Consider the following 115343-nt stretch of genomic DNA (forward strand, 5'->3'; position numbering starts at 1 on the left):
GGCACTGTACTGGCACAAAAATTACTTTCGTGCGTGTATCGGGTAAAACAGCGTTTTCCTACCGGACATGTGATTGATGTTTTGCGCGGTCGCGAAACAGACCTGGTAATACGCTGCGGACACCAGCATTTATCTACTTTCGGTATAGGCAGTGAATTAACAGTTAAAGAGTGGCGTACAGTGGTACGGCAATGCGTTGCGTCAGGGTATCTGAATGTTGATATAGCCAATCAGGCATTACAGCTTACTGAGCAGGCACGGGCAGTATTAAAAAACCAGCAACAGGTCTGGCTGCGACCATTGAAGCATGATAAAACCCGCAGTAATCGCAATACTGAAACCTGGCTGCGTACTGAACGCGAAGAACGTCTGTGGCAAACTCTGCGCAACTGGCGTAAAGAACGCGCCAGCAAAAACAATGTACCAGCCTATACCATTTTTGCCGACCGGACATTACAGGATTTAGTCCGGCATCCACCGGCCACACTGGCTGATTTAAACCATATTTATGGATTAGGTGAAAGTAAAATCAGAAATTTCGGTGCAGATATTCTGGCTCTGTGTCGCAAATGGGCGCAATAATAGTCAGAACGTCTCCGCTATTCTGCTCATAAATCATTTATTTTCTCAGTTTTTATAACTTTTATCTTTGCTTATCCGGTCATGATTCTGCCTTTATACCGGTACAGCAAATAGTTTTTCATAACAGGTGATTATCGGCGGAATAACACCTGATTTTGCCTACTTTATGTGCATGAGAATGTCCGGTAATACGGGCATTCTGCTACCGGTATCCTGCCATTACCTGATTATTATTTTTATCTGTTTTTTGGTAATTTTTCGCATCTATTCCAGGATTCATTTACCCATCCACCTGATTAGTTTGTTCACCTGCTATGCTTACGACAATTAAAATATTTTTATTCAATTCTATGTCCTCATTATTTTTTAGTCCATACTTTGTGGATTGGATTAGATCAGTCAATATTTAAGACACAACAATAGTACATTAAAGCTATACTCTGATTTTTTAGAGTATTTTTATGAAGTTTGATATTGGTAATTGGGTAAAATCAGCTCGTTTGAATGCGGGTTTAAGTCAGGAAGAATTAGCTTTAGCACTTGATTTATCGGGAAAGGCATCAGTATCTGCATGGGAAACTAATAAAAATGGTGTGTCATTTGATGTAATGGTAAAAATCTCAAATTTATGTGGATATCCACTCCCATATATTGAACCAGACAATACTCAAATGATCCGTAAATCAAAAAATGGATATATCAGAATAAATTATCTAAATGTCTGTAGTGATATTAATGTTGAAAATACTGAAGTTGAGCCGCTGGAAGCAGAGCAAATAATTGAGATACCTGAAGCTTGGGCGAAAGAAAATATAGGGAATAACCTAACATCAATTGCGATAATAAAAGCAAAAGGTGATTCTATGAATCCCACATTAAAGAACGGTGACCTACTATTTATTGATACTACAATTCAATTTTATATGTCTGATGGTATATATGTTTTTTACGTTGATAATGGTTTTAGTATTAAACGATTGCAATTATTATTTGATGGTCAATATCGCGTAATGAATGATAATCAATCAAGATATCCCTCGGAAACAATTACTCGTGGTGATTTGGATAAAATTCATATTTGTGGCAAAGTCGTCGCATATTGGACTATTAATAGGTTATAAAGAAATAATCAATAAATATAGAAGTTCATATGATTTGGACTTTTGTTTTTTCTTTTATCTCTAAATTATCAGACACCTACCATGCTCAAATTTATCTGTTATATAGATTCACTATCATTACCGATGGCAGATTGTCTTATTTGCCCGGTTGTCAATTATAAGTATCTCCATCTGCTTTAACTTAGGCTACTTGCATAGCAATCATCTGATTGAGTACAACGATTATTTTATTCTATATACAATATTCTAAGCATATTACTGAAAATAAAATAATCTAATTCAGACCTGTTACCTTCTAACAAAGATTTCAGACAAGTTGGTTACAGACATCAGTATTTCAGTCGCAGGCAAGAAATGACCATTTTTTACACTTTGTTTTCAATAATATAAACCAATGATTTATCTATAATAAATAGCCATGTCAACCATGAATGATGCGCTATATCAAATAAATGTGAAAAATGCTGCTTTATTCATCATACAAATCCCATATATAGTAAAAAAAAGCGCAACAACAGCATTTAAACACTAAATATAGTATTTTTTTACATATAAGCACTGTGATCAGATAAATTGTTATTATTTAATAACAATGCAGTAACTGCTGCCGGTTATTACAGGCAGCAGAAGGATAATCAGCATGAAACCCATTGTAATTAAAAGAGATGGTTGTCACGTACCTTTTGATACAGCCCGCATCAAAGAAGCCATACAACAAGCAGCCAAAGCAGTACAGATTAACGATATCGATTATTGCCATCAGGTGGCAGAAAGTGTGGCTGGTCATCTTGCCGAGCGTGAATATATTGATATTCATGATATCCAGCAGGCTGTTGAAGACCAGTTAATGGCCGGACAGTACAAGGAGCTGGCCCGTGCGTATATTGAATATCGCCATTCCCGAGATGTGGCACGTGAATCACGCAGTCGTCTAAATCGTGAAATTCAGGGTTTGGTTGAACAAACCAACTTTAGTCTGCTCAATGAAAACGCCAACAAAGACAGTAAAGTTATTCCGACACAGCGCGATTTACTGGCCGGCATTGTCGCCAAACACTATGCACAGCAGCATTTGCTGCCACGCGATGTGGTACTGGCGCATGAACGGGGTGAAATCCATTACCATGATCTGGATTATGCGCCTTTTTTCCCGATGTTTAACTGCATGCTGATTGACCTGAAAGGCATGCTGACTAACGGTTTCAAAATGGGTAATGCCGAAATCGAGCAGCCGAAATCAATTGCCACTGCCACTGCGGTAACCGCACAGATCATTGCGCAGGTAGCCAGCCATATTTATGGCGGCAGCACCATCAACCGTATTGATGAAGTACTGGCTCCCTTTGTTCGTGCCAGCTACAACAAACATCTGGCAGTTGCAACTGAATGGCAGATTGCCAATGCAAACGAGTATGCACGTGCACGTACTGAAAAAGAGTGTTATGACGCCTTTCAGTCACTGGAATATGAAGTTAATACCCTGCATACAGCCAATGGTCAGACTCCTTTTGTAACCTTTGGCTTTGGTCTGGGTACAAGCTGGGAAAGCCGGCTGATACAAACCGCTATTTTACGCAATCGCCTCGCAGGCCTTGGTAAAAATGGCAAAACAGCCGTTTTTCCCAAACTGGTATTCAGCATTAGAGATGGTATTAACCACAAAGCCGGTGATATTAACTACGACATTAAACAGCTGGCTCTGGAATGTGCTTCCAAACGTATGTATCCGGATATTCTTAACTATGATCAGGTTGTCGCTGTTACCGGTTCCTTCAAAACCCCGATGGGCTGCCGCAGCTTCCTTGGTGTCTATGAAGAAAACGGGGAGCAAATCCATGAAGGACGAAACAATCTGGGGGTTATCAGCCTGAATCTGCCCCGTATCGCCATAGAAGCCAGATATGATGAAACACACTTCTGGCAGTTACTGGATGAACGTCTGCAACTGTGCCGCAAAGCACTGATGACACGCATTGCCCGTTTTGAAAATGTCAAAGCCAGAGTAGCTCCGATTCTGTATATGGAGGGTGCCTGCGGGGTACGTCTGAATGCTGATGATTCAGTAGCTCAAATATTCAAAAACGGCCGCGCCTCAATTTCACTGGGCTATATCGGTCTGCACGAAACCATTAATGCCCTGTATGGTACCGAAAAACATGTTTTTGATAGCGAAACCCTGCGCGAGAAAGCCATTGCTATCGTACAAAAACTGCGTGACACTGCCGACCGCTGGAAAGCCGAAACCGGTTATGGTTTCAGCCTGTACAGCACACCCAGTGAAAACCTGTGTGATCGCTTCTGCCGGCTTGATACTGCCGAATTCGGGGTTATCGATGGTGTGACCGATAAAGGTTACTATACCAACAGCTTCCATCTGGATGTTGAGAAAAAGGTTAATCCTTACGATAAAATCGATTTTGAAGCACCCTATCCGAAAATGGCCAGTGGTGGTTTTATCTGCTACGGGGAATATCCGAATTTACAACACAATCTTAAAGCATTAGAGGACGTGTGGGACTACAGCTACCGATACGTTCCCTATTACGGAACCAATACTCCGATCGATGAATGCTACGACTGTGGATTCAGCGGTGAATTTTCCTGTACCAGCAAAGGTTTTGTCTGCCCGAAATGCGGCAATCATGATCCTGCACGGGTATCCGTTACCAGACGTGTATGCGGTTATCTGGGCAGTCCGGATTCCCGCCCGTTTAATGCCGGCAAACAGGAAGAGGTTAAACGACGGGTCAAACACCTTGGTCAGCAATGTGGTGCACTCTAAGTATGAATTATCATCAGTATTATCCGGTTGATGTTGTCAACGGTCCCGGAACCCGCTGTACGCTGTTCGTAGCCGGCTGTGAGCACAAATGCCGGGGCTGCTATAACGCCACCACATGGCGGACAGATTCCGGTAAGCCATTTGACCAGCAGATGGAAGACCTGATTATCAGCGACCTTAACGACAAACGCATTGTGCGTCAGGGGCTGTCGCTCACCGGCGGAGATCCGCTGCACCCGCATAACCTGAATGCTATCTTGAAACTGGTCAGACGGGTACGGCAGGAAACCGAACATAAAGACATCTGGCTATGGACAGGCTACACACTGGCAGAATTATCACCGGCACAAATGCAGGTTGTAAATGAAATCAACACCCTTATCGACGGTAAATTCATACAGGAACTGAAAGATCCGGCATTAATCTGGCGCGGCAGCAGTAATCAGCAGATTCATTACCTGCATCCGGTATAATTCAACCATCTGGCACCATTGTAGTTAACAGATTAATTCTGCATAACAGCAATGGTGCTTCTTTATCTCTTGCTGTCAGAAAATTTTTCTAATAAACCAGTCAGTTATTTTACTCGCTTGTTCTCAGACTGCCCGAAATGGCCGGAATGGCATAAAATTCGCATATTACAAGTAAAATTCTGGGATAATTTACCTTTAATATTCTGGTTTAAACAATCAAAACACATTCGTCTTAGTGCTGCCAAATCACCAGAGCAGCACAAATTTACTCAATTAAACCGTAGACAACACTACCTGCATCTATTCTGAGCATATTGGTGGTCAGTTAATAGTGACATACGGTTTTATTTACCCGGATACACATGGACAATACCAATGAGCATAATTGATGTAACTGACAGACGCGCCGAAACTCAGGCAATGCTGGATAAAGCAGATCTTTTGTTTGACCGCAGAACCTGTGAAACCAGGCTGGAGCAAATGGCTGCGGACATCACTGCAGCATTAAGTGATAAATACCCGCTGGTATTACCGGTGATGGGCGGTGCAGTTGTTTTCACCGGAAAATTACTGCCATTACTGCGTTTTCCGCTGGATTTTGATTACATCCATATTTCCCGCTACGGTGATAAACTTAAAGGTGGTAATTATCAGTGGCTGCGTGCCCCGCAGAATGCGGTAGTCGGACGCCACATTCTGGTACTGGATGATATTTTGGATGAAGGGCATACACTGGCAGCCGTAAAAAAACAGATACTGGAAATGGGTGCAGCCAGCTGTTCTACAGCTGTTTTTGCCAACAAACTGATTGGCAAAGAAAAGCCCATTATGGCTGATTTTGTCGGACTGGATGTTCCCAATCGTTATGTTTTCGGGTATGGCATGGATGCTGAAGGTAAATGGCGTAATCTGGACGAAATTTATGCTCTGGCTGAGTAATCGTCAATAACAGTATCTATTGTATGCAGGCCATGGTTATCTACACCGTGGCTCCTTGCTCATTCTTAGATTTTCCGGTTTTGAAATACATATAACATAATCAAATTTAATTCCATCATTATCATTAATAAAATCACGGTTCACTCAAAGCTATAGCATTAAAACTGTATCTAAATCATTAATATATCTACTGCATTAAATGATCATTTTTGAAAGACAGCAAACTGTTTCAAATCTGCTTTGAAATATATTTTTTATAAAAAATAAAGAATTAATGCGGGATTAAGCTAATTCATGTTCAAATTTAAATAACAGCCATACAGCACTAATAAAAATGTTAATATCATAATATATCAGCATACATAGAATATATATGTAAAATATACATACAAAATAATATGTTATATTTTATTAAATAATTTTTTTAATGATTACAATAAAAAAATAAAATATTACATTAACTATTGATTATATTATTTAATTAACACATTCTTGACAAATTTAATTACTCGCCAGTATGATGTCTATACCGTATTAAATAGTACGGTCAGCTCTGGAAGGCTGTTTTATCAGACAGATAAACCATTAATATTTTTCATTATGGTTTTTTCATATTCTGTTTACCGAGTCATTGGCATACCTTTTCGATGGTAGACAATGGCAGGGAGGCTTTATGCCTGCCGGTTCTGATTAACGGTCTTCCAGCCTTGCCATTCTTCTGCCGCCAGATGCGTCTGGAAGCGCATAGCGGTTTGATTAGAATAATCAGGAAAGGCAGTGTTTATGACTATTTTTGTGGCGGAAAGCCGCCATTTGGAAGCGTATATGTTACGCCTGTTTCCGCCAGCGATGGCTCCAATTACCAATAAGCAGGTTTTACCAGAGTTTTGTCATATTAATTTGCGTGAAAACAACACCTTTGGTTCTGATATACGCTTATTTATCAGATATAAACTGAAACGCCCTAAAAAAGTAATTATTTACTCAGCCAAGCCTGACAGCAAAGTCAATTGAGTATTATAATCAGTAATGAGATAGTTAGTTTTTATAATATATTATATTTATTGCATTTAGTATATTTTTTGTATTAATAGCTACAATTATCTGATTGTAGAAAGGGGATAAAGAAATGTTGCAAAAAAAGGATTGCCTGAAAAATTTAAGATAATGTCCGTACAGACTCATTGATTCCGGTCATTATCTATCAGTTAGTTTATTTGTCTATGTTTCCTGGTTCTTTAGCTTTTTAAGGGGCGGAACCAGGCTTTTTGCATTCTGGACTATCGTTTTTACTGCTATACCGCCCTAGTATCTTTTATTGCCTCATCGCTTTATGCCCTTCATCACGTAATTGCAATATTTTCTTACCTTCTGCCTTAGCCTGTACCATTTTTCCCGCTTTAACCAGATTATTGGTTTTATCAATTTCTGCAATCAATTTATCCATCTCAGCATAGTATGCTCTCAATTTTGGATTATTCGGTGCAGCATTTTCCAGACCGGAAGGTTTTTTTGCTTTAGCGGCCACGGCAGCAGCCCGCATACTGGCCAGAGCTTTACTGGCATCTGCGACTGTTTGCGCTGAATTAAAACGCGCATAACTCATATTAATAGCACTCATATAAACGTTTACGCCATTCGCCTGAACAGTCATCACTGATAATATCAGTGATAATAACAATATCCCTGCAGAGAGAAATTTTTTGGTTGCCATCTGATTTTCCTGTTCTTCAGTTAATCCTAAACATTTTATATATAAAACAGCGCAGAGTTTGATAATACCGTATCAAGTAAATGATAAGCTTTGCACCTGAATCAGTTTGCGTAAAAAGTGATCACAGCGTTCAAGCTGCTCCAGTTCTATATATTCATCAGCCTTATGAGCCACTGTAATACTACCGGGACCACATACAACAGTATTGATACCGCTATTCTGAAACTGGCCGCCTTCAGTCGCATAGGCCACTTTGGCTTGTTGTTTATTATCCACTAGTTGAGTAATCAATGCATGCAGCTGCTGATTATTTGCGTCATTTAAAGCAGGTACCTGTACATTATGGGTTAGCTTAATTGATGCTTCCGGTACCACTGCCTGCATAGCGGGTAAAAGGGTCGTTGCAATATATTGCCGAATCGGTTCAGTCAGTTCTTCTACCGTCATATGCGGCAAATTACGATAATCAAATTCAAAGGTACAATAATCCGGCACAATATTAATAGCAGTACCGCCACGAATCAGGCCAGTTGAAACAGTAGCAAACGGCACATCAAAAGCATGATCCAAATCAGCCCGCTGTTGTAATTGCTGAGCCAGCTGGTTGATAAATACAATCAGACGGGCTGCATATTCAATTGCATTCACACCATCAGGCGTGAGCGAAGAGTGAGCATTTTTACCGTGTACTTCACAACAGAAAGTATGGATCCCTTTGTGGGCCACTACCATTTGCATGGATGTAGGTTCACCAACAATACAGGATTGCGGCTGCAAACCTCTTTTTTCCAGCTCAGCCAGCATCACCGGTGCACCGAGACAGCCGACTTCTTCATCAAAAGACAAAGCAATATGTAATGGGACTTTCAGCTTTGTCTTCTGCATGTCCGGAACCGCAGCCAGTACGCTGGCAATAAAACCTTTCATGTCACTACTGCCACGACCATATACGCGACCATCCCGTATATTTGCTGCAAACGGGTCTGATAACCATTTTTGCCCGTCTACCGGCACAACATCAGTATGACCGGAAAGTACTATCCCGCCAGAAGTACTGCCATCAGCAGCCGGGATAGTGACAAACAGATTGGCTTTATCCCCCTTTTCATTATGTGCCAGCCATGGCGACAGTTTACGGCTCTCCAGATAATCGGCTACATAATTAATCAAGGCCAGATTACTCTGACGGCTGGTGGTATCAAAAGCAATCAGCTGACATAACCAGCTAAGTGTATCCACGGCAAATCTCCGGTAAACTCTGGTTAAACCATAGCATATTTTATGCCTTTAGCGTAACCAATACATAAAACAAAATCCTCTTCGACGCTGATAATAGCTACAATAGCTATTTATGGAAAGGTATAACAGATGAAACAGCAATTTGACTTAGCCGGACATCCGCATGTTGCGTTATGTGATCTGCTTAAACTGACCGGGCTGGCAGAAAGTGGCGGCAGAGCCAAACAATTGATTGCCGAAGGTAAAGTACTGCGCAATCAGCAGCCGGAAACCCGTAAAACCGCGAAAATCATTGCCGGAGACAGTATCCGGCTGGGTGACAGTGAAATCAATGTCATTAATAGTGAGTTATGAGCGCACCGGAATTATTAACTCCGCCAGTACCACCGGAAGACTGGGAATGCTGCAATAGTGACTGTGGCGATGCCTGTGTCTGGCAAATTTATTACCGCGAAAAAGCTGCATATGAAGCGATGCAGGCACAGTTGTCCACATCATCTTCTAATAACGAAAAAAGCTCATGAGTATTGATTTACATTGTCATTCCACGGTTTCTGATGGCGCACTGACGCCAGCCGAAGTTGTTCTGCGTGCTTCTGCTAATGGTTGCACATTGCTAGCATTAACAGACCATGACCATACCGGAGGTCTGGCCACCGCGCATGCACAGGCCAAGCAGTCAGGAATCACTTTGATTAATGGGGTGGAAATCTCAGTAAGCTGGCGCGGACGCACTATACATATTGTCGGTCTGAATATATCTCCGGAAGATGAAGTATTACAAACTTTACTCGGACGTCTTCGCAGCGGCCGTTTACAGCGTCTACAGGCCATTGCCGATAAGCTGGCTAAAAAAGGAATTAGTGATGCTTATGAAGGTACACTGGCACTTACTACGAATATAGATATGGTGACACGTACGCATATTGCTGATTTTTTAGTCCAGTCCGGCCATGTAAATAAAAAAGCTGATGCATTTCGCAAATATCTTGGTGACGGTAAATCCTGTAGTGTTAAACATCACTGGGCAGAACTGGCTGAGGTTGTTGCCGCTATCCGGCATGCCGGCGGGATTGCGGTTATTGCGCATCCAATGCGCTATGAGCTGTCTGCTACTGCACGCCGCAATCTGTTCAGTGATTTTAAGGCTTGTGGTGGCGAAGCGATTGAAGTGCATAGTGGGCGTTCTAATCTGAACGATAGACTGAACTATGCCTTACTGGCACAACAATTCGATTTTTTAGCCAGCTGTGGCAGTGATTTTCATCGTGATGGTGATTTTGGTGGTGGCCTGCTCGGCTGCTGTCCTGAACTACCACCTATCTGTAAACCAGTGTGGGATCATTTAGCTGATTAACCGCATTATCTCTGATAGATTTTAAATCAAACAAGGTATTTCAAGTTTGTTTCAGTCATAAACCAATCACAAAATGTTGGATTATAATATGCCAAAATCATATAAAAATTCAGATAATAAGAATTAAACAGTAAATCAAATTTTTATTGCCTGTACAGTAATAGCCAGTATGACCGGGAAAGTAAAATATATACGGAAATCCGCTAAAAAAATAATATTAAAATGTCTATCAATTCTGCTGAAAAACCGTACAGTCTTATTACTTACCAGATATGCGTGCTTACGTCGTTTTTAATGTTAATGAATAATTGGTCTATTACAGATAAATTTATTTAATTTATATATTATTAATAGTGTTGCTTAATAGGCATTATCATTCCAATAAAATGTAAAATATATCCATATATACAATACTTTAATAGCAAATTATCCATAAAATAAAATAAGATTTAAAAAATAAATAAAGTAACATTATTAGACTTACCTTATTTTAAATTTGTGTTTTCCTATCGATTTCTTTTTTAACAAAAAATTATTAATCGCTTTTCTGAACTTATTTAAGTCAATATAAAGGAAATAAAAAATGAGCACTCAGATCTCTGATATTCAATCAGAGGCGTTAAATTTTATCCGCCCCCTGAACAGACTGGAAAGTGGTATGGCAAATTTGCATACTAATTTTTCAGGAACAACACAATTTACTTTAATTCTGGAGGTTGAAGGTAAACTGGAACCGAGCAGAGTAGAACAGGCTTTACAAATTATCCAAAAGCAATATGAGGCGCTAGCCTCCAAAATTCTTCTACAGGAAAGTCAATGGCATCTGGTTAAATCCTCTTTATCTTTTCCCATAATATTCACCGTCATTACCGTACCGGAATTACCCTCAAATGATGTTCGCTGTTTTGATGAATTGCTGGAAAGAGAGGTAAATAATCCGTTAGATATCCATCAGCAATTATGCAGATTGACCATGCTGAGTCAGGATAATTTTAATCGCCACTTACTGATACTGACACTGGCTCACGTCATTGCAGACGCCACAGCCGGTCTGAAGATTTTTTCTGAAATATTACGTCTGTCTGCACAAAATTTTTCTGATAAAACTATTGACCGAAATATATCCCTGGAAAATGCAGGTTTTAGTTCTGCAAATAAGACAGGACACAGTTATTCTGATTATCAACAAGCTGTAAAAATGTGGAGTAATCCTGCCAAAGAAATCCAAACAGCAAGCTATACGGCCATAATTGAAGCAGAAACTGTTGAAAAATTAAGCTCTATAGCGAGCAGACATAATCTGACCATGAATTCATTATTGACTGCCCTGATTCAACAGACCAATACAGATTTTTTTAAGCTGGATTCATTTCCCATATTAACTGCGATTAACTGTCATCCTATACTCAACATAGAAGACAGCTTTACCTGCTTAATTCAGCAGGCAATAACCACCATTTCCGGAGATATTTACACCAGTGCACAGCAAATTAAACAAGATATTCTGGATGCCAAAGCAACAGTTGCAGCAAATAAAATGCTGTCACCGATAACGTTACAAAATCTGCAAAAAGATTTGGTTTTTATATATACCAATAATGGCCGGATTAACAAAATAACCGTACCGCCAAACTTCAAGCTGCATAACTTTCGTACCGGAGCCAATATGAACAGCGGCACTCTGACTGCTACCTTTCATCTGGCTTTTCTTAATGGCTGCCTGATACTTTGCCTTTCTTATTACACCAAAATATTACAACGTAAAATTATCAGCCAGTTGATGGAGAGAATTGCCAGACAGCTAACAAATTTCGCCATAAAAGAGTATTGAGCATTTAAAAATCAATAAATTAAATGCTCAAAATATAGCTGCAATTGCTGCATTTGGCTCGGAAAATCCTTGTTTTAAAGATAATGAGTACGCTATCAGCATTTTATAATAAGGAAACCAAGCATTTCGGGCTGATTTTTATGCTTGCATATCAGTCAGCGCCACTATCGATAGATTAAGTTTGATAGTGGCGCTTTCCGGTTAATAATTTTATTTATACATACAAATATACTATCCATACTGGCATACAAATAAAATTTATTAAAATATCAATATAAATCAGATTCTTATACTCATAATATTTATTCTGCACAGCTTTTCTGGTCTCATATTCAGACTACCAGACTGGCAATTAAGAATCTGACAATTGATTTATTGCTGCAATCCCGTTATGTTAGCCGAATACATGTGCTTATTAATTCAGAGGATAGAGTATGAAATCTCGTGCCGCAGTTGCCTTTGCTCCGGGAGAAGCATTACAAATTGTTGAAGTAGACGTTGCTCCGCCCAAGGCTGGTGAAGTACTGGTAAAGATTACCCATACCGGTGTTTGCCATACTGATGCATTTACTTTGTCGGGCGATGATCCTGAAGGTGTATTTCCGGTTATTCTGGGGCACGAAGGTGCCGGTATTGTGGTAGAAGTTGGTGAAGGCGTCACTTCTGTCAAACCCGGTGATCATGTTATTCCCTTGTATACCGCCGAATGCGGAAAGTGTTTGTTTTGCTGTTCGGGTAAAACCAACCTGTGTACCGCAGTAAGAGCAACACAGGGTAAGGGGCTGATGCCTGACGGTACAACACGTTTTTCCTATCAGGGAAAACCAATTTACCATTATATGGGTTGTTCAACTTTCAGCGAATATACTGTCGTGGCAGAGGTCTCTCTGGCTAAAATCAATCCTGAAGCCAGACATGATCAGGTTTGTCTGCTAGGCTGCGGAGTCACTACCGGTATTGGTGCAGTACACAATACTGCTAAAGTACAGGCAGGTGATACTGTTGCCGTATTCGGGCTGGGTGGTATCGGGCTGGCTGTAGTACAGGGGGCACGACAGGCCGGAGCCGGACGAATTATTGCTGTTGATACCAATCCGGCTAAATTTGCCCTTGCCAGACATTTTGGTGCCACAGAATGTATTAATCCGAACGATTATCAGGAACCTATACAACAGGTAATTATTGGTCTGACTGAATGGGGCGTAGATCATAGTTTTGAGTGTATCGGTAATGTAGAAGTGATGCGTGCTGCTTTGGAATGCGCTCATCGGGGCTGGGGACAAAGCATTATTATCGGTGTCGCCGGTGCCGGTCAGGAAATAGCCACACGCCCTTTTCAGCTGGTTACCGGACGGGTATGGAAAGGATCTGCTTTCGGTGGGGTTAAAGGACGCTCACAACTGCCGCAGATGGTGGAAGAAGCCATGCAGGGTAAAATCGAGTTGACACCATTTATTACTCATACATTGCCGCTGACTGATATTAACCAGGCATTCGAGCTGATGCATACCGGCGAATCAATTCGTACAGTCATTTATTATTAATGATATGCGTATGTGCATACACATTATTAATGTAATTACCTGTATTTCATCATGTTATAAACTCAATACGGATCCTTTAAAATGGCTGAAATTACTCTGCTGACCACCCATAAACTGTTTAACGGCGAACAACGACGTTACCGGCATTACAGTCACTCCAATCAATGTGACATGACATTTTCTGTCTATCTTCCGTCACGTGCCTTACAAGGCTACCGGCTGCCTGTACTGTATTGTCTGAGCGGGCTCACCTGTACTGATGAAAATTTTTCGATGAAAAGTGGTGCACAGCGTTTTGCTGCTGAATGGGGTATTGTTCTGGTTATGCCGGATACCAGTCCGCGCGGTACTGATGTAGCTGATGCAGATGTTCACTATCTGGGACAGGGAGCCGGTTTTTATCTTAATGCTACCCGGCAGCCATGGGCTCAGCATTACCAGATGTATGATTATGTGGTCACAGAACTGCCCGAACTTATCGAAAAACATTTTTCGGTCAACGAACAGCGCAGTTTATGCGGCCACAGTATGGGTGGTCATGGTGCGCTGATGATTGCCCTGAAAAACCCTCAGCGCTACGTTGCTGTATCGGCATTTGCTCCTATCGCCCATCCGGTAGCCGGATCATGGAGTCAGGCAGCATTCTCAACCTATCTGGGAACCAATCAGCAAGACTGGGCTGCATATGACAGTACCGAACTGATCAGCCGGTATCCGTTTTCATTACCAGTTCTTATCGATCAGGGAAGCATGGATGAATACTATCCTGAGCAATTAAATCCACAGGATTTCGTTCAGGCAGCCAAAGCCAAAGGCATTAACATTCGGTATCATCTGCGTGAAAACTATGATCATAGCTATTATTTTGTCAGTACATTTATAGAAAGCCATATCAGCTTTCATGCCGAAGCATTCGGACTATAAATCACCAGACCGGTAAATTAACAGCTAAGCTTCAATCACGGATTCGCGCGCAAACGTTTTTTCGCAGTAATGACAGCATAAACGGGTTTCGCCATGGCTCACCCGAACAGAAAAATGGCTCTTTACCGGTTCTCCATGGCTGGCACAATTGCTGTTCGGACAACGAAACACTTCACTGATACTTTCCGGCAAAGTCAGTGTACGTTTGCGCACTACCCGAAAATTTTCAATATCATTAACTGTAGCCTGCGGCGCGAACAAAGCCAAACGGTTAGCCGCAGCATCATCAAGATACTGACCGGAAATTTTAATAATATCCTTGCTGCCGGTGGATTTACTGCTCAGATTAAACCCTACCGTAACAGCATCACCGGAATGCAGCAATTTAAACTGGCGCAAAATAGTCAGCCCCTGCCCTACCGGGATGTGATCAATCACAGTACCATCTTTTATTGCCTCAACACTCAGTCTGGTCTGATTCATCATTGTTTATCCTTTTGCTACAACTATATCAATATGTTCATTCAGAATCGCCGCCAGAATAGCCTGCCGCGCATACATACCATTATTGGCCTGCTGAAAATAATAAGCATGAATACTGTCATCGACATCTGCATGGATTTCATCCACACGCGGTAAAGGATGCAAAATACGCATATTCGGTTTAGCCTGCCCGAGCATAGCCGCACACAAATTAAAATGACCACTGATTCTGGCAAACTCCTGTTCATCGAACCGCTCACGCTGAATACGCGTCATATACAGAATATCTGCCCAGGCCAATGCTTCTTCGAGACTGCCAGAAGTCCGGTAATGTACGCCATTATCATCCAGCTGCTCACAGATATAAGCAGGCATTGCCAGAGTTGGCGGAGACACAAAAATAAATTCACACCCCCAGCGACTGAGAGCCTGCGCCAGTGAATGTACAGTACGGCCGTATTTCAAATCACCAACTAAAGCAATTTTAAGATTCTGTAAATGCCCCTGCGTTTCATAAATGGTGACTAAATCCAGCAATGTCTGCGACGGGTGCTGATTCGTACCGTCTCCTGCATTGATAACAGGCACCCGGGCAAACTCACTGACTACCCGGGCTGCACCATCTTTCGGATGACGCATTACAATTGCATCTGCATAATTACTGATAATTCTGGCGGTATCAGCAAGCGTTTCTCCCTTCTTGGCACTGGTATTGGCACCATCAGCAAAACCAATAACTTTACCGCCCAGCCGCTGGATAGCAGTTTCAAATGACAAACGGGTTCGTGTAGACGGTTCAAAAAAACACGAACCAATTAAACGTCCGTCTAATAAATCAGCCTGAGGCTGCTGTTTTAACTGTAAAGCGAGCGCCAGCAAAAATTCCAACTGCGCAGTAGATAAATCATTAATAGAAATGAAATGTTGCCGATACAGCGGATTAGCCATAATTTAACCTTCAGCATTTATCAATAGGCACAAAAAAACCCGTCTTCAAACGGGTAAAATCTTACGGAAATTAGCTGTACTGATGTAATACCTGTTCCAGACAATCTTGAACATCTGCTGCCAGTATCTGCATCACGCTATTATTCCCGTAATAATAAATTAATATAAATTATCGCATAAACAGCGCAATGATAAAAGCTGACCAAATTGAGTTACAATCAGCATTTCATTGCCTTTTTTATTTCTGCTTACATTGATTTACCATCAACTGGCACTGAATGTGCCCCTGTATTCACTGCTTACCTATGCCCATACCACAGCCCTGCCCGCCGGTACACGGGTAGCAGTACGCTTCCGCAAACGTCTGGTGGCCGCCATAGTATGGGAAAGTAATGTAGAACCGGAAATTGATATCAGCAAAATACGACCAATAGAATCAGTGCTTTCTGATGAATGGCAATTGCCTGAAGACTGGCGCACATTACTCAGTTTTACTGCCCGCTATTATCACTACCCTCTCGGGCAGGCAGTAATGGCGGCGCTGCCGAAAGGACTGCGTCAGCCTGAAGTCGTGCAACTACCCCTACCGGAAGTGATTTACACGTTAAATGCTCTGGGGCGTGAACAGCCTCCTCCACCGGCACGCTTTCACAAACAAAATGCATTATGGCAACATCTGCAAGCAACATCTGCTACATTACAACAACTTAAGACCATACATTCACAGGCTGCACATTATCTTAATCAGTGGCAGCTACAAGGCTGGATACAGACTACTTCAGTTCCGACCTGCGGCAGCATTCCGGAAAGCCGGCATCAGCTTAATCAGCAACAACTGCTTGCCAGTACAACAGTACAGAATAAATTCGGCCAGTTTGCTCCGTTTCTGTTATATGGCATTACAGGCAGCGGCAAAACAGAAGTTTATTTCGACATCATGGCCAAAATATTGCAGCAGGGCAAACAGGTTTTATTTCTGCTGCCCGAAATCAATCTGACCCCGCAATTGTTGCAGCGTGTGCGCCAGCGATTTCCACATACTATTACTGCTCTGCTGCACAGTCAGACTGCTGCCGGACAACGGACAACTAATTATCTTCAGGCGGCACTCGGACAGGCGGCTTTGATCATTGGCACCCGACTGGCTGTTTTTACTCCCATGCATAATCTGGGATTAATTGTAGTCGATGAAGAACATGATTACTCATTCAAGCAGGAAAGCGAACTGCGTTATCAGGCGCGGGATCTGGCTATGTGGCGTGCGCAGCAGGCAGGATGTCCTATTGTACTGGGCAGTGCCACTCCATCTCTGGAAAGCTGGTATAAAGCCCAGCAAAAAGATTATCAACTACTGCAATTAAGCGAACGCGCCCATATCAGTGCTCAATTACCGCAAATTCATCTGGTAGATATTCGCCGGTTACCACTGGATAATGGTTTGAGCGATATTATCAAACAAAAATTACAGACCAATTTTGCCAATGGTGGCTTAAGTATGGTCTATCTGAACCGTCGCGGCTTTGCTCCGGCTTTATTCTGCGCCGCCTGCGGGCATACTTTCGGCTGCCCTAACTGCTCGGCCAAGATGGTTTTACATCAGCATGCCGGTCAGCTGCGCTGTCATCACTGTGATTTTCACCAGCGTATTCCACATTGTTGCCCGGAATGCGGTAATCAGGATTTAACAGCTGTCGGGCAAGGAACACAACGCATAGAAGAAAACCTGCAATATCTGTTACCCAAGGCACGCATTCTGCGGGTAGACCGCGACAGTACCGCACACCGGCAGGATTGGTATGACATTTACAGTAAAATCATTAACCGGCAGGTAGATATTCTGATCGGCACCCAGATGCTGGCCAAAGGCCATGATTTTCCGCAATTGAATCTGGTTGTTGTTTTAAATGCAGATAACAGTCTTTACAGTGCGGACTTTCGCGCACCAGAACGCTTGTTTGCCGAATTGATGCAAGTAAGCGGCCGTGCTGGCAGAGCAGAATGCAGCGGCGAAGTCTGGGTACAAACCAGACAACCCGAACACAAAGTTTATCAGGCGCTGGCTACACAAAATTATATTACTTTTGCAACAGCAGAACTGACGGAAAGACAGGAACTGGGCATGCCACCTTTCAGCTATATGGCAGCTATTCGTGCTGACGCCAGAACCATGCGTGAAGCACAGGAACTCCTACGACAGGCATTACAGGGTATCGGACAGCAACAGTCTTTACCGTCCAGTGTCAGTATTTTCGGACCAGTACCAATGTTAATGGCACGGCTGGCCGGCTATGAACGGGCACAGGTCTTTCTGGAAAGCCATAACCGGCGCGAATTACATCACAGCATTACAATATGGCAAAGCTGGCTACTGCATCTGGAAAAAACCAGCCCGCACACACGCTGGCTGATTGATGTAGATCCGCTGGAAATGTAATTATGATGCCATTTGAATTATAAGCATACATTCATTTTTATTCCTATCAGTAACAAAAAACTGGTCATCAGCCAGATTGGCAGATGACCAGTAATCAGATTTAATTAATAACTTATTCGCGCCCACGCAGACTATGCCAAACACGTGAAAGTAATGATTTTTGTTTTTTCTGGCGAGTAACTTCATTGCCATCATAACCTACTTGAGATTCCTTAGGGAAAGCACCAAAAGGTTCCACAGCATAATTTTCCAGCTTATAGCCGGCATCCAGAGCTTCCTGATAGTACTGGTCAAACAGCTCAACCAGATCTTTACGCGGATGAGGCAGAATATCACTATCAAACCAATGTTTCTGACCAGCTGCAGACAAACGCGGGATTGAATACTTATGACTAAATTGGGTACCCATATCCGAATAATGCAAAATTTTCATCTGCTCGATCGGCATACCTTCACCATCGACACAATTCCATGCAGCTGTATAAGCCTGTACCCATTCAGGATGCTCTTTAAACTTAGCCATCATTTTCTTATGCGAATCAGGGTCAGCACGCAGCGTAGCCTGTTCCGGCAATTTAGCTTTAGCTTTCGCACAATCCCAGACACAAGTACACAAGCGGGTAAAGCGTTTGCCCTTGGCATGATCATGCACTTCCTTGGCAGCAACAATTGCTTCACCTTCAATAGGATGCTCCCAAAGTTCGGCTAAATCAGCCAGAATAATCATATCTGCATCCATATAAATAGCCCGGCCTTCATAATTGCAGGCAGCAGGAATACCCCAGCGGAAACCTGAAAACGGTGTTGCCCATTTTTCAGTATGCCAGCCGGCACCAGACTGCGGATCAGAGTACCAGGGGCTTTCCGGGTCATGACTTAACTGCATCCAGATAATTTCCACTGGCCGCGATGTATGTTTATGGATGCTGTAATCCACCACCATCATCTGTTCCAGATCACAGTTATTCGGGTCACAACCCACAAAGACCTTAATTACATCGTTGCTCATGCATATACTCCCGATTTGCTTACGTTATAAAGATAATTGTAATCTTACCGCAAAAATACCAGTAAAAATGATAATATTAATCAAGTAATATTTGATATGAAACAAATAATTCCAATTAAATTTATAAATATCAGACCGGTAGATACCTATTATCAGGTATTAATTCGTTTTAATATGGGCAAGTTAACAGATTAGCCGACAATATCTGCCACACTCTTAAAAATATAATAAGACTCAAGTAATTTATCCATATCATAAATATAACTCACAGCCATTACTTCATCCGGCTGTAAGCGCAGGCGATATTCCTCCAGCTGCTGACGAATAGTATCAGGAGCACCCAGTAATGTGCAGGCAGTAAAGTTACGCACATAAGTTTCCTCCTCAGCAGTCCATAAACCGTGCATATGTGGTACAGGTGGCTGTAACGGCGCCCGACTATTGCGAACCAGTCCCAATACCGATTGAAACTGCGTAGTTTGCAGGAAACGAGCCTCTTCATCCGTTGCCGCAGCAACAACATTTAAACACAGCATAAAAAAAGGCTTACTCAGCTGAGCAGAAGGCTGAAAACGTTCCCGGTAAATCGCTGCGGCCTCTTCCAGAAAACGCGGTGCAAAATGTGCAGCAAAAACGTATGGCAACCCCATTTTGGCTGCCAGATAAGCACTATCCGTACTGGAGCCAAGTATATAGAGCGGAATATGTGTACCAATACCCGGATAGGCCTTTACTATTCCCTGACAATTCTCATCACCCAGATAACGCTGCAACTGCACCACATCATCAGCAAACTGTAATGAAACATCATTTAACTGCCGACGCAAAGCTGCAGCTGTTACCCTGTCAGTACCGGGTGCACGCCCCAGTCCCAAATCAAGCCGGTGCGGATAAATGGTTGCTAAAGTGCCATACTGTTCTGCAACCATTAACGGACTGTGATTAGGCAGCATTACTCCGCCGCTGCCTACCCTTATCTTATGAGTATGTGCCAGTGTATGACCAATTAATACCTGAGTGGCAGAGCTGATAACCATCGGCATATTATGATGTTCTGCGATCCAGTAACGCACAAAACCTGACTGTTCAGCAGCCTGTGCCAGACGCAACATATCCTGTATAGCCGCCGCCGCAGTACCTTTATCCCGACGTGGTACCAGATTCAGTATAGAAACAGGAATAGCCATAAATTCCTCACATTGAAGAAAAACAGATATAAATTAAATTCGTCCTATGCGCAGAAAACGAATACTCTGCCCGCGTATAAAAAACCGCTGCATAAATTATACAGCGGCCTATACACAATCATGATACAGGCTTATTCCGGCAGTAACTCAATTTTACTCGGATCTCTTCCCTGCTGTTTGAGTGACACCACAGAGGTAAACAGCATATCGCTAGAAGAATTCAAAACTGTTTCAGCTGAGTCCTGAATTTCACTGATAACGAACCCGATTGCTACCACCTGAGCGGATATAGCCGGATCAATACCAAACATACTGCATGCTACCGGAATCAGTAGCAGCGAACCACCGGGCACACCGGAAGCACCAAGAGCACATACCGTTGCCAGAATACTTAGCAACAATGTCTGAATAAAGCTCACATCCAGACCTAAAGTATGCACAGTAGCCATCGTCATCGTCGTAATCGTGATAGCCGCTCCATTCATACTCATTGTCACACCCAGAGGAATAGACAGCGAATAAATTTCTTCCGGCAATTGCATACGCTGAGCCAGACGGATATTTACCGGAATATTCGCTGCTGAACTACGGGTAAAAAACGCTGTAATTCCACTATAACGCAAACAGGTAAACACCAGCGGATATGGATTTTTACGAAAATTCAAAAATACAATCAGCGGATTAATTACCAGTGCCACAAACACCATCAGACCCAGTAATACACCAATCAGCTCAAGATAATTCTTCAGCTTAGCCAAACCATCACTCGTAAAGTGAGAAGCAACCAAACCAAGTACACCATAAGGAGCAATAGCCACAACAAGGCGAACCACCCAGATAGTGGCATCTGACCAGTTTTTAATCACCGATTTCGTTGCCTCACTACTCTGGCGTAATGCAATACCCAATGCTGTTGACCATGCCAGAATACTCAGAAAATTACCGGTTGCCAGTGCATCAACCGGATTATCCACAAACTTGAGCACAATATTCATAAGAATTTCTGCCACACCTTCCGGCGGTTTTTCAGATATCGGCGGTACATCCATCACCAAATGAAGCGGATATAAAAAACTTACCGTAGAAGCCAGCACTGCAGAAATCAGAACAGTAACAGCATATAACCAGGCTACTGACTTAATACTGGAAACATTATCAAATTTATTATTAACAATAGAAGATATAACTAACACAAAAACCAGTATCGGAGCAGCTGCACGTAAAGCCTGAATAAATACCTTACCCAGAAATTCCAGTTTCACCCCGTACTGCGGTAAAAACGCCGCAATAAACGCGCCGATAATCATACATATCAGCATGCGTACAATCAGATTACTCTTAAATAATACCCATAAAAGCTTCTTCATTCACAATCCTTGGTTATCGCCGGATTCAAACACATTTAAAAACAGATACAAAATATCATCAGAACTGACAATAAATCCGTGAGCAGCAAATTATCTCTCATCAGAAAATCTGTTTTAATCCGTCTTTTCAACACCATTAAACCTTAACAGAAAACCATTTCAGTTTACCTAGCAGATAATAAGTTTAGCATTAAAACGAACACAAACAGCGAATAATCAATAAAACCGCGAAAAACAGTTAAAATCAATCAGCAATTTATTATTCTTATTCAATGGAATCAAACTATACAAAAATCTAAAATGCTATACTCCCACACCAGTAACCGCCCAGACAAAATATGCCATGGACACAGCTTCACAAAACTACATACTATGCATGAAATGGGGGCAAAAATATGATGCTGAATACATCAACCGCCTCTATAACATGGTGCAACGCCACTTAACGCTACCATTTACCATGATTTGCCTGACAGATGATGCTAAAGGCATCAATCCGGCTGTTCAGTGTTATCCGCTGATACCTCTGGATCTGCCTCAGGGTCTGCCTGAACGTGGCTGGAACAAACTGACAACATTCAGTGCAGATTTATACGGTTTACACGGTACAGCTTTATTTCTTGACATAGACATAGTCATAATCGATAACATAGACTGCTTCTTCACACATCCTTCCAGCCGTCAGGACGAAGTATGGATTATTCGTGACTGGAAAAAACCGTGGCGAAAAGTCGGCAATAGCTCAGTATACCGATTTCAGATTGGTGCATTACCAGATTTAATGAACTATTTTCGCGAGCATTTCCAGGCTATCCGTCAGCAATTTCGTCACGAACAGGCATTTTTATCATGGTATGTGCGCGAAAATCATAAACTAAGCTACTGGCCTGAAAACTGGTGTCTGAGCTATAAATATGACGTATTAAAAAAAATGCCTTATGCGCTATGGCAGCCACCGGAAAAGCCGGATTACGGCAAAATTATTATCTTTCACGGCGAAGTTAATCCTCCGGATGCCATCCGAGGAGGCGGAGGAAAATGGTACCGTAAAGTTTTACCGGCTCCATGGTTAAAAAATTATTGGCAATAAAATTACTATTATGAAAATCGTACAAGCACACAGTAAATTCTTCATCATTGGCAATGCTGACGAACACAATTCTATTGCCGGATTAATTCATGAAGACGATATCGTAGTCCGCTTTAACACCCCCAATCCAAACTGTACACTTATGGCCGACTGGGTATTTATTGCCAATGGCTACACACAAATCAGACATCTGAATATTGACCATCAGTTTTTTAAACCTGACACACAAATATTTTTTCGATATACCACAAAAGATATCTGTCTGGGACGATATCAGAATATTCCTTTACATAAACGGATAAAATATATTTGGCGTTTTCCTAAATGGATTAAACACTCTCATCTGGATCAATATCAAATAAACACGATACCTACAGATACTTATCAGCACTGTGCCAATACACTGGGTTTTCGCCAACCAAGCACAGGTTTACTGGCTATTGATTACATTTGTCAGCATTATCCGGAAAAACAAATTTATATACATAATTTCACCAGTGAAGGCTGGACGGGGCATAACTGGGATGATGAAAAAAAACTAATTTATAAGTGGATTACCGAAGGTAAAATAACTGCAATCTGAACAGAAAATATTTACCTGCATGAGAATCGGGCTAAACCTGATTTTAATATCAGTTTAGCCGCCTTGTCCCACATACCAGTACGTACTAATAACGAAACAGTTGCGCAAGTCGATAACTGTTTTTGTGCATATAGCTCTTTAGCCAAAAGCAAAATATCGGCTTTTTCCATTTCCGGAAGATTCATTTTTCTGAGTTTACGACACAACCTGAAATAATAAAGATGAGCTTTATATAATAAATAAGCACAGCACTTTTTATCATCAACCACTTTATCAGCATATTCAGCCTGTGTCAGATAAGCCCTGATACCATATACCTGTTTCAGACTCATTTTCTGCACAATCGAATCCGGCCAGATACGATAATGTACTAAAGTTTGCGGATAATAAAAGTAAGTCTGACATTGATTCAGAATAATCGGAGTATTCGCAATATCTTCATAGGCAGGTATAGTGAAATCACACGAATCTGTTACCAAAGTACGCCGGAAAACTTTATTCCAGAAATAATGTTTACCATCCATAATTGCAAGGCGGTATAACTCACCGTTATTCTGATGCAGCAAAGTATTTGCGGGAGTAACTGATAAATGTTCATGGTATTTAACTTTACCGCTACCATCAAAAAAAACATCATAATCGAACAGTACTACATCCGGATGATACTCACTCAGAATATTCCTTATCTGCCGTACCGCTTGCGGTTCAATCAAATCATCTGAATCAATAAACCAGACATATTCAGCATGACTGGCCTGTAACAGACACTGGCGAACCTGAGTAATACCCAGATTTTTCTTTCCGCACAGTATACGAATATTCACATGCGGATAACTCTGCTGATATTTGCGAATCACACTAAGTGAATTATCCGGTGAACAATCATCATAAAATATAACTTCAGTTAAAGCCTTCAAATCCGAAAATAAAGCATCCAGCAATCCGGAAAGATATGATTCAACATTAAATACAGGAATCAGAATACTTAAATCTACTTTATCTGTACCTGCATAATTATCTTTTACCCCATTCACACAACTATTCCTCAAAATCACTTTTTATTATTGGCACCAGCGTACGTTGCGCACACCGCAGCACAGACAATTGTCTCCATCCCATACGAATTTGTGCTGCCAGCCGACGATATTTAAAGCAAACGTTACTATAAATATTGTTTGCATGAGGTTTCAGATTATTCTCAGGAGTGATAGTAGAAATAAAAGATTCTGTATGCTCCAGACCATAATTAATACACTGATCCAGTTGAATTGCAGCGGCCGGATACACTTGTCTGGCATTCAAATCATATGAACGACACAAAAATGCATCAGCAAGCGCCGGTGCCGAATATTCAGCTCTGTTTAACAGCTTCCGTGCCCCGGAAGGGAATAAAACATAGGCAGCGGCACCCGTCCGATCCTGATATAACCGGCGTAATTCATAACCATCAATTAAATTAAAAGCTTTTTTACTTATCCATTTACGTCGATGGCGCGTTTCCAGATTTACATAATCAACTTCATTTGCCAGAGGAATTAACGCAGCAAGTATATCTGCTGTTTTACGCGATAATAGAGCATCATCTTCAAGAATCAACCAGGGTTTATCGGTATTAAGTACATATCGCCATGCAGCTTTATGGCTTAAAAAACAGGCCACCTCAGCCGGGCGCAATTTACGCTCCCAGCCATTTGCTAATTGTTCATATTGTTCACCTAGAATATCCGAACTATTAACAGCAGACAGGCGCTGCATAGGTATTTGAAAATGAATCAGTTGTTTGCGCTGAAATTCCAATCGCTCAAATGAATGATCCAGATTAATTACTAGAGCAGAAATCATCTGTTTGTATCACCACAAATATTATAATTAATCATCAGATTTTTGCTGAAATAGAACATCCTCAATTTCTCGTATCCGATCCATGCGGCGCTGTACTTTACTTTTCCGTATTGAAAACAGCTTTCCGCTGGTTCTCAGATTTTCATGAACCACACGGGCCGCCTGTAACTGTTCGATATAAACCTGTTGTTTAGGTGCACGCAGATTGTCAGCACGATCAAATATCCAGCAAAAGCCAACAGGCAAATGAAAAACTTTATAACGAGGATTGTCAGATGCCTGATCAGCAGCAATGACAGATTGTAAAACCTCCTGATCCCAGATTTCCGGATGTGCTATACACTGCCGGTTCCATTCGGCTAGCAAGTGTCTTGCAGCCTCAGTATCCTGGAAAAAAAGAGTTGCAGATACTAAATGACCATCTCCTAAATCATAATACACGGCAATATCACAATCCAGACTGGCAAGATATTTTAACGGAGAAACATGAAAAACCGCATCAACATCCACATACAGCATCGGTCCGCTGACTATATCACGTTCACGAAGCAAATAAGCTGCTTTAAACGACGTATTGGCTTCCCACCCGCCCTGACTGGAAATAGTAGTTGTCTTAACCCTGATACCCAAACGTTCAGCAGAAGCACACATACGTCTGGCTTCATGCGAATAAAATTCATCATCTGTATGATAGGCTACAACTGTTACCGCATCCTCTGCTGATGCTTTCATCTCATCAGTAACAACCCGTGCCAGCGGAACCACAACTTTACGATTCTTGGCTCGCCATGCATATTCTCTGCCCAGTTTAACCATTAGTATTATTCTCAGTGATTAACATACATTTATTATAAACGTGTCCATCCATACATTTTCACAACATCAAAATGACGCCGCCAATGCCGCCCCTTAAGAAAAAATCTTTTAATTTTTTGTCCCAAAGTAAGTTTAAAACGCACACGATGAGGAATATCTGAATCCAGATTCTGAAATGCCAGCGGCTCAACCAAAAAAGCCTCTTTTAACCAGCCACCACTATAATGCCAGACCTTATCAATAGGATAAAAGAGATTTTTACTTGCCTGCAGCATATTTTTAGCTCCCTGCAAAGATACAATATAACAACATGCCAACGACGGAGCGATATCACACTCACAGGCAATCATATGATTACAGAGCATATGTAAACGAAAAATTTTCCACCGGACAATAGCTTTACTTTCCATAAAGCGCCATAATCTGCGCCTTACCAATTGCCAGAATCGCGGCCGGACAAACTGTTTCTTCGCAATACAAGAATTAACTGCCGCAACATCAATATCGTAAAAAGGTCTTTTTAAAGTCAGATTTAAAAAATCAAAAGACTGAAAATTTTTTTCATTTGCCAGCAAAGAAACCAGTTCGGGTTTAAGCTGAACATCATCTTCCAAAATCAGAGCATAGGGTATATTTTCATCTACCATTCTCTGCCATACCGTCTGATGGGATAAGGCACAACCAATTTCTCCATTAACGGCCTTACGTTTACATTCCAGTGCAAATCTTTTCTGGTTAAAAAAGGCTTTTTGCTCATCAGTTAAACAATTGCCATCAACTGCATTTACCCTTTCAAAAGCAATATTCAGATTTTCTAGTTGTTGTTTAACAAACATTAATCTATCCGGACGGCGTTCAAGATTAATTAAAAAAGTTTTGAGCATTGATTCGCCCTGCACATACTTTAGTCATAAATTATCTATAAATTATAGCTAAAATATGTCTGCCATTCATAGATAAATCCAGTATCCTGATACACTCACCGGTATAAACTGCTAAAATAGCTACCTGATCTGATAATAGTTACACTATTTCAACTTTACAGCTATCGAGAATACCAGATTTCATAAAATTAAGTTAACAATGTCGCAACCAACTATTATTCTGGCAATGTCAAGCTATAGTGACTTCGCTGCTGCCATTCAAAAGCATTTAGAATACCATAATTTTAAAGTTATCTTTATAAACAGCACTTCAGAGGAATTGAAGAAGCAAGTTGATTCCAGTTTTTATTATCCTAACCTGAAATCGCACCTGATTCATACGGCCCGAAAAATTTTTCTTTCAGATTGTTCATACAAAGCATATCTGAAAGAACAAATGTACAATCAGAAATTACTGGCAAATATTAAAAAGCTATTAGGCAATAGTCATTACGACTATACTTTGGTTATACGCCCAGACTTATTTCCTATAGAGGCCTTACAACTGCTAAAAATTCATACAAAAAACGATTTTGTTGCTTATCAGTGGAATGGAATCAGACGATTTCCTAAAACAAAGCCGACAATAAACTTATTTGATCGTTTTTATGTATTCGATTCTGAAGATCTGCATAATGAGGAATACCAGCAGTACCGGCTAAATGGAATCAGTAATTTCTATTTTGATATGTATCAGCCACAACCTGTATTACATACCGGAACCATTGCCTATTTCGTCGGACTACATGTAGATAGTCGCATTGCCGCTATAGAAGCCTGTGCAAATGCATTAATTAAAAACGGGATAAATCTAGATTTTAATATAAAATTTCGCCCGTCTGAAGCTAGCAAAGCAGAACTATATTCTTGCAGGGAAATTCATTTTATTCCTGAAAATATTACCTTCGATGACAATTTAAAGCATATCAACAATGCAGATATACTCATTGATATCGTTAATCCGGTTCATCATGGTTTATCATTTCGTACATTTGAAGCTTTATATTACCAAAAGAAATTAATTACCAATAACCCACAAATCAAAAATCTTGATTTTTATCATCCGGATAACATTTTTATATGGGAGAATGCAGATGATTTGCAGAAAATTAAGAGCTTTCTGGTCAGACCATTTGTCAACATCAATCCGGATATTATAAAAAAATACAGTTTTGCAAACTGGATAAACAATATTTTAAACAGACAGCCATTCCAGAAAATATCCGTTATATAATTGAAATATTTTCAAAAAACTACTGTGGGGTTAAATTTGTATTTAAAAATACCGACTACAGCACATTCAATTACACCGCATCTGCATCAGTAAAAGATAAACCAACGCAAATTACTCTGCAAAATTGAATATTAAGAGAATTATCGAACAACAAGTTTTATATCATACTGAATATGAGTAAATCTTTTTGCTTTAGATATTAATCGAATTGAATGAAATTAATGCATTTAAATTTAATACCGGATACCATTATTTCTACAATCATGGTATCCGGTTAGCAATCTATTTATAGATTTATTATGAATAAAGTACTGAAAATCTAATATTTCTGCTACTTTTCAACATATAAACCAATAAATAAAAACAATATAGGCAAATTTTAAACACTCTTAAAACTGTTAATTTAATGATTTATCTTCAGCTGAATTGCGGTTTTCACCAAACTGCATCCGATGTAAGAATGCATAGCGTCCATTTTTTGCCAGTAACTCTGCATGCTTACCCTGCTCAACAATTTTCCCCTGATGCATCACCACAATATTATCTGCATTTTCAATAGTCGACAGGCGATGCGCGATCACAATTGTGGTCCGGTTTTTCATTAGTGTCTCCAGTGCAGATTGCACTAATCGTTCAGATTCAGTATCCAAAGCACTAGTTGCCTCATCAAGAATTAAAATAGGCGCATCTTTTAGCAATGCCCGTGCAATTGCCAAACGCTGTCGCTGACCTCCGGACAGCCTCATCCCCTGATCACCCACTTCAGTTTTTAAGCCTTCAGGCATATTACTGATAAATGACCAGGCATTAGCAGCTTTCGCAGCCTGAATAATATCTGCCTCTGTAGCATGCGGAGAACCATAAGCAATATTATTCGCAATAGTATCATTAAATAAAACAACATCCTGACTAACTAATGCCATTTTGGAACGAAGATTTTTCAATTCAAAATCATCAACATTTATACCACCTATACTTACATATCCGCTGGTCGTATCGTAAAATCGCGGAATAAGATTTACAGTAGAAGTTTTACCGCATCCGGACTCCCCTACTAACGCAACCACACTACCCTGTTTAATTGTCAGGTTTAGATGATCTATCGCATTTTTATCCGCATGCAGATAACGCAATGTTACATTCTGAAAAACAATATCTCCAATAGGAGCAGTCAGCTGTTTTTTCCCCTGATTTTTCTCTTCCGGTTCATCCAGAAAGTGAAATACACTATCTGCCGCTATCAGTCCGGCCTGCAAAACACTGGACATATTGGTAATCCGTTTTAACGGATCAAACATCATCAGCATAGCTGACAGAAAAGACATAAAGTCACCTGCAGTAAAGCCCGCATGACTGGCTCTTTTAGCAGCAACATATAAAATAATTGATAACGATGTGGCAATTAACAGCTGTGTTACTGCACTGCCAATAGACGTATACGACTGACGTCTGACAGCAAGACTACGCAGAGCCTTATTGGTTTTTTCCAGACGACTCTGTTCATACTGTTCACCACCATAAATGCGTACAACCCTTGTACCATCAATTGATTCAGACAAAATTTGCATGACCTGGCCAAGATCATTCTGACTTTTAGTAACTAATCGGCGAATACGCTTATTAATAACCCTCACACACCAGGCAATTAATGGAATGGTAACAAAAGTGATCAGTGTTAATTGCCAGTCAAGATAAAACAACCAAATCAGAAGTCCCAAAACAGTCACACCATCTTTGGCAAAGACAGTGATCACATCAAAACCGGCAGCCGTTATTCCTTTAGCGTCATTGGTAATGCGCGACATCATGCGCCCGCGGCTGTTTTCCTGATAATAACTCACAGGTAACATCATCATTTTTGCAAACAGATCACGCTGAATTACCTGGACCATCTGATTAGAAATATAAGCACTGGTATATTCATTTATATAGTTGGCAACCCCACGAAAAATGAACAAACCGATGATTTCAAATGGTACCCATTTCATAGCTTCGATATTTTTGTCAACGAAACCATTATCAATGATCGGCTTTAACAAATAAGCAAAAAGGGGACCTGTCACACCTACGACAACCATTGCCAATACAGAAATAAAAAAATACTTTACCAGCCCGCGCATATACGGAAATAATCTCTTATAAAGATTATGCGGTGAAAAAGCATCAGCCTTTTTACTTTTTTTCATTCGCTTCCCAGAACAATCAAATACAAAACAAAACACAGTGTCGATGAAATTACCTGTCGGTATCTCATCATAAACGGCATAAATCCATTAAATTCAGCAAACTGCCAATCTAAACCTATACCAATTATCAACTTCTAAAATCACATACAACTTGTATTCTATCAAATCGAAAACAATCTGAATAAAATACCTGATAAAAATTCTCTCCAGTACAAAAATCCACTACCAAATCAATGAAATTTAAATCAGTTGAGACAAACTAAGCACTGATCTTACCGAATTTAATTTACATATTGCTAACAAATACAGTTTATTTAAAACAATTTGTTGATAAATATTGTATATATTTTTACTCTAAAAGAATAATCAAAACACATATGATATTTAAATTTGAATTAAAATATAAACTTATTCTGTATATTGATTGGATAAATCCAATTCTTTACATTCAGCAGTTTTAATTGTTATCAACATCTAAATCAGTTTTTATTCATGACTCGTAAAACCATCATATTAGCTATGCCACCAAGCAATGGTATAGTTGAATTAATTGAAAAAAACCTTCAATTTCACGGATATCAAGTTTTACGATTAGATAGTGTACTGAAATTCAAATATAACAGTATTTGGGAACGTGTATATCACTTTCTGCACAAAAATATCACCCAGAGTAAGACATATAAAAAAACTCTACGAGAAAAACAAAGTTTTCATAAAGCAAAACAACTTCTGGCAGATAATCTTTATGACTATGCCTTAGTTATCCGGCCAGATATCTATCCGCCAAAGGTATTGGCTATATTAAAAAAGCATACTAAAAAAAAATTTATTGGCTATCAATGGGATGGACTAAAACGCTTTCCAGTAAAAAATATTATTCATTTATTTGATCGGTTTTTTATTTTTGATCATACCGATTTAAATAACGCTGACTACCAAAACCATCAACTGTACAGTACTACTAATTTCTATTTTGATGTTATAAAGCCGGATTATGTCCAAAATGATAAGTTAGAAGCTTACTATATTGGTGACCATCAGAAAAGTCGCGTTGCCATGATAGAGCAATGTGCCGAAAAACTTGCGGAAAATGGAGTCCGTATTAAATTTATAATACCTACGAGCAAAAAAAGTGATATTAAATGTTATAAATCAAAATATCTTACTTTTGGTAAAAAAAATCGCCTATCTTATCAAGATAACTTAAAAAACGTCTCTACAGCGGATATTCTGGTAGATTTTGTTATTGCAGAACATAACGGTTTATCATTCCGCCATTTTGAAGCACTTTACTACAAAAAAAAATTAATCACCACCAACAAACACATTCAATATTATGATTTTTATCATCCGAATAATATATTCATTTGGGACGATAAAAATTTGGGAGAGATAAATAACTTTCTTATGAAACCATATAGCCCTATAAATCCGGATATAATTGCGAAATACAGTTTTAAAAACTGGATAGAAAATATTTTAGGTATAAATTCATAATTAAAATATATAGACTCATTCAGAATTTAGTCTGAAATTTGTAACACCAGATAAATTTTGCAAGTGACAGTCTTTAAAATTCCGAACGGAAATTAAATACAATAATATTTTAAATAAATATTCTCTTTAATTTTTATTAAAATCAATTATTTAAATGGAATTTAATTTACAATATACATATATGTATCCGAGTTTAAATTTATAAAAAAATAACTTATAGTAACAATATAAAGAACAATAATTTATTTCAACAAAATACGATTCAAACCATTACAAATTGGATTTATAACAATAATGTTTTTGGAATTGGTACTGAATGGATTACTACTTCTGTTGCAACAACAGCTATTTTACAAGTGTGTATTACAGCGAACCGAAATAAACAACAATATTTAGGCGAAATCAATCATTGCACATTAAATGTGCCATAAAACATCATACTATCTCATACCACAGGAAATTCCTGCAGAGAAAAAAGATGTTACACAATTACTCACTTTAGGCGGTTGGCCATGTGGCGTTATAGGACATTGGAAAGCTAATAAGAACAAGATAAAACCTGAAATTTATAGAATAGCAACTAAATTTTTTGATAAATATCCTGAATTAATTAAGAATTATTTGATGAATTAATATAACTATTAACGAAAATCTATACTCAATTAAAAGTTGGTCTGATATACAACTAAACAATATAAAACATAATAATTCAGTAGCAATCATCATGCGGACCAAAAATCGCCCTGTATTATTAGCTCGGGCATTGGAAAGTGTTATTCAACAAAGCTATACAAACTGGCATTTATATCTGGTTAATGACGGAGGTGATACCAGCTCCGTTAATCAATTAATTGATCTGAACTTTATAGATTTAAACCATAAAATTACCGTAATACATAACAATTATTCCTTAGGAATGGAAGCAGCATCTAACTGCGGTCTAAATATTGCTAATGAAGAATATTTAGTCATACACGATGACGCCTAGCACCCTGATTTTTTTTAAAAGAAACTGTTGCCTATCTCAATTCAGAACAACAAGCTGTTGTTGTATTAACAAATTGTATTATCATTAATGAAGAAATTCAGGAAGATAAATCCATTCAACTTGGTACAATGCGATGGCCTAACAGACATGATCAGGTTGATATTACAACTTTAATAAAAAAATAATGTATCTCCTCCGGTATGCTTACTTATTAGAATGAGCGTTGCTAAACAAATTGGTGAATTCAACAAAAACTTACCCGTTTTGGGAGATTGGGATTACATATTACGATTGTTTAAAGCTGGTGAAATAAAAACATTAAATAAGATTTTAGCCTATTATTATCTTAGACCAAATCACAGTAATAATTATGGGAATTCGGTTATCGCAGCAATAGATAGACACCAAAAATATCATGTTGAATTTAGAAATTCTTTTGTTCGTCAATCTATTTTAGAAAATCAGGGAAATTATAGTATTTTACATATACTGTTAAATGATAATATGAAAAATATAACTTATTATCACAAAAAATCGATAAACTAGATCATAAAATCGTCAATATCCAAAGAAATGTTTATTCTTTACGAAGAAAATCATTTCCCTTAAAGAGGCTGGCAGCAAAACTACAGCGGTACATAAAAAATGGAGACATAAAATTTAAAATTAATCTAATACTACATATATATTTTCTAAATGGTTCAATTTTAATTTATTGAAAAGGCAAGCGTATTTTATCATATGGGGATAAATTTAGAATATTCTTTATCCAATTACCAAAACTATATTTTTTTACAATTTCATCATCTATCGGTCTAAAGGGTTTAGATAAAAACTCTTTAATTTTTTGTGAAAGATCATCTTTATGCCAGATAAGAATATTATCAGGATGATAAAAATCGTAGTTAGATACATTAACATTATTAGTAATTAATTTTTTCTGGTAATACAAAGCTTCAAAAATCCGAAAAGATAAACCATTATGAAGTGGATTAACGAAATCGACAATAATATCTATTTCGTTTAACATTTCTATATTTTGAGAAAAATCAATTTCATTTTCGGCACCAAAGATAAAATAATCAGAGCAATGGTATTGATTAATCTTATCCTGATTACTCGTAGGGATAATAAACTTTAGCTGAATACCGTTTTCAATTAACTCTGCTGCACAATATTCAATGTCAGCAACACGTTCGGAAACATGTGTTCCTACAAAATATGCTATTGTTCCTTTATGCTTTATCGGTTGCGGTTTGTTCATATCAAAATAAAAATTGGTTATTCCTTCCAATTTATGGTTTTGATAATTATTATCTACTATATCATAGCTATCAAATACATAAAATTTATCAAATAAATTTATTGTTTCTTTTGTACAAGGCATACGTCTCATTCCATCCCACTGATAAGCAATAAATTCGTTTTTTGTATGTGCTTTCATCAAATTTAATAAGCTTATTGGATACAAATCAGGACGTATAATAATAGCATATTCATAATTTCTTTTATTTAACGCTTGCTCAGCATTTGATAAAAGTAATTTTTCTTTTAACTTTGTTTTATATGAATAATTTCTAAAAAAAAGCTTTTGCACCAGATTATACAAATAATCTTTAAAACTCTGATAATGAAAATGCTTGATATATTCTGGGTAGTTATCTATGTACAATACCTCAAATCCGTAAAATTCCAGATTTTTTTTGATTTGTAAGTAAATATTACGGCTTTTAGGCATACCCAGAATAATTGTTTTTGTCATAAAATATACCTTATCTCCCATACAAAATTTACGGAACCATTATACAATATAAATTTAGACAATATTTAGACCAACTATATTGCTTGTTAAACAAAAATAATTCAAATTTAAATTAAATAAATTTTTTCCATATTACTTTAAATTTTTTATATCTTAATATAGTTTATATTATAAAATATTACATTTTACCAATTTTTGAATGTAATTTTATGAATATTCTTATCACTGGAGGAGCAGGATTTATTGGGTCAGCAGTTATCAGATATCTGATCAATGAAACTGACCATAAAATTTTGAATGTTGACAAATTAACCTATGCCGGTAACTTAGAATCATTAGCCACCATTGCAAATAATTCCCGTTATCATTTTTGTCAGGCCGATATTAGTGATCAAGCACTTATAACACAATTATTTAAGCAATTTCAGCCAGATACAGTAATGCATCTAGCAGCAGAATCACATGTTGATCGTTCAATATCCAGCTCAGCAGAATTTATTCAGACTAATATTGTAGGCACATTTCAACTTTTGGAAATAAGTCGTCATTACTGGGAAAATTTGCCTGAAGAAAAACAACATCTATTTCGCTTCCATCACATTTCAACTGATGAAGTTTATGGTGATCTTAGTGATTTAAGTACAGAATTATTTACAGAATCTACTCCATACGCTCCAAGTTCACCCTATTCAGCCAGTAAGGCAAGTTCAGATCATCTGGTTCGTGCCTGGCATCGTACTTATGGACTGCCAGTTATTATTACAAATTGCTCAAATAATTATGGACCTTATCATTTCCCGGAGAAATTAATCCCATTAACTATTCTTAATGCTTTACAAGGTAAAAAACTGCCTGTATACGGAAATGGTGAACAAATCCGGGACTGGCTGTATGTTGAAGATCACGCCAGAGCTTTATATCAGGTTGTCACAAAAGCCAAAGCAGGCAGTACTTATAATATTGGAGGGCATAATGAACAGAAAAATATTGATGTAGTAAAAAATATATGTAATCTTCTAGATGAACTGGCGCCCAATAAAACACTTGGGATAAAATCCTACAAAGATTTAATCACATTTGTTCCGGATCGTCCCGGACATGATGTACGTTATGCTATTGATGCGAGTAAGATTAAACAAGAACTTGGCTGGGAACCAAAAGAAAATTTTCAATCAGGTTTACGCAAAACCGTATTGTGGTATTTAAACAATCAGGATTGGGTAAATCATATTCTGACCGGAGAATATCAGAAATGGATACAACAACAATACCACCCGCAATAAGATATAATAAACCAAATATTTATTTAAAATTAAATTCTAATTGAATTAATAATCAAGGAACAAAAAAATGGTTAAACGAAAGGGTATTATACTGGCTGGCGGATCCGGAACCAGACTTTATCCTATTACTTTAGGCGTATCAAAACAGTTATTACCCATTTATGATAAACCGATGATTTACTATCCCCTTTCTGTACTTATGCTGGCCGGGATACGAGAAATCATGATTATTTCAACTCCTGCAGATTTACCTAATTTTAAAAAAATGTTAGGTGACGGCAGAGATTTAGGAATTGATTTATCTTATAAAGTACAACCATCTCCTGACGGATTGGCACAAGCTTTTATTCTCGGAGCAGAATTTATTGGCAAAGATAATGTCACACTTATTCTGGGTGATAACATTTTTTACGGGCAAAGTTTCGGTGCACAATTACAAAAGGCAGCACAACAGGAAAAAGGTGCTACCGTATTCGGTTATTATGTCAATGATCCTGAGAGATTCGGTGTAGTCGAATTTGACACCAATGGAAAAGCACTTTCCATAGAGGAAAAACCGAATGAAGCAAAATCAAATTATGCAATTACAGGATTGTATTTTTATGATAATGACGTTATTGAGATAGCCAAGAGTATTCGTCCTTCACCCAGAGGTGAACTTGAAATAACCGATATTAACAATGCTTATTTAAATAAGAAATTATTAAATGTTGAAATACTTGGACGTGGCTTTGCCTGGCTGGATACTGGTACACATGATTCACTGATTGAAGCCAGCTGTTTTGTTCAGACAATTGAAAAAAGACAAGGTTTAAAAATAGCATGTCTTGAAGAAATTGCTTTTAATAATAGCTGGATAGATTTAGATCAATTGTATAAACGCGGCAAACTTTTTCAAAAGACAGATTATGGTCAATATCTATTAAAACTATATAGTGAATTTTCTAGGAAAGCCTGAATATGAATGTGATTGAGACTAAGATTAAAGATCTGCTGATTTTAGAACCCAGAGTTTTTGCAGACAATCGTGGTTGGTTTATGGAAAGTTTTAACCAGACAACTTTTAATTCTATTCTATCGTCATATAATCAATCAATTGTAAACTTTGTACAAGATAATCACTCAATTTCACATAGGGGCGTAATCCGTGGATTGCATTATCAGATAAATCCACATGCTCAAGGAAAACTTGTAAGAGTAGTCAGTGGAAAAGCATGGGATGTCGCTGTGGATATACGGACATCATCTCCAACTTTTGGTCAATGGGTGGGAGTCGAGCTATCTGAAAACAATCTTCGGCAATTCTGGATACCCGCTGGATTCGCACATGGTTTTATTGCCTTAGAAGATAATACTCAATTCTTATATAAAACCACCAATTATTATTCTAAAGAATGCGAACGCAGCCTATTATGGAATGATACAGATTTAGCTATTAATTGGCCAATTGAAAGAAATATGTCAATAAATCAAACTGATAAAGACAACAATGCTTCTAAACTTAAAGAGTTAATAAATAATAATATTGATCTTTTTTAAAAAGAAAAAAGGATTAGATTATTAATCCTTTTTTTTCTTTTTATCTATTCACGATAATACAATTAACTAACTAAACCCCTACCACAATAATCATCATCCAGAATTAATTCTTCTAAAACTTTATTGCTTTTTGTTTGTAATGTAAAACAAAATTCTTTGTACAGAATATCGGCAATTAACAATGAAGGATTGAAATCATTATACATATTCTTTCTAATATCAACAGAATCATGAACAAAATCTATAGCTCCTTGTTGCAACTGAGCTCGTATAGATCGTGTTGCCAGTTCTTCCTCAGACAAGTCTTTAAATTTACCTTTTAAATTAATATTTTCATCAATAATATATTTAATAATTTGAGGATCATCAGCACTTAACAACTTTTCCAATTCAAAGCTATGAGAAAATAGTTTAGAGTCATGGAACTTAGATTTACAATTATCAACATAGCAACCTTTTATCATAATATTATTTTCTAAACCTTCAATATGTGAAACCATAGTTGCAAAATAATATCCATGAATTGGCTTCATTAATAGTTTGTTTAATGCTTTTTGTATAGTACCAGAATATCCAACATCCACAACACTAGATGTTTGATTTGAATTAATATTTACTTGCTCCAAATACATCATTAATGTTTGCTTTTCTATTTTAGCTTCATTAATAATATCTTCTTTAAGAAAATCTAATAAAGGCTTCAAATGTATAATATTTTTTTGTTTTATACTTAATTTCTCATTTTTAATCCATAATTTTTTCTGATAAATTTCTTCCCATCTTTCAGGATCCAACTTTAAACCAAATCTCTCAATAAAATAATTCTGGATATCATTTTCAAAATAATTTTTTTCGGCAATGGCAATAATATCTTCCATATTAGTGATATCGGGTACAGTTACACACCGACGAGATAATTGCAAATAAATGCTTTTAGGACTATTATTTTCTGTTATACTCCATAAGTCATATACTTGTTTAATAAATTTACCTTCTCTGGCCAAAAAGTACAGTGTATTTATTTTATCAACTTTTGCCTGCTCAATTAACCATTGACAGAATGCTGTTACAACAGGTCCTACTAAGTTATAACCTAACTGATAAGGATTTGAATTAAACAAAGAAAGAAATTCAGATTTATTTTTAGTTAAAAATATATTATTTAGATTTTTTTTAACTAATAGACCTATTGTTAACTCTTTATTAATATCATTTTTAATTAATCCTTTACTCATTAAATTTGAGTATGAAGGTAAAGCAAAAGCTAAGTCAGAAGCTCTCAAAATATGAAGACATTTTATTCCATATTTTTCTGTAGGTAACTGTAAATCGGAACGCTCATTATCTCCAATCATAATCATTGCATTGCTATCTATGCTTTCTTTTTTTAATACATATTCATATAATTCACCACTATCTTTTCGTTTTCCTATATCTGATGACAAATATAAATTATCCCATGTATCAATTCCATTTTGAAATAGCATTGTTTCAATAATATCTTTTGTTAGGAACATATCACTGATTAAAATTACTTTCTTACCAATATTTTTAGCATAATTTAGTATTTGAACTATTTCTTGTCTGGCACTTACAGAAGATATTTCCACTTTTTCTTCAATTTTTTGGATATAGTGAACTTTACTTTCTGGAAGTTTGGATAATTGTTGAAATTGATCATAAATGTCATTTATAGATACATCTTTGCCTCCTTTTTTTATTCTGGACTCAGACTCAGCAATACCACGATACTTTTCGAATGCTATTTTACTTTCATTATCAAGAGATAATGCAACTATTCGTTTAGTATGATCAGGATTTAATAATGGTCTTATTAGAAGTGTATCAAATATATCAAAAGCAACGATTTTTATTTTTTCTTGGTTAATTTTCGATTTATAAAAATCTATATTTCGATTAAAATACTGTGTATCAAAACGATAAGTCGACCAGGATGGGTTTTCTCTTTCTTTAAGGACAATTGAGTTATATCCTGTTTGAGCAGGAACAACTCCTAATAATCTCTCAAGGACGTGTGCCAACGTTCCATCAGTTTGCCCTCGTTCCTCTGGAAAATCTTCCCATTTGAAATTCAAGTTAAATAAAGGTTTTAATGCATCTGTTCGAGCCCAAAACATTGAACCTACTGGAAAATTAAAATAACCTTCAACCATAGGTAATTTTAATCGATTTAATATTTGGTGACCTTGAGTACGATTTGCTAACCAAGTACATGCAAAGTAAGGAAGGCGATGATACATTTGAGGATAGATTATCCCTATTTTTTTATTTCCTAAAAATAATGAAAAGATTTTTTGTATATTTGATGAATTTCCAAAGAGTGAGTTAAATAAATAGCTGCGCCAACCGTCAGTTGCACCATTATTATATTTAGATTTTTTACTTTGTAAATGTGCAATATATTCATATTGTTTTAGTTTTGAACCAAAAACAACAAACATTGGAGCTATATCTCTACCTTTATTTGGAACTATTTGTATATCAAGGATATTAATTTTTTTTATTTTTTCAAATCTTTTTTTGCATAAATTTTCAGTATCCTTATCAGTAACTGAAACAAACACATCAAATTTAAAAGGCACTTTAGATAATTGTTCAACAAACTCGTTTATTAAATCTTTATAAAAAATATGGCAATGTACTGCCACACTACCTGGCTGACCTTTTAAGTTTGAATTCTGCGATTCTATATCTAATAATATATAGTTATTATAGCAAATATTTTTCTTTAAAGATAATACTTTTGGATGATTTTTAAACCAGCTTGGATGAACTTTAATTGCCCAATTTAATAAAGCTGGTTGCCATTTTTTAGGAAATTTATAATAAATTTTTCTTAATTTATTACGTAATGATTTTTTTAATAATTTTATAAATTCTTTTTTCTTCTTTTTAAATTTAGATAATAAGTAATTTAATGATTTTAAATTAAATAATGAATGACGTTCTATTATTTTATTTAAGATTTGCTGCTGACTATTTAATTGTAACTGAAAATTTTCATTCTTTTCAGTATTAAAAATTAAAAATTCTGTTATTATTTTTTCAAAATAATTCTGTTTTTCAATTATATGATTTTTTGTATTTTCAATAAGGTTTTTTATATCATTATTACTTGGCATTACTTTATCATTTAATTTCTCTTGTGAAGAATAATTATCTGATTTTATATCTACTCTTGAACATATTAATTCTCCCAACCGAGCAAATAATTTTGTTATTACGGCTTCATCATATCCTGAAATATCTGTTTTCAACTTCTCATTCAAAATAGCTTGACTCATACTTCCAATAAATAATACACCTAACCCATGAGAATGTTTAAATTCATAATGTGGATATTGTAAACGTAACTCTTCCCAAAATTTCCATACACCAAAATTACGTTCTCGGACATTGATATCATGAAATAATATAATACCATTATCAGACATCTTGGGTAACCAATTTAAAAAATCGTGTTTAACAGCCTCATATGTATGAAAACCATCAATATGTAATAAATCAATACTATTTTCATTGAAATATGAGTTCGCTTCATCAAATGTCATACGCATTAAATTAGAAAATTCTGCATAGTGCTCATTGTGGTATTTAGCTAATTCTATATATACATTCTCCGCATAATTACCCGCATGTTCATCTCCTTTCCATGTGTCAACAGCATAACATTTAGCATCAATACAATTTTCTGCTACAGCCTGACACATAGCTAAATAGGAATTACCAGAATGAGTACCTAATTCTACGATCACACTTGGTTGTTGTTCTTCAATAAGCCAGCTAACAAATGGTATATGCCCACACCATCCATAAGGCCATGTTAACTTACGAGGCTCGGTTAACATAGAATTATTAACTTTAAACATTTTAAAATTTACCTATTTACAATTAAATACTAAAAATGTTCTGAAATTTAATCAGAAAAATTCAGTTATTATAATAAATAATTATATTTTATTGTATAAAATTCAATCTATTTTTATATTATAATTTCAATAATTTATTTTATAGATAATTTTCTATATTAAATTCAAAAACTAATTTAAAATTGAATAGATATTTTAATAACACTAAATTTGATATGTATTTCCAATAAATAGCTTTTATTATGAATCTGATTTTTATAAAATACATATTATTCTTTTAATTTTTTTAAATATATTTATTCAAATTCAAATAAATCATGACCACTATTTTTTGGCTAATTTTGATATTTCTGATTATCTCTTCTATTTCATGTTTATTACTTGTAACATCAAATCGAAAATTATTACACAAACATCAGGCTTGCTCTATTCTCTTATCTGAAGCAGAAAATGAGCTAAGTCGTATCCGGGCAGAAGTAAATAATCTACACCAAATCAATCAGAATCATAATGCTGAGCTTTGTAATTGCCGCCAAGAGTTACAGATCGTACATAAACAACTAAGTGCAGCCGAAGCTGTTAATGCTCAATTAACCGATATTCAGGGGGCTTTAGAGCGGGAACAACAACAGTGCCGGTCTGTTTCTACTCAACTGGCAGCAGCAGAACAGCAACTACAAGACTGGCAGTTACGTAGTGAGGAGTGGCATTTGCGTGAAGAAGAGTTTCTAAAGGTACAGGAAGAATTAAATCATGTGCGTGTGGAAAATAGTCGTCTAGCTACACAATTAAAGCATGAACGTGAAACTTATGATGAAAAGCTGACTTTGCTTAATGAAGCCCGTGTTAGTCTGACTGATCAGTTTAAATCACTGGCCAATGATATACTTGAAGAAAAAAGTAAACGTTTCAGTGAACAGAATCAAACCAGTCTTAATCAGTTATTAACTCCCTTACATGAACGTATGCAGGGATTTAGTCAGCTTGTACAAAATACTTATGAAAAAGAAGCTAAAGAGCGCACTACTCTTGAAACTGAACTGAAACATTTACAGCAGTTAAATGCGCAGCTGCACAATGATGCTAAAGCACTTACAGATGCATTAACTGGTACCCAGAATAAAAATCAGGGTAACTGGGGCGAAATGATTCTGGAAAAAGTGCTGGAAAATTCAGGTTTACATAAGGGGCGTGAATATGTTTTACAGGCATCCTCTACTGTTATTGATGAGGATGGCCGGCAGCGCCGGCTGCAACCGGATGTTCTGGTGAATTTACCGGAGAATAAACAGATCGTTATTGATGCAAAAACTTCGTTAACTGCTTATGTACGCTATACTCAGGCAACAGATCCCGGTTCTGCGACCAAAGCACTGGCAGCCCATATTCAGTCGGTACGCCAGCATATTAAGGATCTTTCAGCTAAAAGCTATGATGAAATTGACGGGTTAAATACACTGGATTTTGTGTTCATGTTTATTCCGGTTGAACCGGCATACTTACTTGCCTTGCAACAGGATAATCAGCTTTTTGATGATTGTTTTCAGAAACGGATTATGCTGGTCGGACCCAGCACCTTACTGGCGACATTACGTACAATTGCGCATATCTGGCGTAATGAACAGCAAAACCAGAATGCTTTGGCTATAGCCAAAGAAGGCGGCAAACTATATGACAAATTTGTTGGTTTTGTGAATACGCTTGAAGGTGTAGGTAAAAATCTGGATCAGGCTCAGGGACAATTTCAGAAAGCAATGGGGCAATTAGTAAACGGACGTGGTAATCTGGTAAGTAAAGCCAATAAATTACGTCAATTAGGTGTACAAAGCGGTAAAAATTTACCAGAACATTATCAAATCTCAGAAGACGACGAGGAAGAACTAACTCTGTCTATTCCTGATTCACTTTGAAAAAAGTTCGCCATTTATTTTAATGTATTGATGATTTAAATATGATTTTGTTTAAATGTATATCAGTAATTTAAATTATAAACCAACTTACAAGAGCTGTTGACAGACAGTATTTTTAACCATCTTGCCAATTACATAAATAATTAATATTTATGTAGTCTTTCAGGCATATATCATTTGATGCTGGATTGTATCCGAATGACTCAAACTGATTCTCAATCATCTGTTCCATTATTACGCAGAATTTTTAGCCGACATATGCTGATATGTATATTTACAGGTTTCAGCTCTGGTTTGCCCTATTATTTTCTGATTAATCTGATTCCGGCATGGTTACATAGTGAACATATAGATTTGGCAACTATTGCTTCATTTTCCATTATCGGTCTGCCTTTTACCTGGAAATTCTTATGGTCACCATTGATGGATTTAGTTAAATTACCATGGCTGGGTAGACGGCGTGGCTGGATGTTTATCACACAAATTGCATTATTGCTGACTTTACTCGGCTACATCGGGCTTAATCCTAATCAGAATATGACAAGTATAAAAATTCTGTCTGTGTTCGTAGCTTTTTTTGCGGCCAGTCAGGATATTGTTTTGGATGCTTTCCGGCGTGAAATATTGCAGGATAATGAGTTAGGATTAGGTAATGCGATTCATGTTTATGCCTATCGTATTGCCTCAATTATACCGGGCTCTTTATCATTGATTCTGGCTGAGACACATCCATGGTCGACAGTATTCGCCATTACCGCACTATTTATGCTTCCTGGTCTATTTATGACCTTCTTTCTGACACAAGAACCCAAACTTCCTGTAATTACTCACAAATCTTTTAATCAGACAGTTATTGCTCCTTTTAATGAATTTTTTAATCGTAAAGGTATTAAAAATGCTTTGCTGATACTGTGTTTTATTTTTTTGTATAAACTGGGTGACAGTATGGCTACTGCGCTGGCTACACCTTTTTATTTAGATATGGGCTTCAGTAAAATAGATATCGGTCTGATTGCTAAAAATGCCGGCTTGTGGCCAACAATTATTGCTGGTATTTTGGGCGGGATCTGGATGATTAAATTAGGTATTAATCGTGCTTTATGGCTATTCGGACTGGTACAGGTTTTTTCTATATTGGGATTTGTCTGGCTGGCAAGTCAGGGACCTTTTGCCGTAATCAGTTTAAAGCAGCAGTTAATGCTGGCAACCGTTATTGGCGTTGAAGCAATTGGTGTTGGTTTGGGTACGGCTGCTTTTGTGGCTTATATGGCACGTGAAACCAACCCTGCCTTTACTGCCACACAACTGGCATTGTTTACCAGTCTGGCGGCAGTACCAAGAACTTTATTTAATGCAACAACCGGTTATCTGATTAACTGGCTGGGCTATGTCAATTTTTTCTGGTTATGCTTTTTTCTGGCATTCCCCGGTATGCTGCTATTAATAAAAGTTGCGCCATGGAATAAAAACGTAACAGATACTTAGTACTGCTTGTACATATAATTAAACTAAAAAGAGATTATCAGAACTTAGTTTGTGCCTAATTCAAAAGCTAATTGGCAAACAGAATGATCTGGTTCAATTCAGAATACATAATTCTAAATATTTGCATTAAAGCTTCAATAATCAGGTTTTGCAGGATAAATTTGAACACTTTGTCAGTTAAATGCAAGCCTGATTAGCGTAAATATGGATTATGCAGTTTCTCATGACCGATAGTAGTCATAGGACCATGCCCCGGCAAAACACGGGTACTATCTGGCAAAGTTAGTAGTTTACTTTGAATCCCATGAATTAAATCAGCATGATTTCCGCCTGGAAAATCAGTACGGCCGATAGATTCACGGAATAAAACATCACCAGCAATCAATAAGTTATTTTCCTGATTGTAAAACACAACATGACCGGGCGTATGACCGGGTATGTGATAAACAATAAATTTATGTTCACCAACGGATAATTCATCGCCATCTTCCAACCAGCGTGTGGGAGTAAGTGGTTTACTAACCGGAAAACCATAATTAGCGGTAATTTCAGGTAATGCCTGCAACCAATAATCATCAGACTGATGCGGCCCCAACACAGGGACACTTTGCTGCTCAGTTAAATCGGCTACACCACTGGCATGATCAAGATGTCCATGTGTTAACCAGATAGCCTGCAGTTTAAGCTGGTGCTGGCTGACTGCAGATAATAAACGTTCAGCCTCTCCGCCAACATCAGTTAGTACAGCTTCCTTGCTGACATCATCCCAAAGCAATGCTGCATTTTGTTGAAATGGTGTTACTGGTATCACTTGAATTTGTAAAGCCATTATTTTCTCTTATTTTGTTACTAATTTATAAGAATAGTGCTTTGCTTAAAAAATATATACTCACGAACAATAATAAACAGGCAAAACATTGTTTCAGCATTGTCGGTGAAAGCCGATGAGCTACTTTAGCCCCCTGTTTGGCAGTGATAAAGCTCATAATACTTATACCAATAAATGCGTAAATATGAACATAACCAATGGTATGAGCTATATCAATGTGTTCATGCGCTCCAAAGAATATAAAGCCTAATGCCCCAGCAATCGCAATCGGCAAACCACATGCAGCGGAGGATCCTACTGCCTGTTGCATTGCTATTCCGCTTCGATTCAGATAAGGCACTGTTAAACTTCCGCCTCCGATACCAAATAAAGCAGATGCCAGGCCAATAACAACACCTGCACACCAGTGCCAGCGTGGATTAATTAACGGCCTGTTCTGTCTGCTGGATTTTACCCGGGCTCTGCGAAGCATATTGATGCCAACGAACAAAGTAAAAATACCGATAACCAGTTGCAATTTCTGACCGGATAAAGCATCAGCAATAGCCGCACCTGCGAATGAGCCAAATACAAGTCCAGGAGTTAACCGTCCTACCACCGGCCAGAGCACTGCATGATTTTTATTATGAGCCAGCATGGAACTGACTGACGTAACCATAATAGTGGCTAGGGATGTGCCAAGCGCAAGATGCATGGTGACAGCCTCACCATAGCCCGCATGCATAAAGACTATATAGAGTATAGGAACAACGATTAAACCACCACCTACTCCGAACAGACCGGCAGCAAAGCCGGCTACCGCACCGATTATTAAATAAGCAAGCAGTTCCATAGATTATTTTTTTGCTGCACTAATACTGTATATTAATGGCGAAAGTGGCGTACTCCGGTTACGACCATTGCTATACCATGCTCATTGGCTGCATTAATCACCTCTTCATCCCGTACAGAACCGCCAGGCTGAATAATGGCTTTAATACCCTGCGCAGCAATTACATCTACACCATCTCTGAAAGGAAAAAATGCATCTGAGGCAGCACAGGCACCTGTCAGTTCAAAACCTGCATCCTGTGCCTTACGGGCAGCGATTCTGGTTGAATCAACCCTGCTCATCTGACCTGCCCCGATACCATAGGTTTGACCGCCTTTACCAAAAACAATTGCATTCGATTTTACGTATTTCGCTACTTTCCATACAAACAGTAAATCATGCATTTCTTGGTCAGTCGGTGAACGTAATGTGACTACCTGCAATTGTGCTTTTTCGATCTGATGATTATCCGGTGTCTGTACCAGTAGACCACCGCCGACACGCTTTAATTCAAACTGATTGGCTCCGGCTGACAAAGGAATTTCAAGCACACGTACATTTTTTTTAGCAGCAATAATAGCTTTTGCCTCTGCACTGAATCCGGGTGCCATTAATACCTCAAGAAACTGACCGGTAACTGCTTCTACTGTTGCTGCATCTACCTCACGGTTAAACGCGATAATACCGCCAAATGCACTGGTTGTATCGGTAGCAAATGCCAGACGGTAAGCGGTTAACGTATCCGCTGCAACTGCTACTCCGCAAGGGTTAGCATGCTTAACGATAACACAGGCTGGCTGAGTAAAAGATTTAACAGCCTCCCATGCTGCATCGGCATCAGCAATATTGTTATATGATAATTCTTTGCCTTGCAATTGCTGATAATTAGCCAGACTACCGGCAGCCGGGCTCACATCACGATAAAATGCTGCCTGCTGATGAGGATTTTCTCCATAGCGTAAATCCTGCACTTTCAACCAGTTCTGATTATATTGCTGAGGAAAAGTGTGTAATTGCGGCTTTCCGGACAAATTTTGATCGTCAATACGAGTCAGGTAATTAGTGATCATGCCGTCATATTGAGCTGTATGGGCAAAAGCTTTTCGTGCCAGATTAAAACGCGTTTGCGCGGATAAACTGCCAAGCTGCTGTATTTCGGCAATAACGGCTTCATAATCATGATAATCTGTAACAATGGCTACATCCCGCCAGTTTTTGGCTGCAGAACGCACCATTGTCGGACCACCAATATCAATGTTTTCAATAGCATCTTCCAGTGTGCAGTCAGGTTTAGCTACTGTTGCCGCAAATGGATACAAATTTACACAAACCAGATCAATGGTTCCAATATCATGCTCTGCCATTTGTGCTACATGCTCAGGACAGTCACGTCGTCCCAGAATACCGCCATGAATTTTCGGATGTAATGTTTTAACCCGTCCGTCCAGCATTTCCGGAAAACCCGTATAGTCTGCCACTTCAGTGACAGCAATACCGGCATCAGCCAGTAAACTGGCTGTGCCTCCGGTTGACAGTAATTCAACCCCCAATTGTGCCAGCTGATGCGCAAATTCAATTACACCGGTTTTGTCTGATACACTCAGCAGTGCCCGTTTGATTACAGCCATGATTTCTCCCTTAATATGCGAATATTACTGATTTAATCCAGCAGATGATGCTGGATTAATTTTTTACGTAAAGTATTGCGGTTCAAACCAAGAATTTGTGCTGCACGTGTCTGATTGTTATCACATACGTCCATTACACAACGTAATAGCGGTAATTCCATCTGCTGTAATACCATATCATATACTGCACAAGGTGTTTCACCATCAAGATCAGCAAAATATTGACGTACATTTGCCTCTATACATTGAGCGATACTAACTTTAGGCATTTCACTCATTTACATTTTCCTTATATAACTCAGGGCAAACTGCTTATTGCTCACGGTAATCACATGGCCACTCTGTTAATTGTGCTACTTGCCTGTCCAGAAAATCATTAACCAGCTGCAACTGTATTTGCGCATCATCTGTCGTATTCACCTGTCTGCGAAAAATTTCACCTTCCGGCAGACCGGACACATACCAGCCAATATGTTTACGGGCAATGCGCACCCCCGTAAATATCCCGTAAAAATCATGTATAGCAGAAACATGATTAACTATAATCTGCGCATGCTCCGCTACGGTCAGTGCCTGCGGTAAACAACCATGCTTATAGTAATGTACCAAATCGCGGAACAACCATGGCTGTCCCTGTGCAGCGCGCCCGATCATCACACCATCGGCGGCGGTTTGTTGTTTTATATCAATCGCTTTTTGCGGGCTGGTAATATCACCGTTAACCCATAATGGCAGGTTTATCTTCTGTCGTACTTGTGTAATCAGATCATAACTTGCCGTTCCCCGGTACATTTGCGTTCGTGTTCGTCCATGGATAGCAAGAGCAGCAATTCCTGCCTGTTCAGCTATTTGCGCAATGGTTAAAATATTACGATGATCGTCATCCCATCCCAGACGGGTTTTCAGCGTTACCGGAACATCAACTGCGCCGACAACGGTTTGCAAAATAGCCTTAACCAGCGATTCATTTTGTAATAGAGCACTGCCAGCCAATACATTACATACTTTTTTTGCCGGGCAGCCCATATTAATATCAATTACTTCAGCACCACGGGCTACATTATAGCAGGCAGCCTCGGCCAGCTGCTGCGGATAACTACCCGCAATCTGTACTACCCTGACCCCGCTTTCACCGTCGTAGTCTGCCCGCTGCAAAGTCTTACGAGTTTTCTGTAAATAAGGATCACTGGTAATCATTTCACTTACAGCCCAGCCTGCACCAAATTCACGGCATAACTGACGGAAAGGTTTATCAGTTATACCTGCCATCGGAGCTAAGGCAAACGGAGTAGCAAGCTGATAACAACCAATTTGCATAATTGCTAAATCAAACGGAGAAAGAAGAATAAATATCTAAATATTGTACATTTTTTAGGCACTCACTCCAAATATAAATAATATTATTAAAATAGTTCATTGATTAATTTAAAAAAAATTATTTATTAAATATAAAATAGTTTTAGCCCGCTAATACTTTAGCCCAGTTTGTTTTCTGCAATTTGCTTTCAGATGTCCGAAATAGATATTTGCTGTATCGGTTAAATACTGATTAATCAATTACGAGTAAAATACTAGCTAACAGGCCAGAATATAATAAATTTTATGCAATTTGCTTATATTTATCTCTGCTGCAATAAAGCGACTATTTCAAAATGTCAGTACTTAAATAAGAAGATATAAAACAGCCTGTCGACTTGTTGGTCAAATAACCACAAGCAGATTACAGGTGATATTTAAAGTGATTTTAAAGCTTGCTGGCAATATTTATTTTATTTTGTGTGAAGTTAAATGATCTTAGGTACAGTTAGCTGGCAGGAAGATATTGAAAGCTACAAATACAGTCCATCATACTAAAAGAGCAGCTTAATAAAGTTTTATTAAGATAAAAAACTCTATTAAGCTGCCGGATACTATTCAGATAACAATTATTCTATCCATTGAAGAATTTGTTGCTGAATTTTTTCTGCATTTAATCCCATTTGCGCTAACAATCGTGCTGTATCACCATGTTCAGTAACAATATCAGGAATTCCGAGTGTCAAAACAGGTTTAGTCAGATTATGCTGTACCAGCGCTTCAAGCACAGCACTTCCTGCACCGCCAATTTTACTGTTTTCTTCAAGCGTAACTATATAATCATGTTCTGCTGCCAGCTGTACTAATAACTCTGTATCCAGTGGTTTGACAAAACGCATATCTGCTACTGTAGCATCAATAGCATTAGCTACAGTCAGTGCCGGTTGTACCATACTACCAAACGCTACCAAAGCAATTTTACTTCCTTTGCGGCGTACTACTCCCTTACCAATTGCTACTGTGGACAAATCTGATCCCGCTTCGATACCGGTACCCGTACCACGCGGATAACGCACAGCCGCCGGCTGATTAAGCTGATAGCAGCTTGATAATAGTAAACGGCATTCGCGTTCATCACTAGGAATAGCAATTACCAGATTAGGTACACAGCGCAAATAGCTTAAATCATAGACACCCGCATGTGTCGGACCATCTGCACCGACAATTCCGCCGCGATCAATAGCAAACAAAACCGGCAAATTCTGTAATGCCACATCATGAATCAGCTGATCGTAAGCACGTTGCAGAAAAGTTGAATAAATTGCTACAACCGGCTTCATCTGCTCACAGGCAAGTCCGGCAGCAAAAGTAACCGCATGCTGTTCTGCAATACCTACATCAAAATAACGTTCAGGGTAAAGCTTCTCAAACTCTACCAGACCACTGCCTTCACGCATTGCCGGAGTAATGGCCAGTAATTTATTGTCTGCTGCGGCCTGATCGATTATCCACTGACTAAAAATCTGTGTATAAGTGGGTTTAGCAGCCCCGGCAGATGAATGCAAACCCTGCTGAGGATCAAATGCACTGACAGCATGGAATGCAACCGGATCATTTTCTGCCAGTTTATAGCCATGCCCTTTTTTAGTAATAATATGCAACAATTGCGGCCCTTTACGGCTGCGCATTTCCTGCAATACATCTACCAGCTGAATCACATCATGCCCGTCAACCGGACCGGAATAGGTAAATCCAAAATTATCAAATAATGATAAAGTTTCAGAGCTGGTGCTTTCTTCAATCAGCCCCTTAATTTTATTTTCTACCCGCTGAGCCACATCCAGAGCACCCGGAACCAGACTCAGCACTTTTTCTGATTTGTGCTTGATAGATTTCACTAAGTCTTTTACATCATGCAAAGGATTTTTCGCCAAATATTTGGGTAAAGCTCCCACATTGGGTGAAATAGACATTTCGTTATCGTTGAGAATAACCAACAAATCAATGTCCATATCCCCGGCATTATTCAACGCTTCAAATGCCTGCCCAGCCGTCATTGCCCCGTCACCAATAATAGCCACACTACGATTGGTTTTATGCTGTAATTTATCAGCAACAGCCATACCCAGAGCAGCACCAATTGAAGTAGAGGAATGACCGACGCCAAACACATCGTATTCAGACTCGCTGCGTTTAGGAAACCCAGCCAGACCACCGCATTGCCGCATTGTATTCATGCGTTGCTTACGTCCGGTCAGAATTTTATGCGGATAACTCTGATGCCCTACATCCCAAATCAGATGGTCATATGGCGTCTGATATACAAAATGCAAAGCAACAGTTAACTCAACAGCCCCCAGATTACTGGCAAAGTGTCCACCTGTTTTACTTACTGATTCCAGTAAATAGGCGCGTAATTCATCGGCCAGCTCAGGTAACTGTGTTTTTTGTAAACGACGAACATCCTGCGGTAAATCAATGGTATCAAGCAGTGGTGTAGAATTCATGATCAGACTTTGCTTATTATTAATTTATTAATCCGGATGACAGATCAAATACCTGCCAAATAAATGCAGAGTAATTATATACCAGCATACCCCCTGCACGGGGGTATTTCACTTTATGACGATAAATTATTTTTATCCGGATTCATCCAAATAATTTCAGTCAATCAAAACAATTCAATCTTAAATTACCAATCAACACTATTGAATTACTCACGATGATAAGGATGATTATGCAGAATCGACTGTGCACGATAAAGCTGCTCTGTCAGCAATACCCGCACCATACCATGAGGTAAAGTAAGACTGGAGAGCCGCAATAACAAATTCGCCCGCTGCTTTAAACTATCAGTCATACCATCGGCACCACCAATAACAAAACACAGATTATCACCCTGATGCTGCCATTTTTTTAACCAGTCAGCGAGTTCCATCGAAGTAGGGGCTTTTCCGCGCTCATCCAGAACTATCAGGTAACTATGCGCAGGAATGGCTGCAACAATACGCGCCTCTTCTGCAACCATTGCCTGCACTGTACTCGTTCCGGGACCGCGTTTTTCCGGCTTGATTTCTTTAAGCTGAAACTGAATTTCACGACCAAATCTTTTACTGTAATCGGTTACAGCATAATCTATCCATTGCGGCATTTTCGTTCCTACCGCCAGCACAGTAATATTCATTCAATTCCAGTAAAATTAGTATCCGGCACAAATCAATCTGCAGCCTGCCATGGCTTAGCTGCCCCAGCATGAAAGGAAGGCTTTTCACCACCCCACAAAGCTTCAATATCATAATAATCGCGTACTGCCGGCTGCATAACGTGCACAACCAGATCACCAGCATCAACCAATGCCCATTCACCGCTATCAAGACCTTCAGTGCTGATAATTTCATAACCAGCCTCTTTCAAATCGACAGCCACATTATTGGCCAGAGCCTTTACCTGACGTGTACTGTCACCACTGGCAATAATCATGCGCGAAAACAGCGAAGTTTGTGCTGAAGTATCCAGCACAATAATATCTTTTCCTTTAATATCTTCAAGTGCATTAACGCTAACGGCTACCATATTTTCCCATTGAGCGATAAGATTTTCATCCATATAGTAAAATACCCTATTATGTTAAAAGCATTTCCAGCTTAGAAATACTCTATAAATATAAATTATGCCTGATAAAGACCTTCATGGTCGATATATTCAGCCACAGTCTCCGGAACATCATCATGATGACCTGATGACCATTTTGCACGAATATCAGTTGAGCTGACTGGTAAAAATGACGTTTGTAATAAAACAGCACGTCCGCCATCACTACCATCCGGTACAGTCATATTTTTAGCCAGTGCATCTGGCAACCATTGCTGCAATGATTCCGGCAAATCGGTTAATCCCTGTTGACCGCGCTGAGCAATTGCCAGATTCACACTTTGTAGCAGAGCCTGATAGCGATGCCAGTGAAGTAATTGCAACAATGAATCCATTCCCAGCAACCACCATAACTGAGTCTGCGGAAATACCTGATGAAACAGAGATACCGTATCAATAGTATATGTAGGCCCATTACGTAGTACATCGCAATCAGATACACTAAAACGTTTGTCTGTACTAATTGCCTTTTCCACCATAGCAAGACGTTGTAGTGCCGGCGTACAGGCAACCGTCGGTTTATGATACGGATCACCAGCCGGAATAAAAATAACATTATCCAGCATTAACTCATCCGCAAAACCCTGTGCAATATGAATATGTCCATTATGCGGAGGATCAAAAGTGCCGCCGAACAAACCGATACGTTTCATACTTTATTTCCGTTAACCACAATATTCAGCTTACCGGTAATGGGATGAATAACTAGACCATGTACCCTAATCTCACTGGGCATCAGAGGATGCTTACGTATCATATTCACCGAATGCATAATAGCATCTTCCACACAATCAAAATCAGTTAACCATTTATGAAAATCTACGCCGGCATTTTCCAGAATTTCAAGGCGCTCATCGCTGATCCCCCGGGCGCGCATCCGGTCAAGCATATCAGGCACATGTAATTCCTGCATGCCGCAATCATAATGCCCGATCACCATAATTTCAGTTACATTCATTTCAAATACAGCCACTAGTAATGAACGCATCACGGAACCCCAGGGATGGGTGACTAAAGCACCGGCGTTACGAATTACCTTAGCATCTCCATTCTTCAATCCCAGAGCACGGGGTAATAAATCCAGAATCCGTGCGTCCATACAGGAAACAATCGCCAGATTTTTTTCCGGATATTTATCTGTAAAAAATTGCTCATACTCTTCTGCATCAACAAATCTTTGATTAAAGTCCATAATTTCATCGATTAAAGACATAATTTCTCCCTCTGCATTTATTTAATCGTTACATGAATCTTATTACATTGATACATCAGCCCGAAGAACAAAAACCATAAAATATTCAGGCAGCCCAACGGCTGCCTGTTAACAAACCGAACTGTCTATGCACCTAACCAGAGCAATTTAAAAGCCCATAGTACAGCAATAATCCACACCATATAAGAAACTTCTTTAACTCTGCCACAGAACAGTTTAATTAGTGCATAACTAATAAAACCCATTGCAATACCATCTGCAATTGAATAAGCGAAAGGCATAAAAATCAGTGTAAAAAATGCAGGTGCAGCTTCCGATACATCTTTCCAGTCAATTTCCGTCATACTGCGCATCATCAGTACACCCACATATAACAAAGCAGGCGCAGTTGCATATGCCGGTACACTGGCAGCAAGCTTGGAAAACCACAAACTGGCCAGCATCAGAAGACCAACCACCACTGCTGTCAGACCTGTACGACCGCCTGCAGCTGCTCCGGCTGCCGACTCTACATAAGCAGTAGTAGAAGAAGTCCCCAGCCCAGCACCGACAACAATTGCCGTTGAATCGGCCAGCAACGCTTTTTTTACCCGTGGTAATTTGCCATCCACTAACAAACCGGCACGTCCGGCAACACCAATCAGAACACCGGTACTGTCAAATAAATCCACAAAGAAAAACACAAAAATAACGCTAACCAGACTCATGGTAAATAAATCATGAAAATCCAGCTGTAAAAAGGTAGGAGCCAGAGAGGGTACCGGCGCAAATACTCCCTTAAATTCATTAAGACCTGCTACTGAAGCAATAGCCGTAATTGCCAAAATACCGATAATAATTCCGCCACGTATGCGGAAATGCTCCAAAGTAACAATAAAACAAAAGCCCACGATCGTCAGCAACACCTGAGGAGAATGAATATCACCCAGGCTGACCAGAGTGGCCGGATTAGATACCACCACTCCGGCACTTTTGAGCGCTACCAGAGCCAGAAATAAACCAATACCGCCGCCAATAGAATACTTGAGAGAATTCGGTAGTGAATTAACAATCGCTTCGCGCACCTTAAACAGGCTTAAGATAATAAAAACAATACCGGAAACAAAAACTGCACCCAGTGCTACCTGCCATGATATACCCATACCTTTTACAACAGCATAAGTAAAATAAGCATTCAGTCCCATACCGGGCGCGAGTGCGATCGGATAATTGGCTACCAATCCCATCATCATGCAGGCAAAAGCTGAAGAAATACAGGTAGCTACAAATACCGCACCAAAATCCATTCCGGCATCCTTAAGAATGGAAGGATTAACTACCAGAATATAGCTCATTGCCAAAAAAGTAGTCAGACCGGCTAACACCTCAGTGCGCACACTGCTGCCACTTTCTTTAATTTTAAAAAAACGATCCAGAAAAGAAGTACCCGCTGGGCTCATGCCAATTCCTTTTAATACCGAACAAAGGCCAGACAAAACCGGTTATCATTAATAAATGTTTACTGATAACCAGACGAAAAAACAAATAAATATAGCATCACATTCCGACAACAAGCACAGCCTTTATACTGTATTAATGTACATGTTCCGGTATCCAGATAAATGGATTAATGCAGCGTTTCCCCTTATTAGAAAGATTAATCACTTAATCGGCTAAAACCATTTTTCCGCGTAAAGAAAAAGTATGTGCCTCAGTGATTTCCAGCTCTACCATCTGATTAATCAAACGAGGATGCCCTGTAAAATTAACTACTCGGTTATTTGCTGTACGCGCCTGTAACTGATCAGGATCTTTTTTAGACACACCTTCTACAAGACAGCGCTGTACACTGCCAAGCATAGATTGATTAATACGCGCTGTCTCAGCTTCAATCACTGTATTTAATGCTTCCAGACGACGTACTTTTTCAGCATGAGGAGTATCATCCGGTAAATTTGCTGCCGGTGTTCCCGGACGCGGACTATAGATAAATACAAAGCTTAAATCAAAAGCCAGATCTTGTACTAACTTCAGAGTTTGCTCAAACTCACGCTCAGTTTCTCCCGGAAAGCCAACAATAAAGTCTGAACTTAAACATAAATCCGGCCGGATAGCCCGCAACTTACGGATAATATGTTTATACTCTAAGGCTGTATAGCCACGTTTCATTGCCATTAAAACACGGTCAGAACCAGACTGTACCGGAAGATGCAAATGTGATACCAGCTTAGGTAAATCACGATAACACTCAATGATTGCATCAGAAAATTCTCGCGGGTGGCTGGTCGTAAAGCGCATGCGTTCAATACCAGGTATCTCATGCACTATGCGCAGCAACGTCGCGAAATCACAGATTTCACCATCACCCATATCGCCGCGATAGGCGTTTACGTTTTGTCCCAGCAGATTAATTTCCTTGACACCCTGTTGTGCCAGACCGGCAATTTCAGTAAGCACATCGTCAAGTGGACGTGAAAATTCCTCTCCGCGCGTGTAGGGTACAACACAAAAACTGCAATATTTGGAACAGCCTTCCATAATAGATACGAACGCTGCTCCACCTTCAACACGTGCAGGCGGTAAATGATCAAATTTTTCTATTTCCGGAAAAGAAATATCTACCTGCGACAGACCACTGGTTTCCTTATCAAGAATCATTTGTGGTAAACGATGCAAAGTCTGAGGACCGAAAACCACATCCACATAAGGTGCGCGCTGAATAATCGCCTCACCTTCTTGTGAAGCCACACAACCACCGACACCGATAATTAAATCCGGATTTTTAACTTTCAAAGGTCGGATACGCCCCAAATCTGAAAATACTTTTTCCTGAGCCTTTTCCCGAACCGAACAGGTATTAAAAAGAATAATATCTGCATCTTCAGCCCTGTCAGTTCGTTCTAAAGGTTGCCCTTCTGCCAGAACAGACAGCATTTTTTCACTGTCGTATTCATTCATCTGACAACCAAAGGTTCGTATAAATACTTTTTTCATAACACCTACAATAATTATTCAACCTGCGGATTATTGGGTCTCACCAATGCATCCTGCTCTTCATCAGTCAGTACCCAGATTTCCTGAATCTGATTTGCTCTGTCAACGCGCACTGCTATCGTTGTATTCTTAAATTTGTACAAATTGTTATACGTAACAAAACGATTATTTGTATCATGTATACGTACTCCCCTGCTTAATTGAAATGTTTTATTACCTTTAACTAAGCCCAGACTTAACGTACGTAACCATGCCTTTTTTGCCGTTCCTAATACAACCTGCTGTCCTTCTGCTTGTTTCAATACAACTATATGAATATCATTAGGTAAAACACGACCTGCCCATACTAATGAAGAGGATAAAAAAATCAGGCTCAACAATACTAAACGTAAATATTTCATGATTTCTCCTTAAATAACAATAGTCAGATAAGAGTCAATAATTATACGCAGAAGAGAGATAAACAGCAGCTTTTTAAGAAAAACGAATTCTGAAAAGCTAAAACAGTAAATACAAACTTATTAAATCAAACAAATGTATTTAAATAGAATTACGGTAATAAACTTACACTAAACAAGTAGTTTAAATTCGGTTCAAAAATCAGCTTTTTATTTGTGTATTGATTAATTCCTAAAATAACTATATTTTCGGCATCATAACAAAAAACCAAACTTACTCAATAATGAAAAAATAGTGAATCGTACCTACTAAAATTTATAGATATATACTGAATTACTACATCACGACTACTAAATAAATACACATTTTCAAACTATTCACAAAACCATAAAGCAAAAAATCAAAATGAAACAAGCCAGCCTAATGGCTGGCTTGTTCGTGAAGCCTGATTACTCAGCTACAGCTTCAGATTCAGGTGCTTTCTCAACCAACTCAACCAGAGCCAGCGGAGCATTATCGCCTTTACGGAAGCCATACTTCAATATGCGCAGATAGCCACCATTCCGATTAGCAAAGCGCGGGCCTAACTCATTGAATAATTTAACAACAACATCACGATCACGTGTACGATTAAAAGCTAAACGATGATTAGCCAGTGAAGGCTTTTTACCTAAAGTAATCAATGGTTCAGCTACACGACGCAACTCTTTTGCTTTCGGCAAAGTAGTTACAATTGTTTCGTGAGTCAATAAAGAATTGGCCATATTACGCAACATAGCAGCGCGATGACTGCTGGTGCGATTTAATTTGCGGTTACCATTACGATGACGCATGTCATTATCCTTTAATCATCAAACTTGTGGCTTTTCCAGACTGGCCGGCGGCCAGGCTTCCAGTTTTGAACCCAACGTCAATCCTTTGGAAGCCAGGACTTCCTTGATTTCGTTCAGAGATTTTCTACCCAGATTCGGGGTTTTCAACAATTCAGTCTCTGTGCGTTGAATCAAATCGCCAATATAGTAAATATCTTCAGCTTTCAAGCAGTTTGCTGAACGAACGGTCAACTCCAGATCATCAACTGGACGAAGCAGAATCGGATCAATCGGTGGTTCTTTCTCTTCTACCACGGTAACTGGAGTACCCTGTAAATCTGCAAAAATTGACATTTGATCAATCAAAATACAGGCCGCATTGCGAACTGCTTCTTCAGGGTCAATAGCACCGTTGGTTTCAATATCTAAAACCAGACGATCTAAATCAGTACGCTGCTCAACACGAGCAGGTTCTACTTCAAAGCTGACACGACTGATAGGCGAAAAGCTTGCATCTAGTTGAATAGCGCCGATACGTTTGTGGTCGTCTTTATTACGACGGCCTGACACAGACTCATAGCCTCTGCCTTGTTCAACCTTAATTTCCATATTGATACTACCACCTTCAGACAGGTGGCAGATAACATGATCAGGGTTAACAATTTCGACATCATGAGGTAACTCAATATCAGCTGCGGTAACAACACCGGCACCTGATTTTTTCAAACTTAAAGTTACTTCTGTGCGGCCATGCACTTTAAATACTACACCTTTCAGGTTCAGTAGAATATCAACAACATCCTCCTGAACGCTGTCAAGTGTAGAATATTCATGCAATACGCCTTCAATCGTTACTTCTGTCGACGCATAACCATTCATTGATGACAGTAAGATACGACGCAAAGCATTACCCAAGGTATGGCCGAAACCACGTTCAAAAGGCTCCATAGACACTTTGGCACGGGTAGCAGACAAGGTGTCAACGTCAATTTGACGTGGCTTCAAGAATTCGGATGTGTTTTGCATTTAACTGTCCTCACTTAACCAGCTTTATTTAGAGTAAAACTCTACCACCAGCTGTTCATTAATATCGCCACTCAATTCAGTGCGATCTGGCATGTTTTTGAAAACACCTTCCAGCTTGCCTTCTTCAACAGAAACCCAGCTTGGTAAACCAATCTGACTGGCAAGACTGAATGCTTCCTGAATTCGCACCTGTTTTTTGGCTTTTTCGCGAACAGCAACCACATCACCAGCTTTCACCTGAAAAGAAGGGATGTTTACAACCTGACCGTTCACGGTAATGGCTTTGTGAGATACCAATTGACGGGCTTCAGCACGAGTAGAGCCAAACCCCATACGGTATACCACGTTGTCTAAACGAGATTCCAACAACTGAAGCAGCAATTCACCAGTCGAACCTTTACGACGGGCTGCTTCAGCAAAATAACGGCGGAACTGACGTTCTAACACACCGTAAATACGGCGGATTTTCTGTTTTTCACGTAATTGCAGACCATAGCCGGACAAACGCGGTTTTTTTGCGCCATGCTGGCCGGGAGCAGAGTCTAGTTTACATTTTGAATCCAAAGAGCGACGTGCACTCTTAAGAAACAGATCTGTGCCCTCACGACGGGCTAATTTACATTTCGGGCCGGTATAACGTGCCATACTCAAATACTCCTGTTAGATACGACGTTTTTTAGGTGGCCGACAACCATTGTGTGGCAATGGAGTAACGTCTGTAATACTGGTAATCTTGAAACCAAGAGCGTTGAGCGCACGCACAGAAGATTCGCGACCAGGACCCGGCCCTTTAATGCGAACTTCCAGATTTTTTACGCCATACTCTTGGGCAACTTTACCAGCTGCTTCTGCCGCAACCTGAGCGGCAAATGGTGTGCTCTTACGTGAACCTTTAAAACCAGCACCGCCAGAGGTAGCCCAAGATAATGCATTGCCCTGACGGTCAGTGATAGTAATGATGGTATTATTGAAAGATGCATGTACATGCACAATACCTTCACTTACGGATTTACGTACTTTCTTGCGCACACGAGCTGTGTTTGCTTTAGCCATTATTATTCCTTATCAATTATTTCTTGCCTGCGATCGCTTTACGCGGACCTTTACGCGTACGCGCATTGGTACGGGTACGCTGACCACGGCACGGTAAACCACGACGATGACGCAGACCACGATAACAGCCCATGTCCATCAGACGTTTGATGTTCATGGTTACTTCACGGCGCAGATCACCTTCCACATGGTATTTGGCAATCTGTTCACGCAAAGCATCAAGCTGAGTCTCGTCTAAATCTTTTACTTTAGTGCTCGGCACAACGCCGGCAGCTTCGCAAACCAGTTTAGCGCGAGACGAACCAATACCATAAATAGCCTGAAGGCCAATTACGATATGGGCATTGTTAGGGATATTTACCCCTGCAATACGAGCCATATTTTTTCCTTAGGGCAAAAGTCTGTCACTATAACACAAAGACTTATGGTTATCCATTAGCCTTGGCGTTGTTTATGACGAGGGTCAGTACAAATCACGCGTACGACACGATTACGACGAATGATTTTACAATTACGGCAAATTTTCTTTACCGATGGCTGAACGCGCATATTATTTCCTTTCTACTCTTAGCGGGCGCGGAAAACGATGCGGGCACGAGTCAAATCGTACGGAGTCAATTCCACAGTCACTTTATCACCGGGTGAAATACGAATGTAATGCATGCGCATTTTTCCGGAAATATGACCTAAAACGACATGATCGTTTTCAAGTTTAACTTTAAAAGTTGCGTTGGGCAGGGTTTCAAGAATTTCACCCTGCATTTGTATGGTATCTTCTTTAGCCATAATACTTAACGACGTGATGATAATGATTTCATCGCAGAACGCTTCATCAGATGTTCATACTGACTGCTCATTACGTAAGAAGCGATTTGCGTTTTAAAATCCATGGTCACCACCACCAGAATAAGTAGTGAGGTGCCACCTAGATAGAAAGGTACATTCATCGCAGAAGTCAGCACTTCCGGAATCAGGCACACGATAGCAATATAAATTGCGCCCCAAAAGGTCAAACGCAATACAACTTTCTCCAGATAACGACTGGTTTGCTCACCAGGCCGAATACCCGGAACGAAAGCACCACTTTTCTTCAGATTTTCTGCCATTTCCCTTGGACTGAACACCAAAGCCGTATAGAAATAACAAAAGAAGATAATAGTAGCTGCAAATAACAAAATATAAACAGGCTGACCATGCTGCAATAATGTAGCCAGTTTCTGTAACCAACTATCCGGATTTGCCGAACCAAACCAGCTTAACAGAGTAGAAGGAAACAAAATGATACTGGATGCAAAAATTGGCGGAATAACCCCAGCCATATTCAGTTTGAACGGCAGATGAGAGTTTTGCGCCTGCATAATACGATTACCTACCTGACGTTTGGCATATTGCACAGGTACTTTACGTTGTGCACTTTCAATATATACAACAGCATATATCAATGCCAGCGCACCAACAATCAGTGCAACAGCCATCAGATAACTAATTGATCCCTGACTGGTTAATGTCAGCAAACGACCAATACCGGCAGGCAGACTGGCTGCAATACCGGCGGTAATAATCAGCGAAATACCATTACCTATACCACGTTCAGTAATTTGTTCACCCAGCCACATCAGAAACATGGTTCCTGTAACCAGACAAACCATAGTCGAGAAATAAAACTCAATCTGACCGGAAACTACTACATTCTGCTGGTAAACAAATGCAGCAGCACCAAAGCTTTGCAAAGTGGCCAGCAAAACAGTACCGTAACGGGTATATTTGGTCAAAGTACGGCGCCCCGCCTCACCTTCTTTTTTTAGAGCCTTCAATGAAGGAATAATTTCAGAAGCAAGCTGAATAATAATTGAGGCTGAAATATAGGGCATCACACCTATTGCAAAAATACTGAACCGTTGCAGAGAACCGCCGGAAAACATATTAAGCATACTTAATATGCCTCCGCCGGCACTTTCATACAATTTGGTCAAAGCAGCACCATCCACACCGGGCACTGGAATATGTGAACCGATGCGGAATACAACCAACGCACCAAGTAAAAATAACAGACGATTTTTCAAATCACCGAACTTTGAAAGTCCTGTTGCGGATTGCGGATTAGCCACTTGAGTCCTTGCCTTATTCTGCTACTTTACCACCGGCAGCTTCAATGGCCTGTTGCGCACCTTTGGTGGCCTTAATACCATTTAAAGTTACCGCCTTATCAATACTGCCTGATGCAATAATTTTAACATTCAGAGCAGTAGCAGGCACCAGTCCTGCCTGTTTCAGAACTAAAACATCAATTTCATCAACTGCAATTTTAGCCAGTTCATCTAAACGCACTTCTGCATTCAGATTAGCAGTCAGAGATTTAAAACCGCGTTTCGGCAGGCGGCGTTGCAAAGGCATCTGACCGCCTTCGAAACCGACTTTATGATAACCACCTTTACGGCTTTTCTGACCCTTATGGCCTCGGCCACAAGTTTTGCCTAAACCGCTGCCAATGCCACGACCTACACGGCGAGCCGCGTGTTTAGCACCTTCAGCAGGTTGAATGGTATTCAAAAGCATGTTACTTCTCCACTTTCAAAAGGTAGCTGATTTTGTTGATCATGCCACGATTTTCGGGGGTATCAAGCACTTCAACAGTATGCTCGCGGTGACGTAAGCCTAAACCGCGTGCACAGGCACGATGAGCAGCAATAGTGCCAATCAGGCTTTTAACCAGTGTAATGCGTATGGTTTTTTGCTCACTCATGATCTGCTCCTAAAATTTCTTCTACGGTCAGGCCACGTTTAGCAGCAATCTCAGCCGGCGTATACAGTTTAGACAATCCATCCAGAGTTGCGCGAACAATGTTGTATGGATTGGTTGAACCATGTACTTTAGCAGAGATATTATGAATACCCATTGCATCAAATACCAAACGCATTGGACCACCAGCTTTCACACCATTACCTTCTTTGGCCGGTTGCATGAATACACGTGTTGCACCATGGCGACCAATTACTTCGTGATGAATGGTACGTCCATTTAAAGGCACTTTGATCATATTGCGGCGGGCTTGATCCATAGCTTTCTGTACAGCCACAGGCACTTCTTTAGATTTACCTTTGCCCATACCAATGCGACCATCGCCATCACCTACTACGGTTAAAGCCGAGAAGGCCATAATGCGGCCACCCTTAACCACTTTGGTCACACGGTTTACGGCAACCATTTTTTCAATCAGGCCGTCACCGCGTTCTTCAGTTTCGTGTTTTGCCATATTTCTGGTCTCCAGTTTATTAGAAGCTCAAACCGTTTTCACGGGCTGCCTCAGCCAAGGCTTTAACGCGACCATGGTATTGAAAACCAGAACGGTCAAAAGCCACTGCATCAATGCCTGCCGCTTTGGCTTTTTCAGCAATGCGTTTGCCAACTACAACAGCAGCATCTACATTGCTACCATATTTAATGCTGGCACGAACATCAGCCTCAAGAGTAGAGGCCTGAGCCAGTACTCGGTCACCTTCAGCGCTAATAACCTGGGCATAAATGTGATTATTGGTGCGGAAAACGCACAATCTCACTTTGTTCAGGGCTGCAATTTTGGCACGGGTTTTACGTGCTCGACGCAGTCTTGCTACATTTTTATCCATCAGTGAGCCTCAATTATTTTTTCTTGGTTTCTTTAATAACGACACGCTCATCAGCATAACGTACACCTTTACCTTTATAAGGTTCCGGCGGACGGAATCCACGAATTTCAGCGGCCACCTGCCCTACTACCTGTTTATCTGCACCGGCAATGATTACTTCGGTAGCAGAAGGAGTAGTAGCAGTAATACCTTCAGGCAATTCGTAGTTAATCGGATGAGAGTAACCTAAAGAAAGATTCAATACTTTACCCTGAGCCTGAGCGCGATAACCCACACCAATCAGTTGCAGCTTTTTCTCAAAACCATTGCTCACGCCCACAACCATATTGTGCAATAAAGCACGAACTGTACCGGATAAAGCATTTGCTTTTGTACTGTTATCATTGGCGGTAACAACCAGCTGACCATCATTCAATGCTACATTCACTTCAGCGTGCTGATGCAGAGACAATTCGCCGTTTTTACCTTTAACAATGATAGCCTCTGGAGAAAACTTAACGTCAACGCCAGCCGGAACCACTACCGGATGTTTTGCAATTCGAGACATGTTTTCTCCTTAGGCAACTACGCACAATAACTCACCGCCAATACCATTGGCACGGGCTTTACGGTCAGTCATTACGCCTTTAGAAGTGCTCACAATCACAACGCCCAAACCATTCATTACAGAAGGAATGTCGTTGGAACCTTTATACACACGCAGACCAGGACGTGATACGCGCTGAATGCGCTCTATTACCGGCTGACCTGCATAGTATTTCAATTGTATTTCCAATGTCGCCTTGGTTTCAGTAGATACGGAGAAATCTTCTACGTAGCCTTCTTCTTTCAAAACTTTGGCAATTGCTACTTTCAGTTTTGAAGAAGGCATACTTACAGAGACTTTATTCGCACGCTGAGCGTTGCGAATACGGGTCAACATATCGGAAATAGGATCATGCATACTCATATTTTATACTCCTATTACCAGCTGGCTTTGATGACACCCGGAATTTCACCACGCATGGCGATTTCACGGATTTTGGTACGGGCCAAGCCGAATTTACGGAAATTTCCACGCGGACGACCGGTCAAAGCGCAGCGACGACGTTGACGAATCGGAGCAGCATTACGCGGGATAGCCTGCAGTTTCAGACGTGCCTGAAAATGTTCTTCATCAGTCGCGTTAGCATCATTGATGATGGCGAAAATGGCTTCACGCTTTGCAGCATATTTTTTTGCCAAAGCTTCACGCTTCAGCTCACGATTAATAAGTGCTTTCTTAGCCATAATTAACCCTTAAACGGAAATTTGAACAGAGACAGCAGTGCTTTGGCTTCTGCGTCAGTTTTGGCAGTAGTGGTAATAGTAATATTCAAACCACGCAAAGCATCAATTTTATCGTATTCAATTTCCGGGAAAATAATTTGTTCACGCACGCCCATGTTGTAATTACCACGACCGTCGAATGATTTACCATTTACACCGCGGAAGTCACGTACACGCGGCAAAGCGATTGCAATCAGACGATCCAGAAATTCATACATACGATCACGGCGCAAAGTTACTTTGCAGCCAATCGGGTAATTATCACGGATTTTAAAGCCTGCAATTGACTTGCGTGCTACAGTTACTACTGGTTTCTGACCAGCAATTTTTTCCAGATCACCAACTGCATGTTCCATTACTTTTTTATCGGCAACCGCTTCACCAACACCCATGTTGAGGGTAATTTTTTCAATACGCGGTACTTCCATGATAGATTTGTAACCGAACTGTTTGGTCAACTCAGGAACAACAGTAGTGTTATAAAAGTCTTTTAAACGAGCCATTGATTACTCCTTAAGCTCCCACGGCGGCACCGGTAGATTTATATACACGGGTACGCACTACTTTGCCGTCTACAGTTTCTACTTTGATACCTACGCGGTCAGCTTTTTGGGTTTCCGGATTGAAAATCGCTACATTGGAAATAGCCAATGGCGCATCTTTGGTGATTACACCACCTTCAATCCCACGCATGGGGTTAGGTTTCTGGTGACGTTTAACACGATTTACGCCGTCAACAATCACTTTATCACCCAAAACACGCACTACTTTACCCTGTTTGCCCTTATCTTTACCGGCAATAATAATCACCTGATCACCAGTTTTAATCTTTTTCATTGCAACCTCACTTACAGTACTTCAGGAGCTAATGAAACGATTTTCATGAATCGCTCAGTACGTAGCTCACGGGTTACCGGGCCAAAAATACGGGTACCAATTGGTTCCAGTTTGGTATTCAACAGCACGGCTGCATTGTTATCAAATTTGATCAGTGCTCCGTCATTACGACGTACACCTTTAGCTGTACGCACTACCACAGCGTTATATACATCGCCCTTTTTAACGCGACCACGGGGAGCTGCGTCTTTTACGGCCACTTTAATAATGTCGCCTACAGATGCGTAGCGACGCTTAGATCCACCTAATACTTTGATGCACATTACGCGGCGCGCACCAGAGTTGTCAGCCACATCTAAGATGGTCTGCATTTGAATCATGTTATTACCTTTAAAAATCCAACTTAATTTACCGCTTTCAGTCAGCCTGTTACCACTTAATAGCTGTCTGAAACCATTAACGGTTCTAGTAAACCAGTCTTGGGTCCCGAAGGGAGAGTTCCGGCGACTGCCGGAGACTTTCAAGAAACTGAAAGTTAAGGAACGAAGTTTACAGACAATATCTGATTGTCGCAAGACTTCGTTCCCTAATTGCAGCACATTGTTGTGTTAATTACACATTACGTGCTTTCTCAATCAGCTCAGTTACAACCCAGCTTTTGGTTTTTGACAACGGGCGACCTTCGGAAATGACAACAACGTCACCAATACCGTATTGGTTTTGCTCATCGTGCGCATGGATTTTAGTAGAACGACGGATTACTTTACCATACAGCGGATGTTTCACTTTACGTTCCACCAATACTGTTACAGTTTTATCCATTTTGTCGCTCACGACTTTGCCCTGCAAAGTACGTACGTTTTTAGCTTCAGTCATTATTCACCATCCTTCTGATGCAAAATGGTTTTTACACGAGCAATATTACGACGCACTTTTTTCAGCTCACTGTTTTTACCCAGCTGGCCGGTGGCGTGCTGCATACGCAAACCAAACTGCGCTTTCAACAGACCAACCAGTTCTTCGTTTAACTGCTCAACAGATTTGTCTTTCAATTCACTGGTTTTCATTATTGACCTACCTGGCGTTTAACAAATACAGTCTGAATCGGCAATTTGGCTGCAGCCAGTTCAAAAGCCTGACGAGCCAATGTTTCATCAACACCGTCCATTTCGTAGAGCATTTTGCCCGGCTGGATTTCAGCAATGTAATATTCCACATTACCTTTACCGCCACCCATACGAACCTGAATTGGTTTTTCAGTAATAGGTTTATCCGGGAATACGCGGATCCAGATACGACCGCCACGTTTAATATGACGGGTCATTGCACGACGTGCTGCCTCAATCTGGCGTGCAGTCAAACGACCGCGACCCACAGCTTTCAGACCAAAATCACCAAAGCTAACTTTATTGCCACGAGTAGCAATACCGGTGTTGCGGCCTTTTTGCTGTTTGCGGTATTTCATTCTAGTTGGCTGCAGCATTTCGACCACCTGCCTTTCTGCTGTGTTTCTTGTCCTGTTCCGGCTTAGCCTGAATTTCACCCGGTGTCAGTTCACCTTTGTAAACCCAGACTTTGATACCGATAATGCCATATGTAGTTTTGGCTTCGCTGGTAGCGTAGTCAACATTGGCACGCAGGGTATGCAAAGGCACACGACCTTCACGATACCATTCGGTACGCGCAATTTCGATACCGTTCAGACGACCTGAAGACATAATTTTGATGCCTTTGGCGCCAACGCGCATAGCATTCTGCATAGCACGTTTCATGGCACGACGGAACATAACGCGTTTTTCCAGTTGTCCGGCAATATTGTCCGCAATAATTTGCGCATCGATTTCCGGTTTACGGATTTCTTCGATGTTTACATGCACCGGCACGCCCATGATTTTCTGCAAATCACGTTTTAATACTTCAATGTCTTCACCTTTTTTACCGATTACAATACCAGGACGGGCACTGTAAATGGTAATACGTGCAGATTTTGCCGGGCGTTCAATTACCACGCGACCTACAGAAGCATTTGCAAGACGTTTGCGTAAAAAATGACGCACGTCGATATCTTCTTTCAGCACTTTGGAAAAGTCGCCGCTTTTGGCAAACCACTTGGAAGACCAATCTTTATTCACTGCCAGGCGAAAGCCTGTAGGGTTAATTTTTTGTCCCATCGCTTTTCCTTAGTTGCCTACAATCACGTTGATGTGACAAGTTTGTTTTTCGATGCGGTTACCACGACCTTTAGCACGTGCCTGAAAACGTTTCAGACTCGGACCTTTGTCGATATAAATAGTAACCACTTTCAGTTCATCGATATCAGCACCTTCGTTGTGTTCAGCATTGGCTACTGCAGATTCCAGTACCTTTTTAATCAGTTCAGCACCTTTTTTCGGGCTGAATGTCAAAATATTCAACGCCTGGGCAATATCTTTACCACGTACTAAGTCAGCTACCAGACGGGCTTTTTGTGCTGAAATACGGGCATTTTTGTGTTGTGCACTAACTCTCATGTTTTATCCCTTATTTTTTAGCCTTCTTATCAGCCAAATGGCCTTTGAAGGTACGGGTCAATGAGAACTCACCCAACTTATGACCAACCATGTTATCGCTGATAAATACCGGCACGTGGGTACGGCCGTTGTGTACAGCAATGGTTAGACCGATAAAATCAGGCAGAATAGTGGAACGACGTGACCAGGTTTTAATCGGGCGTTTGTCGTTATTAGCACGAGCCGCATCGACCTTTTTCAGTAAATGCAGGTCGACATATGGGCCTTTTTTTAATGAACGAGCCATATCAGTTAACCTTTATTTGAGTAACGGCGGCGAACAATCATATTGTTCGTGCGTTTATTACGACGAGTACGATAGCCTTTAGTCGGTGTACCCCATGGGCTAACCGGTTCACGAGCTTCACCAGTACGACCTTCACCACCACCATGCGGGTGGTCAACCGGGTTCATCACAACACCGCGTACGGTCGGACGAATACCACGCCAGCGTTTAGCACCGGCTTTACCCAGTTTTTGCAGGCTTTGTTCTTCATTGCCTACTTCACCAATGGTGGCACGGCAATCAACATGAATTTTACGTACTTCACCTGAACGCAGACGCAGCTGTGCATATACGCCTTCTTTTGCCAGCAATACAGCAGATGCACCGGCTGAACGGGCAATCTGTGCACCTTTACCCGGTTTCATTTCGATACAATGAAGAGTTGTACCTACCGGAATATTGCGGATTGGCAGATTATTACCAGCTTTAATTGCAGCTTCAGAACCGGAAACCAATACGGCACCTACCTGAACATTACGCGGCGCAATAATGTAACGGCGTTCACCATCTGCAAAACACAATAACGCAATATGAGCGGTACGGTTCGGATCGTACTCAATACGTTCCACTTTAGCAGCGATACCGTCTTTATCATTACGTTTAAAGTCAACAATACGGTAATGGTGTTTGTGACCACCACCTTTATGACGGGTTGTAATGCGTCCGCCGTGATTACGACCGGCAGTTGAAGACTGTTTTTCTAATAATGGTGCATAGGATGCACCTTTATGCAAGCCTTCCGCAACCACGCGTACCATTCCGCGACGGCCAGCAGAAGTCGGCTTCATTTTAACAATAGCCATAGTGCTTATTCCTTATCTGCAGAAGCGGCAGCAGATTCAATATCCAGCTCCTGTCCAGCCGCCAGGCTGACATAAGCTTTCTTAACATCGCTGCGCTTACCGATGGTACGGCCAAAACGTTTGTTTTTGCCTTTAATGATGGTTGTGGCTACAGAATCCACTTTCACATTAAATAATAGTTCCACTGCTGCCTTAATTTCAGGTTTAGTGGCATTCGGCAATACTCTAAACGTCATCTGGTTGCGTTTTTCAGCCAGCATGTTGCTTTTTTCGGAAACAACAGGAGCCAAGAGCACTTGCATTAAACGTTGTTGATTCATACCCATTGCTCCTCAAGTTGTGCAACTGCTGCTTTGGTAAGCACCACTTTCTTAAAGCGTAACAGATTGTACGGATCAGTTTGCTGTGCTTCCAGAACCAGTACATTCGGCAGGTTGCGGCTAGACAAGTAAACGTTTTCATCCAGCTGTTTGGTAATGAACAATACCTGCTCCATACCCAGATTTTTAACCTGTTCAGCAAATGCTTTGGTTTTAGGAGTAGCAGCAGACAGTTCATCAATAACAAACAGGCGTTCATCGCGTACCAGCTGAGACAGAATGGCTGCCATACCCGCACGGTACATCTTACGATTTACTTTCTGGGTAAAGTTTTCATCTGGTTTATTCGGGAACGCACGACCACCACTGCGCCACAGCGGAGAAGATGTCATACCGGAACGGGCACGGCCGGTTCCTTTCTGACGCCATGGTTTTTTAGTGGAGTGTTTTACTTCGGCACGGGTTAACTGTGAACGGTTACCGGAACGGGCATTGGCCAGAAAAGCTGTAACCAGCTGGTGAACCAGATCTTCATTGTATTCACGTGCAAACAATGCGTCAGACGCAGCAACTGCACCTGCAACCTGACCCTGAGCATCAATTAATTTCAGTTCCATTACGCACCTACCTTCACGCTCGGACGCACGACAACGTCGCTGTTAACCGCACCGGGCACCGCACCTTTTACCAGCAATAACTGACGTTCGGTGTCTACGCGTACGATTTCCAGATTCTGAATGGTGGACTTAACGTTACCGTACTGTCCGGCCATACGTTTGCCACGGAATACGCGACCCGGATCCTGTGCCATACCGGTTGAACCAGGCACACGATGAGAGCGTGAGTTACCGTGAGAAGCACGCTGAGAACCAAAATTGTGACGTTTGATGGTGCCAGAAAAGCCTTTACCTTTACTGGTACCAGTGACATCAATTAACTGACCTGCTGCAAAAATGCCGACATTGATTTCAGCACCGGCAGACAATTCAGCCAGTTTTTCTTCAGAAACAGCAAATTCAACCAAGCCACGGCCGGCTTCAACACCTGCCTTGGCAAAATGACCTGCCTGTGCCTTGCTTACGCGATTGGCTTTTTTCTGACCAAAAGTTACCTGTACGGCAGTGTAGCCGTCAGTAGCTTCGGATTTGAGTTGAGTGACGCGATTGGCAGACATATCCAGTACAGTTACCGGAACTGATGCGCCGTTCTCATCGAACACGCGCGTCATGCCTACTTTGCGCCCAACCAGACCTAAAGTCATAGTTATTTCCTTTTATAAAGGGACCAATTACGATTGATTGGCCTCGCACAAATAAAGAATCTTGCCGACGTAAAATCGGCAAGATGGCGATAGTATCATGTTTACTCTGCACGAATCAATTTTTTATGCAAGTAAAGCACGGATTTTTAGATAAAAAAACAACGTTTATGCCTTATACATGACTATTAGTCTGGATTTCGGGTATTTTACTCTGCCTGAATATAAATATTATCTGATTAATTCATCAGTAATACTTTGCAGAAACTGAAGTCGTTCAGGCTTCAGTTTCCCGTCTGCCGCAGCCTGTTTCAGTGCACAGCCCGGTTCCTGACGATGAGTACAATTATGAAAACGGCACTCCCCGATATACTGACGCATATCAGGGAAATAATGCAGCAGATTACTAACTAACAAATGATGTAAGCCAAATGCCTGCAATCCGGGCGAATCAATAAGCTGACTGTGTGCATCCAGATCATATAATTGCGCATGAGTCGTGGTGTGACGACCTGAATCCAGTGCCGCTGAGATATCACCTACCCTTGCCTGTTCATTACCCAGTAATGCATTGGTTAAAGTTGATTTACCCATACCTGACTGACCTAACAGGATTGCCCGCTCTCCCTGCAAATACCGGCGCAGCTCAGCCACATTATATAAGGCACTAATATTGATTACCTGATAACCCAGACTCTGATAAAAGGCCAATTTTTCGAGCCAAAGCTTATTTTGTAGTAAATCTGCTTTATTTAATACAATCAGTGGCGGTATATCCGCAGCCTCTGCAGCCAGTAATGCACGCTGCAATAATAATTCACTGGGAGTCGGTACAGCAGCCAGTACGATTAGCATAAGGGTAACATTGGCCGCAATGAGTTTACTGCGCGTAGCATCCTGCCGGTAAAGCAGGCTGCGCCGGGGTAAATAATCCTCAATTACAGCCTGCTGCTGATTGATATGACTAATATGGACTTCATCACCACAGGCAAAATCAACTCTTTTCTTTCGCGTAGTGGCTTCATAAGTTTTACCCGCATACGTTCGCACCATGAAGCGGCGCCCGAAACTGGTAATAATCTGTGCTGTTAATAATTCATTCGCAGGCTGCGCCATTCTCAGTCTGCCTTTACGGCTGTTTGTAATGCCGCAATACGTTCCCGTGCGCCGGGATGCGAATCATAAAACCGCGAATACCAGATATCGCTAACCAGACTGGAGGCATTAGTACGATAAAGTTTGGTTAAAGCATGAATCAGATCATCGGCATTTGCATATTTTGCTGCAAAACGGTCTGCTTCAAATTCATTTTTACGGGACAAAACACTCGACAATGGTGAAAACGGAAAAGTAAATACAGGCAGTACAAGCATAAATAATAATAAAGCCATAGCATGACTGACTTCATGCACACCCAGACCAGTATAAAAACCAGTCTGAGGTAATAGCCAGCCCAAAACAGCAAAAACAATTAAAGCCAATATAAAAGTAACAATCATTTGTTTGAATACATGTTTGTGGGCAAAATGACCTAACTCATGAGCCAGTACAGCCTCAACCTCACTTATCTGCATATCTTTCAGTAAGGTATCAAAAAATACAATGCGCTTATGTTTCCCCAGACCGGTAAAATAGGCATTACCATGCCCGCTGCGTCTGGAGCCATCCATTACAAAAATACCATCACTCTGAAAACCAGTACGCTGCAACAAGTTTTCAATCCGAGTTCGCAATGCATCATCTTTCAATAGTTCAAATTTATTGAAAAGCGGCGCAATCCATTTTGGAAAAGCCCACATCAGCAACAAGGAAAAACTGACCCATACCAGCCATACAGCCAGCCACCATGCGCCACCAAACCAGTTTGCTGCAATCAGAATCCGCATCAGCCACAGAATAATATACAGTAAGGGCAAGCCAACAATAATGGCTAAAAGACTACCTTTAAACTGATCAGCAATAAAAGTAGCCATGGTCATTTTGTTAAAGCCAAATTTTGCCTCCAGACAAAAACTGCGGTACCAGGCGATCGGCCAGCCAAGAATCATATTAACCAAAGCAAACAGACCAATAAGCACAATTCCCTGTGCAATATCGTGCTGCACCCATTTCTGACTTAAATGCGCTAATAGATCAAGACCGCCACCAAGTGTGAATATTAGCAATAAGAATGCCTGAAACAGAATTTCATAACGAGCCAGACGCTGCTTGGCCAAAGTATAATCCGCTGCTTTTTGATGCTCTGCCAGAGACACACTTTGCACAAAAGCCGCTGGAACATGGCTACGATGTGCCAGTACAGCTTTACTTTGGCGAACCGAAAGATATAACTGGCCACATATGCTGCAGATGAAAAATAATAAAAACAATATATAAATCGTTTGGGCAGAAAGATAAAACACCATAAAAATACTTTGTACCTGAAAATAATCATTTTAACGGAGTTTATCTGTTACTGGCTAAAAAGTGACTGAATAAACATCCTTCTATTTAAAATTAACATGATTATTTGACTGAATAATATATTATTACCGTATGTTGTCTTGTGATAATATCCGAAACTACTTACAGCATTGCATAAAATCTATTCAATTAGAATAACTAAAATTCAGTCTGTTCTCCTAAAACTATTACTTTTGCCTGATTTTAGCTCCAGATATAGGTAAAAAAATCAGCTTAACCTATCAGCCTTACCAGAAAGAAGCTAAAATCATATTTTATTATTAATCAAGATTAAGATATGCAAAACGCTAAAAATCTTGCGTGGCTGGATATGGAAATGACCGGATTAAATCCGGATACAGACCGTATTATAGAGGTTGCCATGATCATTACCGATAGTGACCTGAATATACTCGCACAGTCTGAAGTACTGGTAATTCATCAGCCAGACAGCATTATCGATCATATGGATAAATGGAATACCACTACGCATACCCGTACTGGTCTGGTAGATAAAGTAAAAGCTTCAACGCTAACAGAAGCTGAGGCTGAAGAAAAATTGCTGGCTTTTATCAGTGAGTGGATACCGGAAAAAGCCTCACCAATGTGTGGCAATTCCATTCATCAGGATCGCCGCTTTATGGTGCGCTACATGCCGCGACTGGAAGCTTACTTCCATTACCGCAATCTGGATGTTTCTACTCTTAAAGAATTGGCCAGACGCTGGAATCCTGCCATTGTCAAAGGCATCAGTAAAAAAGGTGCGCATCAGGCTCTGGATGATATTAAGGAAAGCATTGAGGAAATGGCTTATTATCGCGAACACTTCTTAACAATACCTAGCTGATTTTGTATACTGCCCTATTTATTTTTGCTGAAATTAATTCCGGTTATGATCAATCCGTCCTGCCCCATTAATCAGACAGCCATTTGGGCACAATTGCATCAGCATCAGCGCAGCACCCGTTTCTTGCATATGCGCGACTTATTCCGTCAGCAGCCGGATCGTTTTGCACAAATGCATGAACAATTAAATGGTCTGTTACTGGATTACAGCAAAAACCGTATTACTGAAGATACGCTTGCATTACTGATTGAGCTGGCCAATATTGCAGATGTACGTGGCTGGACTGACAAAATGCGCCGCGGTGATAAAATTAATGTTAGCGAAAATCGTGCCGTATTACATACAGCACTCAGGCTACCGCCGCATGCTGAAGTGTATGTTGATGATCATAATATCGTACCAGATATCCATCGGGAACTGGAACGAGCCTACCACTTTGCCGAATCAGTACGCAATGGTGAATATACCGGAGCTGGTAATGAACGTATTACGGATATTATTAATATAGGTATTGGCGGATCTCATCTTGGTCCGGAAATGGTGACACTGGCCTTACGTCCGTTTCAGCAAACTGGTCTGAATATTCATTATGTTGCCAATGTTGACGGCGCCAACCTGATTCAGGTGTTAAATAAAGTTAATCCGGCCACAACCATTTTTATCATTGCCAGCAAATCTTTCACTACACCTGAAACTTTGCTGAATGCACAAACCGCACGTAACTGGTTTTTACAACAGGGAATGAGTGAAGCTGATATCAGCCGCCATTTTATAGCGATAACCAGTGCTGTTGATAAAGCACAGGCTTTTGGTATCACTTCGGATCATACATTCTCCATGTTTGACTGGGTAGGCGGCCGCTACTCTGTTTGGTCAACTATTGGATTATCAGTTATTTGTGCCATTGGTAAAGAAAATTTTCAGGATTTTCTTGCTGGCGGCAGAGCAATGGATGAACATTTTTTTCATGCACCGCTAAGACATAATATTCCGGTTTTACTCGGACTGATCGGATTGTGGTATCACACCTTTTATACCACAACCAGCCATGCAATCATTCCTTATGACCACGGACTGCGCCGTCTGGCTGCGCACTTGCAGCAGCTGGACATGGAAAGTAATGGAAAACAGGTAAGCCGTTATGGAGAACGGCTGGACTTTGATACTGGTCCGATAATCTGGGGTGAGGAAGGTGTTAACTGCCAGCATGCTTTTTTTCAATTACTGCATCAGGGACCACGACTGATTTCTTCCGATTTTATTGTTCCAGTTAACAGTTTTTATCATGTCAGTACCCAGCATAAAGTTCTTGTTGCTAATGCCTTTGCTCAAACTGAAGCACTTATGCGTGGCAAAACACTGGCGGAAGCTTATGCCGAATTAATTGATCTGGATAACAAATCACGCGATATTATGGCTCCGCAAAAAGTATTTCCGGGTAATCAGCCATCTAATACTCTCTTAATAGATGAAATTAACCCGTTTAATCTGGGTATGCTGCTGGCCATGTATGAACATAAAGTATTTGTACAGGGTGTAATCTGGGGAATTAATTCATTCGATCAGTGGGGTGTAGAGTACGGAAAAGTTCTGGCTAAAAATATTGAACCGGAATTAAGTACTAATGATTCGCTACACCATGATGCTTCAACTAACGGCCTCATTGACTATTTCAGAAAACATCACCATGACACAAACCTTAATTGACATTACCACCAAACTGGATGAATTGGGACATACGGTAACCTGTGCCGAATCATGTACCGGGGGCTTGTTGGCAGCAGAACTAACTCGCCTGCCGGGTAGTTCAAATTGGTTTAATATGGGCTATGTCACTTATAGCAATCAGGCAAAAAAACAGTTACTTAATGTTAACGAAACAACTTTGCGCCATTATGGAGCTGTTAGTGAGGAATGTGTACGCGAAATGGCACTAGGTGCTCTGATTAATTCGAAAGCAAATTATGCTATTTCGATTTCCGGTATTGCCGGGCCAACTGGAGGAAGTGCCGAAAAACCAGTTGGTACAGTATGGTTCGGGCTGGCAACCAAACAGCGTATCTGGGCTAAAAATTATCAGTTTAACGGTAATAGAGATACAATCCGCACTCAGGCTGTGGAATATGCTTTGCGTTTTTTACGTCAATATTTATACCGTTAAACCAGACTGTATACGTTATCAGAATCCAGCAGATAAAATAAAACTGACCGGTTTTTCACAGCCGGTCAGTTTTTCATTTCAAACAGAATTGAGAATCAACCATACTTATTCAATACGTTCACCATGGATACTCACATCCATACCTTCGCGTTCTGAATCATGATCAATACGTAAACCGCGACATACAATTGCCACAATTTTAAGAATAAGATAAGTCATAATTACGCTGTATACAATTGTAATAGCCACATCTTTAATCTGAGCCAGCAGTTGACTACCTAAAGTCGCCTCACCGCCAAAAATGGCGTTACTGAACAGCAAACCAGTTAAAATTGAACCAACGATACCGCCAAAGCCATGAATACCAAAGGCATCAAGCGAATCATCATAACCAAATCTGCGTTTTAAATACACTGCGGCAAAATAAGCAGCAACAGCTGTCAATACTCCGATTACCAATGCAGCCTGTGGACCGACAAACCCGGCAGCAGGTGTAATGCCTACCAGACCGGACACCGCACCAGAAGCCATACCCAATGCAGAAGGTTTATGTCCTGCCAGTTTTTCACATAACATCCATGTTAATGCTGCTGAAGCTGCTGCTATCTGAGTCACAGCCATAGCCATACCGGCAGAAGCATCCGCAGCACCAGCTGAACCGGCGTTAAAGCCAAACCAGCCAACCCATAGCATCGCAGCACCGGTTAGAGTAAGTACCATATTATGTGGTGCCATTACATCCTTACCGTATCCCAGACGTTTACCAATCACCAATGCAGCTACTAGTCCGGCAACACCGGCATTAATATGCACAACCGTTCCGCCGGCAAAATCCAGAACCGGAGTTTGTGTATCACTCATAAAACCCCCGCCCCAGACCCAGTGACATATCGGCGCATAAACACAAGTAACCCAAAAACCGGAAAATAACAATAAAGCTGAAAATTTCAGACGTTCGGCAAAAGCACCTGTCACAATAGCCGTAGATATAATGGCGAAGGTCATTTGAAAAAACATGAATACTGATTCAGGAACAGTACCATCTCCATTAACAATAGTAGTCATTTCTCTGGTTTTATCCAGCCCCATACCACCAAGCATAAATCGATCCAAACCACCAATAAATGAATTACCCGGGGTAAAAGCTAACGAATAGCCTATTATCATCCACAGCACACTCACCAAAGCAGCAACGACAAAGCTGTGCATCATGGTACCCAATACATTTTTTTTTCGTACCATTCCGCCATAAAACAATGCCAGACCCGGAACAGTCATCAGTAAAACCAGTACGGCAGAAGTCATTACCCATGCTGTATTACCTGCATTTATCTCTGACAGCGGTCGCCACCATCCGGACAAATCAGCAGCCAGTAGCGGCAATGGTAATAACAGAGCTGTCGTTACTACACACTTATCAATCAACTTCATTGTATTTCCCTTAATAGTTATTAAGATTATTTATACAGCATCTGATCCGGATTCACCTGTACGTATTCGCACCACCTGTTCAACCGCTGAAACAAAAATTTTGCCGTCACCTACTTTACCTGTACTGGAACATGTCATTATCGCTTCAACAGCCCGCTCTACCAGATCATCGACGAGTACAATTTCTATTTTAATTTTAGGTAAGAAATCGACTTCATATTCTGCACCCCGATAGATTTCAGTATGTCCTTTTTGCCTGCCAAAACCTTTTACCTCACTGACAGTCATTCCTTGCACACCTATTTCAGCCAGTGCTTCACGTACATCATCCAGCTTGAATGGTTTAATCATCGCTGTAACTTTTTTCATATAACTCTCCTCTTTTCTGAATTTTTGAATGTTGCTCATCAAGACAGTCTTAATGACATCCATCAAATCCAATTTGTTAATTCTGTAATTTGCAGCAAGCAAAAATTTTAATTACACCATACATCTTTATTTTAAATCTGCAAAGATGTATCAAAATTACTGGAGTATTTATCTTATCTTTTGCTAATGAATCCATCAGACAAATGTCATAATCAATCTGGTCGATATAGCCTATAGAACAATTAAAATAGTTATATAAACTATTTATATTTCAATTCTGCATATAAATTAATCAGCTCAATAGATTTAATTACATAACAAGTCCAGATGATATCTTTATCAGAAATTGTATCTGACAGAATAAAAGTAGCAGATGAAATAAAATTACATTTATTATTCTTTTTGCATAAATAATTTCAATAGAAAACACACACATGTGACATACATTAAATATGCCGTATCAGGTATAATTAATCACGACAGTAAAAATAAATATATGCATTATTGAAACTTCATGTTTCTATCAAGAGGTCAACATGCTAATTTGCAATCCGTATGAAATCGTTATTCAGGGTATGACTAATAATAATAAACGTTTTCGTCCTAGTGACTGGGCCGAGCGTTTATGCGGGATATTGTCCTCTTTTGATCAGGGACATCGTCTGTCTTATCATCAATGGGTTCGTCCTATTTTAATAGATAATATTCGTTGTGTTGCCGTTGATCGTAAACTGGAAGAAATCAGCAGCACAGCATTCAATTTTCTGATGGACTTTGCCCGTGATAACGACCTACGTATTCTGGATTGCAAATCTTTATTAGAAGAACAGGAACATAAACAAATTACACTCACCGATGCTGTATCTCAGCAAAATGCAGAAACAGCACAAACACAATTAAATACAATTCAAACAGAAATAGAAATAGAACCACAGGTTCCGGTTAATCAATTACGTGAACTGACTCCTGCAGAGATTAGTTCTGCTTTTGCAGCCTTGCATCTGTTACATCCCAATATTCGTGATATAGCTCAGTTTCAGGATCTGGTCAAAATTCAGCAGACCGAAGGTTATCGTCTTTTGGGGATATTTGAAGAAGGTAAACAGAATGCCGTGACCGTTTGTGGCTTTCGAATTGTGACTAACTTTGCTTCTGGACGCCATATACATATTGATGATTTAGCCAGCCTTCATTTACCCATAGCTGATGAGCAGGCTAGCCAGATTTTCGAAACATTGAAGACAATTGCAATAAATGAACACTGTAGCAGTATTCATGCTGATTCAAATGTATCTTCAGATAGTAGCAATATGCATCATTTATATCTGAAAAACGGTTTTACGTTATGCAGCCATAAATTCAGCCAAAAACTTGATTAAATAACATTTTCAAAACATATAAAAATACAGGATATTTCATATCCTGTATTTTTATCAGCATATCAGCTATTAAGATAGCAAATTTATCTTCAATTAATTTGTTTTTAAAAATACTACAAATCAGATTGAATTTATTTTCATATTTCTGAATAGCACGATATAAATCTCATTCTTTTTCAGCAAGATAGCCACGCAATTTCTGCATAGCTTTGGCTTCAATCTGGCGGATACGCTCTGCAGATACACCATATTCACCAGCCAGGTCATGCAAGGTTAATCCACCATCATCTGCCAGCCAGCGACTTTCAACAATATGCCGGCTGCGATCATCCAGTTTGGCCAGTGCATTCTTCAAACCTTCTGTCTGCAAAGTATAATGTGCCTGCTGCGCCAGTACTTGTGTTGGTTCTGTAGTACTGTCAGTCAGCCAGTCTATCGGTGCAAAATTATCCTCATCATCATTTTCTGCCAGCAGCGACATGTCCTTACCTGTCATCCGCTGTTCCATTTCCAGAACTTCAGAAAGTTTCACACCTAAATCATCAGCGATCGACTGTGCTTCTTTGTTACTTAACGCAGCCATAGATTTTCGCATACTGCGTAAATTGAAGAATAATTTACGCTGTGGTTTAGTAGTAGCTACACGCACCAAACGCCAGTTACGTAAAATAAATTCGTGTATTTCAGCTTTAATCCAATGTACCGCAAACGAAAATAAACGTACGCCACGACTTGGCTGAAAGCGTTTTACCGCTTTCATCAAACCAATATTGCCTTCCTGAATCAAATCAGCCTGATTCAAACCATAACCATCATAACCACGAGCGATAGAAACGACTACACGCAAGTGGGACAAAATCAGTTTTTTTGCAGCCTCTAAATCCCCTTCGGTCTGGCGTACCGCTAAATCCTGTTCTTCCTCGGGAGAAAGCATAGGAATATTGTTTACGGTATGAATGTATTGCTCCAAACTACCATGCCCGGTCAGCACGGGTAATGCAAAAGCGGTATTCATGCCTGTCCTTTCTCTGTGTGCCCAGCTATTTAATTATTTTTCGTTCCCTACAATAACACATTGTTTATTTCAGGAAAACCAATTAATAACTGAGTTAATAATTTATCATTGTAATTAAAATATTAATGTACTTCAATTACTATTTATGATTTGTTCATTATAGGAAAAATAATGTATATTTAAAATTTTGATTGTATAAATTTATCATTATACACATTAGTTTAGTTTATTCAATGGCGATAATGTCCATAAATACCTAGTATTAACAGTAAAAACAGACTGATCAAAGCTAAAGGCCAGCTACTTCCGAGTCGCATATAGGGTGTACTACCTTTATAACCGGATATTTCACCTTCTAATACAGATGCAGTATCAGGTTTGAGTTGTGCCACAACTTTCCCTTTAGGATTAATAATTGCAGTCATTCCTGTATTGGTTGCACGAACCATATAGCGCCCTGTTTCTAATGCACGTGCCTGAGATTGCTGTAATTGCTGCTGCATAGCATGTGACTTTCCATACCAGGCCATATTGCTTACATTTGCCAGTAAACTCGCCTGTTTGGCTGTAGCAATTAGTTCATCTCCGAAACCATCTTCATAACAGATATTAAATGCAATATGCTGATTAGCCAGTTGTAAAGGCATTTGTCCTATGCCACCACCAGAAAAACCGACCAGTGGCATGTCCATCTTACTATACAGCCAGCCCAGTAAAGCCGGAAAAGGAATATACTCACCAAACGGAACCAGATGATTTTTTGCATAGAAAGGCAATCCGGCTGTTACAGGAGTAGCTGTAAAATTAATCACTGCATTTTGATAACCGGTTCCATCTGCCGTATATTGCGGAATACCCACGGCGAGTGCAGAACCATGGCTGCGCGCAAGCTGAGCAAATTCATCTAATAGCTCAGCAGGCATATCCTGACGCATTACCGGAATCGCTGTTTCTGGCAAAATAACAATATCTGCATGGGTACTGGCTATCTGATCAAAATAACGTTGTAAGGTTGGCTGTAGTGACCGCTCATCCCATTTGAATGACTGCGGAATATTCCCTTGTGCCAGAGCAATCCTGACATGAGTGCCATCTGACTGCGTAAAGTGAAACTGTAATAATATTGCTCCAAGCAACCATACACCTATTAAAGCAACACCACAGCTAATCTTTGCTCTCCAGCTTTTTGCCAGTACCAACTCAGCCAGCCAGGCACCACTGGCTACAGTAACCAGTGTAACCAGAAAAATACCACCCACTGGTGCATAACCGGCCAGAGCCGAATCTGCTATTTGGCTATAACCCCAGATGCCCCAGCCAAAACCTGTTAGTGCACGTTCACGGACAAATTCAGCCAGACACCATAACAAAGGCAATACAATAGTATGGCAAATAGTGCCTGAAAACCTGAATTTACCCAGTAACCAGAATACTATAGCAGGATAAATGGCCAAATAAGCAGGTAATATCAATGTCAGCGGCCAGGCCCAAATTTGCGCTAATCCGGCAATATCATGTAAAGCAATATCTATCCAGTAGAGTAATGATGTATATGCAGTTAATGCCCACAGATAGGCTGTCCTGATACGCCATTGTGGCCGTACACTCTGCAAAATCAGCAATACTGCCAGTAAAACTGGTAATAACCAATAATGATAATAAGGAGCAAAGGTAAATGGTACCAGAACCGCAGATATAAATAATAACGGCCAGTACACCCATGCTTTAGCTAAAATAGCATGACACTTCATAGCAGAAGAATGTTGTGCAGCTATCTCCAGTTGAGCAGTCACATAAATCTCCGCAGCTTTTAGACAGCTAAATTAAAATTTAATAATTACATTAGCCATGAATGGCAAACATCAATATTCATTATATTTTAATAATATATTTTCAATACAATATATTATTAATTACCATAAATATTGTTTTCTATAAAATACGGATTGATAAGCTATCTCTATGTTTCTGTAGCTAAAACAATGTAAATAAAAAAATTCTCAATGTGCAACCGCATTAAGTATACTAATCTACATCATGTTTAACAGTTACCATGAGTGTCTGTAAGCGTCGTGCATCAGCCCGGGCTATTGTGAAGTTTAATTTACCAATGGTAATTTTTTCACCTCGTTCCGGCATGTGTCCTATTTCCTGAATAACCAGACCGCCAATAGTGTCTACTTCTTCATCAGAATAATCAGTACCGAAGAATGCATTGATATCTTCTATTTCTGTCACCGCATTAACACGAAACCGCTCAGCAGACACTGCAAAAATATTATCAGCACTATCATCTTCATCAAATTCATCTTCGATATCACCAATGATAGGCTCTATTACATCTTCAAATGTCACCAGTCCGGAAGTACCGCCATATTCATCAACAACAATAGCCATATGATTACGTTGCTCACGGAATTCTTTCAGCAATGTATTCAGTGATTTACCCTCCGGAACAAATACAGCAGGACGCAATATTTGTTCTAGCTGAAAATGCTCTGTTTTATTCCAGTATTTGAGTAAATCTTTTGCATGCAGGATACCCAGAATTTCATCTTTATCTTCACCAATTACCGGAAAACGAGAATGAGCAGTATCAATGATATAAGTAATAATTTTGTCTAATGAATCATCAATCTTAATCACATCCATCTGGCTGCGCGTTATCATCGCGTCGCGTACTTCCAGATCAGCAAAGTCCAGTACATTTTCCAGACATTGTAAGGTATCTGCATCAAAAACCTGTCGTTCATGGGCTTCCCGCAAGGTTTGCAGTACGTCTTCTTCAGTATCCGGCGTCTCTCCAGATATACGATTAACCAGTCGCTCAAAAAATCCGGGTTTCGATGAACTTTCGTCCATAATCAATATTCATCCTGTATATAGGGATTAGTATATCCTAACTGATGCAGGGTACGGATTTCAAGCGCTTCCATAATTTCTGCTTCATCATCATTAATATGATCATAGCCCATCAGGTGTAAAACACCATGGACAGTAAGATGAGCATAATGCGCTATTACTGATTTATGCTGATCAGCTGCTTCTTTTTCTATCACCTGCGGACAAAAAACCAAATCACCATTGAGTTCTGAGCAGTCGGGTAAATACATACTCTCACCTTCATTGAGAGCAAAACTCAGAACGTTAGTTGCATAATTTTTGTTTCGATAATTATGATTAAATTGCCATGCCTCATCTTCATTACACAGTAATATGGCAATATTGGCTCGTTTATAACTATTCTTACACGTTTGCCATATCCATTGCCGCCACTGTCTATAAGTCGGAACAAGGCTGGCATTACTGCGATTATCGACATTTAAACTGAATATTTGACTCAAATGCTGTAAAACCGGCTTTTTTTTGGCAATTTTCATCTAATTTATTTTGGATCCTAATGGATATATTTTAGCAAGTGCTACTGATAAATGCACTAACTACTCCTATTCCGTTTTAATTACCTTAAAAATCGGATATTTCATTCTAATTACTACTACTCGTATTAAAAATCTGACCAATAAGGATTTATTTATTCTGTGTTAGTGCATAGTATTATTTATATACAATTGTAGGAATGATCTATTGGAATTCTTTTCTAAAATTTTTTATTCAGTGTTTTTAAAAATAATTTGGTTCTTATTTTAAGATTAAGGTATTTATTATTTCAATAGTTAATGAATACTAGGCTTTAAAAAACAATATTTTAGTATTTTACTAATAGATATAGCTGATTAATGAATAATTAAAACTATTTCTTTCGCCAATAAACAAAATCCATAAGCAAATTCAGTATTTTATTCAAATATGAATATACTTATGGCAAAAGACATCTGGTAAATTGATTGCTTCAAATAATTTAAAATATACTGCTATTCTAAACCACTTATCAATTTACCTCTTTGATATAAAATTACTCACCCTGCTTAAATATATGAAAACAGGGCTTTCATTATATATGATAATTTAGCGTAAAATATCTACAATACTACGTGCTGCGCGGCGGGCATCCAATAAAATGAGACCAAGCTTAGCGCCTTCGTTAGCAGTAACTGCCAGCACATTGGTCTCACCTGCCTGAATTAGCAGAATATAACCATGTTTACCCTTTACCATAACCTGTTCGAGTTCATCACACTGTAACTCACGGGAGGTACGGTTACCCAAAGCAAGCAGAGCTGCTGCCATTGCACCAACGCGGTCTGGATCAACACCATTCGGTAACAAGGTTGCTACCGGCAGACCATCGGAGGAAATTACAGCAGATGCAGTAATATCAGCCGAAGAGCTGTTTAAATCACTTAATACCGAAACCAGTAATTGTTCTTGCATCTTGATGTCTTTCTATTGATGTTATTCATTTACCACATGAATGTCTTCACCCGCCAATACGTACAGACCACGCACCATAGTGACAAAAGCTTCACTATTAAGTAGTGGTAATCCGGCCGTTACCAAAATATTTTTGGTATTCCCTATGTATAGAGGGAAGAATGTTAATTCACTCTGACCGGCAGGATCACAGATCCCGATAGCGTTGTTGTATATATTGAGGTTATTTTTAATCAGCAGGCTGTGCTTTTCGGTCAGTCGCGTTGCTTCACTGGCAAGGTTGGCCACTTCTTCAGCAGTTTCGTGATTAAAACCGACATTAGCAAAATAAAAACCGTCCTGATCAACTAACAGAGCTTTATGACTGTCTGATAACTGACCCAGAATATTCTCAAATCCGTCTGAAGTTACTTTAACCAGTTGAGAGCTGGGTTTAGCTTCACCGTATAAAAACTCCAGACGCTGTAAGCGATATAACAAATTCAATGCTGTATGAACATCATCTGTTTCAGCCCATTGCTTCAAACGATCTTCGGTTAACCTCGAATTAATATCCGCCTGAAGAATATTGGCCAGTAACATACGGCTGGCGCTGTGACTTGGGCTGGATACTGCATAGAATGCACCGGCCGGCATCACTTTGGGATATAGATCATGATGTAGCTGTAATGTAGATTCCATACTGACTACCCTTCTAAACCTGGATCAATAGAGTACAGCATAGCAGTAACAAGTTGTTTTACATCATCTTCATTACGAGCATCAACTTCAAAAACAGGTACATTGAGCTTATGCTGTGCCAGATACTGCTGATAAACATCCACACCCGGCTGAGGATTGATATCCATTTTAGTTACACCAACCACAACCGGGGCATCTTCTAGTAAATCATGAAATGAAGTAAGGAAAAACTTCAAGTCTTTCAATGGATTCTGTCTGGTATTATCCAGCAACAGAATTAAACCCATACTCCCCTTACTCAAAATGCTCCACATGAAATCGAAGCGCTCCTGACCTGGTGTACCGTATAAATGAACTTTAGTATGCTCATCCAGCCGAATAACACCATAATCCATGGCAACGGTAGTATGACCTTTTCTATCCTGAGTCATATCTGAAGCACTGGCATCCGTCTGTACCGGAGGATCATCCGATAATGCAGCAATGGCAGTTGTTTTTCCCACCCCAACCGGGCCGGTAAATATAATTTTATTTTCAACCATGATTACTCCCTGTTTAGGTATTAGTTGCCACGTAAGCGACCCATCAAACGTGCCAGTAAACCCTTCGGCCTGTCTTCATCGCTTTCTTCATATTCTGTTGTTTGTGTACCACTTGCCGGTTTAGTAGTGGCTGCTTGTGGTGCTTTTCTGGTCAGAACCATTTCTTTCTCCTGTTGTGCTGCAGGAGAAGTCAACTGTTGCTCAATAATCAAGGCACCAATTGAATAAGTAGCAGCTATATAGTTTAAAACATCTTCTAAAGAAACTGGTAATAGCTTGTATAAAGTATTCAGTGCCACAGGAGTTCGCACCAGAAAAGCAGACAAACGCATGGCTTCAGGCAAATAAGCCAACCGAGTCATGTTTGGCCATGCTTTCAGTCTGATCACTGTATCCGGCGTAATAGGCTCAATCAGACGACCGCGCGCTGTCCAGATTGACAGCTGCCATATACAGGATTGCAAAGTCAGTTTAGCTTTATCATGCAACTGTGCCGTTGGTGCAGAAGCAGGTACTGTTTTAGTCTGCCATTCGGCATCTGTTTGCATACATAGTTGCTGCAAAGCATCACTTTCAACAGCCAGTAATACTTTTTCAACACTCGGAAATACAATTAATACTGGCTTATTGTCAAAAAGAATTGCTGTATCTTCAGATTGCTGCGCGAGCTTCTGTACCATGCCCAGTAGTGTTCCCTGAGTATGAAAGCGCGCTACGGTTACTGACTGATGTGCATGCTCTGCGGTATTGTTTGTCTGATGTACAGCAGATTCAGCCTTTTCATTAGCTGTTTCTTTCTGTGCAGCAGCTTTATCAGCAAGCCAGACCCCGTTACCTTGCTGCAAATTGCGCAAATGCTGAAACAAAGTATCGAATCTGATAGGTTTCATCAGATAAGGAGCCGTAAATGAAGGAGAGTTACGACCAAAAAAGACTACTACAGCATCAGGAAATTTCTTTTTTGCCTTATGCCAGAGCTCTTCACCATCATCAGCATCACCATCCACCAGAATTAGTTCAGGCTGCAGATTATCTTCAGGCTGAATCAGCTGGTAATTAACACTATTGTACATTTTAAATGCCATGCGCAACATGGCTGTCTGGCGATCATCCACATTGACGAGCAAAACATAGGCAGTTTTTACTTTGGGTATTGAATTGTTCATCATTGATTTTGCACACCACCGTGGTTAATACGTTTCAATAATTGACTCATAGCAAGTACAACTTCTTCAGGTGGCGTCTGAATTTCAGCGCGAATTACCTGTAACATTTTTTCCAGACGTGACCATTCTTCTGCACGTTCATATAAGTCAAATAAAGTAATGTAAAGCTGTGACTCTTGCGGATAAAGCAGGACTGATTTTTCCAGTAAATCCATTGCTTCATCAAACTGGCCAAAGGTAAGCAAAGACTCCACATCCCGCAATACAAGTTCTGCAGGTGTTTCGGCCACGTCATTCTCTGAAGAAGCTTTATCAACCAATGACAGGCGTTTAGCTTTAAGGGCACTACTATTCATAGGCAGATAACCCTGAGTCACGCCAATATCACGCAATATCGTTTCGCTAGGCTTAGTCTCCAGCTGTTCAAACATTGGATGGTTACCCAGACTGTATCCCCAACCCAGCATACGTTCTTTTACGACATTACCATATTGGCCCAAAGTATAATACAAACGCCATAAATGCTGTGCAAATACATTGATATTATTATGTCTGTAATCCAGCACCAGAGCATCAATAATCATACCTGCTGGTTTTCTGGATGTTTTAATTGCTTTATTTAGACAGCGAATGGCTGCATCATAGGGCAGCTGTTCTTTCAGCAACACGTAGCTGTTTTCAGGTTTAGAAAAACTCAGCAGAACATCACGCTCATCACCGCGAATTTTAAAGTTACCTAGATTACCTTCTACCAGCAGTTCATGCGGCTGCTCCTCAGCATTCTGTTTATTAGCAGAGGATTCTGCTTCAGGCCGAATATCTTCAGGTTTTTTATCCTGATTGATGCCTACTTCTTTTTCTGTTTCCTTGACATCCCATTGCAGCAGATCTTCTGCAAGCACACGCAGACCCAAATGATTTTCATCAAGTGCAAGCCCCTGGCGAATCAGATTTTCTAATTCAGGCCGCTGGAAATAATTACGATATTGATCAATTACTTCAGCAAGTTTATCTGAATTTTTGGCATCTAAACATAATGCAGCCAGTTCGTTGACCAGAGTATTTGCCATTGCAGGACTCTGCTGGGCAATATTCTGCTCCAGATATGCACCGAGTGAATCAGCTGCTTTCTGAAAATAACCAAATTGTTTATAAACTTTATATTCAGTAAGATGATCTACAGTAGCGACAGAAACCGTGGATTTATCCGGACTGGTGGTTAACTGCCAGTCCCAATCCTCATCCTCCAGAGAAGCTGAAGCATCCTCATTTTCGGATGTATTCTGGGCTTCAGCAGCCTGTTTATCTGTCTTTTTATTTTGTTTAGATGCGGACTGCTTTTTGCGGACCGAACTTTTACTTTTGCCTTGTCCTGCCGCTTTCTGCCGCTTTTTCAGCACGAGCAATACAGCCAGCAAGATAACCAAAAGGGCAACAGGTAAATATAATTCCATAATTTACATCCCTTTTATAATTAGCTGCCAGATGCATGAGCGCATGGTTAAATGCATGTTTTTCATTTACGGTAACGCTTCACATACAATTGTCAATACTGTAACTATTTTACCTTAGCTTGCATTTGTTCGCCAGATTTTTATTTAACCTGGGGCAACATTCCGTTAGGTAATAGTTGCCAAACGTATCCGGGGTATTTCATTTTACCCGCCAAAGCACCGGCTTCATCGCCATAACCCCAGAAATAATCTACTCTTACTGCACCGTTAATGGCACTGCCGGTATCCTGCGCCATCATTAACCGGTTTAAACCAAAACCATTAGCGGGATGGGTAGTAGCAACAAATAACGGGGCACCCAGATTCATAAAGTGGCTGTCGACAGCAGCAGAATATCCTTTGGTAAGGGGTACACCCAATGCACCGGTTGGTCCGCTGGCCGGTTCTGCAGATGCGCGAAAAAAGACATAGCTTGGATTTTGCCCTAAGACTTCAGCCAATTGCTGCGGATGTTGCTGTAACCAGGCTTTAATACCCTGCATTGAAGTTTGTGCAAGTGGCAGATAACCTTTGTTAGCCATATATTTTCCAATTGATACATAAGGGTAGTCATTTTTATCGGCAAAACTGAGGCGCAGCATCCGGCCGTCAGGTGTTCTTAACTGCCCCGACCCCTGTACATGCAGAAAAAATAATTCTACCGGATCATTAGCATAACCCAGAACAGGGGCTTTGCCATTAAGTGCGCCTGCATTAATCTGGGCACGGGTGTAATACGGAATCAATTGGTTACCACTGATGCGGCCTTTTAGTGCCCGTGTTTTCTCATTCAGGGGAAAGGAGGCCAGATTAGCGGTGTAATCTCCGTTAGGTGTAATGACGCCGCTATTTGCTCCGGTAAGTCGGATACGTACAACACCCTGACGCTGTCCGGCATTAAGAGGAACGACGATAAAATCGCTGGGAATACCATAAATAGGAAAGCGCGCCTGTGCAGTCTGTCTGGTATCGCCCGGCAGCATTGGTTCATAGTAGCCGGTTACAGTACCGGCCAGCTGTCCGTTCTGGCTGACTTCCCATGGCGTGAAATAAGTTTCAAAAAATACTCTGGCATGCTGGTTATGTCTGGATGTGCGTGCTGCCTGCTGACATATTGACTGCCAGGCTGGCTGCATTTGTAGTTTGCTGCAACTGGTTTTGAATGCATCCAGACTATCAACAAATGACTGAATCGGCCATTGCGGCAATTCCTGATAAGAAACAGCTCGGTAGCTGACGCCGGCTTTCCCCGGGGTAAAGACATAATTCCGGGGTAATGGTTTACCCGGTGTTACTGAACCGGTTTCGCCCGGAAGAATTTTATCTGTAGGTTTACGGACATGAGGACAGGCACTCAGAAATAAAACACAGAAGCACAGCATCCAGCAGCGAATTAGGCTGAATTTCTTTGATGGCAAGATTTTTGACATTTTTTAATAGGAATTGAAATCGATACAGATAATATAAACTCTATTTTTACACCATTATGACAGTCCGTCACGCTTTTAAACAGTGAACTATTGAATAACTGATTTTAGGCAGTGATATTTGGCGTTGTATAAACTGAATGTAAACACTCTGTTACAATAGCGTTTTTTTAATCAATTCAAATATTCTCCACATTATGAGTAAACCCGCCCTCACACCGATGATGACGCAATACCTGTCTATTAAGGCTGAACATCAGGACAAATTACTGTTTTACCGGATGGGGGATTTCTATGAACTGTTTCTGGAAGATGCCGTTGAAGCAGCCCGTCTGCTGGATATAACGCTGACTACTCGCGGACAGATTAACGGAGAACCGGTCAGAATGGCCGGTGTACCTTATCATGCAGCCGAACAATATCTGGCAAAGCTGGTAAAACTGGGTAAAAGTGTAGCTATTTGTGAACAAACGGGTGAAGTGGGGGCAAATAAGGGACCGGTAGAACGGCAGGTTGTACGTATTGTTACACCGGGTACGGTGACTGATACGGCATTACTTGAAGATAAAGAAACCAACCGTATTGCGGCCGTTTCTTTATTGAAAAAACAGCTTGGCATAGCGTGGCTTTCGCTGCAAAGCGGAGAATTCAGATGCAAAATCATTACTCCTGAAGCATTGCCTAATGAGCTGGCACGTTTGCAGGCTGCAGAAATACTGCTTTCTGATCAGACTCAGGAAAAATTGAATCTTAGTGGCTATGACCGGCAACTAACCCGGTTACACGCATGGCAATTTGCTGCTGATACCGGTGCCCGTATGATTGAGCGTTATTTTGGCAGTCAGGACTTACGTGCTTTCGGTTTACAACCGGGAATACATGATGCAGCAATCGGTGCTGCGGGTGCTTTGCTGAACTATGTGCAGCAAACCCAAATGCAGTTACCTAAACATTTAGACAGCCTGTCACTGGAACAGGAATCTGCTTATATTGGTATGGATGCGGCAACCCGCCGCAATCTGGAACTAACTCAGACTTTAAGCGGTTTAAAAGCACCGACACTATTTTCTGTTTTAGACCAGTGTGCAACTCATATGGGCAGCCGTCTGTTGGCACAATGGTTACATCAGCCATTGCGTCAGCGTCAGCAAATTATAGCCCGGCAACAGGCCGTTGCAGAGTTAGCCTCTCAGCAGGCACAGGTAACATCCATGCTAAATCAGGTAGCTGATATTGAACGTATTGCCGCACGAATTGCTATTGGCAGTGCCCGTCCTCGTGATTTATCTGCTTTACGGGATAGTTTGACCATTCTGGCAGAATTTCGTTTAGAAGAATCCGGCCAGAGTAGCAGCCTGATACAAACTCTGCTGGAACAGTTTCCACCTGCCGCACCTATTGCCGAACAGTTAAATATGGCGATTATGCCTGAACCGTCGATATGGTTGCGCGACGGTGGGGTGATTAATGATGGCTTTGATGCGGAACTGGATGAATTACGCCGTTTACAGAATCATGCGGATGAGTTTTTGCTGCAATTGGAAAACCGAGAACGGGAACGCACAGGTTTATCCAGTTTGAAAGTTGAATTTAACCGTGTGCATGGTTTTTATATTGAATTGAGCAAAGTACAGTCTGAACAGGCTCCGGCAGACTATCAGCGACGCCAGACTCTGAAAAATGCAGAACGTTATATCACGCCTGAATTAAAAGATTTCGAAGAAAAAGTATTAAGTGCACAGCAAAATGCACTGGAACGGGAAAAACAGATATATGACAAGCTATTGCTGCAATTACAAAGTGAACTGCCGGTATTACAGCGCTGTGCCCGTGCGGCAGCCAGTCTGGATGTATTAAATACACTGGCCAGATATGCATGTACCGAACATTACTGTTTTCCGGAATTGGTAAACTATCCATGCTTACAGATTAAAAATGGCCGTCATCCGGTAGTGGCTGCGCAAGTTAAACAGTTTACTGCCAATGATACGCGTCTTGATGAAAAACGGCGCCTGATGCTCTTAACCGGTCCGAATATGGGGGGTAAATCTACTTATATGCGACAAGTAGCCTTAATTGTGTTACTGGCGCATATCGGTGCTCCGGTACCTGCAGACAGCTGTACACTGGGAGAATTTGACCAGATATTTACCCGTATTGGTGCTTCGGATGATCTGGCAGGTAACCGCTCTACCTTTATGGTAGAAATGTCGGAAACGGCTTATATTCTGCATCATGCAACGGAACAATCGCTGGTATTAATGGATGAAGTTGGCCGTGGCACATCTACCTTTGATGGTCTGGCTCTGGCGCAGGCCATTGCAGAACATTTACTGCAAAGAAATCGCAGTTATACTCTTTTTGCTACCCATTATTTTGAGTTAACCCGCTTACCTGAGCAGCATGCACACGCATTCAATATGCATCTTGCGGCTTTGGAACAAGGACAGGATATAGTTTTTCTGCATCATATTGAATCCGGCCCGGCAAGTAAAAGTTATGGGATAGCAGTAGCGAAACTGGCCGGCCTGCCGGCACGGGCACTAAATGCCGCCTACCGCCATTTACAAACCCTTGAACAGCATGCAGCTTCCGAGCAGCCGCAACTGGATATGTTTCAGGCTCAGGCAGCAGACCGCGAAGAAGAAACCATGATGGATACTGATATTAATCATGTTGCTATATCGGCAATTCCTGCTGATTTATGCGCTCAGCTAAATGCATTAAAGCCTGATGAACTGACACCTAAAGCAGCACTGGCTGCTATTTATGATCTGGTGAACTGCTGGCAAAATCATCAGTCATCATAAAAAATGCATAAAAAATCGGTTTTTTAGTTGACATAAGGCTGATTATCCGTATAATAGCTCCCTTACCAGACGCGGGGTGGAGCAGCACGGTAGCTCGTCGGGCTCATAACCCGAAGGTCGTAGGTTCGAATCCTGCCCCCGCATCCAGATTCCTAAAATGTCCTGTTTAAAACAGGACATTTTGTTTTATTCATTCTCTGAACATCATTTCAAAAATAGATATTTCTGGTTTTCGATTGCCGATTTTACTGATTTATTTTTATTAGTCTTTGCGATTTATCTTAATTATCCATTTCACAACAAGCTGATTGATACAACCAGATTCAATATCTGACTAATAAATGTAAAGCGACAATATCAAAAATGCAGGTTTAATGGCTTTGAACATATAAAAGCAGAAAAGGTATGCAGAATCTTTCTGTACTGAAAATATTTTCAGATATCGAAAAATATCTTAATTAGGCATATCAATCACATATTAACCTGTAAAGTTAACAATATTATTTTCAAATGGATCACTGCTCGGTATATATATATTTATTAAATCTTTCAAAGTCTCAGTAATATTGGTTATCGATTCAAAGCTTCCATGATTAATATCAGATATCCGTAAAACTTTAGATTAATTATATGAGGCTCGACACGGAAACACTGGAATGTAAACAGCAGTGTTATGTTCAGATAAGCTCGGAAATCAGAAATTATATTAAAAATTAATTTTCAACCAGTTTATTTACTCTGCCTGAATACTGGATTAACTCTAACTACTTAGGTAAGATAAAAATAAGGTAAATAATCCGAAAATCCAGTGCGTTTTCTGGAATATTTAAAGGGTGATTAATGTATAAATTCAACGGATTTACGCAGGCTGGACTTAATTTTTTACAAGATATCCGGATTAATAATAGTAAGCCGTGGTTTGATGAGCATCGTTCAATTTATGACCATGAATTGATACAGCCATTTCGGGCACTGGTTGAACAGTTAACTCCTGAAATGTTGAAAATCGACAAAGAATTTGAAACTCGCCCGGCTATTGGTAAAACGATATCACGTATTCATCGTGATACCCGTTTCTCAAAAGATAAATCTCTTTATCGCAGCCGTTTATGGCTGACATTCAAACGTCCAAGCCGCGACTGGAAAGAGGCACCTGCCTATTTTTTTGAAATTAGTCCCGATACTTATCGATATGGGCTTGGTTATTATTGTGCACCCAAACAAACCATGGACATTTTCCGTGAAGAAATACTGAATAAACCGGAAGTGTTTTTAAAAGTTATGAGGTGCGTGAAGAAACCGTTTGAGCTTGTTGGTGATAGTTATAAACGTCCTTTAGTTAAAGAGCAGGATAAAAAGATTGCAACATGGTACAACCGGAAAAGTATTGCTGTAATGGCAACCAATAATCATATCGAGGATATACTTGACAGGGATTTACCAAATAAACTGACCCAAGGCTTTAAACAGTTATTACCACTTTATGATTTTTTAATGGATGTAGAGTTCATTAAGAATATTTCCAAGTTATAAATATTCTCATCAATATAAAATGATTTTTATTATTTCCCGTTATAGCTTTTAATTTCTGAGACAATGTAGCTATAGGGCTTCTTATAATTATTAGTTTTGAATTCTATATTTTCGGCAGGAATACTTTGTAGATCTCTGCTCAGAACATCACGCACTAACATTCGGGTTACCCAATATTGGTGTTTATACTTGTTAAAGAATAATTTTTGCCACTGCTCCAATTCCTGATAATTCAAAAATTGGACATAGTTGGTCAAAGCAAATTCGGGATTTATTTCTTCATTATAGGTAAACCAGATGTGTATTTCATTTTCTGCTATCTTTATAAAGTTTTCTACTTAACAGAGGTCTCTATAAAAATCAAAGTGGTTTATACATATGGTAATTTATCAGTACCTGATTTTCTCTGGATATTTTGTTAGCCTGCTTTATTATAAAACCCCATTTTTTGAAAATTGGCATGGCCACTTTTGAAGCATCTACACTTAATTGTGAAAGCTTTTTCTGGTGGGCCAAGTTAAGCACATGGTCATAGAGTTTTCTGGCTATGCCACGTTTTTGAAAGTCAGGGTGCACGTAAAAACAGTCTATGTAACCATCATTTTTAAGTTCAATAAACCCCGCAAGGCGTGAGCCAAAGATAGCCATCCAAGGCTGAGTGTTATCTAAACGTTTTAACCACATCTGATAATCTGGTGGTGTTGGGCACCATGCTTCTTGCTCTGCTTTGCTATAAATATCGGTATCAATAGCATGAATAGTCGAATGAAACAAATCGCATATTTCAGTAGCATAGAGTGGAGAGTATGGTTTTACTTCGATTTCAGATGCAGCATTACCCAACTTGTTTTCTATTTTCATTATGATTTGTTCCAGCAAGACTTTGCACTTCATTATCACCAACATTGATATGTTATCGCATATTTGCTGAGAAATTCATTATCACTGCAAAATACTGGGTATTGCTGCCGGTAACAGCCAGCTAAGAATCAGAAAAATTTTTTATCTCAATACGATGCCACATGATAAATGGCATAAAATTTACAAACTAAGTTTAATCAAACTAGTTTCCGCTACTTTTTTGCACATCTGGATAAACCCAAAGCTTATTATCATGCACTTCTGCCAGAAAAACATCATCCAGTTTTTCTCCTAACCGGTTCAGCTCATTTTCCAGCCATTTTTCGTCATGCCCCAGAGATTTTAAACTTGGGTAATTCACTACTCCATTTTCTACTACAACAACGGCCATGGAGGGATCACCTTTTTTTACTACGGTCATCTGACCATTATATTCAAACCAGACATCACTGAGTGCTTCCAGACTGTTATAGCCACGCTGATGGAGTAACATAATAAAATCACGGATAGACAGTTTTGCTTTACGAAAATTCTGTGAAAGTACGATTCCATTTTCCATTAAGCGTATAGAGGTACCGTCAACAAAATCTTTAGCAATATTGCGCTTAAATGTGGTGTAACGTACCAGTAACAGTAATCCTGCCCAAAAAATGGAAGCACTCATAAGTAGGGTAATACTTATGGACGGATTATATAGCGGACCGCCAATAATTGCCCCTAAAACCACGTTACCTACCTGATCAATAGCAGAAATGGGCGCCAGAGACCCTTTACCGGATAAGTTGATGTAGACTAACAGAATACAAAATGCGACCAGCATTTTGAAAATGATATTGAGATAGATGGGATTCATTAACGGTTCCTTTTAAACAATAATAACCGCAGCTTCAGATAAATAAACATAAATTATTGATTTTAATAAATGTATCATGAAATCAATAAAAGATATTATTCTGAATATCGCTCAATATCCTAAAGTAATTAATATTTATAATATTAGAAAGACAATAATAAAATATATATTTATTATCAATGGTTTATATTGTAATTTTAAGGTAAATTTCAATGTTTAATTTGTTTAAAATTATGTAATTAATTAAGAATGCTTTTGGTTGAAATTTGGTCTTGATAAGGCAATATTGTTTTTGGCTGGATTATTTTAGTTATATTTTTATCGTTCTTGCCAGATATTTTCAGACGAAGGTTTTAAAAATTTGAATTCTGATGCGGAGAAAACCAGACTTAGTTACCCGCATCAGGTTATATAACGGCACTGATAAGATTACCAATAGCTATCATGGCATTAAAGCAGCTAAGAATTTACGGAAAGGTTTTCATTATCAGTTAATGAAACAAATGCTATCTAAATACAACTAATTTTTTATATCTCTGACTTATTGAAGTAATTAATGTTTTTATTTGCTCATCTATATCAGTAAAAAGATAGAAATTATGTAAACGCGGATAGTGTTTGATAAATATATTGCCTTTTTGGGTTCCGGCCGGGCATAAATTAAACGCTAATGTATTCGACGTTAAAATAATGCTCATAAAATCATCCCAATAAAAAATACCTTCCATGTCAACTGATTTGATTAAGATTCCTTCTTCAAAAAACACATAATGATATTCAGCAGGCCAGTTAATTTCTTGGTATAAATTTTTTAATCTTCTGATTTCACGAATTATTCCGACAATTTGTGCTATAGATATCAGTAAAAATATAATCACGAGTATCTGAATAGATTCTATAGCTGTTCTAGGTATTGCATTTTCCTCTAAAAAAAATTTTTGCAAATAAAAACATGCAATATCGATGATATAAATAATTATGCCGCTAAAAAAAATTTTTTTAGGAAAATATATTTTAAATATCTCCCGGGATATTTGAGGCGCCGGTGATTGATTTTCTTCTAATTTAATATTCTTGGTAAATAAATATGTTGCCGTATCAGGATCGAAAGCAACATAAGGCTCTAATATATATTTTTTCATTATGACATTTAATTAATTATGTAAATTAATTTATTTTATCAAAAACCAGATTTATTTATATGATATATGTCAATATTCATTTTTTTTGTAAATTTATTCTAAACGGATACTCGTTAGATTAATGTTGGAAATAAAACAGGCAACTATGAAGATATCAGGTTGCCTGCTTACTACTACAAAGCTTTGAAATCCATGCCGGTAAATATTCGTACCGGATTGCCGCGGGCTATCTGATGATGGTGTTTATGATGAGCCGCCTTATTGCTTGCCTGCAATCGCTGTTCCTGCTGCAACAGCTTATGCTGGAGCAACAGCACAGCTAGTTTTTTATTAGCATGCTGGCTGCGCTCTGATTGCACTTTAACACTAATACCGCTGGCTGTATGTGTTGCTCTGACTGCTGATTCTGTTTTATTAACGTGCTGTCCGCCTGCTCCAGATGAACGCATGGTTTCAAATACAATTTCATCAGAGTACTGCTGAACAACAGGATTAAAACAACTCGCTCCGATAAACCAGTTTTTTCGTTTGTGCTGCGGGCGATAAGGGCTGGTACAAACCCATTGAACAGTACCCTGCCACATATCAGCCAGTGCTTTGGCCTGGGTACCCTCTAAGCTCACCAGTACCGAATGCAGCCCGTGTTTAGCCGGTTCCTGTTCCAGAACTTGTACTTCAACCTGTTTCTGTTTAGCTTCATATTGTAAACGTGCTAATGCTTTGACAACGGCAAGACAACATTCAGCTGGTCCGTAAGCAGCAGATAATTGCAAAAGTTGCATTATGTCTTCTCCGTCTGAACTTTATAAGTAATCACTGGTTTAAGGCGTGCTACCGGTCTGATTAGCTGAGCCTGAACCATGGCTGCGATTACACTTTCAATTGATTTATATGCCTGAGGGGCTTCTTCATATAACAGTTCACGATCACAGCAGATTACTCTGCTGCCATGTGCTGTACGGGTTAGCTGTTCTGCTGTATAGCGTTCTGCCAGCCTGCTCTTACAGGCAGAGCGCTGCCATTTACGCCCTGCACCGTGTGCCAGAGAATATAGTGAGGAAACGGTCTCCAGTGGCTGTACCAGATAGCTGAAATCACCACGAGAACCGGGAATAATCACTAATCCTCTGTTGGCAGGCGCAGCACCTTTCCGGTGTAACCAGCCATACTCCTTATTGATTGTTACCGGTTCTATAAAGTTATGGCTGATATCCAGCAGTTTTTGCCCCTGCTGACGCAGGTTAGCCAGAATACGTCTGCCAATCAGCTCGCGGTTCTGCTGTGCATAATCCAGAGCCAGATTGTGTTGCATCAGATATTCTTTACCGGCAGGACTATCGGCGATTAATCCCTGATGCCCGTACTGGCGGGTATGTTTATCCAGAATCATGCCGCCCAGCCCGCGTGAACCGCTATGTACCATCAGTTGCAGGTGCTGTTTATCCAGTCCGGTCTCCCGGATGATTTCCGGTGCATAAACTGTTTCCAGCATTTGCAGTTCTGCAAAATGGTTACCGCTGCCAATGGTTCCTGAAGCATAGGTATGATTATTTAATGGCAGAATTTCCGGCCATAAAGCTGTACATTCTGTGATTGATAGCGGCTGGTCAATATTATCCAGACGCTTAATCAGCTTAGCCTGATTCATTGCCCGGATTTTAACTGTGGTTTGCCATAATGCCATTCCGCAGCCAATATCCCCGCCAATCAGTGCCGGATAAAGATATTGGGTAGTAAAAAAAGCTGCACCTACCGGATAACCGCGGCCGGGATGTAAATCCGGCATACCGGCAACGTATTTAATATCGGGAAGTTTTGCAGTTGTCTCTAGCTGCCGGATGGCTTCGCCCTCTAACCAGAGTTCTGGTGATGTTATCAGGGTAATATTGTCCGCCAGCTGCTGAATAGAATTGCCCATTCTGATCCATTCCAATTATTTTATTTGGTAATAAGCAAGCAATAGTCAGCCATGTTCATCATAAATGAACAGGATTTGCATGCTGAGTAATAAATTGGCAGGCCGTAGCCAAGGATCAGGATGTAATCAGCCCTGGATTGACCTGCAAGGGATAGGTAGTACAAACATAATTATTCCTTTCCGTTGCAATGTTGATAATTTGACAGAGTGGCGTACTGTAAATCAGGTTTTACAGGTAGTCAAAAATAATCAGTGATTTTTATGTCAATGAGCTGATTATAATTAGTGTTTTGTAGTTATTTCACCACTAATACATTAATCCGATACTGTTGACACTATTATTTTCAATTAAAAATAATAAAAATTAATCATTATTGATAATTTATACTCTGATATTAATCGGTAACTACGTTTCCTGCATTAATTTAAAAATCTGCGCCGAGTTAAAACCGCCAGAACTACTGCCCGTCAGCGGAACGGCAGTAGAAGCATAGTAATGGGGATTAACGATATTTATGGTCGCAGTAACTCAGGCAGGAATGGAACGGTAACGCCGCAATATATTGATGCCGTACAGAAATTATGTGCTCTGATAAGACAGTTTACCGGCACTGGTAGCGAATTTCAGGCTGAATGCTGAATTTTTCAGCAATTTTCTATTTGTGCTGATACCTGTCTGAATATGTGCTGGCTGTTTACTGCCGGTAATACTTCTAAATAAATAGTTAGTCAGACATATTATTCTCTGTTGGTGTGGCGGGCTTATGTTTACAATAACTGGTTAGATTGATAAATACAAAATGAGGAATTTTTATGGCACAGTTTTTTGCTATCCATCCTACTGATCCTCAGGAACGACTGATTAATCAGGCAGCAGATATTGTTCGTGGTGGCGGAGTGATTGTTTATCCGACGGATTCCTGCTATGCATTGGGCTGCCTGCCGGGCAATAAACAGGCAATGGAGCGAATTTTACGTATACGCGGCATTGATCAGAAACATCATCTAACTCTGATGTGTCATGATCTCAGCCAGCTGGGCGTTTATGCGCGTGTAGATAATAGCCAGTTCCGGCTGCTCAAGGCAGCAACACCCGGAAGTTATACATTTATTTTGCAGGCTACCAAAGAAGTACCAGCACGTACTCTTCACCCAAAACGCAAAACCATCGGTTTACGTGTTCCAGACAATCGTATAGCTCTGGCTTTATTGCAGAATCTGAATGAACCCATGCTGTCATGCACACTGATGCTGCCTCATGATGATGAACCGTTAACTGACCCTTATGATATCCGGGATCAGCTCGAACATGAAGTGGATCTGGTGATAGATGGTGGCTGGTGCGGTATTGAACCTACAACCGTCATTGATATGACCGAGGATATTACGCTGATACGGCAGGGTAAAGGGGATGCTGCACTATTTGGTTTGTAAAATTTTCACTGGTATCATAACTGTTTTGATACAGAATTTTCTATTTGTATTTTAAGGATTTTACTTTGCAGAAATTTGATCTGGCTTTCTTACTTCTGGCAATCTTGCCGATTCTGCTTGGGCTTACGCTCCCGGAAGCAGTTTGTGGTTATGTGGCACGCTTTTGCGGTGACCGTACAGCTGAAACGATGGGTCGGCTGAGTCTGAATCCGGCTAAATACATTGATATTGTCGGAACAATTATTATCCCGCTGGCAACTATGATTCTTTTGTCAGGCTTTCTCATGGTTGGCTGGGCCAAACCAGTACCAATTGACCCGCGAAATTTTAAAAACAGACGTCAGGGAGAGCGTCTGGTAGCCATTGCCAGCCCTCTGGCTAACCTGCTCTTATGTCTGTGCTGGACCATTGTTGTGATTATCAGTCAGTGGGTGCCGGAATATTTTCAGAAACCAATGGCAATGATGGGAATGATGGGTATTTATGTTAATGCTATGTTCTGCTTTTTCAGTCTCCTGCCGATTCCTCCGCAACCGGGTGCACGCTTTGTTGACAGTTTTCTGTCACCAAAAGCTTCGATGGAATACCGTAAACTCGAACCATATGGAACATGGATTATTCTGCTTTTGATTGTAAGTGGCATACTGTCGACTATTTTGTGGCCGTTTACCGATCTTATTGTATCGCTGATGTCATTAATAATTGATATCTTCAGTGATTAATCTCTTCTGAGATCAGATGTAGTTTTCATTATTAAAAATTCTATTGAAATATTTAATTTGGCAAGAATATTTTTATATTCTTGCCGAATTATACTGATTACATCAATATAAAATTAATTCTGGTGAATAAATGATTGGCTCATTGATTTACCTGGAAATTATTTTCTCTGTCCTAGTGTTACTCTTTCCAGACCTGCCAGATCAGGCTGTGTGTGAATCTGACTGAAATTATTCTGCGCTAACATTGTGCGGACTGCTTCTCCCTGATCAAAGCCATGTTCCAGTAATAACCAGCCATCAGGACGCAGAAAATGTGCAGCGCCGGTAATAATAGTTTGAAATGCAGTCAGACCGTTGTGATTATCGGTGAGCGCATGCTGCGGTTCAAAGCGCAAATCCCCCCGCTGCAAGTGTTGATCATGTATGGCAATATAAGGAGGATTGGATACAATTACGTCCACACTGTTAACTGCCGGCTGCGGCTGAGCCTGATACCATGAACCTTGTCCGAAAGATACGTCTGCCTGCAGGGCTACAGCATTGGTACGCGCAACTGCCAGTGCCTCTGCACTGATATCAGCCGCCCATACCTGTGCATCAGGACGTTCACAGGCTACGGTAATCGCAATGGCTCCGCTGCCTGTACCTAAATCCCACACAACTCCGTGCTCAGGTAAATGTGCTAAAACCGCATCTACGAGATATTCCGTTTCCGGCCGCGGAATCAGTACAGCTTCTGTAACTTGAAAACGCCTGCTGTAAAATTCACGCCATCCGAGCAGATAGGCCAATGGTTCACCAGCCAGCCGCCGTTGTGCCAGTTGATTCAGTCTGGTCTGATCACTGCTGCTGATTAGCTGCTGACCATGGGCGATAATATAGCCATGACTGATATCCAGTACCTGCTGAAGCAGCATTCGTGCTTCCAGTCGCGGCAAACCGCAGTTGTGTAACCAGCTATCAAGAGTGATTGGCGTATCTGTATTCATTATCTATTCTTTAAGACAGGTTTATAACAAAAACAGGGTGGCCAGACCGAGAAAAATAAAAAAGCCGCCGGAATCAGTAACAGCAGTAATCAGCACACTGCTGCCAAGTGCCGGATCGCGGCCGGATTTTTGCATAATTACCGGTATCAGTACGCCAACCGTGGCAGCCAGTAACAGATTCAGTGTCATTGCAGCCACCATAACCAGACCAATACCTACGCTGTGATACAGGAAATAGGAAACTAGCCCCATCACAGAACCCCAGATAATACCATTTACAAGAGCAACACCCTCTTCTTTGCGCAGTAACCGCCATGCCTGACTGTTACTGATTTGTCCGGAGGTCATGGCGCGCACAATCATGGTAATGGTCTGATTACCGGAATTACCGCCAATACCGGCCACAATCGGCATCAGTGTTGCCAGCGCAACAATTTTTTCAATTGAGTTTTCAAACATACCAATTACACGGCTGGCAACAAAAGCCGTACACAAATTGACAGCCAGCCATATCCAGCGGTTTTTTACTGAATCCACTACCGGCGCAAACAGGTCTTCCTCTTCACGTAAACCGGCCATATTCAGCATATCGGTTTCTGATTCTTCACGAATCACATCCACCATTTCATCAACGGTAATACGTCCGATCAGTTTGCGGTTACTGTCTACTACTGGTGCAGTGACCAGATCATAGCGCTCAAATGCCGCTGCTGCTTCTTCAGCATCGTCTTCAGGACGGAAGGTAACCACATCATCGGCCATAACTGTCGAGACCAGTAAATCCGGATCGGCAACCAACAGACTGCGTATCGGTAAAACGCCTTGCAGAACATCGTAATTATCGACTACAAAGATTTTATCGGTATGGTCGGGCAAACGTTCAAAGCGGCGTAAATAACGCAAGACCACCTCACAGGTTACATCTGCCCGAATACTCACCAGCTCAAAATCCATCAGTGCGCCAACCTGATTGTCTTCAAATGACATTGCCGCAGTAATTTGTGCCCGCTCTTCTTCATCACGGCTGCTGATGGCTTCATAAACAACTTCTTTGGGCAAATCCGGAGCCAGCTCGGCCAGTTCGTCTGCATCCAGATTATCCACAGCGGCCAGCAGTTCCTGCTGCGCCATGCTTTCAATCAGGGTTTCACGTACCGGATCAGAAACCTCCAGTAATACCTCACCATCTTCAGTAGGTGTAGCCAGCTTCCACACCAGCATACGTTCCTGTAGCGGCAGTGACTCCAGCAGGGTAGCCATATCGGCAGGATGCAGCTCGTGCAGAGCAGCAATCAGTTCAGTCAGTGCCTGTTCCTGCTCCGGTGTTTGCAGGTATGACTGAGTATGCGAATGGATATGCTCGGCAACCGGCAAAAGAATAGCAACCAGCTCACATATGTGATCGGTATCCAGATGCAGGCGTTCCAGTTCGCTGAGATTGCTGTGGCTATCCATTGTATTGTTATCCTGTGTGTTGCATCATCCAAACCGGAATGTTACCGCTGCAATGCCAGCAGTATATCCTGATAAAACAGCATTTTGCCTGTTATGATAAATTAAAGCCTGCTTGAGCAGGCTGTCTTTAATAATATTGTACACGGATTTTACCTGTTCGCGCCTCTCCTTCTTTGCGTTTATCACCACAAACTATATTGCTAAGCTGCATAATCAGTGTATTTCACGGCAAGGTTTATATATTCTCTGTCACAGAATAAGGTTGCTGATAACACCACATTGTTTTAATGTATAAATTACATTACTGCTGCAAATCATGATTAAATTCAGCAGGGGGAATAGCAACATGCTCAGAGAAAATTTCAATGAATTTCAGTATTTACTGACAATAGCCAAAGAGCGAAGTTTTACCAGAGCAGCCCGTAAACTGGGAATGACACAGTCTGCGCTCAGCCACGCGATTAAAATTCTGGAGCAAAAACTGCAAACACGTTTACTGACTCGGACAACACGCAGTGTGGCGCCTACTGATATAGGTGAACAGATTATTGCTTATCTGGAACCACGATTAAATGAGCTTGAATTTACATTACAGAATCTGGTTGAACAAAATGGTACGGCCAGCGGCAATATTCGGCTGTCTGTTAGTGAACATGCGGCAAATACGGTACTCTGGCCAAAACTGAAACCATTTCTGAAAGAACATCCGAAAATTAATGTTGAGTTATTTATCGATAACCATTTTGTAGATATCGTGCAGGATGGTTTTGATGCCGGAGTACGCCTTGGAGAGAGCCTCGAACAAGACATGATAGCCATTAAACTGAGCTCTGAAATACGTCTGGCCGTTGTGGCATCAGCAGATTATTTCAAGACTCACGCTATACCGGCCACTCCATATGATTTACAGCATCATCAGTGTATCAATGTACGCTTACCCAGTGCCAACGCACTTTATCAGTGGGAGTTTGAAAAAGACGGCAAACCACTGCGCATTAAAGTAAACGGGCAACTCACTTTCAATCAGTTACCTGAGCGCATAGACGCCGTGTTATCGGGTTTTGGTATTGGCTACGTGCCTGAGGATATGATCACAGCACTGGTGGCATCCGGTCAGCTGGTACAAGTACTGAAAGAATGGTGCCCTGCTTTTCCGGGCTATTACCTTTATTATCCCAGCCGCAAACAGCACCCCCGTGCCTTTGCTATGATGATTGATGCTTTACGACTAGTTGAATAAGGGAAACCATATAAGCCTCCCTTATCCTTTCCTGATTAACGCCCTACACGTGCCTGCTGGTCAGCAGGATAACGCTCACCCACAATAGAAACACGCTCCAGAGCCTGATTAATTTCAGCAACATCACTGGCAGTTAGCTGAATATCGGCCGCAGCCAGATTTTCCTGAAGTCTGTCTGGTCTGGTAGTGCCCGGAATCGGAACAATCCATGGTTTTTGTGCCAGCAGCCATGCCAGCGCAATCTGAGCCGGAGTAACCTGATGAGCCTGAGCCAGTTTATTGATCAGAGTGGTCAGATTTTCATTCGCTGCCCGTGCTTCAGGAGTAAAGCGCGGTACACGCCGGCGGAAATCATCGGCAGTAAATACAGTAGCTGAATTAATGGTACCGGTTAAAAAGCCTTTACCCAGCGGGCTGAACGGTACCAGACCAATTCCCAGCTCCTGCAACAATGGCAAAATTTCTTTTTCCGGCTCGCGCCACCACATTGAGTATTCACTTTGCAACGCAGTCAGAGGCTGTACTGCATGAGCCCGGCGAATGGTAGCAGCACCGGCTTCAGACAAACCAAAATGTTTTACCTTTCCCTCAGAAATCAAATCCTTAACCGTTCCGGCAACATCTTCAATCGGCACATCAGGGTCGACCCGATGCTGATACAATAAATCAATCACATCTGTTTGCAGCCGCCGCAATGAACCTTCGACTGCCTGACGAATATGCTCCGGACGGCTGTTTAAAATCTGCTGTTTATTATCATCACCAAACGTAAAACCAAACTTAGTGGCAATCACTACCTGTTGCCGGTAAGGTTTCAAAGCCTCACCGACTAATTCTTCGTTCAGATAAGGACCATAGACTTCTGCCGTATCAAAAAAAGTCACACCCTGTGCCACAGCAGAACGAATCAGCTCAATGGCTTTTCCGGTTTCTGTTGCCGCACCATATCCGAAACTCAGCCCCATACATCCCAGCCCCAAAGCAGAAACAGCCAGACGGCTACTGCCTAAATAACGTTGTTGCATCGTACTATTCCTTTTGTGATTAATCGCAGAAACAGCATAGTCTTTGCAGGCAACAGGATTAAGAGGTCTGAATTACTAAGGTTAATTAATACTATTCATAAATAATCAACCTGCCTTTTCATCAGTCAAAAAAAAACGCCTGACAAATCAGCAGGCGCTCAGCGGTATATTTCAGACGTAAATACTATCTTTTCCAAATACCTTTATCAGCAATGATTTTCAGAAAATACTGATTTATTTGTCAGCTTAATCAGCCCAGTATTTTTTCTTTGAAGTTTTACCAATACCCGGATTAAAGCTATTGGTAGGATCCAGCTGCCGGTAGAATTGCTTTAAAGCCGGTTTGGCATGATACAAGTGACCGACATTGTGCTCAGCCGGATACTGGGCTCCACGCTGATCAAGCAGTACCAGCATCTCATCTTCAACTTTGTTGCAATCGGTACCTTTGCGGGCAATATAATCCTGATGGAAAACATGACAGAAAAAGTGGCCATAATACATTTTATGGATGAAATGCTGATTAATACTGTCAGGCAGGGTTTCAAACCATTCGCTGTCATTACGCCGTAAAGCCACATCCAGTGCAACAATATTTTCTACCGTATCGCTATGCACATTACGATAGGTAGTCGCTGCGCCGGCTGCGGCAAAACGATGCAGCATTGCCGCTTCGGCCTCTTTTTCATTACAGCGGAAATAACTGCCGGTTTTCTGCTGGAAAAAAGTATTCAGAAATGCTTCTGCTTCCTCAATACCGTCATCAGCCATTTTCAGAATCAGATGGTGTTCGTAACGGTCGCGGTAATCACGAATGGACTGAGGTAAATGCTGCGGCAGAAATTTACACATAAATACCGCAAAATGGTCAGAAAAATTCTTCGGAAAAAACGGAATTTTCGCCATGATACGATCAACAAAATTCTTAAAGGCAAACAGACGCGGCATGGCATCCGTACCGAATTTCTGAATGGCAACAAAAGTATCTTTACCATATGCCGCAGCAATATCAAAAGCCTCACGGTGCATGTACTCACCGGAAACCGGCAGATTTTTAAACTTGCTGAGAATATGGCGGCGAATATCATCCAGCTCGTGGGTATCATTACTGCCGATATAGAAAACCGCAGATTTTTTCTCCAGCGGGAAAGTATCCAGACGAACAGCAAAGACCATTAGACGTCCGGCGCTGCCGGAAGCTTCATAATGCCGTGCCGGATCGGCATTAAAACGTGCCGGCGTATCTGCATCTATTTCGCGTACATGGTTGCGGTATTCGTGGTCATGTCCCATACCGGCATCATGTTTGATATCCTGATCGCTGTATTTATGATTTTGCAGATTCTGTAAAATAGTTTCCGGTTCATCGCCCAGTTCGATACCAAGATGATTTACCAGATGCAACTGACCCTTTTCATCCAGTTGAGCAAACACTGCCATCTGAGTGTAGGCCGGACCGCGCTGAATCAGCGCACCGCCTGAATTGTTACATACTCCGCCCATCACGGAGGCACCAATACAGGATGAACCGATAACCGAATGCGGACCACGCTGATATTGTTTCAGCTCTTTTTCCAGACGGAACAGTGTGCTGCCGGGCAAACAGACTACCTGTTCACCATTTTCAATCACCTGAATACCATCCAGCCGGCGTGTGCTGACAATGACAATCGGGCGATCATAATCATTACCATCCGGTGTCGAACCACCTGTCAGACCGGTATTGGCAGACTGAGTGATAACTATCACATCAGCTTCAACACAGGCTTTTAATACCCGCCACTGCTCCACCAGTGTACCCGGTATCACAACAGCCAGCGCATCACCAACTCCGAAACGAATACCCTGACGGTAAGGCAGAGTACGTGCGGGATCAGTCAGAGTATATTCATGCCCGACAATTCCCTGTAATGTGTGAACGAGGTCGGTATGTGTATTAATACCCATACTGCTTCTCCCTTTATTATGTAGTGACTTATTCCTAATCAATACAAACCATTTTAGAACAGTTATATATTAACGGAAAGATTTTTAACATATCTGATGTATATCAGGCTTCAGGCAAAAAACCACCGCTCTGCCGTTGCCACAGCATAGCATAAACACCATTTTTCGCCAGCAGCTCACTATGTGTGCCCTGCTCAACTATCTGCCCTTTATCCATCACAATCAGCCGATCCATTGCAGCAATCGTTGACAGCCGGTGAGCAATTGCCACAACCGTTTTGCCCTGCATTAACCGGGTGAGATTTTCCTGAATGGCGGCCTCTACTTCTGAATCCAGAGCACTGGTGGCTTCATCCAGCAGCAGAATCGGCGCATCTTTCAGAATTACACGGGCTATGGCAATCCGCTGGCGCTGTCCGCCAGACAGCTTCACACCGCGCTCACCCACATGTGCATCATATCCATGTCTTGCTTTAGAGTCTTCCAGTGACGGGATGAAACCATCCGCTGCTGCCTGCTGTGCTGCCCGTATCATTTCTTCATCAGAGGCATCCGGACGCCCGTAAACTATATTGTCACGTACCGAACGGTGCAGCAGAGAAGTATCCTGTGTCACCAGCCCCAGTGCTGCACGCAGACTGTCCTGTGTTACATCGCGGATATCCTGCCCGTCAATCAGAATACGCCCGCCCTGTACATCATAAAAACGCAGCAGCAGATTGGTCAGTGTAGTTTTACCGGCACCGCTGCGTCCGACCAGACCCACTTTTTCACCTGCTCGGATATGCAGGTTAAAATCGCGCAGCAGCGGTTTATCCTCACTGTAAGAAAAGTTTACATGCTCAAAATCAATCGCACCCTGATTAACTGTTAACGGCAGTGCCTTAGGTTTATCAACAATAGCATGCGGACGGGAAAGTATTTTCATACCATCTTCCACCGTACCGATATTTTCAAACAGACGCGCACTTTCCCACATTACCCAGCGTGAAAGACCATTAATCCGTGAGGCCATGGCTGTCGCCGTAGCAATAGCACCGACACCCACCTGCCCCTGCGTCCACAGCCAGATACCCAGACCAGCAGAACCGACTACCAGTAAAGTATTAATCATGGTGCTCAGACTATCCAGCAGGGTTGCCAGACGCATCTGCGCATTCACGGTTACCAGAAATTCCTGCATTGATGCTTTGGCATAGGCGGCTTCACGCGCACTGTGTGAAAACAGCTTCACCGTAGCAATATTGGTGTAGGCATCAGTAATACGACCGGTCATCAGACTGCGGGCATCTGCCTGCCTCTGAGCAGTTTCAGACAGCCTAGGAATCAGAAATCTGAGTACCATGACAAACAGCACTATCCACAGAATAAAAGGTAGCAATAACCAGCTGTCCATACCGGCAAGTATTACCCCGCTGGTAACAAAATAAACCAGTACATAAACCAGCATATTGGCCACAGACATTACCGTATCACGTACTGCAAGCGCGGTTTGCATTACCTTGGCAGAAACCCTTCCTGCAAATTCATCCTGATAAAAACCCATACTCTGCCCGAGCATCAGGCGGTGGAAATTCCAGCGCAAGCGCATCGGAAAGGCGCCCTGAAGAGTCTGAAACTGTACATTGGAAGAAAGAAATGACCAAATAATACTGAATATCAGCACAGCAGCCATCAGCAGCAGTTCATGTCCTTTTTCCGGCCATAACCTGTCTGGTGAATAAGCGCCAAGCCAGTCGATTACCGTACCAAGGAAGCGAAATACCAGAGCCTCCAGAATACCGGTACCTATGGTCATGACAACCATCAACAGCAGCCAGAGGCGTGCTCCTTCCAGACAACTCCAGATAAACGGTAACACACCTTTTTTCGGCGGTTGCGGAAGCATATCCGGATAAGTATCAATGCGGTTTTCAAACCAGCTGAAAAATCGGTTCAGTAACATATTGCGCGGGCTTTCTGCATAGATGAGCCATAGCGGCTGTACCAGCAAATACGGCAGCCAGAAAAATAATAAGACAAATCATTATACATAATCTGAAATATAAATCAGCTTTCAGTGGTTTGTGTTAGAATCCTGCAGGCACATCAGCATACCAGACAGTCGCTGTGCATAATATACATGCATGGAGGAAAGTCCGGGCTCCACAGAGCAGAATGCCGGCTAACAGCCGGGCGTCGTGAGGCGACGGAAAGTGGAACAGAAAGCATAACCGCCGATGGCTATGGGAAACCACAGCACAGGTAAGGGTGAAATGGTGCGGTAAGAGCGCACCGTGCCGTTGGTAACAACGTGTAGCAGGCTAAACCCCATTCGGAGCAAGACCAAACAGAATGCACTGACGCTGCTCGCCGAGCATTCGGGTAGGTTGCTAGAGCGGCACAGTAATGTGCCGCCCAGATGAATGACTGTCCGAGACAGAACCCGGCTTATCGGTTGTCTGATGTGCCCCTCAGCATAATGGTTATTCACACAGTTGTAACCGTTTTTCCGGCTCTCTTGTACTCATTGATTTTTCAGCATTTCTATGGCACCGGATATCAAAGAAAAACATAAAGTAAAAACAAGTTAGTTATCTATTGTTATCATTCATTGAACAATCTGATTAATTTATTTTTGACCATCCCCTGCATCAAGCGAAAGATGGAGAATCTGATACAGATTCTGATTATTTATGGCTGGTTTGTCTTTAAAAAAAGTAAATGCGGCATAACGCCATTTATCAGGATTATAAATAATCACTTTACCAGTTTTATTTTTATACTCAGCACTTTGAAAAGAAAAATCTCTTAACCGTACTTGTTCTGCTATAGAAAAATTTTCTTCTGATACATACCGGCTTTGTGAGAAATCATTTGTCAATTCCACTTCTGCTGTAATACCAATATTGATTTTTTGCCAGCCAAAAGAATTAATAATATTGTCAAAATAGCCCTCGAAAATAAATTTGTTCATTCCTTTGGTTTGTTTCCAAAGATAAAGAGGACAATATCCATTGCCTGTGTTGCCACTCTTTTTATCAGCAATTATATAAGCCTTAAATAATAAATCTTCAAAGCCATCTGTTTTAAAACCATTATCTTGAATACGATCTTTGATAATATTCATATCATAATCGGCTGGTAAACTAATTTTATATTGCATAGCCTGCATACTGAATTCCCGCTTTAAACGATGTAATTCAGTTTATAAATTTAATTAAATTTTGAATAATTCTAATCTGCGATTGAGTTATCAGAAAAAATGATAGGCATATACAACATATGGATTTCAAAGGATTAATGATTTTTAAAACAGTTTATGACGTTAAAAGTCTTAATAAAGCAGCAAAAATTTTAGGCTATTCACAATCTAATCTGACCGCACATCTGAAAAAGATGGAACATGAATTACGGGCAACGCTTTTTATCCGTAGTTTTGATGGAATGAAACCAACAGCACAAGGCCATCAGTTTTATGCTTTTAGCAATTCAACACTGGAAAAATTTGCACAAATAAAATTATCATTTAAATCTGTCAAACCTTTATTATTAATTTCAGAACTTCTGTTTCAGTTTATTGTTATTGAAAAGACTGAATATCAAATAGAATCAACAGATATTGTTATTAAAAAAACCTGTGAAATAGAAAATGAAATTAATCAGCATAATTATGATAAAGTCATTACTTTTAAAAAATTTAAGCATAAAGATTATGATTTAACAGAAACCGGATATTTACCTGTTGCCTTTTTAAAAAGTTCCGAAGTTACTACTCATCTGCATTTACCTGTCCTGATTAACAACGATGCAGATTGTCCCTTACGTGCCAAAACTTTAGCAATATATCCGCAGCTGACTAATATTATTACCATTGATTCTCTCAGCCAGCTGTTAAATATTGTTAAAAAGGGGCAGGCAATAGCACTATTGCCCGTATTCTTTGCGCAGGATAAACTTACACCACTTGATACTCACCAGTATCTGATTGACTATTTTTGTTATCAGCATCAATCAGTTTAAAAAATTTTATATCATATCAAGTTTACTATCACTACCCGGATCATTATTAACCGGTTAAGTCTGTTAATAAACCATTTGCTGTGAACTGAATACATCTGTATGGATTTTTACTGCTACAGCCTGCATGTCCGCACATCTGAATAGTGCCTTACCGATAAAAATTACTACTAAATAAGCGCAGAAATTATCTAAACAGGTACAAGGTTATGGTTTAATATTTATTCCCGCTGAATTGATAATATCACTAGTCAAAATCCTTAAATTTTGATTTAAATCATTCTATTTTTCATTGAAACAACATAATATCTATAAAATAAAACAGATATTTACATTCTTATATTCTCCAGTAACGCCTAATGCTGGATAACTATTGAATTCTTACTTTTTTAAACCCAGAGATAGCCAAATGCAAAAAATATTTATAGCCATTATTTTTGTTGTCTGTCAGCTAATCTCTTACTCAGCATTAGCAACCGTGGTAATAAGCCGACCCATTTATCAAATTGAAGCATCTGATTTTATAGAAAAATTCAATACTTTAAATAAACAATATCGATATAATCTGAAACCTATTAAAAAAGATGAAAACTTTCAATCTAAAATCATTTATCTCTTTAAATCTAATATCTACCTCGACATGAATAGCGTTTTTGAGTTGGTAGGCCGACTTGAACTTACCTGTGAACAATTCTCAAATAATAAATCAGCCGACATGAAAAAATGCCAGCAATCTATTCAGCTTATTAGTAAAGCATTTGATCCTGATTTTGAGCTTAGTGACTTCGAAGATAATAAAGTATGCACATCTATAGACGAGACAAACTCATGTTCCTATGAGTTCAATCATGTTAAGTACACTCTGGAAAATGAACAAGACACACAAACTTTACGCTTTATCATTTATCCGTTTAGTGAGCATGAATCAGATTACCCCACGAAATCTGAATCAGATCTGATGTCCTTAAAACTTGTTCAATACTATGCCAGCTATGTTATTAATTACGCTTTACCATTTCTACATACAGACAATCTTCTTATATATCTGAATATTAAGATACATCAACTCAGAATGAGTATTTAACAATATAAGACATACTGGTATGCAAATAATTTATATATTGGCATTACATTTCTAACTTAAAACTTAATTTGGAAAATGGAATATGGTTTTTATCCGTATACAGTATATTTTTAAACTGAATCTGATTTTATTAACAAATTTAAAATATACAGACAGTTTTATACCTGTAATTTGTACTGCTAATTGTGTTTAATCTCTTTATCCGAATAAAATTTATTCAGATGAAGTGAAAATTTTGGTTGTTTATTTTACATCGCCAGAGAAAATTTCATGCCGAATAATCACTACTAAATACTGTTAAATCTCAGGCTGCATCAACTCAGAAGGAGTATTTTGCAAAACCTGAATAATCAATGTAGATATAATTTAATTATTTGTCCGCTCAGTAACAGACTTTACATTAATAGTAGTTTTATGTCAGGCTTGGCCATTATTTAATTATCGGTATCAGCATGCACACGCGCCAGTTTTTGTCTTTATATGGTTCTATTTTTTTTCTGTTTTCCGGTTACGGGCTTATTCTGAATTCTGCCGGGGTAAAGCCGACTCAAATGGGAGTCAGTAATATTACCATCGGTGTGCTGAATGCTGCCTTTTTTATTGGTGGTACGATTTCTGCTATTGTTTCTCACCGGATTATTTCACGCGTAGGACATATCCGCAGCTTCAGCGTATTTGGTGCATTGTTTGCTATTGCCGCGCTCGCCCATCTGATGGTAGAACAGTTGTGGATGTGGGGGGTTTTGCGTGCATTACTGGGTTTTTGTCACTACAGCTTATTAATGGTAGTGGAAAGCTGGTTTACAGCACGCAGCGTTCCTCAGAACCGCGCCAAGATTCTGGCTCTGTACGAAGTAGTATATTACATGTCGTCAGCAACCAGCGTTCTGCTGCTAAGCCTGAATATGACCAGTAATAACATTTTTACACTGGCTGCTATTCTGGTGATTGCGGCCACGTTACCGGTAGGGCTGACCCGTATGCAGCAACCGGAAATTCCTAAACGTGAACGTATCAGCCTGCCGCACGTCTTTTCCATTGTACCACTGGCATGGATCGCCTGTTTTATGGCAGGGATTTTTATTAATGGCTTTTTCACCATGGGCTCGGTATTTATGCTGAAACTGGGCTACAGTCTGCCTCAAGTATCTCTGTTTCTGGGTTCTGCAATGATTGGAGGGTTTACCATCCAATTATTTATTGCCTGGCTGTCAAATAAATTCGGGCGCCCGCGTACTATTTTCGGCTGTGCCTGTGTAGCTGCGGTAGCAGCAATCAGTGGCATGCTGTTGTTAGTGGGGTTGCCGGGTAATATCTGGGCTCAGTGCGTGATTGCACTGGCTATCGGTTGTAGCGGCTTTCCGATGTATGCACTGGGGCTGGCACGCGCCAATGATGTTTTACC

General features: G+C 40.4%; 117 protein-coding genes, 1 tRNA gene, 1 other RNA gene and 1 pseudogene (2 of these 120 cut by a window edge). 40 read left to right on the forward strand and 80 right to left on the reverse strand.

Translation table 11 applies throughout. The features are described 5' to 3' along the window. From recQ to H3V00_RS06900, 6 genes are all read left to right on the forward strand, one after another. Positions 1-582 carry the final stretch of a DNA helicase RecQ gene (gene recQ, locus H3V00_RS06875; RefSeq protein ID WP_198207256.1) on the forward strand. Its footprint begins 1209 nt before the window's first position, so the window shows 582 of its 1791 coding nt (coding positions 1210-1791); the start codon falls outside the window, past its left edge; it ends in the stop codon at positions 580-582. A gap of 461 nt (positions 583-1043) precedes the next feature. Continuing rightward, positions 1044-1703, forward strand: a complete 660-nt coding sequence (locus H3V00_RS06880) for a LexA family transcriptional regulator (protein WP_198207258.1) — start codon at positions 1044-1046, stop codon at positions 1701-1703. 640 nt (positions 1704-2343) lie between these two features. After that, positions 2344-4485: an anaerobic ribonucleoside-triphosphate reductase gene (gene nrdD / locus H3V00_RS06885; RefSeq protein ID WP_198207260.1), complete on the forward strand. Its 2142-nt coding sequence runs from the start codon at positions 2344-2346 to the stop codon at positions 4483-4485. 2 nt (positions 4486-4487) lie between these two features. After that, entirely contained in the window at positions 4488-4958 is a 471-nt protein-coding gene (gene nrdG, locus H3V00_RS06890; RefSeq protein WP_025331637.1) for an anaerobic ribonucleoside-triphosphate reductase-activating protein, read from the forward strand. 381 nt (positions 4959-5339) lie between these two features. Further along, on the forward strand, positions 5340-5897 hold the full coding sequence (locus tag H3V00_RS06895) for a hypoxanthine-guanine phosphoribosyltransferase (protein WP_025331639.1): 558 nt from the start codon (positions 5340-5342) through the stop codon (positions 5895-5897). A gap of 783 nt (positions 5898-6680) precedes the next feature. Next, complete coding sequence (locus H3V00_RS06900; RefSeq protein ID WP_174830725.1) at positions 6681-6911, forward strand: hypothetical protein; 231 nt, start codon at positions 6681-6683, stop codon at positions 6909-6911. Positions 6912-7212: 301 nt separating this feature from the next. On the opposite strand, the gene H3V00_RS06905 is transcribed toward H3V00_RS06900, so the two are convergent. Beyond that, entirely contained in the window at positions 7213-7611 is a 399-nt protein-coding gene (locus H3V00_RS06905; RefSeq protein WP_025331641.1) for a cytochrome b562, read from the reverse strand. Between the two features lie 72 nt (positions 7612-7683). After that, the gene (gene argE, locus H3V00_RS06910; protein ID WP_198207262.1) at positions 7684-8850 is read right to left on the reverse strand and encodes an acetylornithine deacetylase; all 1167 of its coding nucleotides are present in this window, start codon (positions 8848-8850) and stop codon (positions 7684-7686) included. Positions 8851-8979: 129 nt separating this feature from the next. Here argE and H3V00_RS06915 point away from each other — a divergent pair, with 129 nt between their 5' ends. From H3V00_RS06915 to fghA, 6 genes are all read left to right on the forward strand, one after another. After that, a complete protein-coding gene (locus H3V00_RS06915) occupies positions 8980-9204 on the forward strand; it encodes an RNA-binding S4 domain-containing protein (protein ID WP_174830728.1) in 225 nt (74 codons plus the stop codon). Further along, positions 9201-9374, forward strand: a complete 174-nt coding sequence (locus tag H3V00_RS06920; protein WP_078475480.1) for an oxidoreductase-like domain-containing protein — start codon at positions 9201-9203, stop codon at positions 9372-9374. The genes H3V00_RS06915 and H3V00_RS06920 overlap by 4 nt, the downstream gene beginning before the upstream one ends. Next, the gene (locus H3V00_RS06925; protein WP_198207264.1) at positions 9371-10207 is read left to right on the forward strand and encodes a PHP domain-containing protein; all 837 of its coding nucleotides are present in this window, start codon (positions 9371-9373) and stop codon (positions 10205-10207) included. The genes H3V00_RS06920 and H3V00_RS06925 overlap by 4 nt, the downstream gene beginning before the upstream one ends. Positions 10208-10790: 583 nt before the next feature. Next, on the forward strand, positions 10791-12038 hold the full coding sequence (locus H3V00_RS06930) for a condensation domain-containing protein (protein WP_198207266.1): 1248 nt from the start codon (positions 10791-10793) through the stop codon (positions 12036-12038). A 434-nt stretch (positions 12039-12472) separates the two neighbouring features. Further along, positions 12473-13582 carry an S-(hydroxymethyl)glutathione dehydrogenase/class III alcohol dehydrogenase gene (locus H3V00_RS06935; RefSeq protein WP_198207268.1) on the forward strand — a complete coding sequence of 370 codons (1110 nt, stop codon included), beginning with the start codon at positions 12473-12475 and terminating at the stop codon, positions 13580-13582. 90 nt (positions 13583-13672) lie between these two features. Beyond that, positions 13673-14506 carry an S-formylglutathione hydrolase gene (gene fghA, locus H3V00_RS06940; protein WP_198207488.1) on the forward strand — a complete coding sequence of 278 codons (834 nt, stop codon included), beginning with the start codon at positions 13673-13675 and terminating at the stop codon, positions 14504-14506. A gap of 24 nt (positions 14507-14530) precedes the next feature. On the opposite strand, the gene pyrI is transcribed toward fghA, so the two are convergent. Continuing rightward, positions 14531-14989 carry an aspartate carbamoyltransferase regulatory subunit gene (gene pyrI, locus H3V00_RS06945; RefSeq protein WP_025331648.1) on the reverse strand — a complete coding sequence of 153 codons (459 nt, stop codon included), beginning with the start codon at positions 14987-14989 and terminating at the stop codon, positions 14531-14533. A gap of 6 nt (positions 14990-14995) precedes the next feature. After that, a complete protein-coding gene (pyrB, locus tag H3V00_RS06950) occupies positions 14996-15937 on the reverse strand; it encodes an aspartate carbamoyltransferase (RefSeq protein WP_084554665.1) in 942 nt (313 codons plus the stop codon). A 253-nt stretch (positions 15938-16190) separates the two neighbouring features. Here pyrB and H3V00_RS06955 point away from each other — a divergent pair, with 253 nt between their 5' ends. Next, positions 16191-18371, forward strand: coding sequence for a primosomal protein N' (locus tag H3V00_RS06955; RefSeq protein ID WP_198207490.1), 2181 nt, complete (start codon positions 16191-16193; stop codon positions 18369-18371). A gap of 112 nt (positions 18372-18483) precedes the next feature. Here the strand turns inward: H3V00_RS06955 and H3V00_RS06960 are convergent, their stop codons facing one another. The 3 genes from H3V00_RS06960 to sstT all read right to left on the reverse strand — a co-directional run bounded on the left by H3V00_RS06960 (position 18484) and on the right by sstT (position 21934). Next, on the reverse strand, positions 18484-19380 hold the full coding sequence (locus H3V00_RS06960) for a glycosyl transferase (RefSeq protein WP_198207270.1): 897 nt from the start codon (positions 19378-19380) through the stop codon (positions 18484-18486). A gap of 191 nt (positions 19381-19571) precedes the next feature. Then, the gene (locus H3V00_RS06965; RefSeq protein ID WP_232335955.1) at positions 19572-20567 is read right to left on the reverse strand and encodes an LLM class flavin-dependent oxidoreductase; all 996 of its coding nucleotides are present in this window, start codon (positions 20565-20567) and stop codon (positions 19572-19574) included. A 131-nt stretch (positions 20568-20698) separates the two neighbouring features. Beyond that, positions 20699-21934: a serine/threonine transporter SstT gene (gene sstT, locus H3V00_RS06970; protein WP_025331653.1), complete on the reverse strand. Its 1236-nt coding sequence runs from the start codon at positions 21932-21934 to the stop codon at positions 20699-20701. Between the two features lie 343 nt (positions 21935-22277). Here sstT and H3V00_RS06975 point away from each other — a divergent pair, with 343 nt between their 5' ends. Both H3V00_RS06975 and H3V00_RS06980 read left to right on the forward strand, forming a co-directional pair. Beyond that, positions 22278-23024, forward strand: a complete 747-nt coding sequence (locus tag H3V00_RS06975; protein ID WP_198207272.1) for a hypothetical protein — start codon at positions 22278-22280, stop codon at positions 23022-23024. A gap of 10 nt (positions 23025-23034) precedes the next feature. Beyond that, entirely contained in the window at positions 23035-23607 is a 573-nt protein-coding gene (locus H3V00_RS06980) for a hypothetical protein (protein ID WP_198207274.1), read from the forward strand. Between the two features lie 11 nt (positions 23608-23618). On the opposite strand, the gene H3V00_RS06985 is transcribed toward H3V00_RS06980, so the two are convergent. From H3V00_RS06985 to H3V00_RS07000, 4 genes are read right to left on the reverse strand one after another with little or no spacing between them, the layout of a single operon-like run. Continuing rightward, on the reverse strand, positions 23619-24641 hold the full coding sequence (locus H3V00_RS06985) for a glycosyltransferase family 2 protein (protein WP_172397553.1): 1023 nt from the start codon (positions 24639-24641) through the stop codon (positions 23619-23621). Between the two features lie 4 nt (positions 24642-24645). Continuing rightward, positions 24646-25449 carry a glycosyltransferase family 25 protein gene (locus H3V00_RS06990; protein WP_198207276.1) on the reverse strand — a complete coding sequence of 268 codons (804 nt, stop codon included), beginning with the start codon at positions 25447-25449 and terminating at the stop codon, positions 24646-24648. Between the two features lie 27 nt (positions 25450-25476). After that, entirely contained in the window at positions 25477-26265 is a 789-nt protein-coding gene (locus tag H3V00_RS06995; protein WP_198207278.1) for a putative nucleotide-diphospho-sugar transferase, read from the reverse strand. 32 nt (positions 26266-26297) lie between these two features. Further along, positions 26298-27149: a glycosyltransferase family 25 protein gene (locus H3V00_RS07000; RefSeq protein ID WP_198207280.1), complete on the reverse strand. Its 852-nt coding sequence runs from the start codon at positions 27147-27149 to the stop codon at positions 26298-26300. 436 nt (positions 27150-27585) lie between these two features. Here H3V00_RS07000 and H3V00_RS07005 point away from each other — a divergent pair, with 436 nt between their 5' ends. Next, on the forward strand, positions 27586-28422 hold the full coding sequence (locus H3V00_RS07005; protein WP_198207282.1) for a hypothetical protein: 837 nt from the start codon (positions 27586-27588) through the stop codon (positions 28420-28422). 398 nt (positions 28423-28820) lie between these two features. Here the strand turns inward: H3V00_RS07005 and msbA are convergent, their stop codons facing one another. After that, positions 28821-30608, reverse strand: coding sequence for a lipid A export permease/ATP-binding protein MsbA (gene msbA / locus H3V00_RS07010; protein ID WP_198207284.1), 1788 nt, complete (start codon positions 30606-30608; stop codon positions 28821-28823). 492 nt (positions 30609-31100) lie between these two features. Between msbA and H3V00_RS07015 the strand changes: the two genes are divergently transcribed. The 4 genes from H3V00_RS07015 (at position 31101) to H3V00_RS07030 (ending at position 33639) form a co-directional block, all read left to right on the forward strand. Further along, positions 31101-32105, forward strand: coding sequence for a hypothetical protein (locus H3V00_RS07015; protein ID WP_198207286.1), 1005 nt, complete (start codon positions 31101-31103; stop codon positions 32103-32105). 420 nt (positions 32106-32525) lie between these two features. Further along, entirely contained in the window at positions 32526-32738 is a 213-nt protein-coding gene (locus H3V00_RS07020) for a hypothetical protein (protein ID WP_025331663.1), read from the forward strand. 91 nt (positions 32739-32829) lie between these two features. After that, positions 32830-33093, forward strand: a complete 264-nt coding sequence (locus H3V00_RS07025; protein WP_025331664.1) for a glycosyltransferase — start codon at positions 32830-32832, stop codon at positions 33091-33093. A 216-nt stretch (positions 33094-33309) separates the two neighbouring features. Further along, the gene (locus tag H3V00_RS07030; protein WP_025331665.1) at positions 33310-33639 is read left to right on the forward strand and encodes a hypothetical protein; all 330 of its coding nucleotides are present in this window, start codon (positions 33310-33312) and stop codon (positions 33637-33639) included. Between the two features lie 166 nt (positions 33640-33805). Here the strand turns inward: H3V00_RS07030 and H3V00_RS07035 are convergent, their stop codons facing one another. Continuing rightward, the gene (locus H3V00_RS07035; RefSeq protein WP_025331666.1) at positions 33806-34855 is read right to left on the reverse strand and encodes a hypothetical protein; all 1050 of its coding nucleotides are present in this window, start codon (positions 34853-34855) and stop codon (positions 33806-33808) included. Between the two features lie 191 nt (positions 34856-35046). On the opposite strand from H3V00_RS07035, the gene rfbB reads away from it, so the two are divergent. From rfbB to rfbC, 3 genes are all read left to right on the forward strand, one after another. Beyond that, positions 35047-36138: a dTDP-glucose 4,6-dehydratase gene (gene rfbB, locus H3V00_RS07040; RefSeq protein WP_370570101.1), complete on the forward strand. Its 1092-nt coding sequence runs from the start codon at positions 35047-35049 to the stop codon at positions 36136-36138. Positions 36139-36205: 67 nt separating this feature from the next. Next, complete coding sequence (gene rfbA, locus H3V00_RS07045) at positions 36206-37096, forward strand: glucose-1-phosphate thymidylyltransferase RfbA (RefSeq protein ID WP_025331668.1); 891 nt, start codon at positions 36206-36208, stop codon at positions 37094-37096. Positions 37097-37098: 2 nt separating this feature from the next. Further along, the gene (gene rfbC, locus H3V00_RS07050; protein ID WP_084586428.1) at positions 37099-37677 is read left to right on the forward strand and encodes a dTDP-4-dehydrorhamnose 3,5-epimerase; all 579 of its coding nucleotides are present in this window, start codon (positions 37099-37101) and stop codon (positions 37675-37677) included. A gap of 62 nt (positions 37678-37739) precedes the next feature. Here the strand turns inward: rfbC and H3V00_RS07055 are convergent, their stop codons facing one another. After that, a complete protein-coding gene (locus tag H3V00_RS07055) occupies positions 37740-41567 on the reverse strand; it encodes a rhamnan synthesis F family protein (RefSeq protein ID WP_025331670.1) in 3828 nt (1275 codons plus the stop codon). Between the two features lie 758 nt (positions 41568-42325). Between H3V00_RS07055 and H3V00_RS07060 the strand changes: the two are divergent. Together H3V00_RS07060 and H3V00_RS07065 are read left to right on the forward strand one after the other, a co-directional pair. Next, a pseudogene (locus H3V00_RS07060) lies at positions 42326-43477 on the forward strand (DNA recombination protein RmuC); the annotation flags it as partial. A gap of 198 nt (positions 43478-43675) precedes the next feature. Next, the gene (locus tag H3V00_RS07065) at positions 43676-44962 is read left to right on the forward strand and encodes an AmpG family muropeptide MFS transporter (RefSeq protein ID WP_232335956.1); all 1287 of its coding nucleotides are present in this window, start codon (positions 43676-43678) and stop codon (positions 44960-44962) included. A gap of 193 nt (positions 44963-45155) precedes the next feature. On the opposite strand, the gene H3V00_RS07070 is transcribed toward H3V00_RS07065, so the two are convergent. From H3V00_RS07070 to H3V00_RS07280, 43 genes are all read right to left on the reverse strand, one after another. Then, positions 45156-45791, reverse strand: coding sequence for an MBL fold metallo-hydrolase (locus H3V00_RS07070; RefSeq protein WP_198207292.1), 636 nt, complete (start codon positions 45789-45791; stop codon positions 45156-45158). A 25-nt stretch (positions 45792-45816) separates the two neighbouring features. Then, on the reverse strand, positions 45817-46623 hold the full coding sequence (locus H3V00_RS07075) for a sulfite exporter TauE/SafE family protein (RefSeq protein ID WP_198207294.1): 807 nt from the start codon (positions 46621-46623) through the stop codon (positions 45817-45819). Between the two features lie 32 nt (positions 46624-46655). Next, on the reverse strand, positions 46656-48230 hold the full coding sequence (gene purH / locus H3V00_RS07080; RefSeq protein WP_198207296.1) for a bifunctional phosphoribosylaminoimidazolecarboxamide formyltransferase/IMP cyclohydrolase: 1575 nt from the start codon (positions 48228-48230) through the stop codon (positions 46656-46658). Between the two features lie 32 nt (positions 48231-48262). Next, a complete protein-coding gene (locus H3V00_RS07085; RefSeq protein ID WP_037394816.1) occupies positions 48263-48499 on the reverse strand; it encodes a Fis family transcriptional regulator in 237 nt (78 codons plus the stop codon). 43 nt (positions 48500-48542) lie between these two features. Continuing rightward, complete coding sequence (gene dusB, locus H3V00_RS07090; RefSeq protein WP_198207298.1) at positions 48543-49547, reverse strand: tRNA dihydrouridine synthase DusB; 1005 nt, start codon at positions 49545-49547, stop codon at positions 48543-48545. A gap of 608 nt (positions 49548-50155) precedes the next feature. After that, positions 50156-52033 carry a 1-deoxy-D-xylulose-5-phosphate synthase gene (gene dxs / locus H3V00_RS07095; RefSeq protein WP_198207300.1) on the reverse strand — a complete coding sequence of 626 codons (1878 nt, stop codon included), beginning with the start codon at positions 52031-52033 and terminating at the stop codon, positions 50156-50158. 206 nt (positions 52034-52239) lie between these two features. Further along, complete coding sequence (gene rlmH / locus H3V00_RS07100) at positions 52240-52710, reverse strand: 23S rRNA (pseudouridine(1915)-N(3))-methyltransferase RlmH (protein ID WP_198207301.1); 471 nt, start codon at positions 52708-52710, stop codon at positions 52240-52242. Positions 52711-52742: 32 nt separating this feature from the next. Then, positions 52743-53132, reverse strand: coding sequence for a ribosome silencing factor (rsfS, locus tag H3V00_RS07105; protein ID WP_025331679.1), 390 nt, complete (start codon positions 53130-53132; stop codon positions 52743-52745). A 62-nt stretch (positions 53133-53194) separates the two neighbouring features. Continuing rightward, positions 53195-53830: a nicotinate-nucleotide adenylyltransferase gene (gene nadD, locus H3V00_RS07110; protein ID WP_198207303.1), complete on the reverse strand. Its 636-nt coding sequence runs from the start codon at positions 53828-53830 to the stop codon at positions 53195-53197. After that, positions 53827-54390 (reverse strand): carbonic anhydrase, encoded by a 564-nt coding sequence (locus H3V00_RS07115; protein ID WP_025331681.1) that lies wholly within the window; start codon positions 54388-54390, stop codon positions 53827-53829. The genes nadD and H3V00_RS07115 overlap by 4 nt, the downstream gene beginning before the upstream one ends. A gap of 125 nt (positions 54391-54515) precedes the next feature. Beyond that, a complete protein-coding gene (locus H3V00_RS07120) occupies positions 54516-55829 on the reverse strand; it encodes an NCS2 family permease (protein ID WP_084548680.1) in 1314 nt (437 codons plus the stop codon). 205 nt (positions 55830-56034) lie between these two features. Then, positions 56035-57363: a tRNA (N6-isopentenyl adenosine(37)-C2)-methylthiotransferase MiaB gene (miaB, locus tag H3V00_RS07125; RefSeq protein WP_037394635.1), complete on the reverse strand. Its 1329-nt coding sequence runs from the start codon at positions 57361-57363 to the stop codon at positions 56035-56037. A 14-nt stretch (positions 57364-57377) separates the two neighbouring features. Further along, positions 57378-57764 carry a hypothetical protein gene (locus H3V00_RS07130; protein WP_110414714.1) on the reverse strand — a complete coding sequence of 129 codons (387 nt, stop codon included), beginning with the start codon at positions 57762-57764 and terminating at the stop codon, positions 57378-57380. A 447-nt stretch (positions 57765-58211) separates the two neighbouring features. Further along, the gene (rplQ, locus tag H3V00_RS07135; RefSeq protein WP_025331685.1) at positions 58212-58595 is read right to left on the reverse strand and encodes a 50S ribosomal protein L17; all 384 of its coding nucleotides are present in this window, start codon (positions 58593-58595) and stop codon (positions 58212-58214) included. 18 nt (positions 58596-58613) lie between these two features. Beyond that, a complete protein-coding gene (rpoA, locus tag H3V00_RS07140; protein WP_025331686.1) occupies positions 58614-59600 on the reverse strand; it encodes a DNA-directed RNA polymerase subunit alpha in 987 nt (328 codons plus the stop codon). Between the two features lie 24 nt (positions 59601-59624). Then, positions 59625-60245 carry a 30S ribosomal protein S4 gene (gene rpsD / locus H3V00_RS07145; protein ID WP_025331687.1) on the reverse strand — a complete coding sequence of 207 codons (621 nt, stop codon included), beginning with the start codon at positions 60243-60245 and terminating at the stop codon, positions 59625-59627. A 15-nt stretch (positions 60246-60260) separates the two neighbouring features. After that, a complete protein-coding gene (rpsK, locus tag H3V00_RS07150) occupies positions 60261-60653 on the reverse strand; it encodes a 30S ribosomal protein S11 (RefSeq protein WP_025331688.1) in 393 nt (130 codons plus the stop codon). Positions 60654-60669: 16 nt separating this feature from the next. Continuing rightward, positions 60670-61032: a 30S ribosomal protein S13 gene (gene rpsM / locus H3V00_RS07155; RefSeq protein WP_025331689.1), complete on the reverse strand. Its 363-nt coding sequence runs from the start codon at positions 61030-61032 to the stop codon at positions 60670-60672. A gap of 56 nt (positions 61033-61088) precedes the next feature. Beyond that, entirely contained in the window at positions 61089-61202 is a 114-nt protein-coding gene (gene rpmJ / locus H3V00_RS07160) for a 50S ribosomal protein L36 (RefSeq protein ID WP_003697674.1), read from the reverse strand. A gap of 18 nt (positions 61203-61220) precedes the next feature. After that, positions 61221-61439, reverse strand: a complete 219-nt coding sequence (gene infA, locus H3V00_RS07165) for a translation initiation factor IF-1 (RefSeq protein WP_003684714.1) — start codon at positions 61437-61439, stop codon at positions 61221-61223. 5 nt (positions 61440-61444) lie between these two features. Further along, the gene (gene secY / locus H3V00_RS07170; protein WP_025331690.1) at positions 61445-62761 is read right to left on the reverse strand and encodes a preprotein translocase subunit SecY; all 1317 of its coding nucleotides are present in this window, start codon (positions 62759-62761) and stop codon (positions 61445-61447) included. A gap of 13 nt (positions 62762-62774) precedes the next feature. Beyond that, entirely contained in the window at positions 62775-63209 is a 435-nt protein-coding gene (gene rplO / locus H3V00_RS07175; protein WP_025331691.1) for a 50S ribosomal protein L15, read from the reverse strand. Between the two features lies 1 nt (position 63210). Further along, positions 63211-63396, reverse strand: coding sequence for a 50S ribosomal protein L30 (gene rpmD, locus H3V00_RS07180; protein ID WP_025331692.1), 186 nt, complete (start codon positions 63394-63396; stop codon positions 63211-63213). Further along, positions 63389-63907 (reverse strand): 30S ribosomal protein S5, encoded by a 519-nt coding sequence (gene rpsE, locus H3V00_RS07185; protein WP_025331693.1) that lies wholly within the window; start codon positions 63905-63907, stop codon positions 63389-63391. The genes rpmD and rpsE overlap by 8 nt, the downstream gene beginning before the upstream one ends. A 19-nt stretch (positions 63908-63926) precedes the next feature. Continuing rightward, positions 63927-64280, reverse strand: coding sequence for a 50S ribosomal protein L18 (rplR, locus tag H3V00_RS07190; protein ID WP_025331694.1), 354 nt, complete (start codon positions 64278-64280; stop codon positions 63927-63929). A 13-nt stretch (positions 64281-64293) separates the two neighbouring features. Continuing rightward, entirely contained in the window at positions 64294-64827 is a 534-nt protein-coding gene (gene rplF / locus H3V00_RS07195) for a 50S ribosomal protein L6 (RefSeq protein ID WP_025331695.1), read from the reverse strand. A gap of 9 nt (positions 64828-64836) precedes the next feature. After that, positions 64837-65229 (reverse strand): 30S ribosomal protein S8, encoded by a 393-nt coding sequence (gene rpsH / locus H3V00_RS07200; protein ID WP_198207305.1) that lies wholly within the window; start codon positions 65227-65229, stop codon positions 64837-64839. A gap of 14 nt (positions 65230-65243) precedes the next feature. Further along, complete coding sequence (rpsN, locus tag H3V00_RS07205; protein WP_025331697.1) at positions 65244-65549, reverse strand: 30S ribosomal protein S14; 306 nt, start codon at positions 65547-65549, stop codon at positions 65244-65246. Positions 65550-65551: 2 nt separating this feature from the next. Continuing rightward, complete coding sequence (gene rplE, locus H3V00_RS07210) at positions 65552-66091, reverse strand: 50S ribosomal protein L5 (RefSeq protein ID WP_025331698.1); 540 nt, start codon at positions 66089-66091, stop codon at positions 65552-65554. Positions 66092-66101: 10 nt separating this feature from the next. Next, positions 66102-66425 carry a 50S ribosomal protein L24 gene (gene rplX / locus H3V00_RS07215; protein ID WP_025331699.1) on the reverse strand — a complete coding sequence of 108 codons (324 nt, stop codon included), beginning with the start codon at positions 66423-66425 and terminating at the stop codon, positions 66102-66104. Positions 66426-66436: 11 nt separating this feature from the next. Further along, positions 66437-66805, reverse strand: a complete 369-nt coding sequence (rplN, locus tag H3V00_RS07220; RefSeq protein WP_025331700.1) for a 50S ribosomal protein L14 — start codon at positions 66803-66805, stop codon at positions 66437-66439. Between the two features lie 232 nt (positions 66806-67037). Then, positions 67038-67301: a 30S ribosomal protein S17 gene (gene rpsQ, locus H3V00_RS07225; protein WP_025331701.1), complete on the reverse strand. Its 264-nt coding sequence runs from the start codon at positions 67299-67301 to the stop codon at positions 67038-67040. Then, positions 67301-67492: a 50S ribosomal protein L29 gene (gene rpmC, locus H3V00_RS07230; protein WP_025331702.1), complete on the reverse strand. Its 192-nt coding sequence runs from the start codon at positions 67490-67492 to the stop codon at positions 67301-67303. Before rpmC ends, rpsQ begins: the two co-directional genes overlap by 1 nt. Further along, complete coding sequence (gene rplP, locus H3V00_RS07235; protein ID WP_037394618.1) at positions 67492-67908, reverse strand: 50S ribosomal protein L16; 417 nt, start codon at positions 67906-67908, stop codon at positions 67492-67494. The genes rpmC and rplP overlap by 1 nt, the downstream gene beginning before the upstream one ends. After that, positions 67892-68596, reverse strand: coding sequence for a 30S ribosomal protein S3 (gene rpsC / locus H3V00_RS07240; protein ID WP_037394614.1), 705 nt, complete (start codon positions 68594-68596; stop codon positions 67892-67894). Before rpsC ends, rplP begins: the two co-directional genes overlap by 17 nt. 9 nt (positions 68597-68605) lie before the next feature. Further along, complete coding sequence (gene rplV, locus H3V00_RS07245; protein WP_037394611.1) at positions 68606-68935, reverse strand: 50S ribosomal protein L22; 330 nt, start codon at positions 68933-68935, stop codon at positions 68606-68608. 10 nt (positions 68936-68945) lie between these two features. Beyond that, positions 68946-69221: a 30S ribosomal protein S19 gene (gene rpsS, locus H3V00_RS07250; protein WP_025331704.1), complete on the reverse strand. Its 276-nt coding sequence runs from the start codon at positions 69219-69221 to the stop codon at positions 68946-68948. 5 nt (positions 69222-69226) lie between these two features. Continuing rightward, entirely contained in the window at positions 69227-70063 is an 837-nt protein-coding gene (gene rplB, locus H3V00_RS07255) for a 50S ribosomal protein L2 (RefSeq protein WP_198207307.1), read from the reverse strand. A 5-nt stretch (positions 70064-70068) separates the two neighbouring features. Continuing rightward, a complete protein-coding gene (rplW, locus tag H3V00_RS07260; RefSeq protein ID WP_025331706.1) occupies positions 70069-70383 on the reverse strand; it encodes a 50S ribosomal protein L23 in 315 nt (104 codons plus the stop codon). After that, the gene (rplD, locus tag H3V00_RS07265) at positions 70380-71000 is read right to left on the reverse strand and encodes a 50S ribosomal protein L4 (protein WP_025331819.1); all 621 of its coding nucleotides are present in this window, start codon (positions 70998-71000) and stop codon (positions 70380-70382) included. Before rplD ends, rplW begins: the two co-directional genes overlap by 4 nt. Then, the gene (rplC, locus tag H3V00_RS07270; RefSeq protein ID WP_037394597.1) at positions 71000-71644 is read right to left on the reverse strand and encodes a 50S ribosomal protein L3; all 645 of its coding nucleotides are present in this window, start codon (positions 71642-71644) and stop codon (positions 71000-71002) included. The genes rplD and rplC overlap by 1 nt, the downstream gene beginning before the upstream one ends. Positions 71645-71872: 228 nt before the next feature. Beyond that, positions 71873-72757: a ribosome small subunit-dependent GTPase A gene (rsgA, locus tag H3V00_RS07275; protein ID WP_198207309.1), complete on the reverse strand. Its 885-nt coding sequence runs from the start codon at positions 72755-72757 to the stop codon at positions 71873-71875. Positions 72758-72759: 2 nt separating this feature from the next. Further along, complete coding sequence (locus tag H3V00_RS07280) at positions 72760-74046, reverse strand: M48 family metallopeptidase (RefSeq protein ID WP_084548676.1); 1287 nt, start codon at positions 74044-74046, stop codon at positions 72760-72762. Positions 74047-74381: 335 nt separating this feature from the next. On the opposite strand from H3V00_RS07280, the gene orn reads away from it, so the two are divergent. The 3 genes from orn to H3V00_RS07295 are packed head-to-tail and all read left to right on the forward strand — an operon-like array spanning position 74382 to position 77091. Beyond that, on the forward strand, positions 74382-74930 hold the full coding sequence (orn, locus tag H3V00_RS07285) for an oligoribonuclease (protein ID WP_078475446.1): 549 nt from the start codon (positions 74382-74384) through the stop codon (positions 74928-74930). A gap of 45 nt (positions 74931-74975) precedes the next feature. After that, positions 74976-76637 (forward strand): glucose-6-phosphate isomerase, encoded by a 1662-nt coding sequence (gene pgi, locus H3V00_RS07290; protein ID WP_100116894.1) that lies wholly within the window; start codon positions 74976-74978, stop codon positions 76635-76637. Next, positions 76618-77091, forward strand: a complete 474-nt coding sequence (locus H3V00_RS07295; protein ID WP_025331711.1) for a CinA family protein — start codon at positions 76618-76620, stop codon at positions 77089-77091. Before pgi ends, H3V00_RS07295 begins: the two co-directional genes overlap by 20 nt. Positions 77092-77196: 105 nt before the next feature. Here H3V00_RS07295 and H3V00_RS07300 read toward each other — a convergent pair whose 3' ends face one another. Both H3V00_RS07300 and H3V00_RS07305 read right to left on the reverse strand, forming a co-directional pair. After that, positions 77197-78522, reverse strand: coding sequence for an ammonium transporter (locus H3V00_RS07300; protein WP_198207311.1), 1326 nt, complete (start codon positions 78520-78522; stop codon positions 77197-77199). 30 nt (positions 78523-78552) lie between these two features. Further along, complete coding sequence (locus H3V00_RS07305) at positions 78553-78891, reverse strand: P-II family nitrogen regulator (protein WP_198207313.1); 339 nt, start codon at positions 78889-78891, stop codon at positions 78553-78555. Positions 78892-79427: 536 nt separating this feature from the next. Here H3V00_RS07305 and H3V00_RS07310 point away from each other — a divergent pair. Beyond that, on the forward strand, positions 79428-80270 hold the full coding sequence (locus H3V00_RS07310; protein ID WP_096766393.1) for a DUF3579 domain-containing protein: 843 nt from the start codon (positions 79428-79430) through the stop codon (positions 80268-80270). Positions 80271-80436: 166 nt separating this feature from the next. Here H3V00_RS07310 and rpoH read toward each other — a convergent pair whose 3' ends face one another. From rpoH to H3V00_RS07360, 10 genes are all read right to left on the reverse strand, one after another. Then, complete coding sequence (gene rpoH, locus H3V00_RS07315; protein WP_110414718.1) at positions 80437-81285, reverse strand: RNA polymerase sigma factor RpoH; 849 nt, start codon at positions 81283-81285, stop codon at positions 80437-80439. Between the two features lie 230 nt (positions 81286-81515). Next, a complete protein-coding gene (lnt, locus tag H3V00_RS07320) occupies positions 81516-83036 on the reverse strand; it encodes an apolipoprotein N-acyltransferase (RefSeq protein ID WP_198186631.1) in 1521 nt (506 codons plus the stop codon). A 274-nt stretch (positions 83037-83310) separates the two neighbouring features. Continuing rightward, positions 83311-84147: an HlyC/CorC family transporter gene (locus tag H3V00_RS07325; protein WP_198207320.1), complete on the reverse strand. Its 837-nt coding sequence runs from the start codon at positions 84145-84147 to the stop codon at positions 83311-83313. Positions 84148-84149: 2 nt separating this feature from the next. Further along, positions 84150-84665, reverse strand: coding sequence for an rRNA maturation RNase YbeY (gene ybeY / locus H3V00_RS07330; protein WP_198207322.1), 516 nt, complete (start codon positions 84663-84665; stop codon positions 84150-84152). Between the two features lie 586 nt (positions 84666-85251). Beyond that, the gene (locus H3V00_RS07335; protein ID WP_025331721.1) at positions 85252-85617 is read right to left on the reverse strand and encodes a roadblock/LC7 domain-containing protein; all 366 of its coding nucleotides are present in this window, start codon (positions 85615-85617) and stop codon (positions 85252-85254) included. A gap of 21 nt (positions 85618-85638) precedes the next feature. Further along, entirely contained in the window at positions 85639-86298 is a 660-nt protein-coding gene (locus tag H3V00_RS07340; protein WP_025331722.1) for a hypothetical protein, read from the reverse strand. Positions 86299-86303: 5 nt separating this feature from the next. Beyond that, on the reverse strand, positions 86304-86840 hold the full coding sequence (locus H3V00_RS07345) for an ATP/GTP-binding protein (RefSeq protein ID WP_025331723.1): 537 nt from the start codon (positions 86838-86840) through the stop codon (positions 86304-86306). Between the two features lie 20 nt (positions 86841-86860). Continuing rightward, a complete protein-coding gene (locus H3V00_RS07350; protein WP_198207324.1) occupies positions 86861-88009 on the reverse strand; it encodes a hypothetical protein in 1149 nt (382 codons plus the stop codon). After that, on the reverse strand, positions 88006-89460 hold the full coding sequence (locus H3V00_RS07355) for a hypothetical protein (protein ID WP_025331725.1): 1455 nt from the start codon (positions 89458-89460) through the stop codon (positions 88006-88008). The genes H3V00_RS07350 and H3V00_RS07355 overlap by 4 nt, the downstream gene beginning before the upstream one ends. A gap of 140 nt (positions 89461-89600) precedes the next feature. Next, on the reverse strand, positions 89601-90929 hold the full coding sequence (locus tag H3V00_RS07360; protein WP_232335957.1) for a murein transglycosylase A: 1329 nt from the start codon (positions 90927-90929) through the stop codon (positions 89601-89603). Positions 90930-91123: 194 nt separating this feature from the next. On the opposite strand from H3V00_RS07360, the gene mutS reads away from it, so the two are divergent. The 3 genes from mutS to H3V00_RS07375 all read left to right on the forward strand — a co-directional run bounded on the left by mutS (position 91124) and on the right by H3V00_RS07375 (position 95269). Further along, on the forward strand, positions 91124-93736 hold the full coding sequence (gene mutS, locus H3V00_RS07365) for a DNA mismatch repair protein MutS (protein WP_198207326.1): 2613 nt from the start codon (positions 91124-91126) through the stop codon (positions 93734-93736). A gap of 70 nt (positions 93737-93806) precedes the next feature. After that, positions 93807-93883: transfer RNA gene (locus tag H3V00_RS07370), tRNA-Met, on the forward strand. Between the two features lie 693 nt (positions 93884-94576). After that, positions 94577-95269: a DUF2461 domain-containing protein gene (locus tag H3V00_RS07375; protein WP_198207328.1), complete on the forward strand. Its 693-nt coding sequence runs from the start codon at positions 94577-94579 to the stop codon at positions 95267-95269. Between the two features lie 360 nt (positions 95270-95629). Here the strand turns inward: H3V00_RS07375 and H3V00_RS07380 are convergent, their stop codons facing one another. The 5 genes from H3V00_RS07380 to H3V00_RS07400 form a co-directional block, all read right to left on the reverse strand. Next, positions 95630-96130, reverse strand: a complete 501-nt coding sequence (locus tag H3V00_RS07380) for a GNAT family N-acetyltransferase (protein ID WP_198207330.1) — start codon at positions 96128-96130, stop codon at positions 95630-95632. 202 nt (positions 96131-96332) lie between these two features. Next, the gene (locus H3V00_RS07385) at positions 96333-96983 is read right to left on the reverse strand and encodes a DUF421 domain-containing protein (RefSeq protein ID WP_025331730.1); all 651 of its coding nucleotides are present in this window, start codon (positions 96981-96983) and stop codon (positions 96333-96335) included. A gap of 506 nt (positions 96984-97489) precedes the next feature. Continuing rightward, positions 97490-98125: a hypothetical protein gene (locus H3V00_RS07390; RefSeq protein ID WP_198207332.1), complete on the reverse strand. Its 636-nt coding sequence runs from the start codon at positions 98123-98125 to the stop codon at positions 97490-97492. Between the two features lie 173 nt (positions 98126-98298). After that, the gene (prfH, locus tag H3V00_RS07395; protein WP_198207334.1) at positions 98299-98907 is read right to left on the reverse strand and encodes a peptide chain release factor H; all 609 of its coding nucleotides are present in this window, start codon (positions 98905-98907) and stop codon (positions 98299-98301) included. Then, a complete protein-coding gene (locus H3V00_RS07400) occupies positions 98907-100043 on the reverse strand; it encodes an RNA ligase RtcB family protein (RefSeq protein WP_198207336.1) in 1137 nt (378 codons plus the stop codon). Before H3V00_RS07400 ends, prfH begins: the two co-directional genes overlap by 1 nt. 496 nt (positions 100044-100539) lie before the next feature. On the opposite strand from H3V00_RS07400, the gene H3V00_RS07405 reads away from it, so the two are divergent. From H3V00_RS07405 to H3V00_RS07415, 3 genes are all read left to right on the forward strand, one after another. Further along, on the forward strand, positions 100540-100683 hold the full coding sequence (locus H3V00_RS07405) for a hypothetical protein (RefSeq protein WP_172397107.1): 144 nt from the start codon (positions 100540-100542) through the stop codon (positions 100681-100683). Positions 100684-100856: 173 nt separating this feature from the next. Then, positions 100857-101477, forward strand: coding sequence for an L-threonylcarbamoyladenylate synthase (locus H3V00_RS07410; protein WP_198207339.1), 621 nt, complete (start codon positions 100857-100859; stop codon positions 101475-101477). 65 nt (positions 101478-101542) lie between these two features. After that, a complete protein-coding gene (locus tag H3V00_RS07415; protein ID WP_037393709.1) occupies positions 101543-102199 on the forward strand; it encodes a site-2 protease family protein in 657 nt (218 codons plus the stop codon). A 158-nt stretch (positions 102200-102357) separates the two neighbouring features. On the opposite strand, the gene prmC is transcribed toward H3V00_RS07415, so the two are convergent. After that, on the reverse strand, positions 102358-103170 hold the full coding sequence (gene prmC, locus H3V00_RS07420; protein ID WP_370570102.1) for a peptide chain release factor N(5)-glutamine methyltransferase: 813 nt from the start codon (positions 103168-103170) through the stop codon (positions 102358-102360). Positions 103171-103209: 39 nt separating this feature from the next. Beyond that, positions 103210-104643 (reverse strand): magnesium transporter, encoded by a 1434-nt coding sequence (gene mgtE, locus H3V00_RS07425; protein ID WP_025331738.1) that lies wholly within the window; start codon positions 104641-104643, stop codon positions 103210-103212. 346 nt (positions 104644-104989) lie between these two features. On the opposite strand from mgtE, the gene H3V00_RS07430 reads away from it, so the two are divergent. After that, positions 104990-105883, forward strand: a complete 894-nt coding sequence (locus H3V00_RS07430; RefSeq protein ID WP_198207343.1) for a LysR family transcriptional regulator — start codon at positions 104990-104992, stop codon at positions 105881-105883. Between the two features lie 35 nt (positions 105884-105918). Here the strand turns inward: H3V00_RS07430 and H3V00_RS07435 are convergent, their stop codons facing one another. The 3 genes from H3V00_RS07435 to H3V00_RS07445 form a co-directional block, all read right to left on the reverse strand. Further along, a complete protein-coding gene (locus H3V00_RS07435; protein WP_198207346.1) occupies positions 105919-106908 on the reverse strand; it encodes an aldo/keto reductase in 990 nt (329 codons plus the stop codon). Positions 106909-107154: 246 nt separating this feature from the next. Beyond that, on the reverse strand, positions 107155-108855 hold the full coding sequence (gene dld, locus H3V00_RS07440) for a D-lactate dehydrogenase (protein ID WP_198207348.1): 1701 nt from the start codon (positions 108853-108855) through the stop codon (positions 107155-107157). 103 nt (positions 108856-108958) lie between these two features. Then, positions 108959-110800: an ABC transporter ATP-binding protein gene (locus H3V00_RS07445; protein ID WP_198207496.1), complete on the reverse strand. Its 1842-nt coding sequence runs from the start codon at positions 110798-110800 to the stop codon at positions 108959-108961. 143 nt (positions 110801-110943) lie between these two features. On the opposite strand from H3V00_RS07445, the gene rnpB reads away from it, so the two are divergent. After that, positions 110944-111304, forward strand: an RNA gene (rnpB, locus tag H3V00_RS07450) — RNase P RNA component class A. Positions 111305-111466: 162 nt separating this feature from the next. Here rnpB and H3V00_RS07455 read toward each other — a convergent pair. Next, entirely contained in the window at positions 111467-112009 is a 543-nt protein-coding gene (locus H3V00_RS07455) for a DUF4865 family protein (RefSeq protein ID WP_198207350.1), read from the reverse strand. A 128-nt stretch (positions 112010-112137) separates the two neighbouring features. Here H3V00_RS07455 and H3V00_RS07460 point away from each other — a divergent pair, with 128 nt between their 5' ends. The 3 genes from H3V00_RS07460 to H3V00_RS07470 form a co-directional block, all read left to right on the forward strand. Beyond that, on the forward strand, positions 112138-112857 hold the full coding sequence (locus H3V00_RS07460) for a LysR family transcriptional regulator (RefSeq protein ID WP_198207351.1): 720 nt from the start codon (positions 112138-112140) through the stop codon (positions 112855-112857). Between the two features lie 406 nt (positions 112858-113263). Next, positions 113264-113938 (forward strand): hypothetical protein, encoded by a 675-nt coding sequence (locus tag H3V00_RS07465; protein ID WP_198207353.1) that lies wholly within the window; start codon positions 113264-113266, stop codon positions 113936-113938. Between the two features lie 452 nt (positions 113939-114390). Continuing rightward, positions 114391-115343: the 5' portion of an MFS transporter gene (locus H3V00_RS07470; protein ID WP_198207355.1), read on the forward strand. Its footprint extends 358 nt past the window's final position; the window shows 953 of its 1311 coding nt (coding positions 1-953); the start codon lies at positions 114391-114393; the stop codon falls past the right edge of the window.

This window comes from Snodgrassella sp. W6238H11 (genome assembly GCF_016100525.1).
Taxonomy (GTDB): Bacteria; Pseudomonadota; Gammaproteobacteria; order Burkholderiales; family Neisseriaceae; genus Snodgrassella; species Snodgrassella alvi.

Excerpts from the sequence above, each read along its gene's own strand:
- H3V00_RS07340 (WP_025331722.1), bottom strand. The coding sequence starts at position 86,298 with ATGGAATCTACATTACAGCTACATCATGATCTATATCCCAAAGTGATG.
- H3V00_RS06905 (WP_025331641.1), bottom strand. The coding sequence starts at position 7,611 with ATGGCAACCAAAAAATTTCTCTCTGCAGGGATATTGTTATTATCACTG.
- H3V00_RS07385 (WP_025331730.1), bottom strand. The coding sequence starts at position 96,983 with ATGAATCCCATCTATCTCAATATCATTTTCAAAATGCTGGTCGCATTT.
- sstT (WP_025331653.1), bottom strand. The coding sequence starts at position 21,934 with ATGAAGAAGCTTTTATGGGTATTATTTAAGAGTAATCTGATTGTACGC.
- rpsH (WP_198207305.1), bottom strand. The coding sequence starts at position 65,229 with ATGAGTATGCATGATCCTATTTCCGATATGTTGACCCGTATTCGCAAC.
- rpsN (WP_025331697.1), bottom strand. The coding sequence starts at position 65,549 with ATGGCTAAGAAAGCACTTATTAATCGTGAGCTGAAGCGTGAAGCTTTG.
- rpsQ (WP_025331701.1), bottom strand. The coding sequence starts at position 67,301 with ATGACTGAAGCTAAAAACGTACGTACTTTGCAGGGCAAAGTCGTGAGC.
- H3V00_RS07280 (WP_084548676.1), bottom strand. The coding sequence starts at position 74,046 with ATGGTGTTTTATCTTTCTGCCCAAACGATTTATATATTGTTTTTATTA.
- rplF (WP_025331695.1), bottom strand. The coding sequence starts at position 64,827 with ATGTCTCGAATTGCAAAACATCCGGTAGTGGTTCCGGCTGGCGTTGAC.
- H3V00_RS07465 (WP_198207353.1), top strand. The coding sequence starts at position 113,264 with ATGCAAAAAATATTTATAGCCATTATTTTTGTTGTCTGTCAGCTAATC.
- H3V00_RS07380 (WP_198207330.1), bottom strand. The coding sequence starts at position 96,130 with ATGAAAATAGAAAACAAGTTGGGTAATGCTGCATCTGAAATCGAAGTA.
- H3V00_RS06920 (WP_078475480.1), top strand. The coding sequence starts at position 9,201 with ATGAGCGCACCGGAATTATTAACTCCGCCAGTACCACCGGAAGACTGG.
- rpsK (WP_025331688.1), bottom strand. The coding sequence starts at position 60,653 with ATGGCTAAAGCAAACACAGCTCGTGTGCGCAAGAAAGTACGTAAATCC.
- rplP (WP_037394618.1), bottom strand. The coding sequence starts at position 67,908 with ATGCTGCAGCCAACTAGAATGAAATACCGCAAACAGCAAAAAGGCCGC.
- H3V00_RS07300 (WP_198207311.1), bottom strand. The coding sequence starts at position 78,522 with ATGAAGTTGATTGATAAGTGTGTAGTAACGACAGCTCTGTTATTACCA.
- H3V00_RS06965 (WP_232335955.1), bottom strand. The coding sequence starts at position 20,567 with ATGGCTATTCCTGTTTCTATACTGAATCTGGTACCACGTCGGGATAAA.
- H3V00_RS07075 (WP_198207294.1), bottom strand. The coding sequence starts at position 46,623 with ATGGAACTGCTTGCTTATTTAATAATCGGTGCGGTAGCCGGCTTTGCT.
- rplC (WP_037394597.1), bottom strand. The coding sequence starts at position 71,644 with ATGACTTTAGGTCTGGTTGGGCGCAAAGTAGGCATGACGCGCGTGTTC.
- H3V00_RS07065 (WP_232335956.1), top strand. The coding sequence starts at position 43,676 with ATGACTCAAACTGATTCTCAATCATCTGTTCCATTATTACGCAGAATT.
- dusB (WP_198207298.1), bottom strand. The coding sequence starts at position 49,547 with ATGCAAATTGGTTGTTATCAGCTTGCTACTCCGTTTGCCTTAGCTCCG.
- mgtE (WP_025331738.1), bottom strand. The coding sequence starts at position 104,643 with ATGGATAGCCACAGCAATCTCAGCGAACTGGAACGCCTGCATCTGGAT.
- rplD (WP_025331819.1), bottom strand. The coding sequence starts at position 71,000 with ATGGAACTGAAATTAATTGATGCTCAGGGTCAGGTTGCAGGTGCAGTT.
- H3V00_RS06935 (WP_198207268.1), top strand. The coding sequence starts at position 12,473 with ATGAAATCTCGTGCCGCAGTTGCCTTTGCTCCGGGAGAAGCATTACAA.
- rplO (WP_025331691.1), bottom strand. The coding sequence starts at position 63,209 with ATGCTTTTGAATACCATTCAACCTGCTGAAGGTGCTAAACACGCGGCT.
- rpsC (WP_037394614.1), bottom strand. The coding sequence starts at position 68,596 with ATGGGACAAAAAATTAACCCTACAGGCTTTCGCCTGGCAGTGAATAAA.
- rplW (WP_025331706.1), bottom strand. The coding sequence starts at position 70,383 with ATGAATCAACAACGTTTAATGCAAGTGCTCTTGGCTCCTGTTGTTTCC.
- H3V00_RS07030 (WP_025331665.1), top strand. The coding sequence starts at position 33,310 with ATGAGCGTTGCTAAACAAATTGGTGAATTCAACAAAAACTTACCCGTT.
- H3V00_RS07400 (WP_198207336.1), bottom strand. The coding sequence starts at position 100,043 with ATGGGCAATTCTATTCAGCAGCTGGCGGACAATATTACCCTGATAACA.
- H3V00_RS07055 (WP_025331670.1), bottom strand. The coding sequence starts at position 41,567 with ATGTTTAAAGTTAATAATTCTATGTTAACCGAGCCTCGTAAGTTAACA.
- H3V00_RS07305 (WP_198207313.1), bottom strand. The coding sequence starts at position 78,891 with ATGAAAAAAGTTACAGCGATGATTAAACCATTCAAGCTGGATGATGTA.
- H3V00_RS07345 (WP_025331723.1), bottom strand. The coding sequence starts at position 86,840 with ATGGTTGAAAATAAAATTATATTTACCGGCCCGGTTGGGGTGGGAAAA.
- H3V00_RS07410 (WP_198207339.1), top strand. The coding sequence starts at position 100,857 with ATGGCACAGTTTTTTGCTATCCATCCTACTGATCCTCAGGAACGACTG.
- H3V00_RS07120 (WP_084548680.1), bottom strand. The coding sequence starts at position 55,829 with ATGAGCCCAGCGGGTACTTCTTTTCTGGATCGTTTTTTTAAAATTAAA.
- H3V00_RS07000 (WP_198207280.1), bottom strand. The coding sequence starts at position 27,149 with ATGCTCAAAACTTTTTTAATTAATCTTGAACGCCGTCCGGATAGATTA.
- H3V00_RS07020 (WP_025331663.1), top strand. The coding sequence starts at position 32,526 with ATGTGCCATAAAACATCATACTATCTCATACCACAGGAAATTCCTGCA.
- H3V00_RS07355 (WP_025331725.1), bottom strand. The coding sequence starts at position 89,460 with ATGGAATTATATTTACCTGTTGCCCTTTTGGTTATCTTGCTGGCTGTA.
- H3V00_RS07455 (WP_198207350.1), bottom strand. The coding sequence starts at position 112,009 with ATGCAGGCTATGCAATATAAAATTAGTTTACCAGCCGATTATGATATG.
- rpoA (WP_025331686.1), bottom strand. The coding sequence starts at position 59,600 with ATGCAAAACACATCCGAATTCTTGAAGCCACGTCAAATTGACGTTGAC.
- H3V00_RS07405 (WP_172397107.1), top strand. The coding sequence starts at position 100,540 with ATGGGGATTAACGATATTTATGGTCGCAGTAACTCAGGCAGGAATGGA.
- rpmC (WP_025331702.1), bottom strand. The coding sequence starts at position 67,492 with ATGAAAACCAGTGAATTGAAAGACAAATCTGTTGAGCAGTTAAACGAA.
- H3V00_RS06915 (WP_174830728.1), top strand. The coding sequence starts at position 8,980 with ATGAAACAGCAATTTGACTTAGCCGGACATCCGCATGTTGCGTTATGT.
- H3V00_RS06975 (WP_198207272.1), top strand. The coding sequence starts at position 22,278 with ATGGACACAGCTTCACAAAACTACATACTATGCATGAAATGGGGGCAA.
- rpsD (WP_025331687.1), bottom strand. The coding sequence starts at position 60,245 with ATGGCACGTTATACCGGCCCGAAATGTAAATTAGCCCGTCGTGAGGGC.
- purH (WP_198207296.1), bottom strand. The coding sequence starts at position 48,230 with ATGGCTGTAATCAAACGGGCACTGCTGAGTGTATCAGACAAAACCGGT.
- rplN (WP_025331700.1), bottom strand. The coding sequence starts at position 66,805 with ATGATTCAAATGCAGACCATCTTAGATGTGGCTGACAACTCTGGTGCG.
- H3V00_RS07360 (WP_232335957.1), bottom strand. The coding sequence starts at position 90,929 with ATGTCAAAAATCTTGCCATCAAAGAAATTCAGCCTAATTCGCTGCTGG.
- rplQ (WP_025331685.1), bottom strand. The coding sequence starts at position 58,595 with ATGCGTCATCGTAATGGTAACCGCAAATTAAATCGCACCAGCAGTCAT.
- H3V00_RS06880 (WP_198207258.1), top strand. The coding sequence starts at position 1,044 with ATGAAGTTTGATATTGGTAATTGGGTAAAATCAGCTCGTTTGAATGCG.
- H3V00_RS07115 (WP_025331681.1), bottom strand. The coding sequence starts at position 54,390 with ATGTCTTTAATCGATGAAATTATGGACTTTAATCAAAGATTTGTTGAT.
- H3V00_RS07350 (WP_198207324.1), bottom strand. The coding sequence starts at position 88,009 with ATGATGAACAATTCAATACCCAAAGTAAAAACTGCCTATGTTTTGCTC.
- rpmD (WP_025331692.1), bottom strand. The coding sequence starts at position 63,396 with ATGAGTGAGCAAAAAACCATACGCATTACACTGGTTAAAAGCCTGATT.
- ybeY (WP_198207322.1), bottom strand. The coding sequence starts at position 84,665 with ATGAAAATTGCCAAAAAAAAGCCGGTTTTACAGCATTTGAGTCAAATA.
- rplE (WP_025331698.1), bottom strand. The coding sequence starts at position 66,091 with ATGGCTCGTTTAAAAGACTTTTATAACACTACTGTTGTTCCTGAGTTG.
- H3V00_RS07085 (WP_037394816.1), bottom strand. The coding sequence starts at position 48,499 with ATGCCTAAAGTTAGTATCGCTCAATGTATAGAGGCAAATGTACGTCAA.
- H3V00_RS07035 (WP_025331666.1), bottom strand. The coding sequence starts at position 34,855 with ATGACAAAAACAATTATTCTGGGTATGCCTAAAAGCCGTAATATTTAC.
- H3V00_RS06990 (WP_198207276.1), bottom strand. The coding sequence starts at position 25,449 with ATGATTTCTGCTCTAGTAATTAATCTGGATCATTCATTTGAGCGATTG.
- rplB (WP_198207307.1), bottom strand. The coding sequence starts at position 70,063 with ATGGCTATTGTTAAAATGAAGCCGACTTCTGCTGGCCGTCGCGGAATG.
- rpmJ (WP_003697674.1), bottom strand. The coding sequence starts at position 61,202 with ATGCGCGTTCAGCCATCGGTAAAGAAAATTTGCCGTAATTGTAAAATC.
- H3V00_RS07310 (WP_096766393.1), top strand. The coding sequence starts at position 79,428 with ATGCTAATTTGCAATCCGTATGAAATCGTTATTCAGGGTATGACTAAT.
- rfbA (WP_025331668.1), top strand. The coding sequence starts at position 36,206 with ATGGTTAAACGAAAGGGTATTATACTGGCTGGCGGATCCGGAACCAGA.
- rplR (WP_025331694.1), bottom strand. The coding sequence starts at position 64,280 with ATGGATAAAAATGTAGCAAGACTGCGTCGAGCACGTAAAACCCGTGCC.
- H3V00_RS06995 (WP_198207278.1), bottom strand. The coding sequence starts at position 26,265 with ATGGTTAAACTGGGCAGAGAATATGCATGGCGAGCCAAGAATCGTAAA.
- nrdD (WP_198207260.1), top strand. The coding sequence starts at position 2,344 with ATGAAACCCATTGTAATTAAAAGAGATGGTTGTCACGTACCTTTTGAT.
- H3V00_RS06930 (WP_198207266.1), top strand. The coding sequence starts at position 10,791 with ATGAGCACTCAGATCTCTGATATTCAATCAGAGGCGTTAAATTTTATC.
- pyrB (WP_084554665.1), bottom strand. The coding sequence starts at position 15,937 with ATGGCTAATCCGCTGTATCGGCAACATTTCATTTCTATTAATGATTTA.
- H3V00_RS06900 (WP_174830725.1), top strand. The coding sequence starts at position 6,681 with ATGACTATTTTTGTGGCGGAAAGCCGCCATTTGGAAGCGTATATGTTA.
- mutS (WP_198207326.1), top strand. The coding sequence starts at position 91,124 with ATGAGTAAACCCGCCCTCACACCGATGATGACGCAATACCTGTCTATT.
- H3V00_RS07335 (WP_025331721.1), bottom strand. The coding sequence starts at position 85,617 with ATGCAAGAACAATTACTGGTTTCGGTATTAAGTGATTTAAACAGCTCT.
- pyrI (WP_025331648.1), bottom strand. The coding sequence starts at position 14,989 with ATGAATCAGACCAGACTGAGTGTTGAGGCAATAAAAGATGGTACTGTG.
- rpsS (WP_025331704.1), bottom strand. The coding sequence starts at position 69,221 with ATGGCTCGTTCATTAAAAAAAGGCCCATATGTCGACCTGCATTTACTG.
- rplV (WP_037394611.1), bottom strand. The coding sequence starts at position 68,935 with ATGAGAGTTAGTGCACAACACAAAAATGCCCGTATTTCAGCACAAAAA.
- H3V00_RS06925 (WP_198207264.1), top strand. The coding sequence starts at position 9,371 with ATGAGTATTGATTTACATTGTCATTCCACGGTTTCTGATGGCGCACTG.
- rpsM (WP_025331689.1), bottom strand. The coding sequence starts at position 61,032 with ATGGCTCGTATTGCAGGGGTAAATATCCCTAACAATGCCCATATCGTA.
- miaB (WP_037394635.1), bottom strand. The coding sequence starts at position 57,363 with ATGAAAAAAGTATTTATACGAACCTTTGGTTGTCAGATGAATGAATAC.
- H3V00_RS06980 (WP_198207274.1), top strand. The coding sequence starts at position 23,035 with ATGAAAATCGTACAAGCACACAGTAAATTCTTCATCATTGGCAATGCT.
- H3V00_RS07025 (WP_025331664.1), top strand. The coding sequence starts at position 32,830 with ATGCGGACCAAAAATCGCCCTGTATTATTAGCTCGGGCATTGGAAAGT.
- prfH (WP_198207334.1), bottom strand. The coding sequence starts at position 98,907 with ATGCAACTTTTGCAATTATCTGCTGCTTACGGACCAGCTGAATGTTGT.
- H3V00_RS07390 (WP_198207332.1), bottom strand. The coding sequence starts at position 98,125 with ATGAAAAAATATATATTAGAGCCTTATGTTGCTTTCGATCCTGATACG.
- rpoH (WP_110414718.1), bottom strand. The coding sequence starts at position 81,285 with ATGAATACCGCTTTTGCATTACCCGTGCTGACCGGGCATGGTAGTTTG.
- msbA (WP_198207284.1), bottom strand. The coding sequence starts at position 30,608 with ATGAAAAAAAGTAAAAAGGCTGATGCTTTTTCACCGCATAATCTTTAT.
- nadD (WP_198207303.1), bottom strand. The coding sequence starts at position 53,830 with ATGAAACGTATCGGTTTGTTCGGCGGCACTTTTGATCCTCCGCATAAT.
- lnt (WP_198186631.1), bottom strand. The coding sequence starts at position 83,036 with ATGAAGTGTCATGCTATTTTAGCTAAAGCATGGGTGTACTGGCCGTTA.
- rpsE (WP_025331693.1), bottom strand. The coding sequence starts at position 63,907 with ATGGCAAAACACGAAACTGAAGAACGCGGTGACGGCCTGATTGAAAAA.
- H3V00_RS07445 (WP_198207496.1), bottom strand. The coding sequence starts at position 110,800 with ATGTTACTGAACCGATTTTTCAGCTGGTTTGAAAACCGCATTGATACT.
- H3V00_RS07015 (WP_198207286.1), top strand. The coding sequence starts at position 31,101 with ATGACTCGTAAAACCATCATATTAGCTATGCCACCAAGCAATGGTATA.
- dxs (WP_198207300.1), bottom strand. The coding sequence starts at position 52,033 with ATGAATTCTACACCACTGCTTGATACCATTGATTTACCGCAGGATGTT.
- rplX (WP_025331699.1), bottom strand. The coding sequence starts at position 66,425 with ATGAAAAAGATTAAAACTGGTGATCAGGTGATTATTATTGCCGGTAAA.
- rsfS (WP_025331679.1), bottom strand. The coding sequence starts at position 53,132 with ATGGATGAAAATCTTATCGCTCAATGGGAAAATATGGTAGCCGTTAGC.
- H3V00_RS07325 (WP_198207320.1), bottom strand. The coding sequence starts at position 84,147 with ATGGACGAAAGTTCATCGAAACCCGGATTTTTTGAGCGACTGGTTAAT.
- rsgA (WP_198207309.1), bottom strand. The coding sequence starts at position 72,757 with ATGGCGCAGCCTGCGAATGAATTATTAACAGCACAGATTATTACCAGT.
- H3V00_RS06960 (WP_198207270.1), bottom strand. The coding sequence starts at position 19,380 with ATGAGCAACGATGTAATTAAGGTCTTTGTGGGTTGTGACCCGAATAAC.
- nrdG (WP_025331637.1), top strand. The coding sequence starts at position 4,488 with ATGAATTATCATCAGTATTATCCGGTTGATGTTGTCAACGGTCCCGGA.
- H3V00_RS07005 (WP_198207282.1), top strand. The coding sequence starts at position 27,586 with ATGTACAATCAGAAATTACTGGCAAATATTAAAAAGCTATTAGGCAAT.
- pgi (WP_100116894.1), top strand. The coding sequence starts at position 74,976 with ATGATCAATCCGTCCTGCCCCATTAATCAGACAGCCATTTGGGCACAA.
- H3V00_RS07460 (WP_198207351.1), top strand. The coding sequence starts at position 112,138 with ATGATTTTTAAAACAGTTTATGACGTTAAAAGTCTTAATAAAGCAGCA.
- rlmH (WP_198207301.1), bottom strand. The coding sequence starts at position 52,710 with ATGAATATTACTGTGCTGGCGGTAGGAACGAAAATGCCGCAATGGATA.
- H3V00_RS07130 (WP_110414714.1), bottom strand. The coding sequence starts at position 57,764 with ATGAAATATTTACGTTTAGTATTGTTGAGCCTGATTTTTTTATCCTCT.
- H3V00_RS07295 (WP_025331711.1), top strand. The coding sequence starts at position 76,618 with ATGACACAAACCTTAATTGACATTACCACCAAACTGGATGAATTGGGA.
- H3V00_RS07070 (WP_198207292.1), bottom strand. The coding sequence starts at position 45,791 with ATGGCTTTACAAATTCAAGTGATACCAGTAACACCATTTCAACAAAAT.
- rfbC (WP_084586428.1), top strand. The coding sequence starts at position 37,099 with ATGAATGTGATTGAGACTAAGATTAAAGATCTGCTGATTTTAGAACCC.
- orn (WP_078475446.1), top strand. The coding sequence starts at position 74,382 with ATGCAAAACGCTAAAAATCTTGCGTGGCTGGATATGGAAATGACCGGA.
- dld (WP_198207348.1), bottom strand. The coding sequence starts at position 108,855 with ATGGGTATTAATACACATACCGACCTCGTTCACACATTACAGGGAATT.
- infA (WP_003684714.1), bottom strand. The coding sequence starts at position 61,439 with ATGGCTAAAGAAGATACCATACAAATGCAGGGTGAAATTCTTGAAACC.
- H3V00_RS07375 (WP_198207328.1), top strand. The coding sequence starts at position 94,577 with ATGTATAAATTCAACGGATTTACGCAGGCTGGACTTAATTTTTTACAA.
- H3V00_RS07430 (WP_198207343.1), top strand. The coding sequence starts at position 104,990 with ATGCTCAGAGAAAATTTCAATGAATTTCAGTATTTACTGACAATAGCC.
- H3V00_RS07435 (WP_198207346.1), bottom strand. The coding sequence starts at position 106,908 with ATGCAACAACGTTATTTAGGCAGTAGCCGTCTGGCTGTTTCTGCTTTG.